The 113,634-nt window shown below is 70.7% G+C and carries 99 protein-coding genes, 2 tRNA genes, 1 other RNA gene and 1 riboswitch; of the genes, 40 read left to right on the top strand and 62 right to left on the bottom strand.

Annotated elements, in window-relative coordinates; all coding sequences use genetic code 11:
- Window positions 1-753: 753 nt before the first annotated feature.
- Both ACTJK8_RS12290 and ACTJK8_RS12285 read right to left on the bottom strand, forming a co-directional pair.
- Entirely contained in the window at window positions 754-978 is a 225-nt protein-coding gene (locus tag ACTJK8_RS12290) for a hypothetical protein (protein WP_012321479.1), read from the bottom strand.
- A 351-nt stretch (window positions 979-1,329) separates the two neighbouring features.
- Window positions 1,330-2,088, bottom strand: coding sequence for a sugar transferase (locus tag ACTJK8_RS12285; RefSeq protein WP_440761975.1), 759 nt, complete (start codon window positions 2,086-2,088; stop codon window positions 1,330-1,332).
- Between the two features lie 1,183 nt (window positions 2,089-3,271).
- Here ACTJK8_RS12285 and ACTJK8_RS12280 point away from each other — a divergent pair.
- On the top strand, window positions 3,272-4,417 hold the full coding sequence (locus tag ACTJK8_RS12280) for a glycosyltransferase (RefSeq protein WP_012321477.1): 1,146 nt from the start codon (window positions 3,272-3,274) through the stop codon (window positions 4,415-4,417).
- Between the two features lie 125 nt (window positions 4,418-4,542).
- Here the strand turns inward: ACTJK8_RS12280 and ACTJK8_RS12275 are convergent, their stop codons facing one another.
- From ACTJK8_RS12275 to ACTJK8_RS12250, 6 genes are all read right to left on the bottom strand, one after another.
- Complete coding sequence (locus ACTJK8_RS12275) at window positions 4,543-5,886, bottom strand: FAD-dependent oxidoreductase (protein WP_059408915.1); 1,344 nt, start codon at window positions 5,884-5,886, stop codon at window positions 4,543-4,545.
- Window positions 5,887-6,406: 520 nt separating this feature from the next.
- On the bottom strand, window positions 6,407-7,894 hold the full coding sequence (locus ACTJK8_RS12270; RefSeq protein ID WP_012321475.1) for a hypothetical protein: 1,488 nt from the start codon (window positions 7,892-7,894) through the stop codon (window positions 6,407-6,409).
- Window positions 7,895-8,044: 150 nt separating this feature from the next.
- Window positions 8,045-9,403, bottom strand: coding sequence for a polysaccharide biosynthesis/export family protein (locus ACTJK8_RS12265; RefSeq protein ID WP_012321474.1), 1,359 nt, complete (start codon window positions 9,401-9,403; stop codon window positions 8,045-8,047).
- A 279-nt stretch (window positions 9,404-9,682) separates the two neighbouring features.
- Window positions 9,683-11,098 (bottom strand): lipopolysaccharide biosynthesis protein, encoded by a 1,416-nt coding sequence (locus tag ACTJK8_RS12260; protein WP_063110079.1) that lies wholly within the window; start codon window positions 11,096-11,098, stop codon window positions 9,683-9,685.
- A 243-nt stretch (window positions 11,099-11,341) separates the two neighbouring features.
- Window positions 11,342-12,403 (bottom strand): glycosyltransferase family 4 protein, encoded by a 1,062-nt coding sequence (locus ACTJK8_RS12255; protein ID WP_116656345.1) that lies wholly within the window; start codon window positions 12,401-12,403, stop codon window positions 11,342-11,344.
- A gap of 181 nt (window positions 12,404-12,584) precedes the next feature.
- Window positions 12,585-13,607 carry a glycosyltransferase family 2 protein gene (locus ACTJK8_RS12250; protein ID WP_024828733.1) on the bottom strand — a complete coding sequence of 341 codons (1,023 nt, stop codon included), beginning with the start codon at window positions 13,605-13,607 and terminating at the stop codon, window positions 12,585-12,587.
- Between the two features lie 666 nt (window positions 13,608-14,273).
- Here ACTJK8_RS12250 and ACTJK8_RS12245 point away from each other — a divergent pair.
- From ACTJK8_RS12245 to ACTJK8_RS12210, 8 genes are all read left to right on the top strand, one after another.
- On the top strand, window positions 14,274-15,038 hold the full coding sequence (locus ACTJK8_RS12245) for an HAD family hydrolase (RefSeq protein WP_440761974.1): 765 nt from the start codon (window positions 14,274-14,276) through the stop codon (window positions 15,036-15,038).
- Window positions 15,035-16,342: a glycosyl transferase gene (locus tag ACTJK8_RS12240; RefSeq protein ID WP_024828734.1), complete on the top strand. Its 1,308-nt coding sequence runs from the start codon at window positions 15,035-15,037 to the stop codon at window positions 16,340-16,342. Before ACTJK8_RS12245 ends, ACTJK8_RS12240 begins: the two co-directional genes overlap by 4 nt.
- Before the next feature lie 270 nt (window positions 16,343-16,612).
- Entirely contained in the window at window positions 16,613-18,631 is a 2,019-nt protein-coding gene (locus ACTJK8_RS12235) for a glycosyltransferase (RefSeq protein ID WP_024828735.1), read from the top strand.
- Between the two features lies 1 nt (window position 18,632).
- On the top strand, window positions 18,633-20,297 hold the full coding sequence (locus ACTJK8_RS12230; RefSeq protein WP_012321467.1) for a Wzz/FepE/Etk N-terminal domain-containing protein: 1,665 nt from the start codon (window positions 18,633-18,635) through the stop codon (window positions 20,295-20,297).
- A 71-nt stretch (window positions 20,298-20,368) separates the two neighbouring features.
- Complete coding sequence (locus ACTJK8_RS12225) at window positions 20,369-21,481, top strand: glycosyltransferase (RefSeq protein WP_012321466.1); 1,113 nt, start codon at window positions 20,369-20,371, stop codon at window positions 21,479-21,481.
- A 351-nt stretch (window positions 21,482-21,832) separates the two neighbouring features.
- Window positions 21,833-24,463 carry an FAD-dependent oxidoreductase gene (locus tag ACTJK8_RS12220; protein WP_012321465.1) on the top strand — a complete coding sequence of 877 codons (2,631 nt, stop codon included), beginning with the start codon at window positions 21,833-21,835 and terminating at the stop codon, window positions 24,461-24,463.
- A gap of 133 nt (window positions 24,464-24,596) precedes the next feature.
- Entirely contained in the window at window positions 24,597-25,541 is a 945-nt protein-coding gene (locus tag ACTJK8_RS12215; RefSeq protein ID WP_024828736.1) for a glycoside hydrolase family 16 protein, read from the top strand.
- Between the two features lie 438 nt (window positions 25,542-25,979).
- Window positions 25,980-27,074: a glycosyltransferase family 2 protein gene (locus tag ACTJK8_RS12210; protein ID WP_440761973.1), complete on the top strand. Its 1,095-nt coding sequence runs from the start codon at window positions 25,980-25,982 to the stop codon at window positions 27,072-27,074.
- Between the two features lie 326 nt (window positions 27,075-27,400).
- Here the strand turns inward: ACTJK8_RS12210 and ACTJK8_RS12205 are convergent.
- The 5 genes from ACTJK8_RS12205 to ACTJK8_RS12185 form a co-directional block, all read right to left on the bottom strand.
- Window positions 27,401-27,477, bottom strand: a tRNA-Arg gene (locus tag ACTJK8_RS12205).
- 126 nt (window positions 27,478-27,603) lie between these two features.
- A complete protein-coding gene (locus tag ACTJK8_RS12200; protein ID WP_012321462.1) occupies window positions 27,604-28,356 on the bottom strand; it encodes a nucleotidyltransferase family protein in 753 nt (250 codons plus the stop codon).
- A gap of 19 nt (window positions 28,357-28,375) precedes the next feature.
- Window positions 28,376-29,938, bottom strand: a complete 1,563-nt coding sequence (gene tsaE / locus ACTJK8_RS12195; protein ID WP_041372398.1) for a tRNA (adenosine(37)-N6)-threonylcarbamoyltransferase complex ATPase subunit type 1 TsaE — start codon at window positions 29,936-29,938, stop codon at window positions 28,376-28,378.
- 178 nt (window positions 29,939-30,116) lie between these two features.
- Complete coding sequence (locus ACTJK8_RS12190; RefSeq protein ID WP_024828738.1) at window positions 30,117-31,397, bottom strand: EAL domain-containing protein; 1,281 nt, start codon at window positions 31,395-31,397, stop codon at window positions 30,117-30,119.
- An 86-nt stretch (window positions 31,398-31,483) separates the two neighbouring features.
- A complete protein-coding gene (locus tag ACTJK8_RS12185) occupies window positions 31,484-33,376 on the bottom strand; it encodes a sigma 54-interacting transcriptional regulator (RefSeq protein ID WP_083374407.1) in 1,893 nt (630 codons plus the stop codon).
- Window positions 33,377-33,682: 306 nt separating this feature from the next.
- On the opposite strand from ACTJK8_RS12185, the gene cynS reads away from it, so the two are divergent.
- On the top strand, window positions 33,683-34,171 hold the full coding sequence (gene cynS, locus ACTJK8_RS12180; protein ID WP_012321458.1) for a cyanase: 489 nt from the start codon (window positions 33,683-33,685) through the stop codon (window positions 34,169-34,171).
- A 58-nt stretch (window positions 34,172-34,229) separates the two neighbouring features.
- On the opposite strand, the gene ACTJK8_RS12175 is transcribed toward cynS, so the two are convergent.
- From ACTJK8_RS12175 to ACTJK8_RS12155, 5 genes are all read right to left on the bottom strand, one after another.
- Window positions 34,230-37,502 (bottom strand): efflux RND transporter permease subunit, encoded by a 3,273-nt coding sequence (locus ACTJK8_RS12175; RefSeq protein ID WP_234740949.1) that lies wholly within the window; start codon window positions 37,500-37,502, stop codon window positions 34,230-34,232.
- Window positions 37,503-37,790: 288 nt separating this feature from the next.
- Entirely contained in the window at window positions 37,791-38,225 is a 435-nt protein-coding gene (locus ACTJK8_RS12170) for a tellurite resistance TerB family protein (protein ID WP_012321456.1), read from the bottom strand.
- A 117-nt stretch (window positions 38,226-38,342) separates the two neighbouring features.
- Window positions 38,343-38,543: a DUF3606 domain-containing protein gene (locus tag ACTJK8_RS12165; protein WP_012321455.1), complete on the bottom strand. Its 201-nt coding sequence runs from the start codon at window positions 38,541-38,543 to the stop codon at window positions 38,343-38,345.
- A 153-nt stretch (window positions 38,544-38,696) separates the two neighbouring features.
- Entirely contained in the window at window positions 38,697-38,918 is a 222-nt protein-coding gene (locus ACTJK8_RS12160; RefSeq protein ID WP_012321454.1) for a YbdD/YjiX family protein, read from the bottom strand.
- A gap of 8 nt (window positions 38,919-38,926) precedes the next feature.
- Window positions 38,927-40,987: a carbon starvation CstA family protein gene (locus ACTJK8_RS12155; RefSeq protein ID WP_012321453.1), complete on the bottom strand. Its 2,061-nt coding sequence runs from the start codon at window positions 40,985-40,987 to the stop codon at window positions 38,927-38,929.
- 286 nt (window positions 40,988-41,273) lie between these two features.
- Between ACTJK8_RS12155 and ACTJK8_RS12150 the strand changes: the two genes are divergently transcribed.
- Window positions 41,274-42,143: an NAD(P)-dependent oxidoreductase gene (locus tag ACTJK8_RS12150; protein WP_024828742.1), complete on the top strand. Its 870-nt coding sequence runs from the start codon at window positions 41,274-41,276 to the stop codon at window positions 42,141-42,143.
- Between the two features lie 133 nt (window positions 42,144-42,276).
- Here ACTJK8_RS12150 and miaA read toward each other — a convergent pair whose 3' ends face one another.
- Window positions 42,277-43,203 carry a tRNA (adenosine(37)-N6)-dimethylallyltransferase MiaA gene (gene miaA / locus ACTJK8_RS12145; RefSeq protein ID WP_024828743.1) on the bottom strand — a complete coding sequence of 309 codons (927 nt, stop codon included), beginning with the start codon at window positions 43,201-43,203 and terminating at the stop codon, window positions 42,277-42,279.
- Window positions 43,204-43,217: 14 nt separating this feature from the next.
- On the opposite strand from miaA, the gene serB reads away from it, so the two are divergent.
- On the top strand, window positions 43,218-44,111 hold the full coding sequence (gene serB, locus ACTJK8_RS12140) for a phosphoserine phosphatase SerB (RefSeq protein ID WP_024828744.1): 894 nt from the start codon (window positions 43,218-43,220) through the stop codon (window positions 44,109-44,111).
- A gap of 3 nt (window positions 44,112-44,114) precedes the next feature.
- Here serB and ACTJK8_RS12135 read toward each other — a convergent pair whose 3' ends face one another.
- The 7 genes from ACTJK8_RS12135 to ACTJK8_RS12105 all read right to left on the bottom strand — a co-directional run bounded on the left by ACTJK8_RS12135 (window position 44,115) and on the right by ACTJK8_RS12105 (window position 51,137).
- Window positions 44,115-44,621, bottom strand: a complete 507-nt coding sequence (locus ACTJK8_RS12135) for a coiled-coil domain-containing protein (RefSeq protein ID WP_440761972.1) — start codon at window positions 44,619-44,621, stop codon at window positions 44,115-44,117.
- Window positions 44,622-44,763: 142 nt separating this feature from the next.
- Entirely contained in the window at window positions 44,764-46,314 is a 1,551-nt protein-coding gene (locus ACTJK8_RS12130; RefSeq protein WP_012321448.1) for a DegQ family serine endoprotease, read from the bottom strand.
- A 113-nt stretch (window positions 46,315-46,427) separates the two neighbouring features.
- On the bottom strand, window positions 46,428-47,405 hold the full coding sequence (gene hflC, locus ACTJK8_RS12125) for a protease modulator HflC (protein WP_012321447.1): 978 nt from the start codon (window positions 47,403-47,405) through the stop codon (window positions 46,428-46,430).
- Window positions 47,402-48,586 carry an FtsH protease activity modulator HflK gene (gene hflK, locus ACTJK8_RS12120; RefSeq protein ID WP_059408908.1) on the bottom strand — a complete coding sequence of 395 codons (1,185 nt, stop codon included), beginning with the start codon at window positions 48,584-48,586 and terminating at the stop codon, window positions 47,402-47,404. The genes hflC and hflK overlap by 4 nt, the downstream gene beginning before the upstream one ends.
- A gap of 282 nt (window positions 48,587-48,868) precedes the next feature.
- A complete protein-coding gene (locus ACTJK8_RS12115; RefSeq protein WP_012321445.1) occupies window positions 48,869-49,369 on the bottom strand; it encodes a dihydrofolate reductase in 501 nt (166 codons plus the stop codon).
- The gene (locus tag ACTJK8_RS12110; RefSeq protein ID WP_043074623.1) at window positions 49,366-50,160 is read right to left on the bottom strand and encodes a thymidylate synthase; all 795 of its coding nucleotides are present in this window, start codon (window positions 50,158-50,160) and stop codon (window positions 49,366-49,368) included. Before ACTJK8_RS12110 ends, ACTJK8_RS12115 begins: the two co-directional genes overlap by 4 nt.
- 119 nt (window positions 50,161-50,279) lie before the next feature.
- Entirely contained in the window at window positions 50,280-51,137 is an 858-nt protein-coding gene (locus ACTJK8_RS12105) for a lysostaphin resistance A-like protein (protein WP_440761971.1), read from the bottom strand.
- On the opposite strand from ACTJK8_RS12105, the gene ssrA reads away from it, so the two are divergent.
- Window positions 51,129-51,510: a transfer-messenger RNA gene (gene ssrA, locus ACTJK8_RS12100) on the top strand. The two genes, ACTJK8_RS12105 and ssrA, sit on opposite strands and share 9 nt — an antisense overlap.
- Window positions 51,511-51,575: 65 nt before the next feature.
- Window positions 51,576-52,202, top strand: coding sequence for an SspB family protein (locus tag ACTJK8_RS12095; protein ID WP_012321442.1), 627 nt, complete (start codon window positions 51,576-51,578; stop codon window positions 52,200-52,202).
- Between the two features lie 434 nt (window positions 52,203-52,636).
- Here ACTJK8_RS12095 and ACTJK8_RS12090 read toward each other — a convergent pair whose 3' ends face one another.
- Window positions 52,637-54,025 carry a cytochrome P450 gene (locus tag ACTJK8_RS12090; protein WP_059408905.1) on the bottom strand — a complete coding sequence of 463 codons (1,389 nt, stop codon included), beginning with the start codon at window positions 54,023-54,025 and terminating at the stop codon, window positions 52,637-52,639.
- A gap of 133 nt (window positions 54,026-54,158) precedes the next feature.
- Between ACTJK8_RS12090 and fumC the strand changes: the two genes are divergently transcribed.
- The 4 genes from fumC to ACTJK8_RS12070 all read left to right on the top strand — a co-directional run bounded on the left by fumC (window position 54,159) and on the right by ACTJK8_RS12070 (window position 56,897).
- On the top strand, window positions 54,159-55,568 hold the full coding sequence (fumC, locus tag ACTJK8_RS12085) for a class II fumarate hydratase (protein ID WP_012321440.1): 1,410 nt from the start codon (window positions 54,159-54,161) through the stop codon (window positions 55,566-55,568).
- A gap of 62 nt (window positions 55,569-55,630) precedes the next feature.
- Entirely contained in the window at window positions 55,631-55,834 is a 204-nt protein-coding gene (locus ACTJK8_RS12080; RefSeq protein ID WP_440761970.1) for a DUF4169 family protein, read from the top strand.
- 130 nt (window positions 55,835-55,964) lie between these two features.
- Window positions 55,965-56,189, top strand: coding sequence for a ribbon-helix-helix domain-containing protein (locus ACTJK8_RS12075; RefSeq protein WP_012321438.1), 225 nt, complete (start codon window positions 55,965-55,967; stop codon window positions 56,187-56,189).
- 81 nt (window positions 56,190-56,270) lie between these two features.
- A complete protein-coding gene (locus ACTJK8_RS12070; protein ID WP_012321437.1) occupies window positions 56,271-56,897 on the top strand; it encodes a ParB-like protein in 627 nt (208 codons plus the stop codon).
- A gap of 33 nt (window positions 56,898-56,930) precedes the next feature.
- Here the strand turns inward: ACTJK8_RS12070 and ACTJK8_RS12065 are convergent, their stop codons facing one another.
- Window positions 56,931-57,338 (bottom strand): PRC-barrel domain-containing protein, encoded by a 408-nt coding sequence (locus ACTJK8_RS12065; protein ID WP_440761969.1) that lies wholly within the window; start codon window positions 57,336-57,338, stop codon window positions 56,931-56,933.
- A gap of 120 nt (window positions 57,339-57,458) precedes the next feature.
- On the opposite strand from ACTJK8_RS12065, the gene mepA reads away from it, so the two are divergent.
- Complete coding sequence (gene mepA / locus ACTJK8_RS12060) at window positions 57,459-58,379, top strand: penicillin-insensitive murein endopeptidase (RefSeq protein ID WP_012321435.1); 921 nt, start codon at window positions 57,459-57,461, stop codon at window positions 58,377-58,379.
- Between the two features lie 24 nt (window positions 58,380-58,403).
- Here the strand turns inward: mepA and ACTJK8_RS12055 are convergent, their stop codons facing one another.
- Window positions 58,404-59,057 carry a TetR/AcrR family transcriptional regulator gene (locus ACTJK8_RS12055; protein WP_024828753.1) on the bottom strand — a complete coding sequence of 218 codons (654 nt, stop codon included), beginning with the start codon at window positions 59,055-59,057 and terminating at the stop codon, window positions 58,404-58,406.
- A 55-nt stretch (window positions 59,058-59,112) separates the two neighbouring features.
- On the opposite strand from ACTJK8_RS12055, the gene ACTJK8_RS12050 reads away from it, so the two are divergent.
- Both ACTJK8_RS12050 and ACTJK8_RS12045 read left to right on the top strand, forming a co-directional pair.
- Entirely contained in the window at window positions 59,113-60,639 is a 1,527-nt protein-coding gene (locus tag ACTJK8_RS12050) for an FAD-dependent monooxygenase (protein WP_440761968.1), read from the top strand.
- 9 nt (window positions 60,640-60,648) lie between these two features.
- Window positions 60,649-60,816, top strand: coding sequence for a hypothetical protein (locus ACTJK8_RS12045; RefSeq protein ID WP_012321432.1), 168 nt, complete (start codon window positions 60,649-60,651; stop codon window positions 60,814-60,816).
- A gap of 3 nt (window positions 60,817-60,819) precedes the next feature.
- On the opposite strand, the gene msrA is transcribed toward ACTJK8_RS12045, so the two are convergent.
- On the bottom strand, window positions 60,820-61,476 hold the full coding sequence (gene msrA / locus ACTJK8_RS12040; protein WP_234740944.1) for a peptide-methionine (S)-S-oxide reductase MsrA: 657 nt from the start codon (window positions 61,474-61,476) through the stop codon (window positions 60,820-60,822).
- A gap of 188 nt (window positions 61,477-61,664) precedes the next feature.
- Between msrA and ACTJK8_RS12035 the strand changes: the two genes are divergently transcribed.
- On the top strand, window positions 61,665-62,159 hold the full coding sequence (locus ACTJK8_RS12035; protein ID WP_024828756.1) for a PAS domain-containing protein: 495 nt from the start codon (window positions 61,665-61,667) through the stop codon (window positions 62,157-62,159).
- A 13-nt stretch (window positions 62,160-62,172) separates the two neighbouring features.
- On the opposite strand, the gene ACTJK8_RS12030 is transcribed toward ACTJK8_RS12035, so the two are convergent.
- Complete coding sequence (locus ACTJK8_RS12030; RefSeq protein WP_012321429.1) at window positions 62,173-62,493, bottom strand: hypothetical protein; 321 nt, start codon at window positions 62,491-62,493, stop codon at window positions 62,173-62,175.
- A gap of 187 nt (window positions 62,494-62,680) precedes the next feature.
- On the opposite strand from ACTJK8_RS12030, the gene ACTJK8_RS12025 reads away from it, so the two are divergent.
- Window positions 62,681-63,358 (top strand): HAD family hydrolase, encoded by a 678-nt coding sequence (locus tag ACTJK8_RS12025; protein ID WP_024828757.1) that lies wholly within the window; start codon window positions 62,681-62,683, stop codon window positions 63,356-63,358.
- Window positions 63,359-63,766: 408 nt separating this feature from the next.
- The gene (locus tag ACTJK8_RS12020; protein ID WP_029358695.1) at window positions 63,767-64,054 is read left to right on the top strand and encodes a hypothetical protein; all 288 of its coding nucleotides are present in this window, start codon (window positions 63,767-63,769) and stop codon (window positions 64,052-64,054) included.
- Between the two features lie 8 nt (window positions 64,055-64,062).
- Here the strand turns inward: ACTJK8_RS12020 and ACTJK8_RS12015 are convergent, their stop codons facing one another.
- From ACTJK8_RS12015 to argH, 4 genes are all read right to left on the bottom strand, one after another.
- On the bottom strand, window positions 64,063-64,788 hold the full coding sequence (locus ACTJK8_RS12015) for a hypothetical protein (protein ID WP_012321426.1): 726 nt from the start codon (window positions 64,786-64,788) through the stop codon (window positions 64,063-64,065).
- A gap of 108 nt (window positions 64,789-64,896) precedes the next feature.
- Window positions 64,897-65,178 carry a hypothetical protein gene (locus ACTJK8_RS12010; RefSeq protein ID WP_012321425.1) on the bottom strand — a complete coding sequence of 94 codons (282 nt, stop codon included), beginning with the start codon at window positions 65,176-65,178 and terminating at the stop codon, window positions 64,897-64,899.
- Between the two features lie 148 nt (window positions 65,179-65,326).
- Entirely contained in the window at window positions 65,327-65,608 is a 282-nt protein-coding gene (locus ACTJK8_RS12005) for an AAA family ATPase (RefSeq protein ID WP_440761967.1), read from the bottom strand.
- Window positions 65,609-65,794: 186 nt separating this feature from the next.
- Window positions 65,795-67,174 (bottom strand): argininosuccinate lyase, encoded by a 1,380-nt coding sequence (gene argH, locus ACTJK8_RS12000; protein ID WP_440761966.1) that lies wholly within the window; start codon window positions 67,172-67,174, stop codon window positions 65,795-65,797.
- A 42-nt stretch (window positions 67,175-67,216) separates the two neighbouring features.
- Here argH and tlpA point away from each other — a divergent pair, with 42 nt between their 5' ends.
- From tlpA to ACTJK8_RS11985, 3 genes are all read left to right on the top strand, one after another.
- The gene (gene tlpA / locus ACTJK8_RS11995) at window positions 67,217-67,858 is read left to right on the top strand and encodes a thiol:disulfide interchange protein TlpA (RefSeq protein ID WP_012321422.1); all 642 of its coding nucleotides are present in this window, start codon (window positions 67,217-67,219) and stop codon (window positions 67,856-67,858) included.
- Window positions 67,859-67,923: 65 nt separating this feature from the next.
- A complete protein-coding gene (gene nhaA, locus ACTJK8_RS11990; protein WP_012321421.1) occupies window positions 67,924-69,126 on the top strand; it encodes a Na+/H+ antiporter NhaA in 1,203 nt (400 codons plus the stop codon).
- A gap of 71 nt (window positions 69,127-69,197) precedes the next feature.
- Complete coding sequence (locus ACTJK8_RS11985) at window positions 69,198-70,955, top strand: carbamoyltransferase family protein (protein WP_058606263.1); 1,758 nt, start codon at window positions 69,198-69,200, stop codon at window positions 70,953-70,955.
- A 54-nt stretch (window positions 70,956-71,009) separates the two neighbouring features.
- Here the strand turns inward: ACTJK8_RS11985 and ACTJK8_RS11980 are convergent, their stop codons facing one another.
- The 4 genes from ACTJK8_RS11980 to ACTJK8_RS11965 all read right to left on the bottom strand — a co-directional run bounded on the left by ACTJK8_RS11980 (window position 71,010) and on the right by ACTJK8_RS11965 (window position 74,638).
- Entirely contained in the window at window positions 71,010-71,369 is a 360-nt protein-coding gene (locus ACTJK8_RS11980; RefSeq protein WP_046154864.1) for a hypothetical protein, read from the bottom strand.
- A 193-nt stretch (window positions 71,370-71,562) separates the two neighbouring features.
- Complete coding sequence (locus tag ACTJK8_RS11975; protein ID WP_053621375.1) at window positions 71,563-72,240, bottom strand: haloacid dehalogenase type II; 678 nt, start codon at window positions 72,238-72,240, stop codon at window positions 71,563-71,565.
- Window positions 72,241-72,311: 71 nt separating this feature from the next.
- A complete protein-coding gene (gene murJ, locus ACTJK8_RS11970; protein ID WP_012321417.1) occupies window positions 72,312-73,838 on the bottom strand; it encodes a murein biosynthesis integral membrane protein MurJ in 1,527 nt (508 codons plus the stop codon).
- A 200-nt stretch (window positions 73,839-74,038) separates the two neighbouring features.
- The gene (locus ACTJK8_RS11965) at window positions 74,039-74,638 is read right to left on the bottom strand and encodes a superoxide dismutase (protein WP_012321416.1); all 600 of its coding nucleotides are present in this window, start codon (window positions 74,636-74,638) and stop codon (window positions 74,039-74,041) included.
- 309 nt (window positions 74,639-74,947) lie between these two features.
- Here ACTJK8_RS11965 and ACTJK8_RS11960 point away from each other — a divergent pair, with 309 nt between their 5' ends.
- Window positions 74,948-75,796 (top strand): hypothetical protein, encoded by an 849-nt coding sequence (locus ACTJK8_RS11960; RefSeq protein WP_012321415.1) that lies wholly within the window; start codon window positions 74,948-74,950, stop codon window positions 75,794-75,796.
- A gap of 25 nt (window positions 75,797-75,821) precedes the next feature.
- On the opposite strand, the gene ACTJK8_RS11955 is transcribed toward ACTJK8_RS11960, so the two are convergent.
- The 4 genes from ACTJK8_RS11955 to ACTJK8_RS11940 form a co-directional block, all read right to left on the bottom strand.
- Window positions 75,822-77,537, bottom strand: a complete 1,716-nt coding sequence (locus ACTJK8_RS11955; RefSeq protein ID WP_012321414.1) for an HWE histidine kinase domain-containing protein — start codon at window positions 77,535-77,537, stop codon at window positions 75,822-75,824.
- A 171-nt stretch (window positions 77,538-77,708) separates the two neighbouring features.
- A complete protein-coding gene (gene trmB, locus ACTJK8_RS11950) occupies window positions 77,709-78,446 on the bottom strand; it encodes a tRNA (guanine(46)-N(7))-methyltransferase TrmB (RefSeq protein WP_440761965.1) in 738 nt (245 codons plus the stop codon).
- 312 nt (window positions 78,447-78,758) lie between these two features.
- Window positions 78,759-79,937, bottom strand: a complete 1,179-nt coding sequence (gene metK / locus ACTJK8_RS11945; protein WP_012321412.1) for a methionine adenosyltransferase — start codon at window positions 79,935-79,937, stop codon at window positions 78,759-78,761.
- A gap of 176 nt (window positions 79,938-80,113) precedes the next feature.
- Window positions 80,114-80,521 (bottom strand): helix-turn-helix domain-containing protein, encoded by a 408-nt coding sequence (locus ACTJK8_RS11940; RefSeq protein ID WP_012321411.1) that lies wholly within the window; start codon window positions 80,519-80,521, stop codon window positions 80,114-80,116.
- Window positions 80,522-81,116: 595 nt separating this feature from the next.
- On the opposite strand from ACTJK8_RS11940, the gene ACTJK8_RS11935 reads away from it, so the two are divergent.
- The 3 genes from ACTJK8_RS11935 (at window position 81,117) to ACTJK8_RS11925 (ending at window position 84,185) form a co-directional block, all read left to right on the top strand.
- Complete coding sequence (locus tag ACTJK8_RS11935) at window positions 81,117-81,941, top strand: thermonuclease family protein (RefSeq protein WP_440761964.1); 825 nt, start codon at window positions 81,117-81,119, stop codon at window positions 81,939-81,941.
- A 5-nt stretch (window positions 81,942-81,946) separates the two neighbouring features.
- Window positions 81,947-83,431 (top strand): M48 family metalloprotease, encoded by a 1,485-nt coding sequence (locus ACTJK8_RS11930; RefSeq protein WP_116656360.1) that lies wholly within the window; start codon window positions 81,947-81,949, stop codon window positions 83,429-83,431.
- Between the two features lie 73 nt (window positions 83,432-83,504).
- Window positions 83,505-84,185 (top strand): glutathione S-transferase family protein, encoded by a 681-nt coding sequence (locus ACTJK8_RS11925; RefSeq protein WP_012321408.1) that lies wholly within the window; start codon window positions 83,505-83,507, stop codon window positions 84,183-84,185.
- Between the two features lie 25 nt (window positions 84,186-84,210).
- Here the strand turns inward: ACTJK8_RS11925 and ACTJK8_RS11920 are convergent, their stop codons facing one another.
- The 5 genes from ACTJK8_RS11920 to ACTJK8_RS11900 form a co-directional block, all read right to left on the bottom strand.
- Window positions 84,211-84,378: a hypothetical protein gene (locus ACTJK8_RS11920; protein ID WP_012321407.1), complete on the bottom strand. Its 168-nt coding sequence runs from the start codon at window positions 84,376-84,378 to the stop codon at window positions 84,211-84,213.
- 75 nt (window positions 84,379-84,453) lie between these two features.
- Window positions 84,454-84,891 (bottom strand): EamA family transporter, encoded by a 438-nt coding sequence (locus ACTJK8_RS11915; RefSeq protein WP_127992246.1) that lies wholly within the window; start codon window positions 84,889-84,891, stop codon window positions 84,454-84,456.
- Window positions 84,892-85,026: 135 nt separating this feature from the next.
- Window positions 85,027-87,294: a xanthine dehydrogenase family protein molybdopterin-binding subunit gene (locus ACTJK8_RS11910; protein ID WP_440761963.1), complete on the bottom strand. Its 2,268-nt coding sequence runs from the start codon at window positions 87,292-87,294 to the stop codon at window positions 85,027-85,029.
- Window positions 87,295-87,302: 8 nt separating this feature from the next.
- Window positions 87,303-88,310 carry an FAD binding domain-containing protein gene (locus ACTJK8_RS11905; protein ID WP_012321404.1) on the bottom strand — a complete coding sequence of 336 codons (1,008 nt, stop codon included), beginning with the start codon at window positions 88,308-88,310 and terminating at the stop codon, window positions 87,303-87,305.
- Complete coding sequence (locus ACTJK8_RS11900) at window positions 88,307-88,831, bottom strand: (2Fe-2S)-binding protein (RefSeq protein ID WP_043074612.1); 525 nt, start codon at window positions 88,829-88,831, stop codon at window positions 88,307-88,309. The genes ACTJK8_RS11905 and ACTJK8_RS11900 overlap by 4 nt, the downstream gene beginning before the upstream one ends.
- A gap of 293 nt (window positions 88,832-89,124) precedes the next feature.
- Here ACTJK8_RS11900 and ACTJK8_RS11895 point away from each other — a divergent pair, with 293 nt between their 5' ends.
- Window positions 89,125-90,510 carry a M20/M25/M40 family metallo-hydrolase gene (locus ACTJK8_RS11895; RefSeq protein WP_058606267.1) on the top strand — a complete coding sequence of 462 codons (1,386 nt, stop codon included), beginning with the start codon at window positions 89,125-89,127 and terminating at the stop codon, window positions 90,508-90,510.
- Window positions 90,511-90,529: 19 nt separating this feature from the next.
- On the opposite strand, the gene ACTJK8_RS11890 is transcribed toward ACTJK8_RS11895, so the two are convergent.
- The gene (locus ACTJK8_RS11890; protein WP_012321401.1) at window positions 90,530-91,252 is read right to left on the bottom strand and encodes a ParA family protein; all 723 of its coding nucleotides are present in this window, start codon (window positions 91,250-91,252) and stop codon (window positions 90,530-90,532) included.
- A gap of 297 nt (window positions 91,253-91,549) precedes the next feature.
- Here ACTJK8_RS11890 and ACTJK8_RS11885 point away from each other — a divergent pair, with 297 nt between their 5' ends.
- Window positions 91,550-92,710, top strand: a complete 1,161-nt coding sequence (locus tag ACTJK8_RS11885; RefSeq protein WP_440761962.1) for an SMP-30/gluconolactonase/LRE family protein — start codon at window positions 91,550-91,552, stop codon at window positions 92,708-92,710.
- 6 nt (window positions 92,711-92,716) lie between these two features.
- On the top strand, window positions 92,717-93,160 hold the full coding sequence (locus ACTJK8_RS11880) for an MEKHLA domain-containing protein (RefSeq protein ID WP_012321399.1): 444 nt from the start codon (window positions 92,717-92,719) through the stop codon (window positions 93,158-93,160).
- Between the two features lie 69 nt (window positions 93,161-93,229).
- Here the strand turns inward: ACTJK8_RS11880 and crcB are convergent, their stop codons facing one another.
- The 9 genes from crcB to ACTJK8_RS11835 form a co-directional block, all read right to left on the bottom strand.
- Entirely contained in the window at window positions 93,230-93,661 is a 432-nt protein-coding gene (gene crcB, locus ACTJK8_RS11875) for a fluoride efflux transporter CrcB (protein WP_116656362.1), read from the bottom strand.
- A gap of 79 nt (window positions 93,662-93,740) precedes the next feature.
- Window positions 93,741-93,802, bottom strand: a riboswitch (Fluoride riboswitch).
- Between the two features lie 65 nt (window positions 93,803-93,867).
- The gene (locus ACTJK8_RS11870; protein WP_012321397.1) at window positions 93,868-94,848 is read right to left on the bottom strand and encodes an ABC transporter ATP-binding protein; all 981 of its coding nucleotides are present in this window, start codon (window positions 94,846-94,848) and stop codon (window positions 93,868-93,870) included.
- On the bottom strand, window positions 94,845-95,825 hold the full coding sequence (locus ACTJK8_RS11865; RefSeq protein WP_440761961.1) for an ABC transporter ATP-binding protein: 981 nt from the start codon (window positions 95,823-95,825) through the stop codon (window positions 94,845-94,847). The genes ACTJK8_RS11870 and ACTJK8_RS11865 overlap by 4 nt, the downstream gene beginning before the upstream one ends.
- Window positions 95,822-96,793 (bottom strand): ABC transporter permease, encoded by a 972-nt coding sequence (locus ACTJK8_RS11860; protein ID WP_440761960.1) that lies wholly within the window; start codon window positions 96,791-96,793, stop codon window positions 95,822-95,824. The genes ACTJK8_RS11865 and ACTJK8_RS11860 overlap by 4 nt, the downstream gene beginning before the upstream one ends.
- A gap of 25 nt (window positions 96,794-96,818) precedes the next feature.
- A complete protein-coding gene (locus ACTJK8_RS11855) occupies window positions 96,819-97,799 on the bottom strand; it encodes an ABC transporter permease (protein WP_440761959.1) in 981 nt (326 codons plus the stop codon).
- Window positions 97,800-97,808: 9 nt separating this feature from the next.
- Window positions 97,809-99,425 (bottom strand): ABC transporter substrate-binding protein, encoded by a 1,617-nt coding sequence (locus ACTJK8_RS11850; protein ID WP_012321393.1) that lies wholly within the window; start codon window positions 99,423-99,425, stop codon window positions 97,809-97,811.
- 344 nt (window positions 99,426-99,769) lie between these two features.
- Window positions 99,770-102,928 (bottom strand): multidrug efflux RND transporter permease subunit, encoded by a 3,159-nt coding sequence (locus ACTJK8_RS11845; RefSeq protein ID WP_127992251.1) that lies wholly within the window; start codon window positions 102,926-102,928, stop codon window positions 99,770-99,772.
- Window positions 102,929-102,946: 18 nt separating this feature from the next.
- Entirely contained in the window at window positions 102,947-104,227 is a 1,281-nt protein-coding gene (locus ACTJK8_RS11840) for an efflux RND transporter periplasmic adaptor subunit (protein ID WP_024828774.1), read from the bottom strand.
- A 156-nt stretch (window positions 104,228-104,383) separates the two neighbouring features.
- On the bottom strand, window positions 104,384-104,797 hold the full coding sequence (locus ACTJK8_RS11835) for a hypothetical protein (RefSeq protein ID WP_024828775.1): 414 nt from the start codon (window positions 104,795-104,797) through the stop codon (window positions 104,384-104,386).
- 250 nt (window positions 104,798-105,047) lie between these two features.
- Here ACTJK8_RS11835 and ACTJK8_RS11830 point away from each other — a divergent pair, with 250 nt between their 5' ends.
- The 3 genes from ACTJK8_RS11830 (at window position 105,048) to ACTJK8_RS11820 (ending at window position 107,077) form a co-directional block, all read left to right on the top strand.
- Window positions 105,048-105,611, top strand: a complete 564-nt coding sequence (locus tag ACTJK8_RS11830) for a L,D-transpeptidase (protein ID WP_012321389.1) — start codon at window positions 105,048-105,050, stop codon at window positions 105,609-105,611.
- Window positions 105,612-105,761: 150 nt separating this feature from the next.
- Entirely contained in the window at window positions 105,762-106,310 is a 549-nt protein-coding gene (locus ACTJK8_RS11825; RefSeq protein ID WP_440761958.1) for a formaldehyde-activating enzyme, read from the top strand.
- A gap of 134 nt (window positions 106,311-106,444) precedes the next feature.
- On the top strand, window positions 106,445-107,077 hold the full coding sequence (locus ACTJK8_RS11820; protein ID WP_012321385.1) for an outer membrane protein: 633 nt from the start codon (window positions 106,445-106,447) through the stop codon (window positions 107,075-107,077).
- 53 nt (window positions 107,078-107,130) lie between these two features.
- Here the strand turns inward: ACTJK8_RS11820 and ACTJK8_RS11815 are convergent, their stop codons facing one another.
- Window positions 107,131-108,174 (bottom strand): MaoC family dehydratase, encoded by a 1,044-nt coding sequence (locus ACTJK8_RS11815; protein WP_012321384.1) that lies wholly within the window; start codon window positions 108,172-108,174, stop codon window positions 107,131-107,133.
- 12 nt (window positions 108,175-108,186) lie between these two features.
- Entirely contained in the window at window positions 108,187-108,489 is a 303-nt protein-coding gene (locus ACTJK8_RS11810) for a YggT family protein (RefSeq protein WP_010684838.1), read from the bottom strand.
- 123 nt (window positions 108,490-108,612) lie between these two features.
- On the opposite strand from ACTJK8_RS11810, the gene ACTJK8_RS11805 reads away from it, so the two are divergent.
- Together ACTJK8_RS11805 and ACTJK8_RS11800 are read left to right on the top strand one after the other, a co-directional pair.
- Window positions 108,613-108,688, top strand: a tRNA-Ala gene (locus tag ACTJK8_RS11805).
- 397 nt (window positions 108,689-109,085) lie between these two features.
- A complete protein-coding gene (locus ACTJK8_RS11800) occupies window positions 109,086-110,414 on the top strand; it encodes an alpha-amylase family glycosyl hydrolase (protein WP_053621388.1) in 1,329 nt (442 codons plus the stop codon).
- 51 nt (window positions 110,415-110,465) lie between these two features.
- On the opposite strand, the gene ACTJK8_RS11795 is transcribed toward ACTJK8_RS11800, so the two are convergent.
- Complete coding sequence (locus ACTJK8_RS11795) at window positions 110,466-110,837, bottom strand: hypothetical protein (RefSeq protein ID WP_012321382.1); 372 nt, start codon at window positions 110,835-110,837, stop codon at window positions 110,466-110,468.
- A gap of 406 nt (window positions 110,838-111,243) precedes the next feature.
- The gene (locus tag ACTJK8_RS11790; RefSeq protein WP_440761957.1) at window positions 111,244-111,711 is read right to left on the bottom strand and encodes an RNA polymerase subunit sigma-70; all 468 of its coding nucleotides are present in this window, start codon (window positions 111,709-111,711) and stop codon (window positions 111,244-111,246) included.
- Window positions 111,712-111,971: 260 nt separating this feature from the next.
- On the opposite strand from ACTJK8_RS11790, the gene ACTJK8_RS11785 reads away from it, so the two are divergent.
- Entirely contained in the window at window positions 111,972-113,432 is a 1,461-nt protein-coding gene (locus tag ACTJK8_RS11785; protein ID WP_440761956.1) for a helix-turn-helix transcriptional regulator, read from the top strand.
- Window positions 113,433-113,634 lie beyond the last annotated feature (202 nt).

Raw genomic sequence — 113,634 nt, 5'->3', positions numbered from 1 at the left:
TCGAAATACGCCACATCGTCGTCGGCATAGTTTATTGCACAAGGAACACAATAAATTCCAGAATGCTCCACCTTTGCACCACACGTTTGGCAAACGCTGATCGAAGAAGATCGCTCTCTGGCGGTCATTCTGCGCGTGCGCAGAGGCAGGCCAAAGTGCCAGCGTCGAACGCCAACTCCCGTCTCCCAAAGCCTCATACCAGCACTCGCCATCCCATACAGGAGAATACATTAGACCCGACCGATGAGTCCCCACGCTTCGCCGACTTTACATACCAACAAAACATATATCAAAATGTGAATATTGTCAATTTCAGCACGATGACGCACCAGACCCGAAGTCTCAGTCCGGACATTTCAGAGATCTTCCGTCCGCAGGAAGCTTAGTCGTTCTGGCGACCAAGGTCGAACGAACACTCAGATCAAATCCGCCGAAAATCGCGCAGCCACCGCGGGTCATCGCGCGCTCCGATTCGTGCGATCCACGACTCATCGCTGCGCCCGAACGCCCGCAGGGCACCGCCTGCACAGCAGAGGCGCCGGAGAGATCGAACGTCGGCGACTCCGATGCGATCGCGCCTCCGGCTGAGGTTTGGCTCGTCAACGGCGATCATCGACGCAGTGCCGATCTGTCCCCGCCGCGATCCGATGCTTCGACGGTGGGCAGCCGCGGCGACGGGCCCGAGTTTGTGGAATCCCGGGATGGGCCGCTTGAGCCCGGCGAAGGCTCGGCCGGGACGATGTTGCGCTCGCCTCAGAAACGCTTCGCCGCGGCGGCCCGACGGTGCAGGACCCAGCGCGAAGCCCGACACCACAGCTGCGTTGGCAGCCAGTACAGCGTTCTTGCCGCACCGATCCCGGCCATGATCGCCACGAACACGTGCGCCAACAGATCGAGGATCAAGCCGGGCGGCTCGTCCACCTCGATCCGATCATACCAGATCGGATCCTCGTGCCGGCACGGTTCATGGTTGACCATCGCTGGATTCTCCGCGGCTCGATCCGACGAACGAGCAAGCTGTCGACCGGTCTCGTCGAGGCCAAGACCCGAGTCTCAGGCTCCGCGCGCCGCGTGGCCGTCTCCGGCGCTGCCGCGTGATGGTCTCGCGCACCCCGAGGTCCGTGATATCGTCCACGTCGCGACGCGGCGCGAATAGCCGCCCGGCGACGTTCGTCCCGTCGATCCGCACCTCGGAAAGTGGTTCGGGTCACGCCGTCGCACCGCGCCGGAGCCGAGGCCAGGGCCAGCGGCGTCGGAGCCGTCCCAACCCCGATTGCGCCGGGGCGCGCCGCAATCCGGCGCGGTGCGGCGCCGCGGGCCGCCCGTGTCTCATCGGCTCCCGCGCTGCGCCAGAACCGCGGGAACGGTGCGCAGCATGATGGCGAGATCCCGGTGCAAGGTCCACCGGGTGGCGTAGTCCAGATCCAGCGCCACGCGCTCGGCATAGGTCGTGTCGGAGCGGCCCGAGACCTGCCACAGCCCGGTCACCCCCGGCGGCACGGCGAAACATGTGGGGAAGGCCCGCCCGTAGCGGGCGACTTCGGCCGGCACGATCGGGCGCGGACCGACCAAGCTCATCTCACCGCGCAGCACGTTCCAGAGCTGCGGCAGCTCGTCCAGCGACGTCTTGCGCAGCACGTACCCGATGGCGGTGACGCGCGGATCGTCGCTGAGCTTGTGTGTGGCCGCCCATTCGGCCCGGGCTTGCGGATTTGCGGCCAAGTGCGCCGTCAGAACGGCGTCGCCGTTCGTCACCATGGAGCGGAACTTGAGACAGCCGAAACGGCGCCCGTCCCGTCCCACTCGCATATGGCGGAAGATCGGTGCCTTGCGATCACCGGCATAGACCAGCGCGGCGATCAGGAGCAGCAGCGGCAGGAGCAGAAACAAGGCCGAGGCCGCCACGGTGATGTCCAGACCGCGCTTGGCGGCCCAGCCCAGCCGCAGACCCCGCGCCACGAACGGCGCCGCTGGCAGAACGGCCTCTGCGACCGCCTCTGCCGCCTCGCCCACTTGGTCCGCCAGCTCAACACTGTACTGCGGTGCACGCAAGGTAGGCTGAAGCGGTGGGCCGACGTCGCGCAGCATGGTTTTGGCTCCTCGTGACGGCAGGGGGCCGCCGGGTGCAGCAACGGTTAATCAATTGTTAACGATCCGATATCAAATCATTGCGCCTGTATCAAGCTTAGCCGCGCCCTATATGTCAGTACATTTTTCACTGTAAATTGTAAGAATAGATTTCGATCTTGCAGGCTGAAGAGAAGTGGCACCGTGACTCTGTCCCGCGACGCCGCAACGAATCGGGTTCAGCGTCGCCATCCCCGCAATGTCGCGAGACACCTACCTCGGCCGGATGCTCACCCATCATTGTGCACTGCGTGCGTCCGGGCCGAGGAATGCCGCGCATTCCAACGGTTGATGATCGAGAGCTGAGCCACGCCCGGCTCTGTGCTTTTTCCGCGCGAGCGGCCCTCATCCGGATCGGGGCGTCCTCGCGTGGGGAACGCTGTGCAATGTCCGGAATCCCCGGCGCAGGTATTCCGGAAGGTGGCCGCGGCGGCGATCGCCAGGATGCCGCGGAATGGCTCCGCCAGATCAATTTCGCCTCGAACACGGCCATGACAACGGAGAGGGCGCTCTCTATGGGTGGGCTGACGATACAGTACGTCGAGCGCCGTCGACGGGCGGGATGCGCACCGGATCGTGGAAATCGGTTGCCGCGCCGCAGCAGGACGCGCGTGCGCGGCCGTGGTCCGACGCCGCCGGACTAATCACTATGGCGGCGGCAGCCTCGGCGTGACCCGGATGGACGAACTCAGTATCCTGCGGATGGCTAAGCGGCATCCGACGTGCAGGAGCGGCGACAATGCCGAAGTCAGTGCGGGTTGGGGCGGCTTATGACGCATGCGCCGAGAGAGAGAGCAGGGTGCCGAGGTGCGCGGCGCGCAGAGCGGTCTCCGCCCGTTCGGGCGAATGCCGGGAGACCCGAGCCTGATGCGGATCCAGAGAATACCCGCCCGGTCGGCACGCCCTGTCCGGACCACCGCCGCACAGCGGATGTCGTGAGACTCATCGCGACCTTCTGAATTCCGCCACCGCCGGCAGCACCCGAGGCTCGGCTCAATCTGGTCCAGCTGATGGCGCCCGTATTCGATCAAGCTGAGAACATCGCAATCATGGTCCCTTGCCTATGGAGCAGCTGCCTGACAGCGGCAGATCGGACATCCGCCGGCCCGACCTGCGCGATGACCGTGGAAGCAGGGTCCGATCGATGAGGGTCGCGATCGTCCATTACTGGCTCGTCGGGATGCGAGGCGGCGAGAAGGTCATCGAGGCGCTCTGCGATCTCTATCCGGAAGCCGACATCTTCACGCACGCCTACGCGCCGCAATCCATGTCGCCGACCATCAGGGCACACCGGGTCAGAACCTCGTTCATCGGCAGATTGCCGTTCGCGACCAGCCGCTACAAATCCTATCTGCCCCTGATGCCGATGGCCCTCGAGCAGCTCGACCTGCGGGGATACGATCTGATCATCAGCAGCGAATCGGGTCCGGCGAAGGGGATCATCCCGCCCTCGGACGCGCTGCATATCTGTTACTGTCACTCGCCGATGCGGTACGTCTGGAACATGTACCATGACTATCGCGAACGGACTGGGCTGCTCACGCGCATGCTGATGCCGCCGGTGGCCCACTACGTGCGCAACTGGGACGCGGTCTCGGCCGGCCGGGTCCACGAGTTCATTGCCAACTCGGACACGGTCGCGCGGCGCATCGAGACCTACTATCGGCGCCAAGCCAAAGTCATTCATCCGCCGGTGGATACCGCCGCTTTCGAGACTGTTCCGGACAGCGAGCGCGGTGACTACCATCTGATGGTCGGCGAAATGGTCCGCTACAAGCGGCCGGAACTGGCGATCCAGGCCTTCAACCGGTTGGAGCAGCCGCTCGTGGTGATCGGCGGCGGCGAGATGCTGCGCGAGCTGCGCAGCATGGCCGGCCCGCACATCAAGATCCTCGGTCCGCAGCCCTTCGAGGTGTTGAAGCACCACTACGCACGGTGCCAGGCCCTGATCTTCCCCGGGGAGGAGGATTTCGGCATCGTTCCCGTCGAGGCCATGGCGAGCGGCCGGCCGGTGGTCGCGTTTGGCAAGGGCGGCGTCACCGAGACGGTCATCGACGGCGTGACCGGGACCTTCTTCCACGAGCAATCCGTCGACGCGCTGATCGATGCCGTCCGACGCTGCCGGTTGATCGGCGTGGAACCCGAGCGCCTCGTCCGCCGCGCCGCCGACTTCGGCGTCGGCCGCTTCGCGGACGAGATCAGCCAATTCGTCGACGGGGTGCTGGCGCGCGAGCGCCTCGCGGCGCCGCGCCCGCCGCGCGAGTCCAGCCGCGCCTACCTGGTCCAGTGACACGGTCCCGCGACAGCGGCGGGCGGATCCGGGGGCTGCGCTGAACCGCCGAGGCGACGACCGACGAGCGGGTGGCACTGGTCTCAGAGGGCGAGGCGACGCGTCCTCTGGTCGGATCGCCTCGACTAAGCGTCGGCCGTGCCGGCCGGCATCAGATGGGCCGCCGCGTTGAGGGTCGAAACACGGGCCGTCGGCTGGTAGTCGAAGCCACCCTGCCGACCGAACGACTCGATCCCGAAATCGCTGAGCTGCGAGAGCGCGCGCGACACCCGCTGATGGGCCTTCCCCGTGTAGACGGGATAGGCACAGGGCACCATCTGACTGCCCTCGCAAACCAGATCACCGGCGAAGAGCCCGTTCTTGGCGACGTGCGCCCGAAAATCCTGCTCGGCGATCGTCGCGGAGTCGCCGGCATGTCCGGCAATGACCTCGACTCCGAAATACTCCCGCCCTTCCACCCGACCGTAGAAATCCGAATACATCGTGAGCCGCTTCCACGCCCCGTCGTGCGCGAAGTTGTAGAGCACCGAACAATCGAAGCCGCGGGTCCCGCTGAAGCTGAAATACAAGCTGATCAGCGTCACCGACGCGAGACCGGGATCCTCCCGGATACCGCAGAGCGCAAGCGCCCGAGCAATGGGAATCGTCGAGATGAGTCGATTGGCGGTGAAGCGGCCGCTCTCGGTGCGGACATCGAATTGTGTCCCGCGCCGCGTGATCGATACGATCCGCTGACCCATGTGAAAGGCCGAGCCGCGCTGCCGGAGGGTCCGCGCGGCCACCTCGTAGAGGGCGTTGAAGCCTTCGCGGGGCCGCGCCAGCTGCCGGTTGGTCGGACCCGGCGAGCGATGCCGGCGGACATAGCGCAACAAGACGCGCGGCGTGGCGTGCTCCTTGATCCAGAGCATCCGCTTCTCGGCGAATTCCAGATCGACCCAGTCGGCCGGCACGCCGAAGAACCGCTTCATGTAGCTCTCGAGGCCGGACCGTCTGAGCAGATAGTCACCGATCCAGTAGCGGGCGAACTCCCGCGCATTCCCGATCTTGCGCCGCGCCACGCGCGAGAACGCGGCCGACAGCGCGATCCTCACGATTCCCCACGGGCCCGCCCGGACAACATCGTCCCGGATCGACAGCGGGTATGAGGTCACGAAAGCCTGAGGTGTCAGCTTTCCCCACGTCGGCTTGATCGGAACGTAATGCTCCAGCAGCTCGGGAAAATACTTCAGCAAAGGCGAATCGTCTTGAAAGATCAGGCTTCCGACATCGAAGGTATACCCCTTGATAGCCCGGTCGATATGGTTTCCCCCAAGATTGGGAAATTCATCGATGACGGCAATTCTGCGACACCCGAGATCGTGCAATATAGAGGCTGAGACGATGCCGGTAATCCCGGCCCCTAAGATGATCGCATCGAACATCTCATCTTCGGATCGCCCGTCGCCGTCGAGATTCGAAGAGTCGGTCATGCTTCTCTTTGCACCGGCAATGGCGTCAGACGAGATAGGACGATGGCGGAGCATGGTGATCGCCCGGGCAGAACGTGATTACCACCGCCGAGAGCTCGAATCATACCGAAGTTTTCGCATCGACACCATAAGAACCGACCGGAACCCAGTCGTCACCAGCATTAACGATCCGGAATATGTAAACATGCCATGGCGCGGGCCGAAACACCGCCTATGGTCCAACGACAACCCTCGCCACCCGTTTCGAACGGGCCGAGCGGCGCCCGCCGCCGTGCGGCCGGCAGCGGCAGCAACGACCGCTCGGCAGCAGAGTAAAATGGATGATAAGCCCGATGCATACCCTGGAGCCACCGGATCAAGAGAGTCGAATCTGCCCAGCAGCCCCAGGTGTTTCCTCAGAACCGCGAGCCATGTCGGTGTCGGCCATCGCGGCGCGACGGCGCGGACCTCAGTGTTTCTCCCGGAGCGGCACGCGGACAGGCGGCTTCCGGTGCCCGTCATCGGCTCGCCGAATCGGCGTTCAGGCCCGCTCCGACGTGCCGAGTGATCCACTCCGAGCCAGCTGCCGAGCTGGCTCAACGAGCCGGGCCTGTATCGCGGCTGCGGCCGGCGCGATCGAGGCCGCGGAAACACTGCGCCCCCCGACCGGACCGCGTACGGGATAGGCGCACGCGGTCGCGGCAAAGATATAGAACATCAGGCCCTGATCGACCGTCGGACCCGCGATGATGCTGCCGGAGAGCAGGCACAGGCAGGCGACGCGGCCAGCGGCGCGGATATCGCTCGCGTAGGTGCGCGGCGCTCCGCGCCGAAATCCGAACACAGAAGCCAGGAACAGCACGTAGAACACGGCTCCGGGTATCCCGACATTCGACAGCACCGCGAGAGGAAAGCTCGACGTGCGGTTGGTTCCGAGGCCGACGCCCAGGCCGTTCGAGTCGACGAAGTTCCGCCACGCGTAGGCGTTCCAGGCCGAGCGCTGAACACCCGAGCTTGTCTCGGCTTTGCTCAGAACAAGCGTATCGACGTAATCGTAGACGCGCTCGGCCACACCGTTGACGGAGAGGGCCAGGAGCACGAGGACGCAGAGGACCAGCGGACCGGCCACCACCAGTCCGGCACTGAAACGGTCCTGCCGATGCGTGCTGCAACGCATCAGCGCGATCGTGTAGAGGATCGCTATCAGGACCGCGGCGCCGACCAGGCCGGTCGAGGATGTCGATAGGATCACGAACAGCAGCGAGATCAAGGCGAGCGGTCCCGTCACCGAGGGCTTGCGGCCACAGAGCCAGAGCATGCCGGTGAAACCGCAACCGCCCAGCGTCATCCCCGCGAAGGCCGACGCCTCCGGCCAAGCCCCGATGATCCGCCGCATACTGCCGACACTCTCCTCGTCGTGGAACGTGTACTGAGCGTTGCGAATGAACTGCAGGACCTCCTGAGTGCCCGTCGCGGCGGTCAGCACATCGATGATGCCGAAGCAGATATTAGCGGCCACATAGATGATGAGCGCTCTCGCGAGCGTCTCGATCCCGTTCTTGGTGGATCCGAAAGCGGTGATGACACTGAAACAGACCAGATCGCCGATGAGATAGATCGGCTGCGTGAAATTGCTGGAGACCGGGCCCAGGGGAACGACGCCGTCGCTCGTGATCAGATGTGACGAGGTTCCCAGCGGCACGATATAGGTCTGGCCGGCGAAGAGCCGGGGCAGGATGTAGCTGCTCGCCACCCCGTAGAGCGTGAGGCAGAGAAGCCAGAAGCCCGCTTCCGGCAGGCGGAAGGAGCTCAGGACCAGTGTCGAGATGTTGCGATAGAACAGTGTCGCAATCATCAGAAACACGAGGAAGAGATGCGCCGGCTGCACGTTGGCGCCGCCCAGAAGAAGAGCCGCGGCCGATCCGAGATTACAGAAGACCACGAAGGCGATCACGACCGATTCCCGGCCGAGCAGGAGACAGAACAGGCCGACGACGACCGTGATGGCACCTATCGGTTCGAAGCTCATGTCAGGCCGGTCCAGGCATGATCGACGACGGGTCGGCAGCGGCGCTCGGGCGACGCATCACCGGTCGGACGGTCGAGGCCGGGCCTGTATCGGACGATCGCGTCGCCTGATCGCCCCGCCGATCGATGCGACGCGCACGCACCGGCCAGCTCAGCGATTGGCGCTGTCGGTCGGCCGGTGTGGCGCGTCCGAAGCGGCCGGACCGCGACTCACCGGCGCGCCCGCCGATCCGTGCCGCGGCGTCGGGGATGACCGCGTCTCCCCGGGTTTATCGGCCGGCTGACGCACGAGCGTCACGCGCACGACGTCGCCGGGTTCGACGACGGCCTCCTCCGAGGCGAGCCATGTGCCCGCCTTCACCCCCTGCTTTCGAGTGATCTCGTAGCGCGCGCTCAAGGTTTCGGACGCGTCATCGGTGTTGCCGACCATCTGCGACTCGGCGTCGGCCGTGAGCCGCTCGGCCGTGCGCGTCTTCTCGTCGATCGAGGCGAGTTTCTGACGGACATCTGCGGCCTCCGACAGAGCTTCGCGGCGGAACCGGGCTTTGAGGTCGATGATATCGCGCTCGGCGCGCGTGAGGCTCTGCTGAGCGCGCAGCATGGCAACCTGCACGTCGAGCCGGCTGCTCTCGAACGACGCCTGACTCTGCTCTGCGGCGAGCTTTCGCGGGGCGATCGTGAGCCCCTTCGAGACCAGATCGTTGATCAGACCGAGTTCACCGCGGCTGAGCTCGATCTGGCGGTCGAGGGTTTTGGATTTATTATCAAGGGTGCTCATCTCATTCTGGAAGCTGGCGATCGACTGCTCAATCGCCTTGATCTCGGCCTTCAGCGCGTTCCGACGCGTGTCGAACAGGAGCTGTTCACCGCGAACGGCCTGCTCCGCATACGTCTTGTCCACTGTGCCTCTCAGATCGCCTCCGAACGCGATCGTCTCCGCGCCCCCGATCTCCGCCTCGAGACGGGCCAGCTTGGCGGCCAAGCCGACGCGCTCCGCGGCCAAGTTTCGCAGCTCGCCGCGCGACGTGACCGCGTCGCGCTGGATGCTGCGCGGATCGGTGCCTCGCATCAGGCCCTGAGCCGTGCTCACGGCCTGCAGTACGGTCAAGCCAGGTTGGTACTCGTACTTGCCGGGCTGCTGGACGGCGCCGATGATGTAGAATGGACGGTAGGTCGCGACCTCGACGGAGGCCGCAGGCTTCTCCGCGAGATCGGCCACCTGCTTCAGCGCGACACCGATGGCGTTCGCGAGATCGATCGGCGTCCCGCCCGCCGCCTTGATCTGTCCGATCAGCGGCATCGACACTGTTCCATCCGCCGCGACGACGAATTGACCGTTCAGTGCCGTCCACGAGTACGCTTCGCCGGTGTTGCGACGCAGATCATAGACGCGGATCGTCAGATGATCCTGAGGGCCGAGCACGTATCGACCCGCCTCGTCGGCGGCCGCATTCGCGAGCGGGCCGCCGAACAGCAAAATGCAAGCCGCCGCACCTACACGCAGACGCATCAAATTCTCCTCGACCGGACCCAGATCTTGAGTATGAATCTGTGCGCCGCGCCGGCCCTACGGTATCCGAAGCACAGAGTCCCGAGAGCCATATTGAATCGTAGCAGACGCGGCCAGATTAGCCAAGATTTATCGATCCCAGGTCTGTCTTGCGGCCGGCGCCTTTCCGAGTGGTCGGCGCAGATTCCACTAAGATTTCATGGCGCGCGGCCCTGTGTGTCAGACCGATGACCCCGATGAGTCCAGCGATATTCGCCCCCGGCCCGCTCGAGATTGACCTCAGGGACGCAAGGTCCGCAGGCGAAATCCGAGCAGAAGCATGGTCAGGCTGTAAGCCGCCACGCCGCTGAAGATCATGGCTGTCAGAAGACCGGTGAGCCCGATATCGACGCGGCTCAAGACGACCCGCAGCGCGAGAACCGCCGCCGTCATCACCAAGCACGAGAGGCCGATCTGCCACAGATTGCGGATCTGTCTCGCCACACCCGCGCCGACGAGACGCCGCGCATAGAAGGCGCTGATCAAGAAGTGAAACAAGGCGGTGGCAAGACGCGCGTAGATCATCACCATCACGCCGCCGAGGTAGAAACCTATTGTCATGCTCAAAACTTTCACGATCGACTCGTAGAGCGTGATCTTGAGCATCACATTCGGCTCGTCCATGGCCAGACAGAGAGATGAAACCGGCTGATAATAGGCGGTGAACATGATGGCCAGCGACAGCCAGCGCAGATAGGGTGCTGCGGAACTCCACTGCGAGCCGAGGACGACGCTCACGATCTGGTCGGCGGTCAATGCAATTCCCACTCCAGCCGGGAGCGCGATGATCATCGTGAGTCGGGCCGCCTTCAGGAAAGCAGATTGCAAGCGGAGGCGGTCATCGGCGATCGTCGCGAACGCGGCCATGACGGGCCGCATGGCAGGGCCGATGACGCTCTGGGTCGGAAGGACGGAGAAGTCGCTCGCGACCCCGTAGCGACCGAGCACGGCCTTGTCGACGTGGTAGCCGAGGAACATGCGATCATACTGCCAACTGAAGGCAGCGAGGATCTGAGAGGATGTGAACCAGCCCGTGAACGCCGAGAAGGCGCTCAATCGCTCCAGGGAGAGCCCGGGGCGGTAAGGCGCCAGCACGTAGGACAGGATGGTCGGCAGGATTGCGGATGCGGCCGGATTGATGACCAGGGCCCAATAACCGGCGCCCAAATAGAGGGCTCCGATGGAGATCAGGGCCGCGACCGCCTTGCCGGAAAAATCCGCCAGAAACGACGCCCGGAAGTCGATGTTGCGGAACAGGTGCACCATGGCCGGGCTGTAGAGGCTTCGCGCGATCGGGGCCGACGAGAGCGCGAGCGTGATGGCGATGAGGCGGGCATCGCCGTAGATGTGGGCGACGGGCCATGCGGCAGCCACCATCAGGACGGCGATCACCCCGCCCCGGAGAAGACCCAGCGTGAATGCCGTATCCAGATGCGACTTCTCGATCTTCGGCAGGCGCAACAGGGCTTGAACGAGCGGGATCTCGAGGATCATCTCGACGATGGAGACCAGGGACGCGGCGATGGCCGTCAGGCCGAAATCGGCCGGTGACAGGACCCGCGCGAGAATGAGCAGCGTGCCGAGGTCGATCGCGCGCGCTGAGATCCGTGCGGCGACACTCCATCCGGCGCCGCGCAGCGTCTTAAAGGCGAGCATGAACGTGTCCCACGGAGCGATGACCGTCGTCACACCCGCCCGAAACGGCGCCGCGCCTCGTCCTCACGACATCGATCCGGATCTGGGCAACATGGCGTCTCCGATCCTGACCCGCTCTGCAAGGCAGTCCTGGACCAGCATCCGGCAGCGGCATCAATCTAGTCACTTCGGTCAGCTTGCAATCGAGCCGCGGTGCGTCGCGGACGCGGCCCGGTGCCCGGGTCCCGCGCACTGGAATGCGCATCACCCCGCGAGGCCGGCAGCGCGCCGATAGACCGTCAAGGTCTCATCAGCCACCCGGGCGATGCGCAGGTTATCCAGGTTGATCTGACTCCTCGCCCTCCACGCGCTCAGCTGCGCCGGGTCGGTCGTGAGTGCGATCAGCGCTTGCGCAAGCTTGTCCGGATCGCCGGCCGGGACAAGAACGCCCGCCTCCCCCCCGCCGAGCAGCTCGGGAATCCCGTCGACGTCGGTGCCGACGATCGCGCAACCCGCCTCCCGGGCTTCTGACAGCACGAGCGGAGCCGGATCGGCGTGGGACGGGAGGACGAAGATGTCGGCGCCCAGCATCCAGCGGTAAGGATCATCCCGCGGACCGGTGAAGGTGATGGCATCCGCGCAGGCGAGCGCGCGCGCGGTCCGCACGTAGGCGTCCCGGTGAGGACCACCGCCGACGACGTAGAGCCGCATGGCGCGATTGTGGGTGAACGCCGTGTCGAAGGCCTTGAGCAGATCGGGCAGTCCCTTCCGGGGATGCAGGCCTCCGACGAAGACGATGGCGGGATGATCCAGGCTCTGCGGTTCCTCCGAGCGGCCGCGCATGCGGGCCGAGCCGATCGTCCCGTTGAGCACGACGTCGATGCGGGAATCCGCGATGCCGCGCTTCCGCATCGACGCGGCGACCGCGCCGCTCACCGCGATGACCCTGTTTCCAAGGCCCATGAGGATCGCGCCCTTCTCGAACTCATTGTGGACGGTCGTCACGAGGGGAACGCGCAACAGCTTGCAGGTTGGCCAAGCCAGGACGGCGCTGGTCATCATATGGGCATGGACGACATCGGGACGCCAACGCCGGAGCACGCCGCCACATCCGAGGAATGACTTCAGGATCTGGGCCGGCGCGCGCGCGTGGCTCGCGAAGATCGACTCGACGCCATTGGACTGGAGCAGAGCATCGAAATCCCCCCCCTGACTGGCGATCGCGACCTGGTGTCCGGACTGCGCCTGCTGACACGCGAGATCGACGGCCGCGTGGACATGGCCGTTCAACCGGCGCGTATGGTTCAGCAGATGGAGAACACGCATGATTCACTAGCGCTCGTGTCAGATCCGAGCCTCGGCCTGCGCTGGGGCCCATGCAAGCTGCGGCGCTGATTAAGGCGCGCGATACGACTCCAGCCGAACAGGAGAGCCGCTACATATTTCAGGCATTTAGGTGTAAAAACGCGACCCGACGCAAGAGAAAAATCCGTCGATTTACTGATTTTCAACAAAGCCCCGCGCCTATCCTGGCGCGCAGGATCTGGCGGACCGGCCGGCGCTTGATCGAGAAGCGGAAGGCGAGCAGCGCCTGTGCGCAGCGAACGGGCGCGAGAAACGTCGCGGCAACGAAGAGCGCGTTCGCGACCTTCCACTTCAGCGAACGCGGCTCGGTCAGGACAGATCTGAGCAGGCACAGGAACGGCCGACCACCGTACCGGACACCCCGGAGGATCGCCATGCAGAACTCGAGGAACTGAAAATAGTACGTCTTCTCCGGCTCGATGAGCGAGACCCCGGGCCGCCAATTCCGGAGCAGATCTCGCAGATGTTTCAAACGCGACTGGAAGCGCTGCAGGTCCCGCTCGAAGGTCGCCGCCTGCGGGACGCGCCCCAGACCCGAGTCATTCCGGCCGTGGACGCGGTAGAGCCCGAGACTGTCGGAGAGACTGACGATCTCGCCCATGAACGGGGCGGCCAGCAGGATCACGCCGTCGACAGCTTGGTCGTAGTCACATTGATGGAGCAGGTCGCAAACGTCGCGACGGAACACATTCCCGGACGTGGGCGGCGTCTGGTAGACTCCGGATCTAAGGATGTCGTTGACAGTCCTGTCCTGCCCGCGGAACGCGTCGAGAGCGGGATAACGATCCGCCAGCACTGCTCCCGCGGAATCGACGCACGTCAGACAAAACTGAAGTTTGGCGACATTCGCGTCCAGCGCCGGCAGGATGCGGTCGAGCGCGCCAGGCAGGAGCTCGTCGTCCGCGTCGAGAAAGAGCAGAAACGGGGCCCGAGTCTTGGCCAATCCATAGAGGCAGGCCGCCCTCTGACCGCCGTTCGGGATCCGGAACGCGGTGATGCCGGACCGCTGGATAATTGACCACGAGTCATCCGTCGACCCATCGTCAATCACGACGATCTCACAAGCGTCATTACCCTGAGCGATGACGCTCTGGATTGCTTGGCCGACATAACTCGCGTAGTTGAAGCAGGTGATGATGACTGCGAGTTTAGGATCCGTGGCCACGACAGATGTCTTTCTCGCTCGTCGCTTCGCGCTCCCGTATCTCACCGCCCCGAGCGCCCGACACAGGGTGGCTACCACGGCACCTCACTGAAATCCACAGTCAAAACCCTGAAAGAGCGGCAAAAACTCAGTTCTGATTGCTGAATTTGGCACTGCCCATCTCGGCACTTGACGATGATCCGGGGCAAAGATCAACTCTCCGTGATCGCGAATTGATCGATAATCATCCCCGGCCGAGCCGGGACGCTGAAGATCGAAGCGCCGTCCGAGGACGCGAAGAACGTCGGTCGTCGCGGCCGGCGGTGTCAGCCCGTCCGCCTTCACGATGGTGGTTGTACCTTTGATCCCCGCGCCTCCACCAAACGGCGGTCTTGTTGGCCGTTTCCAGGCCTCGTATGGGCCCTCGATCCCGGGAGGCGAACTCCGCGGCCGGGCCGATCAACCCGCCTTTCCGGGGGAGCGTTGCCGTCTCGTCAATGCTTATGGATGTAGCAGCACGTCTTCATTCATGTCGGACGGGACAAATTCTTGTTATACTGCTCAGAGTACGGTTGTCGTGCGCGGCTTCGCGCCGACACGGCACCGTCATTGCAGGAGGCTGCCGGACACCGTCCGGCAGCCGGAAATCGGGTTCGGTCGCAACCGATCGGGAGAGATCAAGCCACCATGCACCTACCCGAGACGGCGGCCCGAATCGTATCCTGCGACGTCTTCGACACGCTGCTCCATCGCGACCACCGATCCGAGCGCTGCCGCTTCCACGACATCGCGACGGTCGCGTCGCGGGCGCTCGCGGCGGAGCACGGCACGGCGCCCCGTCCCGGCGCGATCTACGCCGCGCGCCTGCAGGTGCAGCGCGCGGCCTACCGCGCGCTCGACTTGGCCAATCCCTCGGGCGACGTGCGCTTCGCCGACATGCTCGCGGCCATGACGCGCGTCCTCAGCCTCGACGATCGTGCCGCGGACATTCTGTACCGGGCCGAGATCACGGTCGAGCTTGCCCAGTTGCGCGCGAATACCCCGCTGATGACCTGGCTGAAGCGGCGGGCGCAGGCCGGGGACAGGATCATCGCGGTGAGCGATACCTACCACCGCGGCGCGACGATCGCGCATCTGCTGGACACGCTTGCTCCAGGCCATCCCGTCGCGCACATCTACACCAGCGCCGATCACGACGCGACCAAGCGGACCCGGGCGCTCTTCGACGTCGTTCTCCGGAACGAGAAGGTGGCGCCCGCCGAGATCCTCCACCTCGGCGATGACACGCTGGCGGACGTGACCATGGCCGCCGCCGCGGGCCTGCGGACGGCACAGCTGCTCCGGCCGCGCCACGTGGTACTGCGTCGCCGCCTCGATGCCGTCCGCGCCCGCGCGATGCACCGGCACTGGATCGGTGCCGCCCGGAACGGGACCAGGAGGACCGGGCCGTGACCGCCGCCGACGCCGCACGCCGCGCCGCCGGCGACGACGCGGTCGCGTTCGGGCAGCGCGTGCTGGGTCCGATCCTCGCCGAGTTCTGCCTACGCCTCTGGCTCGTGGAACGCTTCCTCGCGCCGGACAGGACCGTCCTCCTGTTCTGCGCCCGGGGCGGCCTGCGCCTGCAGCTCGTCTACGCGCGATTCCTCCGACAGACCGGTCTGCCGCAGAATCTCCCGCACGCGTCCCTGATGGTGTCGCGCCTCGTGGCCGCCCGCACCGCCTTCGATCCGCCGAGCCCGGGCGTTCTCTCCGAGCTCGGCCGGGAGTTCAGCGGCCGGTCGATGTCGGAGATCGCGGCGGCGCTGGCGCAACGCGACGATCTGGCCCTGCCGGCGTCCTGGGACGCGCCCTTTCAGGACGCGACATTCGCCGCGCTCCTGGCCGGCAACGAGCCCGGCGTGGCCCGACTGCACGCCGCGGTCGCCCAGCAGGATGCCTGTTTCCGCGCGCATCTCGATGCCTGCGCGGGCCCGGCGCGCCATTGCGTTCTGGTCGATACCGGGCTCTACGGCAGCACGGTCCGCATGCTTCAGGAGGGCCTGCCGGAGCGGACTTGGTCCGGGCTCCAGTTCGCCCGCTGCAACTACAAGCGTCTCGCCACACCGCATTTCCGCCGCACGCTCGGCCTGAGCGTCGAGAGCGATTGGTACAAGCCCTGGGACGCGCGCACATCGGTGCTGCGCTTCTGGCACCTGATCGAGGCCTGCCTGGAACCGGACCTGCCGAGCGTCCGCACCTTCGCGCAGCCCGTCCCGGGATCGCCGCCGCGGGCCAATCTCCAGGAAGACGGCTGGGAGGCGCGGATCGCATCGACGCGGCCGGACCTCTTCACGGGCGTCCTGGCCCACATCGACCGCCTAGGCTCCGAGAGCGTCGCGGCGATCCCGGACGACGCGGCGCGGGCGTGGACGGCCCTGAAGAAGGCAATCATCTGGCCGGATGACCGGGCCGTCTCGACCTTGAGCCTCGGCGGCAGATCCCGCGATTTCGGACGCGTCGAGTTGAGCGCGCAGTACGCCGCGCCACGACCGACCCGGCCCGTGCAGCAGATCCGCGACAGTCTCTGGCGCGAAGGCGCGCTTCTCCGCTGCTTCCCGCGGGCCGGTCGGCTCCTGCTTCCCGTCATCGAGGCGGTCTACGCGGGACGCGCCGTCCACAGAGAGGCCACGTCCCGTCTCCGGCGAAGCCGCGAGCCCGCGCTCGAGGCGCGCGCGGACCCGCCCCTGTGGCGTCGGCAGGCCTCCGGCGCGAACTGAGGATTTCCAGGTGCCGTTGAATGCAGCGCTCAGGCCGCCGCTTCTGCATTCGGATTTTCTTGTAGAAAGTCGAAGCGCTGGCTATAAAATAATTAGCGCCGCGATTTTTTGCCTATATTAAATATAGAATTTCTGCGTGCGATCGGGGTCGTGCGCGATCCCGGCTTCCGAGATCGCGGGCCCGACCGCGCCGCTCTCGCGAAAGGTGAAACACTCTTGTTCTCGCATTCGATCCAAGAAGCGGGCCTCCGACGGGAGTAGAGCGACAGCATGACGGCAGTCGGATCGTTTGGAATCAACGGTCGGTTCCTCACCCAGCCGATGACCGGGGTTCAGCGCTACGCGATGAACGTCACCCGGGCGATGAGCGCGGCCCTGGCCGCGCGGGGCGAGAGCGCCCCCTTGCTGTCCGTGCCGGACGCGGAGGATCCCCGGCTCGCGGGCACGCCGCTCCGCACCGTCGGACCCGCGGCTGGGCATGCCTGGGAGCAATTCGTCCTGCCGCGCGCGTGGCCCGGCCGGTTGCTCAACCTCTGCAACACCGCACCCGCGCTGAAGACGGATCAGGTCGTCTGCATCCACGATGCGAACGTGTTCAATGCGCCGGAGAGCTACAGCGCGTCGTTCCGGACGTTCTACAGGACACTCCAGCCGCTTCTGGCCCGCCGTGCCGCGCGGATCGCCACCGTCTCGACCTTCTCCGCCGGGCAGATCGCGAACCATCTCTCTGTGAGGGCCTCCGACATCGCCGTCCTCCCGAACGGGCACGAGCACGTGCACGCCTGGGATCCGCGACAGGCCGTCCGAGCCCCGGCGGGCCTGGACCGGGACTCCGACGGCCTGGAACGCCCCTTCGTGCTGGCCCTCGGGTCCCGCGCCCGTCACAAGAACCTCGATCTGCTCTTCAAGCTGGCGCCGGCCTTGGGCGAACTCGGGCTCGACCTCGTGGTGGCGGGCGGCCAAGCGACCATCTACGCCGCCGAGGACTTGAAGCGCGGCGAGAATGTCCGCCACCTCGGCTTCGTCACCGACCACGATCTCGCCTACCTGATGGAACGCGCCCTGTGCCTGGCCTTCCCCTCCCTCACGGAGGGGTTCGGGCTCCCGGCACTGGAGGCGATGGCGCGCGGCTGCCCCGTCGTCTCGACCGACCGCGCGAGTCTGCCGGAGATCTGCGGGTCGGCGGCCCTGCTCGCTCCGCCGGACCGGCCGGACCGTTGGATCGCCCAGATCCGCGCCCTGGCCGCCAGCCCGGACCTGCGATCGGACCTGATCGGCCGCGGTCGCGATCAGGCCGCCCTCTTCTCGTGGGAGGCTTCGGCGCAGGGCTACCTCGATCTCATGCGCGGGCCGAAGGTGCGGCCGGCCGCGCAGACGGCGGCGCGCGACGCGGCACCGGCGCCGCCGCCGAGCATCGCCGTCGCCATCGCGACGCTGGGCCGCCCCGAGGTGGTGACCGGCACCCTCGGGCGGATCCTGGATCGGCAGACCCTGAAGCCCGCCGCCATCCTGATCTCCTGCGTCACCCCGGACGATGCCGGCGAGGCGGCCACGTGGCCCGGCGTGACGGTGGTCACGGGGCGTCCCGGCCTCGCCACTCAGAGAAATGCCGCCCTCGCCGCGCTGCCCGAGGCGATCGATATCGTGGTCTTCTTCGACGATGACTTCGTCCCCGAGGCCGGCTGGCTCGAAGCGGCCGCGCAGCGCTTCGAAGACGAGCCGGACATCGTCGGCCTGACGGGCGACGTCGTCGCGGACGGCATCAAGGGGCCCGGACTGCGCTTCACCGAGGTCGACCGGATGCTCGCCGCGCTGGGTCCGGTCGAGCCGGCGGCGCCCATCGAGGCCTTCAGCCCGTACGGCTGCAACATGGCGTTCCGTCGCTCGGCCATCGGCACGCTGCGATTCGACGAGCGGCTCGTCCTGTACGGCTGGCTCGAGGACCGCGATTTCGGCGCCGCTCTGGCGGCCAAGGGCGGCCGGCTCGTCAAATGCCTGGAGGCCCGCGGCGTCCATATGGGCGTGAAAGGCGGCCGTATCTCGGGCGATCGGCTCGGCTATTCGCAGATTGTCAACCCGTTATACATGCTGCGGAAGGGCACGATGACCCTGTCTCAAGTCTTCGGCCAGATCACCCGCAACGTTCTCAGCAACGTGACGCGCTTCGCGGCCCCCGAGCCGTTCATCGACCGGCGCGGCCGGCTGCGCGGCAACCTGCGCGGCGCCGCGGACGTGCTCCTGGGACGGCTGGAACCCGAGCGCGCCCTGCAGATCCGGCGGAAAGCGTGAGATGAACATCTACAACACCACCCGGATCGCGCCGGACCCCTCCCAATCCGTTACCCATTTCCCGGAGGCGGCGTCCGTCGGCGTGCAGGACGGCCCGCTGGCCGTCGTCTCGGCGGCCCTCAAGGCGGCTCGCCGGCACAAGTTGGCGGTGGCCGTCTGGGTGGTCTTCTGCATCGGCTGCGCGGCGCTCTACACCGTGACGGCGACCCCCTCCTACACGGCGACCGCGGTGCTGCTGCTCGAGCCGCGGCGCCCGGTGGGCGCGGGCTCCTCCGAGGGCGCCCTGATGCCGAGCCTCGATGTGGGCCGAGCCGAGAGCGAGCTCCAGGTTCTCCGCTCGGAACGGCTGCTGGCGAACGTGTTCAACAGTCTCCAGCTCGCGAACAATCCGGAATTCGGCCCTCCGGAAGCCGAGAGCCCGAGAGAGCCGGCTCCGAGCGCCTCGGAATTGTCGGGGCTGCGGACCGCCCCGCCGTCGACGGCGGCCATCCTGCAGCAGAGGAAGTTCGAGAACTTCGCCGAGCGCTTCACCGTCCGGCGCGTCGGCCAATCGTACGTCGTCGAAGTCTCGTACACGTCCAGAGATCCGAACCTGGCGCGGCGCGTCGCGAACGCGGCCGTCTCGGCCTATCTCCTCCAATCCATCGCTGCCAAAGCCGATGCGGCGAAGAACGGCGCCGAGTTCCTCCAGGGACGCGTCAACGCCCTCGCCTCACAGGCCCGGTCCGCCGCGGCGGCCGTCACCGAGGGCACGCTGCCGGACGCGCCGACCCCCGATGCCGATGCGCGGGTGATCGGCGCGGCACTGCAGCCCCTCAAGCCCTCGGCCCCGCGCAAGACCCTGATCCTCGGCCTCGGCGCGATGATCGGCCTCGTGGGCGGGTTGCTGGCCGTGGCGCTGCTGCAGGCGTTCGACCGCAGGATCCGGACGCCGCAGGATCTCGTCCAGCGGGCCGGCATTCCCTGCCTCGCCGTGATGCCCGAGGTCCTGCGCAAGACCGCCGACGGGCGCCGCGAGACGGTGGATCTGCGCAACGTCAACGCGCCGTGGTTCCTCAACGTCAAATTCTCCACGGGTGTCCGCGATCTGCGGACGTCGATCCAGCTGGCCCTCTCGGCGCGCGGTCACGATACCGACTGCGTCATCGCCCTCATCGGCTGCACCCCGCGCACGGGCACGACCCTGATCGGCCTGAGCTTGGCGCGCCTGCTGCAGGAGGGGGGCCGGACCGCTCGGCTGATCGACACCAACATCCACGGCGCCGGAACCTTCTTCCTGACCCCGGACTCCAAGGCCGGCGTCGGCGCGAGTCTGGCCGACCTGATCATCAATCCCAGCCATCTGGCCTTGGCCAAGTTCGTGGATTTCGGCGGTGTCTCCGTGCTGCCGTCGCGGTCGCCGTACACGGCGGTCGGCACCGGCGTGTCCCTCAGTTCCTCGATCTTCCAGAGCGTCATCGACCAGATGCGCCGGGGCGGCTACGTCATCCTGGACCTGCCGCCGCTCTCCGTCTCAGCCGAGTCCCGGGTCGCGGCCCGTCGGGCGGATGTCGTGGTGATCGTCGCCGAGGCCGGGCGGACCACCGTCGACGAGCTGTCGGACGCGGTGAACGGCCTGATCGGTGCCGGCGCGAACGTGATCGGCGCCGTTCTCAATCGCGCGTGAGTCGGGCCCCGGCACCGTCGACGGGTCCGCGCCCGGATCGTCGGAGCTCTGAACGGAAGGAGTTGGTTGGGATGCCCGCCGGAAATCGTGAGAAGTTCCAGATCCTCTATCTTCAACCTGGGACCTCCGTCTTTGCCGGCATTGAGCGGGTGGTCGACACGATCGGCGCGGAGCTCGCGGCGACGTGCGGCACCGAGTTCGCCATCGACGTGCTGCGGGTCACCCAACACGAGAACTATCCGGCGGAGCCGCGACATTACAGAAGCATCTTCAGGCCGGTCACGTCGCGCCTGCACCTGATGCGGATCTTTCGGGATGTCAGCAAAGGAGGTCGCTACGATCTGATCATTGTTCCGCAGATCGAGCCGACAGTCGTCTTCTGGCTGGCCCGGGTGGGCATCCCGCAGCGGATCACGATGCACCTGCACGGCAACCCGCGGCGCGAATCCGGCAGCCTGAAATCGAAGATCAAATTCTTTTTCCTGAAATACTACGTTCTACCGCGGATCACTTCCGTTTTCGGGACGTCGCCGCGGCAGCTGAGAGCGTTCGAAGCCGATTTCAAATGCAGGCGTCCGATGTATTGGGTTCCCAATCCGGTCAGGCACTTCGAGGCTCCGGGCGAGGACATCAGGCCCGACCCCGCCGTCATCACCTTCGTGAACGTCGGACGTTACGCCTTCCAGAAAGGCCAGGACCTTCTCATTCGCGCGTTCGCGAGAGTGTACGAGCGGCGCAGGAACGTGCGCCTCAACCTGGTCGGCCACGGATCCGGCAAAGCGGCGCTGGCGGAACAGATTCGGGCGCTCGACCTGTCCGACGCCGTCCGGCTGATCCACTACCCGGACGACCCGCAACGAGCGCTCTTCGTCAGCGACGTCTTCGTCGCGACGTCCCGATGGGAGGGCTGGTCGCTGGCCATCTGTGAAGCCTTGCGGTGCGGACTGCCCGTCATATCCACCGATTGCGAGTTCGGTCCCAGCGACATCTTGGTCGATCAACGCCTCGGGCGCCTGGTCGCGCCCGACGACGAGGACGGACTCGTCAGAGCCATGGAATATTATTGCGACAATATCGAGCCAGAACGGTCGTTTTCCGATTTCAGGAAGGACTACATTGACCAGTACAGCGCCGAAAAGGTCGTGCACATTCACGCCGACGCGATCCGGCAATCGGCATGCTGAACCTCGGTCAGCCCTCGGTCGAGCAGCGGCCCCGTGCTCCCTCGGCCCCTGCCGTTGGACGGCCGTCGCATCTGCGAACCGCATCAGCGACGTTCAACACCCGGACCGCGCCGCGGCGCGTCGTGGACCACGGTCCGCACGATCGCGCGCATCCATCGCGTCGGGATGGGGGCGGATCTATCCATGGCACACATCCGCTTCGCACCGCGAACTCCGAATATTTCTCCCTATCTTGGCAGAAAACGGCTGATAAAGTCGGCCACTCGCCGATCGTTTGAACGATTATCGCCGCGCATCAACCGTGCGTCCGCGCCGATAGTCTCGATGGAATGAGCCCGGGAGCCGCTCACCGTGATCCAGCTGCGTGCCGCAAGTGAAATCGAGGGTCTTCTGGATGCGGCTTGCGATGTCTGCATTGTTGGAACGGGGCCGGCCGGGAGCACCCTGGCCCGCGAGCTGTCCGGCAGCGGCCTGAGGGTCGTGCTGCTGGAGAGCGGCGGCCTCGACCGGATGGAGAGCGCGGACGCGCTGGATGCCATCGTGAATGTCGGGCGGCCGCGCGCCACGCAGTGGGCCGTCCGGAACCGGATCGTGGGCGGCAGCTCTCACACGTGGGGGGGCCGGTGCGCGCCCTTCGACACCATCGACTTCGAGCAGCGTGCCTGGGTCCCGGAGAGCGGGTGGCCGTTCCAGCGCGACGCGCTCGATCCCTATCTCGAGCGGACGGCCAAGTATCTCGGGCTCGCCTACGGCAACCATTTCAGCGACGCGCGCTTCTGGGAGCTGTTCGGTTCGCGGCCGGCCTGGTCCGAGCCGGATCCGCGGCTGCTCCTGCCCTTCTTCTGGCAGTTCAGCCGCGACGATGCGGAGTCCTATCCGTTCGAGTACACGCGCTTCGGGCGGAAGCTGGACGAGCAGCTGGGCGCCAACGTCACGTTGATCAGCGGCGCGACCGTCGTCGCGATCGACGTGGATGAGGCGGGTGACAGGGTACAGGGCGTTCAGGTCGCGGCGCCCGACGGCGCGATCGTCAAGCTGCCGGCCCGCCGCGTCGTCCTGTGTGCCGGCGGGATCGAGAACGCGCGGCTTCTCCTCGCCTCCGACCATCAGATCCCGGGCGGCCTCGGGAACGCGTCTGACCTCGTGGGTCGCTACCTGATGGATCATCTGCGCGGGCCGGTCGCGCATTTCGACGTTCGCCGGTCGCGCGCCCTGCAGCGACGGTTCGGCCGCTACACCATCGCGGATCGGCTGTTCCGGGGCGGGCTCCGCCTGAGCCCGGACGTCCAGCGAAGCCGCCAGCTCCTGAACTGCGCGGTGTGGCTCGGAGAGACGCTGGCTCCGGACGACCCGGGCGACGCGATCCGGAGGATGCTGGTCGGCAAGCCGCGGGCGAAGGACGTCCTGACCCTGGCGTCGAACCTGCCGCTGCTCCTGCGCGGCTGCCGGGATCATTTCATCGCCCGCAACGGCTTCCCGCGGAAGCTCTCCGAGCTGAGCCTCGAATGCATGGTCGAGCAGCGGCCGGATCCCGAGAGCCGGGTCATGCTCTCCGATCAGCGGGATCACCTGGGCAGCCGGCTGCCCCTGATCGACTGGCGCAGTCACGAAGATGAAGGCCGCACCATGCGCGAGACGGCGCGGCTCGTCGTCTCCGAGTTCGCCCGCCTGGGCCTGCCCGCGCCCGTGCTGGCAGACTGGGTGCGCGACGAGGCGCCGATCCCAGTGAGCTTCGTCGATGTCGCCCACCCGACCGGCACCACCCGCATGTCCGACGACGCCACCAAGGGCGTGGTCGATGCCCAGGGCCAAGTTCACGGGATCGACGGCCTGTTCGTCACGGGAAGCTCCGTGTTCCCGACGGCAGGCCACTGCAATCCCACGCAGATGATCGTCGCCCTGGCGATACGTCTCGCCGACGCGCTGAAGGTCCGGGGGCAGCGCGACACCGCGGTATCCGGCCTCCGAGCGTCCCCGCCCGTCCCGACCGGTCTCCGCGTCCTCGTGACGGGGGCGACGGGGCGGATCGGCCGCATCCTGGTGGAGGACCTGCTGGAACGCGGCTACGCGGTCAGGGCCGTCACGTCCCAGCCCCTGACCGAGGCGCAGCCGCGCACGGGTCCGATCGAATGGCGGACCTTCGACTTCACGGCGGATCAGGATTACGCCGCCCTCGTCCGCGGCTGCGAGGCCGTCATGCATCTCGCCGCCGAGCTCGGGAAGCAGGACCGGATGCCGGCCATCAATGTTGAGGCGACGCGGCGCCTGGCCGAAGCCGCGGAGCGGCACGGCATCAAGGCCTTCTGCTACATGAGCACCGTCTCCGTGTATGGCAGCGGCCGCACGCGCACCATGACGGAGACGGCACCGGTTCTCACCAGCAGCGTCGACGTCAAGTCCGAATACTGGGCCCTGGACTACGTTCGCGCCTACGGTCGAACGAAGCTCGCCGGCGAGGAAGCCATCCTGCGGGTCGCCGCGACCCTTCCCTACGTGATCTTGCGCCCCACGGTCGTCGTCGACCTCCATAATCTCATCGGCTTGCGCGACTGGGGTCTCTCGAAGCGCCTCTTCGCCGCGCACCGGCCCTCCCATCACGTCTACGTCCGGGACGTCACGGACGCGGCGATCTGGACGATGACCCAGTCCCTGAGCGGGGCTTGGCCGGCCGGGCAGGTGCAGATTTTCAATCTCTCCGACCACGAGACGCGCGATGCGCGGATCGGCGACTTCATGCGACGGGCGTACGCGATCAGCCGCGATCGCCGCTTCCGGGTCATCCCGATGCCCGCCGCCGTCGACTGGCTCCACGATTTCCTACGCAACCGGACGCTGCCCTTGCGCAATCCTCTCTGGCGCATGCGCTTCCCCAACGATCGCCTGCGGCAGGCGGGGTATCGACACCGCTACGGCATGGCCGAAGCCCGCACCAGGGCGCTGGAGGTCCTGCGAGCGGAAACACGGGAGCGAACAGGGGCCTGAAGGCCGTCAGCACCGTTTCCATCGGCGTGCCCTCGGGCACCGGCACACCCCAGATCATGGTGTCACGGTGAGAGGGATGTCGCTGCCGCGAAGCTCTTACGCCCTTGCCACGCCGCAACTCGGAGCCTGAGCCATGACGAAACTTCGCTGGGTCCGCCGCGATCTGCTGAAATCGTGCTTCCGGGATCTACCGATCTGCGCGGCGGCGTCCCTGTTGCCGACCAGCCGCTCGAGCGCGGCGATGGACGCCTCCTCGGATCCGACGCAGGGCCGCACGCTCGTCTTCGACGAGCCCTTCGCGGAGATCAACGGGCGGATCTGGAATGGCGGACCGAAGGCCACGACGGGCCCCTCCGGATTCTACGGCCGTTCCGCCTTCGCTCCCCTTGCCGGGGCGGAAGGCTTCAAACCCTACGCGATCGTCGCGGACGCGGACGCCACGGGCGGCACGGCCCTTCAGATCTCCGCAAAGTATATCGGGCGCAATATGGGCGTCGTGAATTACTATGGAAACAATATACCTGACTTTCAGTGGATTTCCGGGAACCTACAGACCGGCAGCCGGAGCGGCGTCGTATCGGTCGGCTGGCGCCAAGGCTATTTCGAAGCGCGGATGCGATTCCCGCAGCATCCGCTCACGTGGCCGGCGTTCTGGCTTCTCAACCGGGACGGCATCACCAATGCCAAGCGGAGCATAGAGGTCGACATCGTCGAGCACAAAGGTTTCGAGCCGAAGCTCTACGGGGCCTATTTGCATGAATGGGGACAACCGGGTGAGCACAACGAAGGAACGGGCGTCCCCACCCCCGTCGACATGACCGAGCAGTACTGCCGCTACGGCGTACTGATACAGGACGGAAAATGCATCCCCTACTTCGAGCGTGCGCCAATTATCAATCCAAAAACGGGTCAGCTAAATATCTGGACACTCACACGCGCCTCGGAGATGGAGCAGACCGGCGACGTCTTCTGGCCGCTCCTCACGCTGGCGCTGCGGACGGACGTCCCGGCGCCTCAACTGACCGAGGCCCAGAAGCTCGTCCACATGCGCGTCGACTACTTTCGCGTGTACGCGTAGTCGAGCACGCCGTGTAGACGAAGCCGTGAGGGCGCCGCGGCTCGCGCTCGCAACCGGATTTCCTCGCGATCGACACGCGGAGCGCATCGCTCCGAGATCGCTGACGCCTGTCGATCGGGCTCGGTGCCGCCGATCCGCCCGCTCGATCCAGACCTCTCGAACCGTAGCGCGGCCGCAGATGCTCCGCCGCGCACGCGTCGGGAGGGGTGTGCGGCCGCGAGCGGACGCGACGATACTGTTCCTGTTTCCGGCCCGGCCGCGGAATAAATGGCTTCGCGAAACGTTCGAGCTCTAATCAGATTTTCGTCGCGCCGCCGGCCTATAACGTCCTTGAAATCCGATCTGAAATGCGCGAAATATAGTTTATTGCCGGGGAAGCCCTGCGCCTGATGAGTCAATCGTGATGATGAGCTGCAGCTCTCGTTCTGCGAAGCATACATGAGCACTGATGCGGTCGCAGCCGAGGTCCTGACAGGCACGAGGCCTCCAGCCCTGGCAGTCATCATCAATTGCTTCAATTACGAGCGCTATATTGAATGCGCGATCCAGAGCGTCGTCTCTCAGAACAACCCCGACTGTGAAATCGTCGTCATAGACGACGGCTCAACAGACGGATCTTGGACAATAATACAGAACAGCGGCGTTCGCGCCTTTCGCAAGACGAATGGAGGGCAGGTCAGCGCGTGCCTTCTAGGGATTGAGAAAACGACAGCGCCCTTTGTTTTATTTCTCGATGCCGACGATCAACTTCTACCCGGCTCTCTGGATGCGATCATAGACGCGCTCGATGCGGACATTTCTAAGCTCCAGTTTCAATTGGTGCGGATCAATGAGACCGGCGCGGTGATCGCACCCGCTTTTCCCGCACTCCCGATGGGACGGGATCGGGATAAATTTCAGGCGCATGTGAAAAAATCCGGCACGTACATCTCTCCACCAACGTCCGGCAATGTGTTCCGGAGAGATGTCTGCGAGTTACTGCGGAACGCGTCCTACGACACAGCCGTCGACGGTGTTATCCTCACGGCGGCGCCGTTTTTTGGCGATATTGTCAGCCTGAACCGGCCGCTCGGATGCTATAGAATACACGGTCAAAACAAGTCGGGAGTCCAGAACGGGGTATCCCAAGCGCTTCTCGAGAAGCACAAGCGCCGTTTCAACGACCGGGTCATCCATCTCAAATCGATATTGCGGCAAAACAACTGGAGCGACACGATTAGAGACCCGAAGTCAATGTATTTCTACAATATTTATGAGATCCATCAGGACATGATCTCGGGACGTCGCGTCTCGGCCAGGAAGGCGCTGGGCGCCGTGAGGCAACTGCCATCTTGGTACAGCCCTCTCAGGCGAGCCGTCACGGCTGCTGCACTTATGACCGCCCCCGTCCTACCGAACGCCATCAATGTACGCTTCATCAATTCTTGGCGCCTTGTTCTTGTACGCCTCGTCTCGTCCTTTGCGCGTGTGCAGGCGCTGACGGTCGCGCCGCGTTCCTATCCCCGCTGCCCACTTCCCGGCGGCCCGCGCTGACGGCCTTGCGCCCAAGCGCCCGCGTCGTCGGCGGAGCGCGGCGCATGAATGGCGTGCGTGCGGTCGCGGTATCGCCTTCGACAATCATCGAAGCGGATGCTCCGCGGAGACGGCCGGCTTCCGCGCGGTCAGAGCGCCGCTGTGACCTGCACCGCGCGAACGGGGCAACGGTCAGGGCGTGTTCCGAAGATAACGGTCAATCGGATCCGAGGACGGAGGTCGGGCGACCTGAATGCGCTCGAGCGAGCACCGTGGGTCTTCGACTCTGGTGCTGATGCACCCGTCTACGTGGGCTTTCCTGCCCGACCACGGGAAAATGCAGGGAATGGCGCGCCCGAAAGGATTCGAACCTCTGACCCCCAGATTCGTAGTCTGGTGCTCTATCCAGCTGAGCTACGGGCGCCTGACACGGCGGCGGGCTCTCGGCCCGCCGGTGTGAAGGGGCTTCTAGAGGCTCAAATCCGGCTTGGCAAGACACTTCGGGCAACGACTTGTGCGGGCCGTGCGCGCGCCTCGGATTTCGCGGGGCCTACGGCGTCCGGGCGCTCGCGCGCACGCGCTCCTCCGCGGCGCGGATCGCCTCCGGCGTGCCGACATGCAGCCACTGGCCGTCGAGCCGCATTCCGAACAGCCGTCCCGCCGCGATCGCCCGGTCGAACAGCAGGTTGAGCGAGAAGGCGCCCTCCGGCGTGTCGGCGAAGAGGCCCGGCGTGAGGATCGCCACGCCCGCGTAGATGAACGGGGCCACCGCGCGCTCGCCGCGGCGCTCCAGGCGGCCGTCCGGATCCATCACGAAATCCCCGGCCCCCTCGTAGCCGAGACTGGTGGCGGTCGGCGCCACCAGCAGCAGGCCGTCCATGCGGTCGCCGTCCCAGGTCTCGATCAGTCGCCGCAGGTTGGAGGCCGGCCCCTCGAGCCAGAACGAATCCGAGTTCAGCACCGCGAACGGCGCGTCCCCCAGGAGCGGCAGCGCCTTGCGGATGCCGCCGCCCGTCTCCAGCAGCGCCGCGCGCTCGTCGGAGACGGTCGTGGCCGGTCCCGGGGCCGCCCCCTCGGCCCGGCGCGCGAGGTGCCCCTCGATCAGGTCGGCGAGATAGTGGACGTTGACGACCGCGGTCCCGATCCCGGCCTCGGCGACCCGGTCGAGGGCGTGGTCGAGCAGGGCCTTGCCGGCCACCTCCACCAGGGGCTTCGGCACGGTGGCGGTCACCGGCCGCATGCGCTTGCCGAGGCCCGCGGCCAGGACGAAGGCGCGGCTGACGGCGGGGCTGGGATCGCTCATGCGGTCGGGAATCCGGAGGTCAGGGGTCGGGCGCCGGGGCGACGAGGCCCGGCAGGTGGTCCGCGTGCCAGGCCCGCAGCCCGGCGAGCGCCGGATGGGCGAGGTTGCGGGCGAGGTAGCCCTCGATCCGCGGCAGGTGCGCGAGGTAGCCGGGCTTGCCGTCGCGCCGGTCGAGGCGCGCGAAGATGCCGAGGATCTTGGTGGCGCGCTGGGCCGCCAGCAGCGCGTAGGCGGTGGCGAAGGCGCCGACGTCGAAGGCCGGGTCCCGGCCGCGGCGCTCGCGGGCGTAGAGGCCGAGCAGCCGCAGCTCGAACTCCGCGCTGGAATCGACCCGGGCATCCTGCAGCAGCGAGGCGACGTCGTAGGCCGGGTGGCCCATGACGGCGTCCTGGAAGTCGATCAGCCCGACCCGCTCCAGACCGTCGCGCTCGGGCAGCCAGATCAGGTTCGGGGAATGGTAGTCGCGCAGGGTCCAGGTCGGCCGGTCCGGGATCGCGCCCTGGAGCGCCGCCCGCCACAGGTCGACGAAGGCCGCCCGCGCCTCCGCCGACAGGCTGACGTTCCGGATCGCCGGGGCGTACCATTCGGGCATCAGCTCCGCCTCGAACAGCAGCGCCTCCATGTCGTAGGGCGGCAGCCTGTGCTCGGTCCCCTCGGCCACGGGCAGGACCGGGGGAAGCGGGTTGGCGTGGAGCTTGGCCAGCACGCGCACGGCCTCGGCGTAGCGCTCGGGCCGCGGAGCGCCCCCCTCGACCACCGGCTCGCTGCCGAGATCCTCCAGGATCAGCAGGCCCTCGGTCAGGTCCTCGCCGTAGATCTTCGGGGCCGAGAAGCCGAGCGCCCGCAGACCCCGGTCGAGGGCCACGAAGGCGTGGACGCTCTCGGCGAGGTGCACGATCGCGCTGTAGGGCTTGCCGTCCCGCACCGGCGGCCCGTCGGGCCGCGGCGGCGCGATCATCAGCACGGCGCTGGTGCCGTCGGGCTTGGTCAGGCGCTCGTAAGCGCGAGAGGAGGCGTCCCCCTGCATCAGGGTCCGCTCGGCGATGTCCCAGCCGCTGCGGTCGAGGAGGCGGCGCACCGCGCGGGCCCGGTCGAGGCGGGCGCGCATGCCGCCGGCGCCGTCGATCCGGGCGAGACGCGCCTCGGGACCGAACTCCGCCCGCAGGGACAGGTCCACGGTCAGCACCGGGCCGTCGCGGGGCGGCATCCGGTCGGGCCACTCGACCAGGGTGATCGCGCCCTCGGCCATCTCGTCGAAGCCGAGTTCCACCAGCTCGTCGGGATCGCGCAGCCGGTACAGGTCGGCGTGGACGATCGGCCGGCCGTCGCGGGCCGCGTAGGGCTGGATCAGCGTGAAGGTCGGGCTCGGCACCTCCAGGCGCGCGTCGCCGGCGAGCTCGCGGATGATGGCGCGGGCGAGCGTGGTCTTGCCGCCGCCCAGCCCTCCGGACAAAGCCACCACGTCCCCGGGCATCAGGAACTCGGAGAGAAACAGGCCGAGATCCTCGGTGGCCGTCTCCTCCGGCAGCACGAATTCCCAGGGCGCCGGCCGCGCGGATGCCCCCGCCGCCTCTTCGGTCATCTGCCCGTCCCGCTCGTCTCCGCCCAAAGCCCGCCTCCGAGACCCGAAGACGCATGGTCCGAAAACACGCACCGGATGCAAGCGTTTCCGCCCGGAACCGCGCGCTTCCCGCCCGCCCGGTGCATCGAAAGCACGCTCGCGGAGACGGCGAAAGACCGCGCCGGGCCCCCCAAATCCCTCAGCCCTGGGCGCGGACCCTCGGCCGGCCCTGGCCGGTCCCTCGGGGCAGCCCGACGCGCCACGCCTCGGCGTTCCAGGCCGCCGCCGCCGCGAGGGCGTCGGCCACCGGCATCGGGCGGCCGAAATGGTAGCCCTGGCCCAGGGCGCAGCCCAGGGCGGCGAGGGCCTCCGCCTCGGCGCGGCCCTCGATGCCCTCCGCGACCGCCACCACGCCGATCTCCTCGGCGAGCCGCAGGATGGTCTGGACGATCCGGCGATCGCGCGGCTCCGCCAGCATCGCCCGGACGAAGGCCCGGTCCACCTTCAGCGTGGTGATCGGCAGGGTGCTGAGATGGCTGAGCGAGGAGTAGCCGGTGCCGAAATCGTCCACCGCGATGCCGAGGCCGGCGGCGCGGCAGCGCGCGAGGGCGGCCGCTGCCCCGGCCGGATCCTGCATGAGCGCGCTCTCGGTGATCTCGAGCTTGAGGGCGTCGGGCGCGATGCCGGTCCGGCGCAGCATCGCGTCGATCAGGGTGGGGATGTCCGACCGGGCGAGGTCCTGGGCCGTGACGTTGAAGCTCACGAACAGGGACGGCTCGACGGCGGCGGGGGCTTGGAGGCCGGCCTGCAGGATCCGGGGCACGATCCGGCCGATCGCGTCGATCACCCAGGCGGTGATCGCGAGGATCAGGCCGTTCGCCTCGGCGGCCGGGATGAAGGACGCGGGCGCCACGAGCCCGCGCTCGGGATCGTGCCAGCGGATCAGGGCCTCGAAGCCGGCGAGCCGCCCGGTGGCGAGCCGCACGATCGGCTGCAGGAACAGCGCGAACTCGTCCCGGGCCAGGGCCCGCCGCAGGGCGCGCTCCTGCGCGAGGGACGCGACCGTCGCGTCGAAATCGGCGCGGGCGGAGGGCGACAGCGGCGCCGGAGGCCCCTCCACCACGGCCGGCCCGAGGCGCGGCAGGGTCTCGCGGAATCGGGCGATGAGCCCCTCGAGGCAGAGGCGCAGGATCGGGTCGGCGCCGGCGAGCCGCTGTTGAATCTGCGCCGCGCTCACGGGGACGAGCACGCAATCCGCCTCGGCACGCGCGCCCGCGGAGCGCGGGAGGGCGTCGAGGATCGCCATCTCGCCGAAGATCTCGCCGGCCCCGCGCCGGGCGAGCACGGTCTCTCCGCCGTCGCGCCGCCGGAAGATCGCGATGCGGCCGCTCAGGATCAGGTAGGCGCAGTGCCCGATCGACCCCTCGTCGAACAGGACGGCGCCGGCCGGGAGGGTGACGGGATCGGAGAGGTCCTGCATCGGCCGGAGACGCTGCGCCTCCGCGGGGAAGGCCCGGCGCGATCGTTGGCACAGCGACCTTAAGATCGGATCAAGGGGTGGCCGGATCAGCCGCGCGGGATCCCGTGGGCCTTGATCCGCGAGGCCAGCGTCGTCGGCCGCAGGCCGAGGAGCGCGGCCGCGCCGCCCGGCCCGGAGATCCGTCCGCCCGCCAGCGCCAGGGCCGCGACGATCTCGGCGCGGTCGCGCGCCCGGCGCTCGGCCTCGGTGGCGGGCCGGCCATCCGGCGGGGCGGCCGGGGCGGCCGCGTCGGCGGGCCCGGCCGCCTCCCCGTCGGGCAGGTCGAGGCGGAGGCGGCCCCGGGCGGAGAGGATCACCGCCCGCTCGATCACGTTCTCCAGTTCCCGGACATTGCCGGGCCAGGGATAGCGGCAGAGACGGCGGACATCCCCCTCCGTCAGGCGCGGCTCCGGGACGGTGAGGCGGCGCGCGGCGACCCGGAGCAGGTGCTGGGCGATGGGCGGGATGTCCTCGGGCCGCTCGCGCAGGGGCCGCGCCTGGATCGGGAAGACGTTGAGGCGGAAGTAGAGGTCCTCCCGGAAGCGGCCCGCCCGGATCTCGGCGCGCAGGTCCCGGTTGGTGGCCGCGACCACGCGCACGTCCACCGCCCGGGTGCGCGCCTCGCCGACCCGCTCGAACGAGCGCTCCTGCAGGACGCGCAGCAGCTTGCCCTGGAGATCGAGGGGGATCTCGCCGACCTCGTCGAGGAACAGCGTGCCGCCGTCGGCGAGTTCGAACCGGCCGACACGGTCGCGCAGCGCCCCGGTGAAGCTGCCCTTGGCGTGGCCGAAGAACTCGCTCTCGAACAGCTCGCGGGGGATGGCCGCGCAGTTGACGCGGATCATCGGGCGGGCGCTGCGGCGGCTGGCCTCGTGGATCGCCCGGGCGATCAGCTCCTTGCCGGTGCCGGATTCGCCGGTGATCAGCACGGTGGCGTCGGTGGCGGCGACGCGGTCGACCTGCCGGAGCGTCGCCGCGATGGCGGGCGAGCGGCCGATGATGCCCTGGTGCTGGCGCTCGGCCCGGATCTCCTCCTTCAGGTACGCGTTCTCCAGCTCGAGGCGCTCCCGGAGCGAGTCGACCTCCGCGAGCGCGCTCGTCAGGCGGGCCTCGGCCTCCCGGCGCTGGCTGATGTCGCGGAACACGATGACGGCGCCGAGCAGGCGCCCCCGGTCGCGGATCGGCGTCGAGGTGTACTCGACCGGGAAGGAGGTCCCGTCGGCGCGCCAGAAGACCTCGTGATCGACTTGGTGGACGATCCCGTCCCGGAAGGCCGCGTAGATTGGGCAGTCGCGGTGGGGGTAGTGGCTGCCGTCCGGGCGGGTGTGGTGCACGGCGGCGTGCATGTCCCGGCCGACGAGGTCGCCGGCCTCGCAGCCGAGCATGCGCGCGGCGGCCGGGTTGACGAAGGTGGTCACGCCCTCCGCGTTGACGCCGTAGATCCCCTCCCCGGCCGCGCGCAGGATCAGCTGGTTGCCGCGCTCGATGTCGCGGAAGATGCGCTCCACGCGCTGCCACTCGGAGAGGCCGGCGCGCATGTGGGCCTCGGCCTCGCCGTCGACCTGGCGGCGGTGGAGCGTGTCCGGGTCCGCCAGGGTCACGAGGAGGCGCATCGCGTCGCCGGGGAGCGGGTAGGCCGCCGTCTCGACCCGCAGGTCGCGGCCGGCCGCGTCGCGCGGCGCCAGCGTCCGGGTCCACCAGTGCCCCTTGGCCAGGACGGCCTCGGTGAAGACCGTGAGGGCCGGGCGCTGGCCCGGGAACAGGGCGCTGGCCCGCGCGCCGCGCAGCGCCGGCCGGCCGTAGCCGAGGAGGCGCGCCGCCGCCGGGTTGGCGTCCGCGACCCGGTCCTCCTCGGGCGCGAGGACCAGCATGGGATCGGGACTCGCCTCGAAGACCGGCCCGAAGGTTCCCGCGGCGCCGGGCTCACGAAATGTCGTCATCCGCTCACGATATCTCGTTTTCGACGAGATGTCGTGAGCGACGTCTGCCGCGCCAACGCGTTGTCATCTCGCGCGATTTCCCCGGGAAACAGACTGGCATACCGTTTGCCGAGAGAGCCTGTCCGCCCGTCGGCCGGCGCGGCTCCCGAAGCCACGCCGCGACGATGCCCGGCGGATGTCCGCGTCCGGACGCGACCGTTCCCCCTCACCGGTCGCGATCCGGACGTGCACCCGCATCGGGTGGGTGGGGCCGCGGAGCGCGCGGCCTCACCGGACCCATCGCAGATCGAACTCCGGGAGCCGACGATGAAGCGCGAAGACCTCACCGAGAAGCTGCTCGACATCAAGCGCGAGAAGGGGTGGAGCTGGAAGCACATCCACGAGGAGATCGGCGGCCTGTCGCCGTTCCTGATCACCGCGGCCTGCATGGGCCAGATGAAGCTGCCGAAAGCCCAGGCCAAGCGGGCGGCCGAGCTCTTCGGCCTCACAGCCGCGGAGGAGCGGATGCTGAACGAGCCGCCCTATCGCGGCTCGATCCCGTCCATGCCGCCCACCGACCCGCTGATCTACCGGTTCTACGAACTGGTGATGGTGTACGGCACGACCTTCAAGGAGCTGATCCAGGAGGAGTTCGGCGACGGCATCATGTCGGCGATCGACTTCAACATGGACATGGCCCGCGAGGCCAACAACAAGGGCGACCGCGTGAAGCTCACCATGTCGGGCAAGTTCCTGCCGTACAAGTACTACGGCAACGACGACGACACCCCGGAATACGGGTTCAAGGAGGGGTAAGGGATCCGGAGTGCGCCCCTCCCCCCGGGGAGGGAGCCGCAGCGGACGCCGCGGTCCCCTATGCGGTCGCCGGCCGCCCCTCCGGCTCCAGGTAATCCTGCACCGGCTGCGCCGGGCCGCCGCGCATCAGCACGTAGAGGAACGGCACCAGCAGCAACGTCGCGGGCGTCGCGAAGGCGATGCCGCCCATGACCGCGCGGGCGAGCGCGGCGTTCTGCTCGCCGCCCTCGCCGGTGCCCAAGGCCATCGGGATGAGGCCCAGAAACATCGCCGAGGCGGTCATCAGCACCGGCCGCAACCGGGTCTCGCCCGCGGTGATCGCCGCCTCCAGGGCGCCGCAGCCCGTCGCCTCCCGGTGCTCCTTGGCGAAGGTCACGAGCAGGATCGAGTTCGCCGAGGCGATGCCCACCGACATGATCGCCCCGAAGATCGACGGGATCGAGAACGGCGTCCCGGTCACGAACAGCGCGAAGGTGATGCCGCAGAACGCCATCGGCAGGGCGGCGATCACCACGAACGGGTCGCCCCAGCTCTGGTAGTTCACCGCCATCAGCAGGTAGACGGCGATCAGCGCGATGCCGAGGCCGATCTCCAGGCGGAGGAAGGCCGAGCGCATGTTCTCGATCTGGCCGCGGACGACGATCTTGTCGGGTGCCTCGAGGTTCTTCTGCTCGTCCTCGACGATCGCGTCGATCTCGCGGGCGACCGAGCCGAGGTCCCGGTCCTGCACCGAGGCGAAGATGTCGAAGGTCGGCTGGATGTTGACGTGGCTGATCATGGTCTGCGTCGGCGTCCGGCGGATGTCGGCGAGGCTCGACAGCAGGGTCAGCACCCCGGGGCCGGAGCCGGCGGTCGCGGCGGCGCGCACGAACATCGGCGTGTTGCGCAGGTCGGTCAGCGAGCTGTTGCGGTACTCGGGCGTCTGCACCCAGAGCTGGTAGGGGATGCCGGTCTTCGGGTCCGGCCAGAAGTTCGGCGTGACCTGGTAGCTGCCGGACAGCGAGATGTTCATGTTCTGCGCCACCTGCTGCTCGGTCAGCCCGAGTTCGGAGGCGAGGCGCCGGTCGACGTCGACGTAGAATTGCGGCTCGTTGACGATCTGCTGCAGGTGGACGTCGACGAGGCCCTTCGTGTGCTTCAGCCGCTGCACGATGCGCTGGGCGACCTCCAGGTCCCTCTCCTTGTGCCGGCCGGAGACCTGCACGTCGATCGGCGTGAGGACGCCGAAGTTCAGGATCTGGGTGATCATGTCGGCGGGCTGGAAATACACGATCACGTCGGGGAAGCGCTTCATCAGCACGTCGCGCAGGCGCTTCGTGTAGCCCGCCACCGAGCCGTGCCCCTCCTTCAGGCTGATGAGCATCTGCCCGTCATTGTAGGAGACGAACGAGCCGTCCGAGAACGCGAAGTTGTAGTTGTTCGACGGCAGGCCGATGTTCTGGAGGATCTGGTCGACCTCACCCGCCGGGATCACCTCGCGGACGGTGTCCTCGATCTCGGCGAAGACCTGCCGGGCGGTCTCGATGCGCATGCCGACGCGGGTGCGCAGATGCATGGTCATCTGGCTCGCCTCGATCTGCGGGAAGTAGTCCTGGCCGACGAAGACGAACAGCACGCCGGTCATGCCGAGGACGCCACCGACGGCGCCCAGGGTGGCGACGCGGTGGCGCAGCACCGCGTGGAGCAGGCCGACATAGCCGCGGTGGAACCGCGCGAAGCCGCGCTCGAAGGCGGCGTGGATCCGGCCGGCGAGCCGCATCAGCGGGGCGCCGACGAGGCCGGCGGCGCGGGCGATCCGGCCCCGCCGGGGCGGCTCACGCGTGTCCCGATCCTTGGCGTGCTTCTGCCGGTATTCCGGCGCCACGATCACGTCGATCAGCAGCGGCACCAGGGTGCGCGACAGCAGGTAGGAGGTCAGCATCGCGAACACGACCGCGAGCGCCTGCGGGGTGAACAGGTACTTCGGCGTGTCGGTGAGCGCGAACACCGCCGTGAAGGCCGCGCAGATCGCCAGCGTCGAGATCAGCGCCGGCTTGGCGATGCCGGCGGCGCCGTGGACCACGCTCTCGCGGAACTCCTCGCCCTCCTCGAACAGCCGGTAGGTGTTCTCGATCGCCACCGTGGCGTCGTCCACGAGGATGCCGACCGCGAGCGCGAGGCCGCCCAGCGTCATCACGTTGATGGTCTCGCCGAGCGCCGCCAGCACGGCGAGCGAGGTCATGACGCAGAGCGGGATCGAGATCAGCACGATGATCGTCGAGCGCCAGGAGCCGAGGAACAGCAGGATCGCGAGCCCCGTCAGGGCCGCCGCGGTCAGCGCCTCGTGCAGTACGCCCTCGATGGCGTTCGAGACGAAGACCGACTGGTCGAAGAGCTGCTTGATCGACAGCCCCTCGGGCGCCGCCGCGCGGATCGTCGGCATCGCCTTCTTGACGTTGTTGACCACGCCGAGGGTCGAGGCGTTGCCGTTCTTGATGATCTGCATCAGCACGGCCTGCTGGCCGTCGGCGCTGACCACGTTGACCTGCGGCGGGCCGCCGTCGCGGACATAGGCGACGTCGCGCACCAGCACGGGCTGGCCGGCCACCACCTTGATCGGCGCGAGGTTCAGGGTCTCGATCGACGGCGGGGTGCCGTTGAGCTGGACCGGGTACTGCTGCTCGCCGATCTTGGCGAGGCCGGACGGCACGGTCAGGTTCTGGGCCGTCATGGCGTTGGTGACGTCGAGCGGCGTCAGGCCGAGCGCCTGGAGGGCGTTGAGGTCGAGGTCGACCATGATCTGCCGGGGCGCGCCGCCGAAGGGCGACGGCAGGGTCGAGCCCGGGACCTGCGCCAGGGTCTGGCGGATCCGGTACTGGGCGTAGTCGTAGACCTGGTTGAGGCTGTCCTTGGCCGAGGTCAGGGCCAGCTGGATCACCGGCACCGAGGAGGCGGAGTAGCGCACGATCACCGGCGGCTGCGTGCCGGGGGGCATCACGGCGCGGATCGAGTTGGTCGATGAGACCACCTGGGCGATGGCGAGATCGAGGCTGACGGTGGGCTCGAAGTAGATCCGCTGCACGGCCGTGCCCTGGAGCGTCGTCGACTCCATGCGGCGGATGCTGTTGACGTTGTTGGAGATGCCGTACTCGGCGTAGGTCGTGATGCGCTGTTCCATCTCCGGCGCCGAGAGGCCGGTATAGGTCCAGACCACCACGACGACCGGGATGTCGACGACCGGGAGAACGTCCTTCGGCGCGACGACGATCGCCCCGACGCCGCCGAGCATCATCAGGACCGCGAGCACGTAGGTCGTGATCCGGAACTTGAGCGCGTAGAGGACGAGGCCCATGCGGTCTCCGCCGTCCGGCCCCGGGCCGGCCGCTCCGCGTTGCGTACCGGCTCACCGGCTAGAACCGGAATGTTTCGCTATCACGTCCGGATAGGCAAAGGACGGGCCGCGTCGCCGCAGGGTTGTGATCGCGGCCCGTCATACCTCGTCGCCCCCGCACCCAGGGGCGCACGCGTCAGCGGTCCTCGCAGGCGGGTCCCGTCGCGGCCTCCGCCGCGCTCCGGCACCTCGGAATGAGGGCGCGGGGCCGGAGAGGGATCCGCGCGCACCGTCCCCGAGGCGGCGGGATCAGCGCAGCAGGGCGGACTTGTCGACCTGCAGCGCCCCGGCGATCTCGTCGAGCGCCCTGTGCTCGACCTCGCTGATGCCGTCGATATCGGCCACGTCCGCGCCGATCAGGAACACGTCCTGGCGCTGCTCGATCGGCCGCTCCGCGATGGCGCCGATATGGCGCAGGTTCTCCAGCCGGCCGGCCCGGGTCTTGGCACGGGCGATCGCCTCGTAGAGCTCCTGCTCGACGCGCAGCGTGTCGTAGGACTTCTCGAGGATCGGGTTGGCGCGGATGCCGCTGATCGCCGACTCGATCTCCTCCTCGCCCACGTCCCCGTCCGCCACGATGACGTTGGCGGCGGACGAGACCGCGGCCTGCAGGAAGACCGCGTCGCCCGCGTACGACATGATCGTGCGGCCGAACCGAAGGATGGCGTCCTGGAAAATGCTCATGCCGACCTCCCGTCGGGCCTGAGATGGCGGATATTGTGGCGGCCGAGTCAAGATGCGGCCGAGCTTATGCCCGGGATCGCGGAGGACTAGTCCTCGCGCGGGGGCCGGGGTCCAGCTTCAGGTGGCGGGCTCGTGGCCCGGCCAGTCCCGTCCGAGATGGGCGGCCACGCGGGCCGGATCGTCGCCGACCGCCGCCACGGCGGCCTCGACCTGCTCCACCGGGACCATGAACCGGCGCGCCCAGTAGGCCCGCTCCCAGGCATGGGTGGTGTTGACGGCCCGGGGTTCCTTCGCGTCCTGCGCGCTGTCGTCGGTCATCGGCCCTCCGCATCCGGCGAGGGCCCGCGGCCCCCCGGCGTGGAGAACGCCGGCCGGGCCGGATCGGGTCCGCGCGGCGAGCGGGACTCGGTCCGCCGCGAAGACGCGCCGCCGTCCCTGCGGGCGGAGACGACCAGGCTCACCGGCCGCCGCTCAGCAGCAGCGGAACCCCGCGGTGTTGCCGACCCCGAAGCGGGCGTTCTCCCGGTTGCGGAAGAACTCCACCTCGGTCATCGGCGCCCGATCGGGATGGGTGCGGCGGACATGCTCGGCATAGGCCGCGTAGTCCCCCTGCCCCACCATCAGCCGGGCGCCGTCGCAGACGCACTTGGACAGCGTCCGGATCCGGTCCCGCAGGTTCGACGACGGCAGCATGGGACCTCCTACTCCGCCGCGACCATGTGCGGCTCGGTCTCCAGCGCGGTCCAGCGATCCGCGCGCCACGCCTTCAGGCAGGCGGCGATGCCGAAGCCCGCGATGGCGACGACGAGGCCGATGAACAGGGCCGCCAGCACCGCGTCGATGCGGTCGTTGAGGATGATCTGGCTCATCTGGTCGGCGTTCTTGGCCGGGGCCAGGACCTTGCCCTCCGCGGCGGCGGCCGCGTAGCGCTGGGCGTGGGCCAGGAAGCCGATCTTCGGGTCGGCCGAGAAGATCTTCTGCCAGCCGGCCGTGAGGGTGCAGATGCACAGCCACGCGGTCGGGATGATGGTCACGAACGCGTAGCGCTCGCGCTTCATCTTGAAGATCACCACCGTGCAGAGGGTCAGCGCCACCGCGGCCAGCATCTGGTTCGAGATGCCGAAGAGCGGCCACAGGGTGTTGATGCCGCCGAGCGGGTCGGTCACGCCCTGGTAGAGGAAGTAGCCCCAGGCGCCGACCGAGATGGCGGTCGCCGCGATGCTCGGCCCCCACGACGTGGTGTTCTTGAACGACGGGATCGCGAGCGCGACGAGATCCTGCACCATGAACCGGCAGGCGCGGGTGCCCGCGTCCACGGCCGTGAGGATGAACAGGGCCTCGAACAGGATCGCGAAGTGGTACCAGAAGGCCATCATCGCCTTGCCGCCGATGGCCGACGAGATGATGTGGGCCATGCCGACCGCGAGGGTCGGCGCGCCGCCGGCCCGCGAGATGATCGTGTGCTCGCCGACGTCGGCGGCGGTCTGGGTGATCACCTCCGGCGTCGTGGCGAAGCCGAGCTTGGTCACGGCGGCGGCCGCGGTCTCGGGCGTCGTGCCGATCAGGGCCGCGGGCGAGTTCATGGTGAAGTAGACGCCCGGGTCGATCACGCAGGCCGAGACCAGCGCCATGATCGCCACGAACGATTCCATCAGCATGCCGCCGTAGCCGATGAAGCGGGCATCGGCCTCGCTGGCGATCAGCTTCGGGGTGGTGCCCGACGAGATCAGGGCGTGGAAGCCCGAGACCGCGCCGCACGCGATGGTGATGAACAGGAACGGGAACAGGCTGCCCGCCCAGACCGGGCCGGTGCCGTCCACGAACTTGGTGACCGCCGGCATCTGCATGTGCGGCGCCACGAAGGCGATGCCGAGCGCGAGGCCCACGATGGTGCCGATCTTGAGGAAGGTCGACAGGTAGTCGCGCGGGGCCAGCAGCAGCCAGACCGGCAGGATCGACGCCACGAAGCCGTAGCCGATCAGCATCCAGCAGAGCTGCGGCCCCGTGAAGGTGAAGGCCGGGCCCCAGACCGGGCTCGACGCCACGGAGCCGCCGGCGACGATCGCCAGCATCAGCAGGACGAAGCCGAGGATCGAGACCTCGCCGATCTTGCCCGGCCGGATGTAGCGGGAATAGACGCCCATCAGCATGGCGATCGGGATCGTCGACATCACCGTGAAGGTGCCCCAGGGGCTCTCGGCGAGCGCCTTGACGACGATCAGCGCCAGCACGGCGAGCAGGATCACCATGATCAGGAAGGTGCCGAACAGGGCGATGATGCCCGGCACGGTGCCGAGCTCGGCCCGGATCAGCTCGCCGAGCGAGCGGCCGTCCCGGCGCATCGACACGAACAGGACCATGAAGTCCTGCACGGCGCCGGCGAGGACCACGCCGGCCAGGATCCACAGCATGCCGGGCAGGTAGCCCATCTGGGCGGCGAGCACCGGGCCGACCAGCGGGCCCGCGCCCGCGATCGCCGCGAAGTGGTGGCCGAACAGCACGCCGCGGTTGGTGGGCACGTAGTCGAGCCCGTCGTTGTGGCGCACCGCGGGGGTCGCGCGCTTCGGGTCGAGCCGCATCACCTTGTCGGCGATGAACTGGGAATAGTAGCGGTAGGCGATGAGGTAGACGCAGACCGCCGCGACCACGATCCAGAGGGCGTTGATCGTCTCGCCGCGCTCGCTCGCCACGATCGCCAGCGCCGCGGCGCCGAGCGCCCCCACGAGGGCCCAGGGCCCGTGCCTGCCGATCGCCGAACCCATGTCCCACTCCCTGACCGACCGCCTCGCGCGCGGGGCCACGCGGGGGGCTCCGGCTGGGACTTCGTGGTCCCGGGCTACACGGGCGGGTTATCCTATTGGTCCGCCGTTGACGCAAGCGATCCGAGCTGTGATGCAGCGTCGGCGGCGGCACGACGCCCAATCTGTCACATCGGGTCCCCGGCACGGCCCCGCCCCCTTCACGGCCCGGCCGCCGCGCTCCGGGGCCGCCCGCCGTCGGAGAAGGAAGGGCGCCGGCGCGGTCCGGGCCCGCGAGGAGCGCACGACAATGGCGAAGGTCGCATTCCTGGGTCTCGGCGTGATGGGCGGCCCGATGGCCGGACACCTCGCCAAGAAGGGTGGCCACGACGTCACCGTCTACAACCGCACCACCCCGAAGGCCGAGGCCTGGGTGAAGACCTACGGCGGCGCCTTCGCGCCCACGCCCCGGCAGGCCGCCGAGGGCGCCGAGATCGTGTTCGCCTGCGTGGGCAACGACGACGATCTGCGCAGCGTCGTGCTGGGCGACGACGGGGCGCTCGCCGGCATGAAGCCCGGCGCGGTGTTCGTCGACCACACCACCGCCTCGGCCGAGGTCGCCCGGGAGCTCGCCGCGGCGGCCGAGGCCAAGGGGCTCGGCTTCATCGACGCCCCGGTCTCCGGCGGTCAGGCGGGCGCCGAGAACGGCGTGCTCACCGTGATGTGCGGCGGCGACGCGGCGACCTACGCCAAGGTCGAGGGCGCGATCGGGTCCTTCGCGCGGGCCTGCCGGCTGATGGGCCCGGCCGGGGCCGGCCAGCTCACCAAGATGGTCAACCAGATCTGCATCGCCGGCCTCGTCCAGGGCCTGTCGGAGGGCGTCCACTTCGCCAAGCGGGCCGGCCTCGACGTCGAGGCGGTGCTCGACGTGATCTCCAAGGGGGCCGCCGGCTCCTGGCAGATGGAGAACCGCGGCAAGACGATGAACCAGGGCAAGTTCGACTTCGGCTTCGCGGTCGACTGGATGCGCAAGGACCTGGGCATCCTGCTGGACGAGGCCCGCCGCAACGGCGCCAAGCTGCCGGTCTCGGCCCTCGTCGACCAGTTCTACGCCGAGGTGCAGGCGATGGGCGGCAACCGCTGGGACACGTCGAGCCTCGTGGCGCGGCTGGAGCGCTGACACCTCCGGCCGTTCTCCTGGACCTCGAGGCCAGGGTGAGACGCGACGGGCTCCCGCCCCCGTGCGGGAGAGCGGCGCGGGCCGATCGCGGCGCCGGGCGAGCCTCCTTCGCCCGGCGGAGGGGACGATCGCGTCAGAGCAGGTCTTCGACCGTCGCCCCCTCCGGATCCACCCAGCGCCAGGCCTCCCCCATCTGGTGGCGGAACCACGTGAACTGGCGCTTGGCGTAGGCGCGCGTATCCGCCTGCCCGCGCGCGATCGCCTCGTCGAGGCTGAGCGCCCCGTCGAGATGGGCGATCAGGCCCGGCACGCCGTGGGCGCGCATCACCGGCAGCATCGGGTCGAGCCGTCGCGCACGCAGGCGGGCGACCTCGTCCAGGGCCCCCTCGGCGATCATGGTCCGGAAGCGGGCGTCGATCCGCTCCCGCAGCGCCGCGCGGTCGGGCGCCAGGAAGATTCTTCGGAGGTCCCGCCCGGCCAGCGGGCCGGGAACGGGATCGCCGTAGAAGCTGGCGATCGGTCGGCCCGTCGCGAGAAAGATCTCCAGGGCGCGCATCACCCGCATCCGGTCGCTCGGCCGCAGCCGGGCGGCCCCCTCGGGATCGTGCCGGGCGAGGTCGGCGTGCAGCGCCTCGGTCGGGCGGCCCTCGGCCGCGTCCCGCACCCGCGCGCGCACGGTGTCGGGCACCGGCGGCAGCTCCGAGAAGCCCTGCTCCAGCGCCCGGAAGTACAGGCCGGTGCCGCCGACGAAGACCGGCAGGCGCCCGCCGAGCGTCGCCAGCAGCGCCGCCGCGTCGCGGGAGAAGTGCCCCGCGGAGTAGTTCACCGCGCCGTCGACGTGGCCGTAGAGCCGGTGGGGCACCCGCGCCTCCTCGTCCGGGTCGGGCCGGGCGGTCAGGCGGCGCAGGTCCGCGTAGACCTGCATGGAATCGGTGTTGATCACCACGCCGCCGTGACGCTCCGCCAGCCGGGCGGCCAGCGCCGACTTGCCCGAGGCGGTGGGCCCTGCGATGAGGATCGCGGCCGGGCGCCGCCCGGCTTCCTCCCGGTCTGGCGGCAAGGCGAAACTCCACGATGCTGGTCGCGGTCCTGATAGCAAACCCGGATCGGCCGTCCATCACCGACGCGGTGCTGGCCGAGACGCGCGCCGTGCTGCGGACGGAGCACCAGCCGCGGATCCTGCACGGGGAGGTGGCGGCCGAGCTGCTGGTGCCGGGCGAGCCCGCGGCCGCGGCGTCCCTCACCGACAGGCTGCGGACGGCGCTCGCCGGCGAGCCGATCGACCTCGCGGTGCTGCCCGCCGACGCGCACCGGCGCAAGCGCCTGTTCCTGGCCGACATGGACTCCACCATGATCGAGCAGGAATGCATCGACGAGCTCGCCGGGACGCTCGGCCTCAAGGACCGCGTGGCGGCGATCACCGAGCGGGCGATGCGGGGCGAGATCGCCTTCGAGCCGGCCCTGCGCGAGCGCGTCGCGCTGCTGAAGGACATCCCGGTCGGCGCCGTCGACGGGCTGATCGCCGAGCACCTGACCCTGACCCCGGGCGGCCGCACGCTGGTGCGGACGATGCGGGCGCACGGCGCCCATACCTGCCTGGTCTCCGGGGGCTTCACGCTGTTCACCGGCCCGATCGCCGCGATGATCGGCTTCGACGAGCACCGGTCCAACGTGCTGGGCGTGGCGGACGGGCGGCTCACCGGCCGCGTCGAGGACCCGATCGTCGGGAAGGCCGAGAAGCGCGCGACGCTGCTCGCGCTGCGCGGGCAGCTGGGCCTCGGCGCCGCCGAGACCCTCGCGGTCGGCGACGGCGCCAACGACCTCGACATGCTGGGCGAGGCCGGCCTCGGGGTGGCGTTCCGGGCGAAGCCCGCGGTCGCGGCCGCGGCGCGGGTCCGGGTCGAGCACGGCGACCTCACCGCGCTCCTGTACCTGCAGGGCTACGCGGCGGCGGAGTTCGTGGGGTGAGGCTCAGTGCAGGGTGCGGGTCAGGGCGATGACCGCGCCGAGCACCGCCAGGGTCTGAAAGCCGAGCGCGCCGACGAGCCAGCGCACCGTCTCGACCTTCGCGGAGGCGATCGCGCCCTTCACGGCCTCGATGTCGGCCTTCGTTTCGAGGCGCAGACCGTCCAGCCCTGCTTTGATCTCCATACGTAGGCCTTCGAGGCCAGCCGTCGTGGAGAGGCGAAGATTGTCGCTGTCGGCCTCGGTCGTCACGCGAAGGCTTTCGATATCCCCCTGGGTGGCGAGCCGAAGCGCTTCGGTGTCGGCACGGCTCTGGATTTTCAGGGCCTCGATGTCACCACGGACTCTCTGAACATCGGCTCGCAGCTCGTAGATATCGGCCTTCGTCGCCAGATTCCCGTCGAAGACGTCCACCGGCCCGTCGGCCACGCCCTCCGCCTGCTCGGGCGACAGCTTCGCCTTCTCCCGCAGGGCGCGGGCGAACTTCAGGGTGTCGAACGCGACGGCCGTCATGGGTCCGAACTCGCCCGAGCCGCACCGACTCGCTGCCCCAGTGTGCCGTGCCGCGGCGCAGCGTCAATGTGGGGCCCCCTGAACGCGCGAGGGCCGCCGCTCCCCGCGGAGCGACGGCCCTCGGCAACGCGGATGAGGCGGCTCAGTCGAGGCCGACGGCCACGAAGCGCACGTCGCCGGTGGCGCCCGCCACCAGCAGCAGCACCGACTTGCGCCCGTCCTTCTTCAGGGCGTCGATCCGCTTGGTCACCTCCGCGGGGGTGCTCACCGCCTCCTGGCCGACCTCGACGATCACCTCGCCGGGCTGGATCCGCTTGTCGGCGGCGGTCGAGTTCGGGTCGACGCGGGTGACGACCACGCCCTTCACGGTGTCCTTGATGGAGTACTTCTTGCGCAGCTCGTCGGTCATGCCGGAGAGGTTGAGGCCGAGCGCCTGCCGGGTCGCGCTCTCGGGCTCCGGCTGGCGCAGGTTGGCGAGCTGCGGCTTGTCGCTGTCCTCCAGGCGGCCGAGGGTGACGGGCTTCGTCACCTCCTCGCCCTTGCGCATGACGACCACGTCGACCTTCTGGCCGACCGGGGTCGAGGCGACGATGCGCGGCAGGTCGCCCGAGGCCTTCACCGGCGCGCCGTTGAACTTCAGGATCACGTCGCCGACCTCGATCCCGGCGGTCTTGGCCGGTCCCTTCTCGTCGACGCCGGCCACCAGGGCGCCCCGCGCGCCGCCCTTGAGGTTGAGCGCCTCGGCGGTGGTGTCGTCGACGTTCTGGATGCGCACGCCGAGCCAGCCGCGGCGGACCTCGCCGAAGTCGCGCAGCTGGTCGATCACGGGCTTGGCCGTGCCCGAGGGAACCGCGAAGCCGATGCCCACGGAGCCGCCGGTCGGCGACAGGATCGCCGTGTTGATGCCGATCACCTCGCCGTCCATGTTGAACAGCGGGCCGCCGGAATTGCCCTTGTTGATGGCCGCGTCCGTCTGGATGTAGTTGTCGTAGGGGCCTGACTCGATGTTCCGGCCCCGCGCCGAGACGATGCCGGCCGACACCGAGCCGCCGAGCCCGAACGGGTTGCCGATGGCGATGACCCAGTCGCCCGGCCGCATCTTGTCGGAATCGCCGAACGGCACCGCCTTCAGCGTGCGGTCGGCCGGGGGCTTCACCCGCAGGACCGCGAGGTCGATCTTCGAATCCTTGCCGACGATCTCGGCCTTCAGCTTGGTGCCGTCGTGCAGGATGACCTGGATGTCGTTGGCGTCGCCGATGACGTGGTTGTTCGTCACCACGAGGCCGGCGGAATCGATGATGAAGCCGGAGCCCAGCGAGTTCGACTTGCGCTGCTGGCGCGGCCCGTCGCTGTCGCCGCCACCGCCGCCGCGGCCGCCGCGCCGGTTGAAGAACTCCTCGAACAGGTCCTCGAACGGGGTGCCCGGGGGCACCTGCGGCCCGGCGCGGCCGGCCCGGGCCTCGACCGTGGTGGACGCGGAGATGTTCACCACCGCGTCGGTGACCTGCTCGGCGAGGTCGGCGAGGGAGGCCGGCCCCTTGGCGAAGGCCGGGACCGGCAGGGCGGCCGCGGCCACGGAGACGCTGACGGAGGCGCCGATCAGGATCGAGGCCATCAGCGCGCGGGCGCGGGAGCGGGGCTGCGCCGGGGCGCGGCCGAACAGCGCCTCGGGGGCGCTCGCGACGGGGTGCATGGTCGACCTCTTCAAGAACGCGTTTCCGGTCCCGCGGGCCTCGACCGACGGTCGATCGCCCGCGGGTTGTCCTGCACGGTAATCCCCGGGCGCCGGGGCGCCAACGGGCTCCCTCAGCGCGCCGTCCCGGCCGTGGAGCCGGTCGTCGACCCGGTGGTGGCGCTCGGATCGGCCGGTCCGCGCGGTCCGCGGGCTGCCGGGGCGGGTGCCCGGCCCTGCGGATCGCTGAAGAAGCGGAAGAAGTCCGTGTTCGGGCTGATCACCAGGCGGGTGTCGGATCCCTTCAGCCCGCTCTCGTAGGCCTGCATCGAGCGGTAGAAGCTGAAGAAGTCCGCGTCCTTGCCGAACGCGTCGGCGAGGATGCGGTTCTTGTCCGCGTCACCCTGTCCGCGCAGCTGCTCGGACTTCTGCGTCGCCTCGGCGAGGATCACCGTGACCTCGCGGTCGGCCTTGGCGCGGATCGTGGCGGCGATCTGGTCGCCGTTGGCGCGGATGTCGGCGGCCTCGCGCTCGCGCTCGGTCTTCATCCGCCGGTAGACGGCGGCCGAGTTCTGCGCGGGCAGGTCGACGCGGGTCATGCGCAGGTCGACGATCTCGATGCCGAGCGCCTTGGCCTGCCGGTTCACGTCCTCCTGGATCTGGTGCATCAGCTGCCCGCGATCGGTCTTCACGATCGCGTCGCGGGTCGAGCGGGCGAGCACGTTGCGCAGGCCGGAATTGGTGAAGCTCGCGAGTCGCTGGTTGGCCAGCGCGATATTGCCCACCGCCTGGTAGAAGCGCAGCGGATCGACGATCCGGTAGCGGGCGAAGGCGTCCACCTCCAGGTTCTGGCGGTCGGCGGTGAGCACCGTCTGCACCGGCAGGTCGAGGTCGAGGACGCGCTTGTCGAAGATGACCACGTTCTCCATGAACGGGATCTTGAAGTAGAGGCCGGGCTTGTCCTCGCCGGTGGCGTTGAGGACGGCGCGGACGCGGCCGAACTGCAGGACGAGCGCCTGCTGCATCTGGCCGACGGTGAAGATCGAGGCGTAGAGGCCGATCGCGACGATCGCCGCGACCACGATCAGGCCGGTGCGGAGAGCCTGCTTCATCGGGCGGCTCCCGTCTGGGTCTGGGCGCGGGCGCCGAACTCGGAGAGCGGCAGCACCGGCAGCACGCCGGCCGCGGTCGCGCCGCCGGGCTGCGTCCCGTTCTGGTCGATGATCACCTTGTTCACGGAGCCCAGGACCTTCTCCATCGTCTCCAGGAAGATCCGCTCGCGGCTGATCGCCGGGGCGGCCTTGTAGGAGGCATAGACCTCGCTGAAGCGCGCGGCCTGACCGGTGGCGTCGGCGGTCGCCTTCGTCCGGTAGGCCTCGGCCTGCTGGACGATCTGGGACGCCTTACCGCGGGCCTGCGGCACTTCGCGGCTGGCGTAGGTCTTGGCCTCGTTCTGCGCCGTGTCGGCGTCCTGCTGGGCCGCGTTCACGTCGATGAAGGCGGGGCGCACCTCCGGCGGCGGGTTGACCGAGACGAGCTGCACCACCTCGATGCGCACGCCGGCGCCGTACTCGTCGAGCGCCTTCTGGACCATCTCCTTCACCTCCTGGGCGATGCTCGACTGCTCGTTGGTGAGGATCGCCTGGATGTTGCGGCGGCCGATCACCTCGCGCATCGCGCTCTCGGAGATCGCCTTGATGGTGCCCTCCGGGTTCTGGAGGTTGAACACGAAGTCGGAAGCCTTCAGCGGGTTGACGCGCCACTGCACCTCGAAGTCGAGATCGACGATGTTCTCGTCACCGGTGAGCATCAGGCTCTCGTCCGGCACGTCGCGGGTGCGGCCCTGGCCGTTCGGGCCGGCGCGGAAGCCGATCTGGATCGAGTTCTGGGAGCCGACATCCGGCTTCACCACGCCGCCGATCGGATAGGGGAAGTTGTAGCGCAGGCCCTCGCCCTTGGTGCCGACATAGCGGCCGAAGATCGTCTCGATGCCGACCTGGCGCGGGTAGACGGTGTAGAAGCCGGTGGCGAGCCAGATGGCGATGGCCAGGACGGCGATGACCGCCGCGCTGCGGCCGCCGCCGACGCCGGTCGAGCCGCCGCCGCCGTAGCCGCCGCCCGAGCCGCCGCCGCCCGGGATCAGGCCGCGCAGGCGGTCCTGCCCGCGCCGGAGCAGGTCCTCGAGGTTCGGCGGCGTCTTGCCGCCGCCACCGCCACCGCCCCAGGGACCGCCGCCGTTGCCGCCGGGCCGGCCCCACGGGCCCCCGCCGCCGCTCTGATTGCTCCAAGGCATCCTAGCCGTCGTCTCCTGCCTGTCCGCGCCCGGCCCATATCCCGGCCGGCGCCCCCTGCCTGAACGGCCACGCTCGCCCGCCTAGTCCCGACCCTCCGGACCGATCGCACCGCGACCGCGCCCGGTTGGAGGCCACGAGAGCCCGCACGCGCATCTTCCCGCAGGATGTGCAGGCCCGGCGTGAGCGCGCGCACCCGACAGGCACCTGCGGGCGCACGCCCCGTGCTGTCAAGGCTGGCAGGTGGGCATGCGCGGCGCGGAACGCAAATGCGGCGGCGCGCCTCAGCGTGCGCGCTCCCAGTCGACGAAGGCGAAGGCGTGCTCGTCCCGCGGGCCCGCGGGGTGCGCCTCGCGGAACGTCTCCCGGAAGCGGGCGCGGTCGAAGGCGGGGAATCGCACGTCGCCGGCGGGCTCGGCCTCGACCTCGGTGAGATGGAGCCGGTCGGCGTGCGGGAGCGCGAGCGCGTAGATCTCGGCACCGCCGACCACCATCAGCTCCGCCCCGGCCGCGGCCAGCGCGGAGTCCCAGTCGTGGACGGTCTCGACGCCCTCGGCGCGGAAGCCCGTATCCCGGGTGAGCACCAGGGTGCGGCGCCCCGGCAGGGGCCGGCCGATCGAATCCCAGGTGCGCCGGCCCATCAGCATCGGCTTGCCCATGGTCAGGGCCTTGAAGCGCTTGAGGTCGCTGGAGAGATGCCAGGCGAGCCCGTTGTCGCGGCCGATCACGCCGTTGCGGGCGACGGCGGCGACCAGGGAGACGAGCGGGGCGACGGTCGCGCTCATACCGCCACCGGGGCCGCGATGGCGGGGTGCGGGTCGTAGTTCTCGATGGCGATGTCCTCGAACCGGAAGGCGAAGAGGTCGCGGACCTCCGGGTTGAGCCGCAGCTGCGGCAGCGGGCGCGGGGACCGGCCCAGCAGGGTGCGGGTCTGCTCCAGGTGGTTCCGGTAGAGGTGGGCGTCGCCGAAGGTGTGGACGAAGGCGCCGACCCCGAGGCCGGTCACCTGGGCGATCATGTGGGTCAGGAGGGCGTAGCTCGCGATGTTGAAGGGCACGCCCAGGAAGGCGTCCGCCGAGCGCTGGTAGAGCTGGCAGGAGAGCCGCCCCTCGCTGACGTAGAACTGGAACAGGCAGTGGCAGGGGGCGAGCGCCATCCGGTCGAGGTCGGCCGGGTTCCAGGCCGAGACGATCAGGCGGCGGGAATCGGGGTTGCGCCGGATCTCGTCGAGCACCCAGGCGATCTGGTCGACCGTGCCGCCCCCGGGCCTCTCCCAGGAGCGCCACTGCCGGCCGTAGACCGGGCCGAGGTCGCCGTTCGCGTCGGCCCACTCGTCCCAGATCGTCACGCCGTTCGCCCGCAACGCCGCGACGTTGGTGTCGCCGGCCAGGAACCAGAGCAGCTCGTGGATGATCGAGCGCAGGTGCAGCCGCTTCGTGGTGACCAGCGGGAAGCCCGCCGACAGGTCGAAGCGCATCTGGTGGCCGAACACCGAGAGCGTGCCGGTCCCGGTGCGGTCGTCCTTGGCGACGCCCGCGTCGAGGATGCGCCGGAGCAGGTCGTGATATGCGTCCATCGCCCATTCCTGCGCGCCGGCGCGCCGGCGGGCAAGCGCGCCGCCGCGATATGTCCACCGCCGTCGCGCCGGGAGCCTGTCCGCGGGCGGCGTCCGGCCGGCGCCCCTCGGACACGCCCTCACGCCGGCCAGAGCAGGTAGGTCACCAGGGCGAGGTTCGACCATCCGTGCAGGGCGATGCCGGGCCAGAGCCGGCCGGTGCGCCAGCGCAGCCAGCCCAGCGCCAGGGCGAGCGGCAGCAGCGAGACCGGCCGGGCGAGCCCCCAGGACGAGATGTGGGCGGCGGCGAAGATGAGCGCCGTGACCAGGATCGCGCCTGCCGGCCCCACCGCGGCGCTGGCGCGGGCGAAGGCCTCGCCGCGCAGCAGCAGCTCCTCGGCCACGGGCGCCAGGATCGCGAGATAGGCCAGCCAGGCCGCGACGGCGGCCTGGCTCATGAACGGCGACAGCCGCACGTGCTGGCCGAAGCTCGCGCCGAACAGCTCCGCCGTGCCGGTGACCCAGGCGATGTGCAGCACCGGCCAGATCAGCAGGAGGCCCAGCAGGGCGACCGGCCGCATCCCGTTCGGCCGCTCGCGGTCGAGGGCGAGGCGACGCCGCCAGCCGGCCCGGTCACGCCACCACGCGCCGCCGAGCACCAGGGCGGCGAGGAAGACCTGGCGCAGGGCGTCGACCGCGAAGGCCCGGTGGGCGAGCTCCACCGCGCCCAGGAACGGGCGCCGCTCGGGGGGCAGGAACGGGTCGATCCCGCTCCACAGGTCGAAACCGACGCGCACCGTGGCCAGCGACAGCAGGCTCGCCGCGCCCAGATAGACGACCACGAGGGCGACCAGGGCGCCGAGCCGCCACGTCGCGGCCCAGACGCGCTCGAGGGGGCCCCGCGCATCGGGGGCGGCGGCGCGCGACTGCGCACTTCCGGCAACAGCCTCGCCCTGAGGCTCCAAATGAGACAGCGGCGCGACACGATCGGGCTTCAAAACCGGACCGATCCCCTCTATATCTTGGGAGCCGGTCGCGAGGCCGGCTATGGCGATAAACGTTCTTCGCAATAAACCTATCGGACCCGGGGGCGGTACCCGGCGCCTCCACCCGAGCCCAGGACATGCTGCCGCAAGGCGCGTGCTCGGAGCCTGGGCTTCGGCGGGGGCGAAATAGGATCGACGAGGGCGTAAAGGTTGGACTTTCGCTCGGCATGGTTCCGCCGTTATCGGGCCTTTGCAATAGTTGCCAACGACAACTTTGCTCCGGTGGCGGTGGCCGCGTAAGCGGTCCTCAAAACCGACCTCAAGTCCTAGCGGGTAGCACCGCATAGGCGGGGTTCGGAGGCACCTGGCAACAGAAGCCTCCACTTCAAGTCCTCGGTCCGGCCATCCGCGGCGGGGCGCCGGGCAGACCGGGCTAGAGCGCGACCGCAGATGGCAGACGACCTGATCCGCTACGATCTCCTGGTACAGGACGCCCTGCGCGGCGTGGTGCGCAAGGTGCTGACCGACGCGGCCCGCGAGGGGCTGATGGGCGAGCACCATTTCTACGTCTCGTTCCGGACGGAAGCGCCCGGCGTGCGGATGTCGCAGGCCCTGCGCGAGAAGTACCCGCAGGACATGACGATCGTCCTGCAGCACCAGTTCTGGGACCTCAACGTCACCGAGCACGCCTTCGAGGTCGGCCTGTCCTTCTCGGGCGTGCCGGAGCGCCTGCTGGTGCCGTTCGACGCCCTGTCGGGCTTCTTCGACCCCTCGGTCCAGTTCGGCCTGAAGTTCGACCTCAGCGAGGCCGGCGAGACCCCCGAGGAGGCGAACGCCGCCCCGGCCAAGCCCGGTCCCCGCGGCGCCGGCTCGGAACCCGGCGAGGTGCGGCCCAAGAGCGCCGGGCTCGCCACGATCGGCGCGAGCGCGCCGAAGGGGCTTCCCGCGCCCGCCGCCCAGGGCGAGAAGGCCGCCGGCAAGGCCGACGACAAGGCCCCCCGCCCCGCCGCCAAGAAGGAGGGCGAGGAGGGCAGCGCCGAGGTCGTGAGCCTGGACGCGTTCCGCAAGAAGAGCTGAGACCGCCCCTGGCCGACTCGACGGCCGGGGCGTTCGGGCGGTGGACGACACGGTCGCGCAGCCGACGCTGTCGGCGCGTGCGCGGAAACCATTGCGCCGAGCGCTTCGACGCGGGCGAGACGCTCACCGCGTCGTTCTTCACCGCCACGGCGAGTCCGACACGCGGGACGGCCTTCATCGCGCCGCTGGTTCAGCACCCGAGGATGTGCTGACGAGCAGCGGATGGGCTTGCCCGCTGTCAGCCCCCCTCCTCCTCCTGACCGGCCAGATCGCGCTTCGTCTGTTCCTGCGGGCGGAGGACGCGCGACATGCCACGGCCTCCGCTCTCCAGATCCCGGCCATGGCGGTGGCCATGTCGGCGCCGGGCCTCGGAGGCTCGCTCGTCGCCGCGCGGATCTACGACCGCAGCGCGCAGGCTCGAAGCGCGCCGGGCCCTAGCCCCGCGCCGTCGCCTCCATGCGCAGGCCGTGCTCCGGCCGGAGCGTCACCCGGTGGAGCGGCGTGACCGGCGGGTGATCGGCCGGCAGCCGGAAGCGCACCGCCCGGACCACGTGCGCCAGCAGGATCACCGCCTCCTGGATCGAGAAGCTCTGGCCGATGCAGACCCGCGGCCCCGCCCCGAACGGCAGGTAGGCGAAGCGCGGGATCGCGTCCCGGTTCCCCGGCAGGAACCGCTCCGGCACGAAGGCCTCCGGGTCCTCCCAGAGCAGCCGGTGGCGGTGGAGCACCCAGGGCGCCACCATCACCAGCGAGCCCCGCGGCACCTTGATCCGGCCGAGCCGGTCGTCCCGGATCGCCTGCCGGCTGAGGAACGGGACCGGCGGGAACAGCCGCATCGCCTCCTCCATCACCGCCCGGGTGAAGGGCAGGCGCTCGACGGCGAAGTCCCCCGGGCCGGCGGCGTCGATTTCGGCCTCGACCCGCGCCTGCGCGGCGGGATCCTGCGACAGGCAGTAGAGCGCCCAGGTCAGGGAATTGGCCGTGGTCTCGTGGCCGGCGGCGATGAAGGTGACGATGTTGGCCTTCACGGCGAGGTCCGTGAGCCCGTTGCCGGTCTCGGGATCCTGCGCGGCGAGCAGCAGCGTCAGCAGGTCCCGGGGCGCCTCGCCCCGCGCCATCAGCGCCTTGCGCCGGGCGATGAGTTCGTCGACCACCTCGGCGAAGAAGCGGCCCGCCGGGCGCGCCCGCAGGCGGCCGATCCGCGGCACGAAGTCGGGCACGCCGAACACGTCGAGGGGGTCGATCGGCCCGACGGCCTCGAGGAAGCGCGTGATGGCGCGGCCCAGCGCGTCGGGATCGCTCGGCAGCCCCTGCGTGAAGATCGTCCGCTCCAGCACGTCGAGGGTGACCCGGGTCATCTCCAGGGCGACGTCGACCGGCTTGCCGTCGCGGCGGACGAGGCGGCGGCCGAGCCGCGCCCCGGCGGCGTTCATCGCGTCGGAGAAGCCCTGGACCGTGCGGGCGTTGAAGATCGGCGCGAGCGTCCGGCGCTGGAGCCGCCACTCGTCGCCCTCGGCGCTCAGCAGGCCGTTGCCGAGCCCCGGGGCCAGGACCCGGCGCTGCAGGTCGTCCTTGCGGTAGCCGTCGGCGTTCTCGATCAGCAGGTGGCGGATCAGCGCCGGGTCGCTCACCAGGGTGATCCGGCCCATCGCGCCCTCGGCCGCCACGACCGGCAGCTTGAAGTGCGCGTCCATCCAGGTGGTGATCGGATTCTTCCGCGCCGCCCGCAGGAACTCGAACAGGCCGAGCGGCTCCTTCAGCGGAGGCGGCACGGCCGGGCGGAACCGGGTGGCGGGCTCGGGCAGGTCGATCGTGGCGCTCATCGGCTCCCAGTTCGGCTTCACGTCGGGCGGGAACAGAGCCCCGCCCTTGTCGGCGCGCCGGGAAAACCGGCATCGCGATTCACCCGCACCTCATTTAAGTAGGCACCGCACTGCACCAGACGTAGAGGCCACGATGTCGCCCACCGAGACCGCCACCCGCACCGAGTCCGACACCTTCGGTCCGATCGAGGTCCCGGCGCATCGCTACTGGGGCGCGCAGACGCAGCGCTCGATCCAGAACTTCAAGATCGGCACCGACCGGATGCCGGCGCCGCTCGTCCACGCCCTCGGTGTGGTGAAGCAGGCCGCCGCCCTGGTGAACAAGGATCTCGGCGCCCTCGACCCGAAGCTCGCCGACGCCATCGCGGCCTCGGCCGCCGAGGTCGTGGAGGGCCGCTACGACGACGAGTTCCCGCTCGTCATCTATCAGACCGGCTCGGGCACCCAGTCGAACATGAACGCCAACGAGGTGATCGCGAGCCTCGCCAACGAGCGGCTCGGCGGCCAGCGCGGCGGCAAGTCGCCGGTCCACCCGAACGACCATTGCAACCGCGGCCAGTCCTCGAACGACACCTTCCCCACCGCCATGCACATCGCGGTGGCCCGCGAGATCCAGGGGCGCCTGCTGCCGGCGCTCTCCCACCTGCACGGGGCGCTCGACGCCAAGGCCAAGGAATTCGAGTCGATCGTCAAGATCGGCCGCACCCATCTGCAGGATGCGACCCCGGTCTCCCTCGGCCAGGAATTCTCCGGCTACGTCGCGCAGGTCGCGCTCGGCGGCTCGCGGGTCGCCGCGACCCTGCCGGGCGTGCTGGCCCTCGCCCAAGGCGGGACCGCGGTCGGCACCGGCCTCAACGCCCACCCGGAATTCGCCGAGCGCTTCGCCGCCAAGGTCGCCGAGCTGACCGGCCTGCCCTTCACCTCGGCCGAGAACAAGTTCGAGGCGCTCGCCACCCACGACGCCCTCGTCTTCACGCAGGGCGCCCTGTCGGCGCTCGCCGCCGGCCTGTTCAAGATCGCCCAGGACATCCGCTTCCTCGGCTCGGGGCCGCGCTCCGGCCTCGGCGAGCTGTCGCTGCCCGAGAACGAGCCCGGCTCCTCGATCATGCCCGGCAAGGTCAACCCGACCCAGTGCGAGGCCCTGACGATGGTCTGCGCCCAGGTGATCGGCAACGGCACCACGGTGAGCTTCGCCGGCTCCCAGGGCAATTTCGAGCTCAACGTGTTCAAGCCGGTGATCGCCAACGCGGTGCTGCAGTCGGTGCGGCTGCTCGCCGACGCGGCGGTGAGCTTCACCGACAATTGCGTCGTCGGCATCAAGGCCAACGAGGACAAGATCGCCGACCTGATGAGCCGCTCGCTCATGCTGGTGACCGCCCTCGCGCCCTCGATCGGCTACGACAAGGCCGCCGAGATCGCCAAGACCGCGCACAAGAACGGCACCACCCTCAAGGAGGAGGCCCTGCGCCTCGGCTACGTCACCGAGGAGGAGTTCGCGCGCGTGGTCCGGCCGGAGACCATGCTGGCGCCGAGCGCCGACTGATTCTTCCGAGACTCGCCGGCGCGGTCCGCCCGCGCCGGCCGCGGGACACCGGGAGGCGATCCATGGCCGAGATCATCAACCTGCGTCAGGTCCGCAAGGCGAAGGCCCGGGCCGAGGCCGACACGAAGGCCGAGTCCAACCGGATCGCCTTCGGGCAGCCCAAGAAGGCGAAGACGCTCCAGCAGCGCCGCAAGGCCCTGGAGATCGAGCGCCACGAGGGCCACCGCCTCGAGCGGGGCGCCTCCGAGCCCGATACCGCGGAATGATCCCGTCGCTCCCCGGCCGGCGTCGTCGCGCGCGGGGCGGAGCGATCCCGTCTCGCGGGGCTGAGAGGCGTCGCGCCGTCCTGGACCGCCTCGTTCCGCGCGCGGGGACGGGACGCGCGGCCGATCCCGCATGAGCGCCGGCATCACCAAGCGCTCCGTGATGATCGCCGGCCACCGCACCAGCGTGTCGCTGGAGGACCCGTTCTGGGCGGCCCTGCGGGCGATCGCGGAGGCGCGGGGCCAGTCGGTCCAGGCCCTCATCGGGCACATCGACGCCGGCCGCGACGGGCAGAACCTGTCCTCGGCGATCCGCGTGTTCGTGCTGGAGGCCGTCCGCGCGATGCCGGAAACGTGAGCGCCGCGCGCCCTGGCCGGTCCTCCGATCCTGGATAGGTTGTGACGAGCGCGTGGCAAATCCACGCAGGAAGGAGACCTCATGGCCAACCGAGAGCCGCTGCTCAAGCCCGTCCCGATCGCGGAGCTGCGCCCGACGCAGATGACGGTGGGCTATCGGGAAGTGGCGGAGAAGCGGCGGCGCTGGCGGGAGTACGACGGCGAGAAGAAGAAGGAATTCCTCGGCGCCCACATGATCCCGACCCTGCTGGGCCCGAAGAAGCGCCACTACATCATCGACCACCACCACCTGTCCCGCGCCCTGCACGAGGAGGGCGTCGAGAGCGTGCTCGTCACCGTGGTGGCCGACCTGCACTACCTCGACAAGGATGCGTTCTGGACGGTCTGCGACCACAAGTCCTGGACCCATCCCTACGACGCCGACGGCGTGCGCCGGCACTTCGGCGACATCCCGAAATCGGTCGACGCCCTGGTGGACGACCCCTACCGCAGCCTCGCCGGCGAGCTGCGCCGGGCCGGCGGCTTCGCGAAGGACACGACGCCGTTCAGCGAGTTCCTCTGGGCCGACTTCCTGCGGCGGAACATCAAGGAGAAGCGGATCGAGAACGACTTCTCCTCCGCCCTGGAGCGGGCGATGTCGCTCGCCAAGTCCAAGGACGCCGACTACCTGCCCGGCTGGTGCGGGCCGGTGACCCGCCACGTCCGCTGAGTTCCGCTCCGAGCAGGCGACGCCCGGCGTCGCCTAGATCCCCCAGTAGGGCGCCGCGTCGTAGTAGCGGTGGATCTGCTCCTCCCAGGCGCCGTCCGCGGCCGGATCGGTGCCCTCGGGGGTGCGGGCCGGGGCGGCGCGCAGCTGCTCCTCGCTGATGTCGACCACGTAGGCGTCCTGCTGCGGCTCGAACCGGAGCACCGACCAGGGCAGCGTGTAGAAATCCTCGCCGAGGCCCAGGAACCCGCCGAAGCTCATCACCGCGTAGGCGACCCGGCCGGAGACCTTGTCGAGCATCAGCCGCTCGATCCGGCCGACCCGGGTCCCGTCGGACCGGCGGACATCCGTCCCGATGACCCGATCGCTGGCGATCAGGCGGCGGGGTGCCCTGTCGGCGGGATTCGCCGTGCCCGTCCCCGTGCCCGTCCCCGTGACCGCCATCGTCGCCTCCCGACCGTTTCCGCGCGGCGCGCGCCGTCTGCCCGAAAAACGCCCCGCCCCTGGGCCACGTTCCGGCGGGCGCCCGCGCCCGCCCTCTCCAGCCGGACGAACAGCCCCCGCATGCCGATGCCGCGTTTCGCCCAGAGCCTCGCGCTCGCCGCCCTGCTCCTGCCCGCCGCCGCGCAGGCCCAGGATCGCGGCAGCATCAACCCGAAGCCGCTGCCGCCCCTGGAGCATCCGGACGCGCCCTCGACGCCCGCCAAGGCCCTGTTCGGGCGCGTCACCAGGCCGGCCGGAGGGCCGGCCCACATCTACGGCTTCTACGCCAAGGGCTGCTTCTCCGGCGGCGAGGCGCTGCCGATGGACGGGCCGAACTGGCAGGTCATGCGCCCGTCCCGCAACCGGATGTGGGGCACCCCCTACCTCATCGACTTCATCGAGCGGCTGTCGCAGAAGGCCGCCCGGGTCGGCTGGCCCGGCCTGCTCGTGGGCGACATGGCCCAGCCCCGGGGCGGCCCGATGATCACCGGCCACGCCTCGCACCAGATCGGCATCGACGCCGACGTCTGGCTGACGCCGATGCCCGACCACCGCATGAGCCGGGCGGAGCGCGAGGAGACCTCGGCGACCGACATGGTCCGCCGCGACCGCCTCGACATCGATCCCGAGGTCTGGACGCCGACGCACCTGCAGCTGATCAAGATCACCGCCGAGCAGCCGGAGGTGGAGCGCATCTTCGTCAACGCGGCGATCAAGAAGGCCCTCTGCCGCGACGCCGCGGGCAGCCGCTGGATGTCCAAGGTGCGCCCGATGTACGGGCACAATTACCACTACCATATCCGGCTCGCCTGCCCGGCCGGCCAGGAGGATTGCCAGCCGCAGGGCGCGCCGCCGCCGGGCGACGGCTGCGACGACCTCAGCTACTGGTTCTCGGACGCGGTGCTCCACCCGAAGCCCCCGAAGACGCCGCCGAAGCCCAAGCCCGCCATGACCATGGCGGCGCTGCCCGCCGCCTGCCGGGCGGTGCTGAAGGCGCCGTAGGCCGGCGCCCCGGGGCGGTCGCCGTCAGGGCGCGGCGGCCTCCGCGTAGGGCGTGCCGGCCAGCGCCGCCCGCAGGCCCGCCGTCCCCCGGTCGATGACTGCCAGGAAGGCGGCATTCGCCGCCTCCGTCCGCCGCGTCGCCCCGAACGTCCGGTGCGCCCGGAGGAAGGCCACGCTCCAGGTCGCCAGGAGCAGGCCGGCCGCCAGATCGGCGTCGGGATCCTCCGGCCCGCGCCCGACGGACTCGGCGAGCGCGACCCGCAGCACGGCCGCGAGTTCGTCCCGGATCGCCCGGGCCCGGGCCTTGAGCGTCTCGCTCTCCGCCGCCGTCGCCACGAAGGCGCCGCTGCGCGCGGAGAAGTCCACGACCGGGTTCCGGCCCGTCACCAGCCGGTGCGCCAGCTGGCGGAGCGTCTCGACCGGCGCGACCCGGGGATCGCGCTGCCGCAGGGTCTCGCGCAGGAGGTCGCGGCCCTCCTCGTCGCGGTCGTAGAACATGTCCTCCTTGCGGGGGAAATGGTTGAACACGGTCATCCGGCCGACATCGGCCGCCGCCGCGATCTCGTCCACCGTCACGGCGTCGAAGCCGCGCTCCAGGAACAGCCGCGTGGCGGCGTCCGAGATGGCCTGCCGCGTGGCGAGGCGCTTGCGGGACCGGCGGTCGGGGGACGTTGACATGCGCCGCCACATACCACATCGATTTATGGACTGAGTATATAAATGGATTGAGTCCATGGATCGGGCGATCGACGTCGTCGTGGCCGGAGCCGGGCCGGTCGGGCTCCTCACCGCCATCGAGCTGACCCTCGGGGGCGCGCGCGTCCGGGTGCTGGAGCGCCTCACCGCGCCGAGCACCACCCTCAAGGCGCTCGGGGTCGGCCCCCTGGGCGTCGAGGCGCTGCAGCGGCGGGGCATGGGCGCGGCGATCGAGGCCGCGGAGGCGCGGAGCCTGGCGGCGATGGACCGGGTGCCGGGGCAGGCCGGCGGCGGCCTCCGCGGCGCGAAGTTCAGCGGCCATTTCGGCTTCCTGTTCATCCGCCGCGACCCGCAGGCGGAGCCGGACCGGCGCATGCGCGCGGTCGATCAGCAGGGCCTCGAAGCCATGCTGATCGACCGCGCCGCGGCGCTCGGGGTCGACCTGCGCCGCGGCTGCACGCTCACGGGCTTCACGGAGGCGGCCGACGGTGTCGAGGTCACCTGGACCGCTCCGGCGGGCGACGGGCGGGTCCGCTGCGCCTATCTCGTCGGCTGCGACGGCGGCCGCAGCGCGGTCCGCAAGATGGCCGGCTTCGCGTTTCCCGGCACGCCGCCGACGCTCACCATGTACCAGGCGATCGCCGATCTCGACGATCCCGCCGGCGCGCTGCCGGTCGGCTGGCACCGCGGTCCGGGGGGCGTCTTCGGCCACGGGCCGTTCCCGCGCCGGCTGTTCATGCTGGATTTCAGCGGCCCGCCGGCCGACCGGCAGGCGCCCGTCACGCGCGTCGAGATCGAGACCGTGCTGCGCCGGGTCAGCGGCACGGATATCCGCGTCGCGGGAGTCGAGGCCGCGAACCGGTGGGCCGACAACACGCGCCTCGTCGACACCTACCGCCGGGGCCGCGTGCTGCTGGCCGGCGACGCGGCGCATGTCCACGCGCCCTTCGGCGGCCAGGGGCTGAGCCTCGGCCTGGGCGACGCCGCCAATCTCGGCTGGAAGCTCGCCGCCGTGCTGCGCGGGGAGATGCCCGAGAGCCTGCTCGACACCTACACGGCCGAGCGGCGCCCGGTGGCCGAGGCCGTCACGGCCAACACCCGCGCCCAGGCGGCGATCCTGCGGCCCGATCCGCAATCGGGCGCGCTGCGCGACCTGATGGCGCGGCTCCTGGAGAGCGACGAGGTCAGCCGGATCCTCGGCAGCCTGATGCGCGGCCTGAGCGCCCGGTACGATCTCGGCTCGGCCGAGGACGCGGTCGGCCGGATGGCCGGCGACGGGCCGCTCGGCCCCGGCGGCGCGACGCTCTACGGGGCGATGCAGGACGGACGGGGCCTTCTCGTCGACGGCAGCGCCGACGGCGCGGCCTCCCGGATGGTCGCCGCGGCCACGGGGCGGGTGACCTGCGTCGCGGTCCCGGAGGGGCCCTCGATGCTGGTCCGTCCCGACGGCTGCATCGCCTGGACGGGCGCGGCGCACGCCCTCGGCGGCCTGCGGGAGGCGGTAAGCCGCTGGTTCGGCCCGTCGCCGGGTGCGCCGCTCGGCGCGCCGGCCCCGATGTGCTAACGGCCCCGGATGCCCCGCTGGCTCTTCATCCTCCTCGCGACCGCCCTCGCGCTCTCGGTCCTCGGCAGCGTGCTGATCGTGCTGCGCAGCCCGAACAGCACCCCGCCCCTGCGGGGCAGCGCCGCCGGCGCCCCGGTGCCGGGCCCGCAGACGCGGCCCGACAGCCGGAACCCGTGAGGCTCAGGCGGCGACGCCGGCTCCCACCGGGCAGCTGACGCCGGTGCCGCCCAGGCCGCAATAGCCGGCCGGGTTCTTCGCCAGGTACTGCTGGTGGTAGGCCTCCGCGAAGTAGAACTGCTCCAGCGGCCGGATCTCCGTGGTGACGTCGGGAAAGCCGCGCGCCTTGAGCGCCTCCGCGTAGGCGGCGCGCACGGACCGGGCCGCGGCGTCCTGGTCGGGGCCGACGGTGTAGATGCCCGAGCGGTACTGCGTGCCGACATCGTTGCCCTGGCGCATCCCCTGCGTCGGGTCGTGACTCTCGAAGAAGGTCCGCACCACCGCCTCCAGGGGCAGAACCGCCGGATCGAAGGCGACCAGCACCACCTCGTTGTGGCCGGTCCGGCCGGTGCAGACCTCCTCGTAGGTCGGGTTCGGGGTGTAGCCGCCGGCGTAGCCGACGGCCGTCACGAACACCCCCTCGGGCAGCTGCCAGAACCGACGCTCGGCGCCCCAGAAGCAGCCGAGCCCGAGCACGATCGTCTCGGTGCCCGGCGGATAGGGACCCTTGAGCGGGTTGCCGTTGACGACATGCGTCTCGGCGGTCGGGATCGGGGTCGGGCGTCCGGGCAGGGCGTCGGCCGGGGCCGGCATCGCGGGACGCTTGCGAAACAGGAACATCGGCTCGCCTTCCGGTCTCGGGCTCCGGCCCGATATGGGACGGCCGGGACCGCCGGGAAAGCGTTCGGCGCTCCGGCCGCCCTAAATCGAGCCGCGAGACTGGATCTCGCGGGCAAATTCCGGCTTGTTGCCCGGAGAGATACTGGTCGGATGGCCGCCCTGCGCGGCGTTATGAGGGGCTGATCCGGATGGAGACGGGCGGGACCGCCACGAGCCACGTGCCGGACGAGCTGAAGGCGGAGTCGCACCGGGGCGACCCCTTCGCGGCCGCCGTGCGGGCGACCCGGATGCCGATGATCATCACCGATCCGGCCCAGCACGACAATCCGATCGTCTTCGTGAACGACGCGTTCCTGAAGCTGACCGGCTACACCCGGATGGAGGTGGTCGGCCGCAACTGCCGCTTCCTGCAGGGGCCCGACACCGAGGCGCCGGCCGTGGACCGCCTCCGCGCGGCCATCCGGCGGGAGGAGGATATCCGGGTCGACCTCCTCAACTACCGCAAGGACGGCTCGACCTTCCAGAACGCCCTCTATGTCGGGCCGGTGCGGGACGAGGCGGGCCGGGTGGTCTACTTCTTCGCCTCGCAGCTCGACGTCAGCGAGCACTACGCGCTGACCGCCGAGATCGAGCGGCTGAAGGCCGCCCTGGCCGAGGCCGAGGCCAAGCTCGCGGCCCGCTAGGCCGCCCGGAGGATCAGGGCTTCGTCAGGAACCCGATCGGCTCGCGGCCCGGCTGGCCGAGCCAGAGCAGGACCGCGCCGAGCCCGAGGCCGATCAGGGAGGCCGGCGCCAGGGTGAGCGGCAGGCCCAGGATGTGCCAGAGCCAGGGCGCCGCCCCCTCCACGCTGCCCTGCAGGGCGCTGGCCTTGTCCTTGAACAGGATGGCGATCACGTCGGAGAGCGGCGTCACCCGCAGCCCGTTGTTGGCGATGGAGCGGGCGCCGTCGTAGACCAGCGCGACGAAGCCGCCGGCCATCAGCAGGAAGCCCAGGACGCGGGCCAGGAAGCGGAACATCGCGGGGCCTTCTGAGCCTTGCCTTACGGGCCGTGGGGGCCGGAGCGGCGCGCCCGCCCCGGGAGTATGGGGCCGCGCCGCAAGGTGCAAGCGCCCGGGGCGAGCGTCGATCCGCGCGGTTGCCGGGCCCTCGGGCCCGTGCCACAGGGTCGCCCGGCGGCGGCGGGCCGTGCGGGAACGGTCGACCTTGGACGCGCGCGCGACGAATCTCGGCCTCGTGATCTTCGATTGCGACGGCGTCCTGGTGGACAGCGAGCCCCTGAGCCTCGCCTGCCTGACGGCCGGGCTCAACCGGATCGGCGTGGACATCGACTTCGCCACCGTGCGGGCGCGCTTCACCGGCACCGCGATGCCCTCGATCATGGCGCACGTCGCCCGCGATTACGGCGTCACCGCCCCCGACGGCTTCGTCGAGGCGGTGAAGGCCGAGACCCTGGCGCTGTTCGACGCGGACCTGCGGGCGATGCGCGGCGTCGCCGAGGCGGTCGCCGCCGTGGGCCTGCCGGTCTGCGTCGCGTCGAGCAGCGACCCGGTTCGGCTGCGCCACTCCCTGACGCTGACCGGGCTCCTGCCCCTGTTCGGCGACCACGTCTTCTCCTCGGCGCAGGTGGCGCGGGGCAAGCCCTTCCCAGACCTGTTCCTGTTCGCCGCCGAGCGGATGGGCGTCGCCCCGGCGGCCTGCCTCGTGATCGAGGACAGCGTCCCCGGGGTCACGGCGGCCCGGAGTGCCGGCATGCGGGTCGCCGGCTTCACCGGCGGCGGCCACTGGGGACACGACCCGGCGGGCACCGGGCTCGCGGAGGCCGGCGCGGCCCGGATCTTCTCCGACTTCTCCGACCTCGCCGCGGTGATCGCCGCGGCCTGAACGATCCGCCTCCCGGACGCGCGCCCGGAGCCGGCTTCCTGCCAGGCGGGCTCCGAAAATCGGAAGTCCGTTCCGTTGACGGTGCGCGGCGCCGCGCCCATTTTCAGGGGTGCCGGTCCGGCCGAGCCCCTTCGGGCGCTCGACGGGGCCGGCCGCGGTCATTTGAGAAGCGTAGCTTGCGCCGCGTGATCAAACGCTAAAGCACTGCGCCGGCCCCGCGCCGCGCGGTCCTTCAGTCTGGAGGACGTCCGATGGTCACTCGCACATCGTCCCTTCGATCCCTGCCCCCGATCGCCCCCTGCTGCTCCGCCGCCCGCCGGCGCTGTCGACGCTGAGCCCCGTCGAATCTCCGCAGCAGCCAACGCGATCCGGAACGGCGAGAAGCCGGCCCAGGGAGTTCCCAATCCGATGCACAGTCTCGCAGAGTACAAGCCCGAGAACCGTCCCGACCTCGCAGACCCGGTCCTCGGCCCGACCGAGCCCGCCCGGGTGATCGAGATCGGTGAGGTCACCGCCGGGATCGCCGTCCCGGAGGGGCGCGGCGTCCGGTTCTTCTCGTCCGCGCGCGATTTCGACGGGCTCGACGGCGCCGTGTTCCGCACGGCCGAGCAGGCGACACGCGCGGCCCGCGCGCGCATGAGCGCCCGGACGCGATCACCCGCCCGGGCGCACCGGCCCGCGCTGCGGCGGGCCTGACCCGCCCGCTACTTGCTGCACTCGTCGCGGGTGCGCTTCATGGCCTCCGCGAACCCGCCGAGCGCGTACTCGTCGCTCGTCGGGTTCCCGCGCAGCGAGGTGGTCTTGATGATCAGCTTCGGGTTGCGGGCGCTCATCTCGGAGACGACCCGCGCCTCCTCGGCGGGATTCTGCAGCCAGGCATTGCCGTCCTTCACCACGAGGCCGTAGCGGCTGGCGCCGAGGTTGAGGCTCGGGTCGGTCGGCGCGGCCGCGGAGCCGGGCTTGATCTGGGAGGCCGCGGGCTTCGACGGGAAGCCCAGCATCACCGCCACCTCGTTCTGGATGTTCTCGCCCCTGCGCACGCTCACGAACAGGTAGGCGGTGTCGCGCTTCAGGGTCTTGGGCGAGCGCGTCTGCGGCTGCGCGATCGCGTAGCAGAGCTTGTTGCGGCCGTCGCCGTTCACGAACACGTTCCAGTCGCCGAAGATCGCCACCGGCGTGGCCTGCTGCATCCCGGGCGGGGTCGCCGTCTTCTTCTCGGCGCGCTTGCTCCGCTCGCGGCCGTGCCGCCGCCCGCGCCGCGACGGGGCCGCGTCGCCGCCCCCCGCGTCCTGGGCCGCCGCGTCCTGGGCGTGGGCCGCCGTCGCGACCAGGCAGGTCCCGCCGAGAACGCCCCCAACGAGGCCGGTAACCAGCCCGGAGGCGAGCAGGGCGAGAGCTCCGACCGGGAGCGAGCGGGGGACGCGGACCATCTTCACTTCCTGACGACGGGCGGCTCCGTCAGGAGCCGGACCGGGGTTCGGGATTAGTGAAGCTTGCGTAAAACGTCGGCAAGATGGCGAGGCGTGATCCGTCGACAATCAGACGGCGCGCGCTTCCGTCGCCCGGGCCGCGATGACGCCGGCCGGAACCGGCAGCGGCTCGACCGCCGGGCCGGCGGGCACCGCGATCGCGTTCGGCTGGGCCGGCGCGGCGCGCTTGCGGGGCGGATCGTTGTAGGGGGTGTTGTAGCCCTTGCGCACGGCGGCCCAGTAGGCCTCGCGCGTCAGGCCCGAACCGGTCAGAGCGGCGTCGATCATCGCCGTGGCGTGCGCCGCGAAATCCGGCACATCCTCCGTGTTCAGCCAACTCTCGACAGGCATCCTGCGAACTCCGATCCAGACGGCGAAGCTTGTAGCTGAGCGGACTTAGCCAGACGGTGAACGCGCGGGCCGGTCGAGGGTTGCAATGCACAATTTTGAGGGGCCCTGTGGATGAGCGGGCGCCGCGATGCGGGCGGAGCGGCCCGCCTCACGCCCGGTGAACGACGCGGGTGAAGCCCTCCGCCGGGGCCGGCGGCACGAAGTAGCGGCTGAACAGGTCGAACTCCGCGTCCGTCACCGTGAAGGGATGGGCACCCGCGGGGTTCCGGAGGCGGAGGCGGGCCTGGCAGACCGCGTCGGGCACGTCGAGGACGTGGAGCCGGTGGGCGACGCCGGCCGCCTCGAACAGGGTCCGCATCCGGGCCCGGCTGGCGACGGTGCTGGCCGGGAAGTCCAGCACGACCGAGAGGCCGAGGCGCAGCAGCGCCACGAGCCGGGTTCCGAATTCGGCCGCGCCTCGCGGCCCCTGCGCCGTGAACCGGCAGGGTCATGGTCCCACCCTGCCATCCGCCGGGCGCCGCCGCCAAGGGCACCGGTCACCGAGGGCACCGGTCACCGAGGGCACCGGTCACCGGGGGCGCCGGTCACCGGGGGCGCCGGTCACCGAGGGCGCGGCTCAGCCCAGCCGCTCGATCCAGGCCTGCGCCTGGCGCCGGACGTTGTCGGGCGCGGTGCCGCCGTAGCTGGTGCGGCTCGCCACCGAGTTCTCGACACCCAGCACCGCGTAGACCGCCTCGGTGATCCGCGGCTCCGCCTCCTGCATCTCGGGCAGCGACAGCGCCTCGAGCCCGACCCCCTTGGCCGAGGCGACGCCGACGAGGCGACCGGTGACGTGGTGCGCCTGCCGGAACGGCAGGCCGAGCTCGCGCACCAGCCAGTCGGCGAGGTCGGTGGCGGTGGCGTAGCCGGAGCCGGCGGCCCGGGCGAGCACTTCGGCGTTGGGCTCGAGATCCTTCACCATGCCGGTCATGGCGGCGAGGCACAGGGACAGGGCCTGGAGAGCGTCGAACGTGCCCTCCTTGTCCTCCTGCATGTCCTTCGAATAGGCGAGCGGCAGGCCCTTCATGACGATGAGCAGGCCGGTGAGCGCGCCGATGATCCGGCCGCTCTTGGCCCGCACCAGCTCGGCGGCGTCGGGATTGCGCTTCTGCGGCATGATCGACGAGCCGGTGGTGAACCCGTCGGACAGCCGCACGAAGTTGAACTGGGCCGAGGTCCAGACCACCAGCTCCTCGGCGAAGCGCGACAGGTGCACGGCGCAGATCGAGGCCGCCGCCAGCGCCTCCAGGGCGAAGTCGCGGTCGGCGACCGAATCGAGCGAGTTGGCGGTCGGCCGGTCGAAGCCGAGGGCCGCCGCGGTGGCGTGCCGGTCGATCGGGAAGGAGGTGCCGGCGAGGGCCGCGGCGCCCAGCGGGCACTCGTTGAGCCGCGCGCGCGCGTCGCGGAACCGGCCCCGGTCGCGGGCCAGCATCTCGACATAGGCGAGGCAATGGTGGCCGAAGGTCACCGGCTGGGCCGATTGCAGGTGGGTGAAGCCCGGCATCACGGTCCCGGCGTGCTTCAGCGCCGTCTGGCTGAGGGCGCGCTGCAGGTCGGCGGCCTGCTGGTCGAGGGAATCGAGCGTGTCGCGCACCCACAGCTTCATGTCGGTGGCGACCTGGTCGTTGCGCGAGCGCGCCGTGTGCAGGCGGCCGGCGGCCGGGCCGACGATCTCGGTCAGCCGGCTCTCCACCGACATGTGGATGTCCTCGAGCTCGCGCCTGAACGCGAAGGTGCCGGCCTCGATCTCGTCGCGCACGGACTTGAGCCCGGCCTCGATTGCGGCCACATCCTCCGCCGGCAGGATGCCGGCTTTGCCCAGCATCGCCACATGCGCCAGCGAGCCGCGGATGTCCTGGGGCGCGAGGCGCTTGTCGAATCCGATGGAGGCGTTGATCTCCTCCATGATCTCCGCCGGGCCGCTCGCGAAGCGGCCGCCCCACATCCGGTTGCTCATGTCGATCCTTCCGCGCCCTGAACGCCCCGGCAGGCAAAGCTGATGCCCGGCCGCACACCCATCCTGGCCGGCGCGGGCGTCGCCGCGCTCGCCGTCCTCGGGCTCGCCCTATACGGGAGCGGTCTCCTGCCCGGCAACACGGGCGGCGCCCTCCAGCCCTGCGCCGCCGCCAAGCCGGCTTTGGCCCGGGTCGATGCGGCGTCCAAGGGCGAGGTCGCCGCCATGCAGGCGCTGCCCCAGGCCCGGCCCGCCCCCGAAATCCGGTTCAAGGGCCCGGACGGCGCCGAGACCGGCCTCGCCGACCTCAAGGGCCGGCTGCTCCTCGTCAATCTCTGGGCGACGTGGTGCGCGCCCTGCAAGGCCGAGATGCCCGCCCTCGACCGGCTCCAGGCGCAGCTCGGCGGACCCGACTTCCAGGTCGTCGCCATCAACGTCGACACGCGCAACCTCGAGAAGCCGCCGGAATGGCTGAAGCAGGCGGGCATCCACGACCTCGCCTACTACGCCGATCCCGGCGGCCGCGTGCTGCCGATCCTCCAGCGCGACACGCAGTCGCCCGGCCTGCCGACCACGATGCTGGTCGACGCGCAGGGCTGCACGATCGGGGTGATGAAGGGGCCGGCCGCGTGGTCGAGCCCGGACGGGCTGGCGCTGATCCGCGCTGCCCTGGGGCGGACGTCGTAGGGCTTCGAGCGGGACTTCGGCCAGTCGCTTGCGCGTCCCCGCGATGCGCGGCAAGGCCTGCCGCGATGACGTCGCCCACCCCCGACAGCCCCCCGCCGCGGCGCGGCCCGCGCCCCCTCTCGATCATCCGCACGCTGCTCGCCGGCGAGGCGGCGGGCGGGCTGATCCTGATGGCGGCGGCGGCCCTGGCGCTGGTGGTCGCCAACGGCCCGCTGGCCGGGACCTACGCGCACGCCCTCCACGCCGAACTCGGCCCGTTGAGCGTCCAGCACTGGATCAACGACGGCCTGATGGCCGGCTTCTTCCTGCTGGTCGGGCTGGAGATCAAGCGCGAGGCGCTGGACGGGCGGCTGCGCACCTGGCCCGACCGGGTCCTGCCCGGCTTCGCGGCGCTCGGCGGCATGGCGGTTCCGGCCGCGTTCTACGCGCTCGCCAACCTCGGCGCCGGCACCCTGCGGGGCTGGGCTATTCCCGCGGCCACCGACATCGCCTTCGCGCTGGGCGTCCTGGCGCTCCTCGGGTCGCGGGTGCCGGTCTCCCTCAAGATCTTCCTCAGCGCGGTCGCCATCGTCGACGACCTCGGCGCCGTCGTGGTGATCGCGCTGTTCTACAGCTCCGGCCTCGACCTCGCCGCGCTGGGGCTCGCCGCCCTGGTGCTGGCCGGCCTCTACGGCCTCAACCGGGCGGGGATCGGGTGGCTTCCGGCCTACGGGCTCCTCGGCCTCGTGCTCTGGGTCCTCGTGCTGCGCTCCGGGATCCACGCGACGATCGCGGGCGTGCTGCTCGCGCTCACCGTCCCGATCCGGGTCAGCCCGGGCCGGCCGGAGGACGCGCACTCGCCCCTGCACCGGCTGGAGCACGCCCTCGCGCCCTGGATCACCTACGGGGTGGTGCCGGTCTTCGGCTTCGCCAATGCGGGCGTGGACCTCTCCGGCCTCACCCCCGAGGCCCTGCTCCAGCCGGTGACGCTCGGCATCGCGGCGGGCCTGTTCCTGGGCAAGCAGGCCGGCGTGTTCGCGAGCCTGCGGCTGGCGGTGGCGCTGGGATGGGCCAAGCGCCCGGCCGGGGCCGGCTGGGGCCAGGTCTACGGGGTCGCGGTGCTGTGCGGCATCGGCTTCACCATGAGCCTGTTCATCGGCGGCCTCGCCTTCCCGGACCCGCAGCACGAGACCGCCGTGAAGCTCGGCGTGCTCGCGGGCTCGGCCCTGTCGGGACTCGCCGGCGCGGCGATCCTTCTCGTCACGAAGCGCCGCGCCACCCCGCACTAGCGGGCGGCTGTCGGCACCTCTCACACGTGCCGGGCTCCGTCCGGCGCGAAAATGCGCTAGGCCGCGTCGACATGCGCTTCTATCTCGGCCTCGCCACCACCTTCCACGACCCGGCCGTCGCCCTGGTCGGGCCCGACGGCACCCTGCTCTTCGCCGAGGCGGCGGAGCGCGCCCTGCAGTACAAGCGCGCGCCGAACTGCGAGCCGGACCCCCCGGCCGTGATGGCGGCGCTGCTGAAGGCGCACGTCCCGCCGGGCTCCGAGCTCGTCGTCGCCTCCACCTGGGGCCCGCAATTCACCGACTTCCTGCGGGGCCAGGCCGGCGCCGGGGCCTTCGACCTCATGGCGCTCTCGGCCCACACCACGGCGCTCAACCGCTCCTACGTGCCCGAGCAGGCCGAGCGGGTGTTCATCGCCGACCTCCACGGCGCGCAGGAGCGGGCCGGCCACGGCACCCTGCTGGCCCTGAACCAGGAGGCGCGGATCGCCGGCGCGGCGCCCCGGGCGACCGTCGCCGGGCAGCGGCGCTACCCGCACCACCTGTGCCACGCCGCCTACGGCCTGTGGGGCAGCCCGTTCGAGACGGCCACCGCCCTGGTGGTCGACGGCATGGGCGAGACCGGCGCGGCGGCGATCTACCGCCTGGAGGGCGGCCAGATCACGGAGCTGCGCCGCCACCGCGGGCGCGGCTCGCTGGGCTTCCTGTACGGGCTGATCACCGACCTCGCCGGCTTCGACCAGGTGAAGGGCGAGGAGTGGAAGATCATGGGGCTCGCCCCCTACGGCCGTCCCGACCCGGACCTCGCCGCCCTGCTCGGCCGGCTCTGCACGGTCGAGGGCCACCGCCTGCGCTACGCCGACGCGGAGACGATCCGGGCGGTCGCCGCGGAGATCCGCGCCCGCCGCCCCGCGGATGCCCTGGAGGCGGGGTGGGCCGACCTCGCCCGCTGCGGCCAGGACCTGTTCGCGACGCTGATGGACGCGCTGGTGGCGGAGGCCCGCGCGCTGGCGCCGTCCGAGAACCTCGTGATCGCGGGCGGCTGCGGGCTCAACTCCTCCTACAACGGCCGGGTGCTCGGCCGGTCCGGCTTCACCCGGCTGCACGTGCCCTCGGCCCCGGCGGACGACGGCAACGCGGTCGGCGCGGCGTGGCTCGCCTACGCGGAGGACCATCCGGACTGGGCCGGGCCGCCGCCGGCGCAGCGCCCGCTCTCCCCCTATCTGGGCTCCCGGGTCCCGACCGGCGCGATGGAGCGGCTCGCCGAGCAGGAGCCGCGGGCCAAGCGCGTCGGCCACGCGGAGGCGACGCGCGCGGCGGCGCGGATCCTGGCCGAGGGCGGCCTCGTCGGCTGGGTGCAGGGCCGCGCGGAGTTCGGGCCCCGGGCGCTCGGCAACCGGTCGATCCTGGCCGATCCGCGGCCGGAGGGCGCCAAGGACGCGCTCAACGCCAAGGTGAAGTACCGGGAGGCGTTCCGGCCGTTCGCGCCGTCGATCCTGGCGGAGGCCGGGCCGGACTGGTTCGAGGATTACGCCGACAGCCCCTACATGGAGCGCACCCTGGTCTGGCGCGCGGCGGTCCGCGGCCGCGTCCCGGCGGTGGTCCACGCGGACGGCACCGGCCGGCTCCAGAGCGTCACGGCGGAGCGGAATCCGGCCTACGCGGCCCTGATCGGCGCCTTCGCGGAGATCACCGGCGTGCCGATCCTGCTCAACACGAGCTTCAACGTGATGGGCAAGCCGATCCTCCACGGCGCGGAGGACGCGATCCTGATGTTCTACACCACCGGCCTCGACGCCCTCGTGGTCGAGGATTGGCTGGTCGTGAAATGAGACGCGCCGCGCCCCCGGGGGACGCGGCGCCGATTCGATACCCGCGGTAGCGACTTACTCGCAGACCTCGACGCGGCGGTAGGTGAACTCGCCGTCGCCGAGCCACTCCTTGCGGCGCTCGTAGTGGCAGATCGGGCCGCGGCGCTCGCGCACCACGATGGTCTCGGGCTCCTCGACCACGACGCGGCGCGGGCGGTACTCCGGCGGCGGCGGCGGGGGCGGCGGGTTCGCGCCGTTGACGAGGGCGCTACCGACCATGCCGCCGACGACGCCGGCCGCGAGGCCGCCGACGATGGCACCGGTCTGGTCGCGGGCGGCGGCCGGGGCGACCGCCCCGAGCACCAGGGTCGCCGCGAGGGCTGCGGCCCCAGCGCGGATCGTCGTGAAGGAACCGTTCAAGGACACGCGAAACATCTCCCGTTCGTGTTGAGGATGATCCAACACCGGGAGGATTAAGAATCCGCGAAGTGGGCCAATTGAATTGTGTGCCGGATAAGGCGGCCCGCGGTCGCTCCAGCCTGAGGCGAGACGCTGCCGTGGCGACGTCCCGACGCCGGCCGTGTCTCGGATCGGGGACGCTCAGCGGACAGCCCGTCAGAGCAGCCCGTCAGAGCAGCCCGTCGAGGGACTCGACCACGACCGTGGGCGCGAGGTCGGCATACTCGTCGGGCAGCCCCTTGCGGTTGACCCAGGCGGTCCGGAAGCCGAAGGCCCCTGCCCCCGCCACGTCCCAGCGGTTCGACGAGCAGAACAGCACGTCGCCCTGCCCCACCGCCAGCCGGGTCAGGGCGATCCGGTAAGCGTCGGGATGGGTCTTGAACACCTGCGCGTCGTCCACCGAGAGGACCGCGTCGAGGTGGTCGGCGAGCCCGGCCGAGGCGACCGCCCGGTCGACCATGGCGGCGTTGCCGTTGGTGAGGACGGCGGTGCGGATGCCGCGCTTGCGCAGGGCCGCCAGCACGCCCGGGACCTCCGGGTAGGCCTCGAGGTCGCGGTAGGCGTCGAGGAGCCGCTCGCGCAGGCCGGGATCGACGTTCGGGTGGATCGCCAGGGCATAGTCGAGGGCCCGCACGGTGAGGTCCCAGAAGGCGGCGTATTGGCCCATCAGCGACAGGGTCCAGCTGTACTCGAGCTGCTTGTTGCGCCAGACCTCGGAGAGGTGGGCGGCGTCCGGCCCCACCGCCTCGGCGTAGCGCTGGACCGCGGCATTCACGTCGAACAGCGTGCCGTAGGCGTCGAACACCGCGGCCTTCACGCCCGCGAGGGGTTTTGCTGCGTCGGTCATGGCGTTCCTCACTGGGTGCTCTCGCCCGATCTGGGGCCGGACCCGCGCGGCGGCGAGTCCGGCCGGGTCATTCAGGCCCGGCGCAGGCGCAGGCCGAACAGGTGCAGCAGGCCCGCCAGCAGGCCGCCGTAGACCAGGGCACCGGCGAGTCCCAGCACCGCCAGGACGACGAGGTCGCGCCCGTGCGGGAGGGCCGGCACCAGCGCCTGGACGAGCCCCTGGCCGTAGACGGCGACCGCCGCCAGCCCGAGGCAGGCCAGCGCCACCCCGGCGACGGTGAGGCCGAGCGCGCGCCCCGGCGCCGTCCAGTCCCGGCGCTTGGCCAGGACGAGCAGCAGCAGCAGGTTCACCCATTGGGCGACCGCGGTGGCGAGCGCGAGGCCGGTCACGCCGTAGGGGCCGGTGAGCCACAGCTTCAGGGCGACGTTGACGCCGATCGCGGTCAGCGAGGCCCAGAGCGGCGTCTTGGTGTCCTGGCGGGCGTAGAAGCTCGCCACGGCGCTGCGCACCAGCACGACCGCCGGCAGGGCGAAGCCGTAGGCCGCCAGCACCGAGGCCGCCCGCGCCGTGTCCTCGGCGCTGAAGGCGCCGCGCTGGAACAGCGCCGCCATGATCAGGCCCGGGATGGTCAGGAACGCGACGGTGAACGGCGCCGAGAGGGCCAGGGAGAAGCCCGCGGCCCGGTTCTGCGCCGCGTGGGCGCCCGCCACGTCGCCGGCCGCGATCCGGCGGCTCATCTCCGGCAGCAGCACCGTGCCGGCCGCGATGGCGATGACCCCGAAGGGCAGCTGGTAGAGCCGGTCGGCGTAGTAGAGCGCCGAGACCGCCCCGGTCGGCAGCCAGCTCGCGATGATCGTGTCGGCGAAGGCCGCGATCTGGAAGCCGGCCGAGCCGACCACCGCCGGCCCGAGCACGACGAAGAAGCGCTTGAGCGCGGGATCGAGGCGCGGCACCGCGAGGTCCGGCATCACGCGGACCCGGCGGCAGCCCCACCACAGCAGGCCGAACTGGAGCACGCCCGAGACCGCGACGCCCCAGGCGGCGGCGTAGGCCGCGTTCGGGAACAGGAAACTCACGCTCAAGGCCGCCAGCATGGCGAGGTTGAGCAGGACCGGGGCGCCCGCCGCCACGGCGAAGTGCCGGTGGGCGTTCAGGATGCCCGACAGCAGCGTCACCAGCGTCATGAACAGCAGGTACGGGAAGGTGATGCGGGTCAGCGCCACGGCGAGCTGGAAGCGCTCGCCATCCTCCGCGAAGCCCGGCGCCAGGGCGTGGACCACCCAGGGCATGGCCGGCAGGGCGAGGTTGAGCAGCACGAGCTGCACGATCAGCATCAGGGTGAAGACCCGGTCGGCGAAGCGGTGCGCCGCCCCGGGCTCGCCAGCCTCCGCGAGCCCGGCATAGGCCGGCACGAAGGCGGTGTTGAACGCGCCCTCGCCGAAGATCGCGCGGAAATGGTTCGGGAGCCGGAAGGCGACCACGAAGGCGTCGGCCAGGGGCCCGGCGCCCATGACGGCGGCCATCACCACGTCGCGGGCGAAGCCGGTGACGCGCGAGACCAGGGTCCAGCCGCCGACGGACAGGATGGAGCGGATCATCGGGCGGGGCGCTCGCCCGGCCCCTCGCCCCTCGGCGGGGGCGGGCGGGAGCACGGTCGAAGCGTCGCGCGTGTCGATCGTAAGGAAATGGCCGGACCCTTCCGCACCGGGTCATCCGGCGTCGGGCGCATCAAGAGCCGGTTTCGTGCGCCACCTCAAGGGTGCCGCGGACACAGGGACCGCGGCACCGGCGATACGCCTCAGCGGGTCGCCTCGGCGTACATCTTCTCCACGTGCTCCCAGTTCACGAGGTTCTCGATGAACGCCTTCAGGTAGTCGGGCCGGCGGTTGCGGTAGTCGATGTAGTAGGAGTGCTCCCACACGTCGACGCCGAGGATCGGCTGAGCGCCGTGGACCAGCGGGTTCTCGCCGTTCGGGGTCTTCATGATCGCGAGCTTGCCGTCCTTGACGGCGAGCCACGCCCAGCCCGAGCCGAACTGGCCGACGCCCGCCTGGATGAAGTCCGCCTTGAACTTCTCGGCGCCGCCGAGATCCTCGTCGATCTTCTTGGCGAGGGCGCCGGGGATCGCGCCGCCGCCGTTCGGCTTCATCCACTGCCAGAAGTGGATGTGGTTGTAGTGCTGGCCGGCGTTGTTGAAGAGCGGCTGATTCGTGTTGTAGGCGGCCTTGACGATCTCCTCGACGCTCTTGCCCTGGAGATCCGTGCCCTCAAGCAGCTTGTTGCCCGTGTCGACATAGGCCTTGTGGTGCTTGTCGTGGTGGAACTCGAGGGTCTCCTTCGACATGTACGGCCCCAGCGCGTCGTAGGCGTAGGGCAGTTCCGGCAGGGTGAAGGTCATCGCGTCTATCTCCGCTTAGCAGGGGGCGGCCTCGTCCCCGGCGGGGGCTCCCGAGTCGAGAGCCCGCTAGGTAAGTCGGTGGCCGCGGGACGGCAACGCCGTTCCGCCACGGCGGCGCGGGAAGTTCCGCCGCCCCGCTGATCCGGGCGCGGATCCGCGGGTCGGCCGGTCCGGGCATAGCCGGCGCAGATCCGGACTATTCCGGTTTCCCGAACATCTCGGCCCCGAGTTTTGCAATATGACGGCTAGGCCTTACTGTGCGGCACGCCTTGAGCGCCGGCCGTCAGCCGGCCCGTGTCAGAGAGTAACATGATCGCTGCGCTGTTCGCGCTCGCCGCCGCCATGATCATCGGGGGCTGCGCCGCCGTGATCCAGGGCTTCCCGTACGTGCGTCTGGAGAGCGGACTCGCGATGGTGATCGCGGGCTCGGTCGCGGCCTCGTCGGGCGCGGTGCTGCTCGGCCTCGGCGTCGTGGCGCTCGGTTTCCGGCGGGTGGAGCGGGCGTTCGGGCGCGCCCCGGCGGCCGGCGAGCGGCCGGCCCCCGACGCGGCGCCGGCCCCGGCCCCCGTCGACGAGGCCCGGACCCGGCTGCCGCCGGTCCTGCCGGCGGCGCCCGCCTTCATCGTGCCCTCGGTGGTCGAGCCGTCCTTCGATCCCGAGCGGCCCCGGATCGAGCCGAGCCTGGAACTCCGCCCGGACGAGGCCCGCGCCCCCTTCCCGGAACTCGGCGCGGTCGAGTCCCCGAAGCCGGCCCCGGCCGAGCCGGCGCCCGTGGCCCCGCCCGTCCGCGTTCCGGAGGCGGATCGCCGGCCCGAGCCGGACGCGCCGACCGAGCGCGCGATCACGCCCGAGGACGACCTGTTCGCCGCCCCCGAGCCGCCTCCGCCCCCGCTGGAGGAGCCCGGGAAGGCCGCCGCGGAGGAGCCGCCGGCCCTGCGCCCGAGCCTCGACACGCCCCCCGAGCCCGAGCCGGCCCCGCAGGCCGCCCCGCGCACCGTGGTGGGGCGCTACGCCTCGGGCGGCAACACCTACGTGATGTTCGAGGACGGCTCGATCGAGGCGGAGACGCCGCAGGGCCGCTTCACCTTCGCGTCCCTCGACGAGCTGAAGGCCTTCGTGGACGGCGGCGGCGAGTCCGGGACCCGCGGCGCGGCCTGAACCCGCCCTGAGGGCGGCCGCGGCCTCACACCAGGGGGTTGAGGCTGTCGTTGCGCGGCGGGATCGGGGCCCGCATGGTCAGGGAGAAGCCCCCGGGGGCGTAGTCGGTGGTCACCTCGGCCTGGACCTGGGTGATCAGGACGCGCTGCAGCAGGCGCGAGCCGAAGCCCTGGCGGCTCGGCGGCGCGACCGGAGGGCCGCCGGTCTCGCGCCATGAGAACCGCAGGATCCCGGCCGGCCCCCCGGGCTCCAGGGACCATTCCACCGCCACCCGGCCGGTGCGGTTCGACAGGGCCCCGTACTTCGCCGCGTTGGTGGTGAGTTCGTGGATCGCCATGCCGATCGGCACCGCGATCTCGGACGGCAGGTCGATCGCCGGCCCGTCGAGGCTGATGCGGCCCTCGGCGCCGCCGTCCGGCGCCACCTCCGCGTAGGGCTTCAGCTCGTTGCGCAGGAGGTTGGCCAGCGACGCCGTCTGCCACGTGTCCTCGGTGAGGACCGAGTGCGTGTGCGCCAGGGATTTGATGCGCCCGACGAACGCCTCGTAGAAGCTCTCGATGCTCGACGCCGTCCGCGCGGTGGAGCCCACGATGGCCTGGACCGTGGCCAGCGTGTTCTTCACCCGGTGGTGGAGCTCGCGGATCAGCAGGCTCTGGCGCTCCTCCGCGACCCGGCGGTCGGTCACGTCCGCGACGACGCCGATCAGGCGGCGGGGCAGGCGGCCGGGGGCGTCGCGCTCGAACCGGCCGGCCATGTCGATCGTGCGCCACACGCCGTCGGACTTGCGGCGGATCCGGCCGCTGATGTGCAGATCCCCGTCCTCCCGCAGCGCCTGGGAGATCGCCCGGCGGACGGCGGGGCGGTCGTCGGGGTGGAGGATGTCGTTGAGGAACTCGTTCTTGCCGATCGTGCCGTCCTCGGGCGCGTGCCCGAAGATCTCGTACATGTGCTCGTTCTCCCAGATCGCCTGGTCCTCGAGCATGTGCCACTCGAAGATGCCGAGCCGGGCGACCGTGGTGGCGACCCGCAGGCGCTGGTCGCGGGACAGGATCTCGTCCCGGGCCTCGACCCGCGTGGTGATGTCCTGGAGGATGCCGACCATACCGGCCGGCGTGCCGTCGGGGCCCGGCACGGCCTGCCCCCGGACCCGCAGGATCACGGTCCGTCCGGCCACCGTGGTGGCCGTGTCGAACTGATAGGGCTCGTCGGTCCCGTCCGCCTCGGCGATCAGCGCGCGCAGGCGCGCGAGTTCCGCCTGCGACAGGCCCGTCTTCAATTCCTCCCACGAGACGGACCGGCCCGGCGGCCGCCCGAGGATGCGGGCGGCGCGGCGCGACAGGGTGAGGAGGCCGGTCGCGCGGTCCCAGCGCCATTCCCCGAGCCCGGCGGCCGCCAGGGCCTCGCGGTTCGCCTCGGAATGGGCCGCCGCGTCCACGTCGACCGCCTCGACCACCAGGGTCCGGCCCGCGCGCCGGACCCGCACGTCGAGGGGTGCCCCGTCCGCCCGGCGCCAGACCTGGAGACCGTCCCGGAGGCCGTCGGGCCCCTCGTTCAGGAGTTCGGCGGCCGCCCGCCCGGACAGCGTGCCCGGCGGCCAGCCGACGAGATCGTGCAGGGCGCGGTTGGCGGCGACGATCCCCGCCCCGTCCGCCGACAGCACGGCGAGGCCGATCGCGGCCTCGTCGAAGCCGGCGCGAAACGGGTCCTCCGCCGCCGGGTCCTGCCCCACCCTCTCATTCACTCGGAAGAATCCTCGAACGTGCCGTGGCACGCTCCCGCCGGAGATGGCCCCCTCCCGCCACGATCCGGGACCGCGGCGAGCCCTGAGGATGGCGCCCGAGCGTGACCGTGGCAAGGCGTTCCGCTCCGCCTGCGGCGACCGGGCACCCGCGCGACCCGCCCGCGCGGGCCGTCACCGGGGGCGGCGGACGAATTCCAGGTAGGTCGGCCGGCGGCCCGCTTCCAGCGCCTTGGCCTCGTAGCGCGTGCCGGGCCAGCCCGGGAAAGGCCGCGTCCAGTCCCGCGCGTCCCGCGCCGTCCAGGCGAGGACCGGGCACCGCGCGGCCCGGACCAGCGTCCAGCCGGCATAGTCGTCGATGTCGCTGGCGAAGCGGAACAGGCCCCCGTCCTTCAGGACCCGGCCGATCTCGGCGAGGGAGGCGTCGGAGACGAACCGGCGCTTGCGCTGCCGCCGCTTGGGCCAGGGATCGGGATAGAGCAGGTAGACCCGGTCGAGGCAGGCATCCGGCAGGCGCGCCAGCAGGGCGGTCACGTCCTCGTCGCGGATGCGGACGTTGCGCAGCCCCTGCGCCTCGACGGCCGCCAGCAGCTTGACCACGCCGTTGACGAAGGGCTCGGCACCGATGATGCCGATATCCGGCCGCGCGGCCGCCTGGGCGGCGAGGTGCTCGCCGCCGCCGAAGCCGATCTCCAGCCAGAGCGCCTCGGGCGGCCCCGGCATGGCCGGGAACAGCGCGCGCGGATCGAGGATCGCCTCGCCCGGCGGCAGGTCGACCCGCAGGGCCGGCAGCAATTCGGCGAGCCGGCGCTCCTGCTGGCCGCGCAGGCGCTTGCCCTTGCGCCGCCCGAAGAAGGCGCGCTCCGGCTCCTCGGCCGGGTGCTCGGGGCGTCCAGGGGTGTCGGTGTCCACCGGCTCAGTCTACCTCGGAGATGCGACGCGGCCCGCGTCCCGGCGGGCCACGCGGAGCGTCGGCGGGACGCCAACCGGGACACCGCGCCCGACGCGCCGCGACCTGATGCGCACGCGCGGCACCCGCGCGCGGGCGCCATCGCGTCGGACGCGCCGCGGCGCCCAGCGCCGGATGCCGGATCGCGGGCGCCGCTGGTTTCCGGAGCGGAACCGGGCGGCGCTCAGCGCACCGCCCGCCCCGCGTTCACGTCGCCCCGGCGCGCCGCCGATCTCCGGCCCGCGCCTCGGCCCGGGGCCGCGCGGAGGCCGCCCTCAGGCCAGCGCCGACTTCAGCTTGCCGGCGAGGTCGGTGCGCTCCCACGAGAAGCCGCCGTCGGCCTCGGGGGCGCGGCCGAAATGGCCGTAGGCCGAGGTGCGCGCGTAGATCGGCTTGTTCAGGCTGAGCGCCGTACGGATGCCGCGGGGCGACAGGTCCATGGCGTCCATCAGCACGGCCTCGAGCTTGGCCTCGTCGACCGTGCCGGTGCCGTGCAGGTCCACGTAGATCGAGAGCGGCTTCGAGACGCCGATCGCGTAGGCGAGCTGGATCGTGGCGCGGCTGGCGAGGCCCGCGGCCACCACGTTCTTGGCGAGGTAGCGCGCCGCGTAGGCCGCCGAGCGGTCGACCTTCGTCGGGTCCTTGCCGGAGAACGCGCCGCCGCCGTGCGGGGCCGCGCCGCCGTAGGTGTCGACGATGATCTTGCGGCCGGTGAGGCCGGCATCGCCGTCCGGGCCGCCGATCACGAACTTGCCGGTCGGGTTCACGTGCCAGACCGTGCCCTCGTTGACCCAGCCCTGCGGCAGCGCCTTCAGGATGTAGGGCTCGACGATGGCGCGGACGTCCGCGGAGTCGAGGGACTCGTCGAGGTGCTGGGTCGACAGCACGATCTGGGTGACCTCGACCGGGCGGCCGTTCTCGTAGCGGACCGTGACCTGGCTCTTGGCGTCGGGCCCGAGCTTGGCGGCATCGCCCTGCCTCGCCTTGCGGGCGTCGGCGAGGTCCTTGAGGATCTTGTGGGCGTAGAAGATCGGCGCCGGCATCAACTCGGGCGTCTCGTCGGCGGCGTAGCCGAACATGATACCCTGGTCGCCCGCGCCCTCGTCCTTGTTGCCGGCCGCGTCCACGCCCTGGGCGATGTCGGCCGACTGGGCGTGCAGGTGGATCGCGACGTCGTTGTTCTTCCAGTGGAAGCCCGACTGCTCGTAGCCGATGTCCTTCACGGCCTCGCGGGTCAGGGCCTCGAGGTCCTTGAAGGTCACCGAATCGGGTCCGCGCACCTCGCCGGCGATGACGATGCGGTTGGTCGTGGCGAGCGTCTCGACGCCGAGCCGCGCCTCCGGCATCGCCGCGAGGTAGGCGTCGACCACGGTGTCCGAGATCCTGTCGCAGACCTTGTCGGGGTGCCCCTCGGACACGGACTCGCTGGTGAACAGGTAGTTGGAACGCGGCATCGGACGGCCTCGGCTGCAGAGGTACGCCGTCGCGATCGCGGCGTTTGACCCTTCATGGGGCCGGGGTTCTCGCACCCGACCGGGAGGCGGTCAAGATGGAGGAACGAACGGATCCGCTATAACGGACGAAGCGACCGGAAGAACGATCGAACCGGCCCGCGGGGATCGCCGCCGGCTCAGCCGCCGAGCTTGCTCTCGAGCGCCCGGATCGCGTCGGCCACGTCGCGGCGCGCCTCCTCGGAGAAGTTCTCGGTGATGTGGCGGCCCACGACTTCCGCCAACCCCTTCAACCCGGCTTCCGACAGGGTGGACTGCTCGCGCTCGCTGAAGCCCGGCGCGATGAAGTCATCGTTCCGGGGCATTCCTTTGAAGAAGTAATCCATCGGCACGCCGGTCATCCGCGAGAAGATATCGAGATGGACGGCGCTGATCCGGTTGGTACCCTTCTCGTATTTCTGGAGCTGAGCTGCAGACATACCGAAGCTCTGCGCGACGCGGCGCTGTGTGAGCGATGCCTTCCGGCGCTGCTCGGCGATGCGTTGCCCGACATAGACGTCGCGCTGATCGGTCTTCTGGCCCGCCATGAAGTGCTCGTCCACCCCCCGCCATGAATCCTGGCGGCAAAGCTTAGCGCGGCCCTCGGTACTTGTCACCGGCAGGCGCCCGACGTGGTGGACGATTTGCTCACGGCTCTGCAACCGCGAGATCTGCGAGACGAGACAACTTGGTGTCCCCGGCAGGGCTCGAACCTGCGACCCCAGGTTTCATACCACTTCGGCTTTCGCCGCCGCGTCCCGAAGGTCCGCGTTCGTGGCCTGGACTATCCCTTCACCGTGGGCCGGATTGCATCCGACCGTTAGGTGCCGCCCGTCTAGTCTCTACACCTTCCCGCAGAACGCCGGGGCGCCGCGCGGGCTTGGCTCGGGATCGGCAGAGCATCGGACGGCGGCGCGTCGATGCCGGAAGCTTTCCCCGACTTTGAGCGGATCCGCCGCGCGGTTTCCCGGCGCGACGCCCAATTGAAGCTTCTAGGAAACCTGTGCTCTGTCCAGCTGAGCTACGGAGACGACCGCGCGCTCCATAGCATTCTCGCCGGCCGAGGCCAACCGCGCCCGGTGGAGAGGCGCGGTGTCGGGGCCTGCGATCTCGGGGGAATCGATGCGCGGGAGCGCGGCGGTCATGCTGGCAGCCTCGCTGGCGGCCCTGATGGCGGCGTCGCTCGCCGCGGTGCCGATTCGTCCGGCACGCGCCGCGCCGGGGGCCGGCCCGTCCGACTGCGCGACCGGGCCGGCGCGCGACGAGGTCGTGGCCGGGATCGGGCCCCGGGGCGAGATCCGCCTGGTCTCGGGCCTCCGCGCGGTGTTGGACTCGCTGCGCTGGCCGGACGCGCCGGAGGCCGAAGCCGCGGCGCTGGCCTGGCTCGAGGCCCGGCGGGGCGCCCGGGTCACGGTGGTTCCCCGCGGGCAGCCCGACCGGTGGGATCGCGTGCGGGCCGATCTCCTGGCCGCGGAGGACGACGCGGACTTCGCGGGCGGCCTCATCGCGGCCGGGCTCGCCTACGCGGACGCGAACGAGGCCGATTCGCTCTGCCGGCCCGGCCTGCGCCTCGTGGAGGCGGCCGCCCGAGCGCGCGGACTCGGTCTCTGGAGCGTCGCGCTCCCGGCGGCGCGGGACGGTCCGGCGCTCCGGGCGCGGGCCGGGCGCTTCGTCGTCGCGGAGGGCCGGATCCGCCACGTCGGCGAGCGCGGCGCGCGCACCTATCTCGATTTCGCGGCCCGCGGCACGGACGGCCTCACGGTGACGGTATCGAAACGCACTTGGCGAATGATGCGCGCCCGTGGTTTGAGTGCGGCCTCGCTCGAAGGCCGGCGCGTGCGGGTGCGCGGCCTCCTGGAGGTCCGGCGCGGCCCGACCCTGGAGGTCGCCCTCGACGGGCTCGAGACGCTCGGGGAGACGGACCGGCCGGAGGCCGATCCGGAGGGGGAACGGGGATTGCGGCGCTGATCGCGATGGGCGGGATCACGGGGCACATCATCGCGGGGCGGACCCGCGCGGCGGGCCGGCGCGCCCTCGGCGCGGCGGCGCTGGGCGGCCTCGCCCTGCTGCTCGGCGCCTGCGTCGCCGACCAGACCGAGGCGACCGTGCGGCCGGCCGTGGTGCGGGTGCCCGCGGAGGCGCCGCGCACCACCGGCCGCGAGCGCGCCGCGGATGCCGACCACCTCAAGCTCGTGGCCTCCTTCGGGGGCGAGGCCCGGGCCCCCAACGTCACGCGGATGCTGACCGAGGTGACCGACCGCCTCGTGAAGGCGAGCGACCGGCCCGACCAGGCCTACACGGTGACGCTCCTCGACTCGCCGGTGGTCAACGCCTTCGCGCTGCCGAACGGGCGGCTCTACGTCACCCGCGGCCTCGTGGCCCTGGCGAGCGACACCTCCGAGGTGGCGGCCGTGCTGGCGCACGAGATGGCCCACGTGACCCTCAACCACGCCACCGCCCGCAGCGAGCTCGAGCTGCGCTCGGCGCTCGTCAGCCGCGTCGTGGCCGACGTGCTGAACGACCCCGATACCGGCGCGCAGCTGCAGAGCCAGTCGCGCTTCGCGCTCGCCCGGTTCTCCCGCGAGCAGGAGCTGGAGGCCGACGCCACCGGCGTGCGCACTCTCGCCAAGGCCGGCTACGATCCGTTCGCGGCCGGGCGCTTCCTCGCCGCGCTCAACCGCTCGACGGGGCTGAAGTCCGGCAGCGCCGGCGCGCCCGACATGCTGGCGACCCACCCGGGCACGGCCGAGCGCATCAATCAGGTCACCCGGGCGGCCCGCCGCATCGGCGCGCCGGGCATCGGCACCGACGACCGCGCCGCCTACCTCGCGGCGGTGGACGGGCTCGCCTACGGCGACAACCCGCGCGACGGCGCGGTGCGCGGGCACCGCTTCATCCATCCCGGCCTCGGCATCGCCTTCGAGGTGCCGGAGGGCTTCACCCTGGAGAACACCCGCTCGGCAGTGCTCGGCACCACCCAGGACGGCGGCCGGCGCCTGCTGTTCGATCAGATCGAGGCGAAGGACGGCCAGCCCCTCGAGGCGGTGCTCAAGGCGAGCTGGAACGACGCCTTCGACCCGGCCGGCTTCGAGACCCGGGACGTCGCCGGCCACCCGGCGGCCTTCGCGCTGTCGCGGGGGAAGGAGTGGACCTTCCGCCTCGCGGCCATCCGGATCGGGGACTCGACCTACCGGATGATCATGGCCGCCAAGGGCGCCACCGACCCCGACCCGGCCTTCCGCCGCTGGACCGCGACCCTGGTCGCGGTCGCGCCCGACGAGGCGGTCCTGCGCCCCCTGCGGCTGCAGGTGGTCCAGGCCGCCTCGCCCAGCGCCGAGGACCTCGCCCGCCGCATGGCGGTGCCCGACCGGTCGCTCGACCGGTTCCTCGTCCTCAACGGGCTGGAGCGGGGCGCCGCGCTGGTGCCGGGACGCGGCTACAAGATCGTCGTGGAATAGCCGCCCTGCGCGCCCGCGCCTTGTGCCGGCGCGGGGCCCGGACATCCTGCCCGCGTCGTTCAGGGAGAGCGCGGTGATTCGATTCTTCTACAATCTCAGCCCCAACCCCATGAAGGTCGCCCTCTGCCTCGAGGAGATGGGGCTGCCCTACGAGCCGGTGCCGGTCGATACCCGCAAGGGCGAGCAGTTCGATCCGGCCTACACGGCCGTCAATCCGAACGGGAAGGTGCCGGCGATCGTCGACGGCGACGTGACCGTGTTCGATTCGAACGCGATCCTGATGTACCTGGCGGGCAAGACCGGCCGGTTCCTGCCGGAGGGCGAGCCCGTCCGCGGCGAGATGCTGTCCTGGCTGATGTTCGTGGCGACCGGCATCGGGCCGTTCTCCGGCCAGTGCGTGCATTTCCGCCACTTCGCGCAGGACGGGGGTGCCTACGCCACCGAGCGCTACACCTTCGAGGCGCGCCGGCACTGGGGCATCCTCGACCAGCGCCTCGCCGACCGCACCTACGTGCTGGGCGACACCTACACGATCGTCGACATGGCGGTCTGGGGCTGGGCCCGGATGGTGCCCTTCATCCTCGGCGAGGGCGCCTTCGGGGACCTGCCCAACGTCAAGCGCCACCTCGACGCGCTCAACGCGCGGCCGGCCGCCCAGGCCGCCGAGGCGCTGAAGGGCCGCCACGCCTTCAAGGCGGAGATGGACGCCGAGGCGCGGAGCTTCATGTTCCGCGCCGTGCAGGGCGCCGCCTGACACCGCCGCGGACCGGTCCCGCGCCTCAGGGCGCGGGGGCGGTCACCGTGAGCATCGGCAGGGTGACGGAGAGCGTTCCGGCCGGTGCATGTCCGGTGCCGAGCCCGGTGCCGAGTGTCAGGCAGGCGCCGAGCCCGAGACAGAGGGCGAGACCGAGAAGCGAGGTCTCGAAGCCGCGATAAACCCATTCCATGACGGTCCCCTTTCGCGAGGCAACCGCAGGATGCGCGCATCGCGTTAAGGGATCGGTGCGCCAGCGCGCATGATCTCACAGTCCGGAGGCGACGAGGGCCGCGCCCGCCGCGATCAGCGCGACCCCGGCCCAGGCGGCGAGGCTGAGGGTCTCGCCGAGCAGGGTGGCGCCGAGGATCGCCACCAGCACGACGCTGAGCTTGTCGAGCGGCGCGACGCGGGCGGCGTCGCCCAGCGACAGGGCGCGGAAGTAGCAGAGCCACGACGCCCCGGTGGCGAGCCCCGACAGGATGAGGAAGGCGAGGCTCCGGCCGGTGACCTGCGCGAGGCCGCCCGCCTGCCCGGAGACGATCACGATCGCGCCCGCGAAGACCAGGATGACCGCGGTGCGCACGAAGGTCGCGACGTCCGACGGCACGCCCGCGACCCCGACCTTGGCGAGGATCGCGGTCAGCGCCGCGAAGCCGGCGGCGGCGAGCGCCCAGAAGCGCCAGGATTCCAGCAGGGGGCTCACCGCGATCCCGTGTCGGTTCTCAGGGCAGCGCGCGGGCGCATCACCGTCCTCGCGCGCGGAGCGATTCAGCGCGGCGGCGCGCCCGCGTCCGACTCCTTGCCGAACCGTCAATGTTTCCTGTGAAACATTCGCCGCTCACAGGAGCTTGTCGACGGTGATCGGCAGGTCGCGCACCCGCCTGCCGGTGGCGTGGAAGACCGCGTTGGCGATCGCCGCCGCGGTGCCGACGATGCCGATCTCGCCGAGCCCCTTCACGCCCAGCGGGTTCGCCTTGTCCTCCTCCTCCACGAAGATCACGTCGATGTCGTAGATGTCGGCGTGGACGGGCACGTGGTACTCGCCGAGATTGTGGTTCATGAACCGGCCGATGCGGTGGTCGAGCATCGACTCCTCCTCGAGCGCCGAGCCGATCCCCATCACCACGCCGCCGAGGATCTGGCTGCGCGCCGTCTTCGGGTTCAGCACCTTGCCGGCCGCGATCGCCGAGACGATGCGGGTGACCCGGACTTGGCCCAGCTCCTCGTCGACCTTCACCTCGGCGAAGATCGCCGAGTGGGTGTAGGCTTCGTATTTCTGATTGAAGTCCTTGTCGGGCCCGGCCTCCTCGACGGCCTCGACCTTGTCGACGCCGGCCGCCTGCAGGACATCCACCAGCGCGACGCTGCGGCCCGGGTCGCCCGCGACCGCGATGCGGCCGTCCGCGAACACGGCCCGGTCGAAGTCGACGTTGGCGAGCGGCGAGTTCTCCATGGCGCGGGCGAGCTTGAACACCTGCGCGCCGACGTTGCGGCAGGCCTTCATCACGGCGGTGCCCGAGGAGGCGGCGGTCCACGAGCCGCCGGCGACCGGGGCCTCCGGCAGGCGGGTGTCGCCGAGCTTGGTCGTCACCGCGTCCATCGGCAGGCCGAGCGTGTCGGCCGCGATCTGCGTCAGGATCGTGTAGGTGCCGGTGCCGATGTCGCCGGTGGAGTTGCCGACGGTCAGGCGGCCGTCCGGCGTCAGGGTCGCGATGGCGCTCGACTGCATCATCATCGATTCCCAGATGCCGGTGGCCACCCCCCAGCCGACGAGTTCCCGGCCGTCGCGCATGGAGCGGGGCTCGGGGCTGCGCCTCGCCCAGCCGAACCGCTCGGCGCCCTGCCGGAAGCAGCTCTTCAGCTCCTTCGAGCCGAACGGCCTGCCCTCGGCGGTGGCGTCGGACTCGGCGTAGTTCTTCAGCCGCAGGTCGATCGGGTCGAGCCCGGTCGCGTAGGCGAGTTCGTCCATCGCGGTCTCGATCGCGAAGACGCCGGTCACCGCGCCGGGCGCGCGCATGTCGCCGGGCGTCGGCGTGTCGAGCTTCACCAGCCGGTAGCCGAGGGCGACGTTGTCGCACCGGTAGAGGACACCCGACCAGTTGACGACGACCTCCTGGTAATCCTCGTACTGCGAGGTGCCCTGGACCGCGTCGTGGCGGAGGGCCGTCAGCGTCCCGTCCGGCGCGGCACCGAGCGCGATCGTCTGCAGCGCCTCGGACCGGTAGGTGAAGCTCCACAACTGGTCGCGGGTCAGGGTCACGCGCACGGAGCGCTTCAGCTCCTGGGCGGCCAGCATCGCCAGGAACAGCTGGTACTGCGGGCGCAGGCCCGAGCCGAAGCCGCCGCCGAGATAGGGGTTGAGCACCCGCACCTGATCGGGCTTCAGGCCGAAGACGTTGGTGAGGTACTGGTGGCTGTTCGAGACGCCCTGGATCTTGTCGTAGACCGTGTAGGTGCCGTCCTGCTCGACCACCACGGTGGAGGCGTGCGGCTCCATCGGGTTGTGGTGCTCGTCGGCGAGGCTGTAGGCGCCCTGCACGCGGACCGGCGCGCTGCCGAACGCCGTGTCGGCGTCGCCCCAGGGCTCCGGCGGCGGCTTGATGCCCGTGCGCTTGTAGGGCGGGTCGTAGGCGGTGCCGCGCAGGGCCTCCAGGTCGGTCCCGGGCTCCTCCATCGCGTAGCTCACGCGGACGAGGGACGCGGCGTAGCGCGCCGTCTCGAAATCCTCCGCCACCACCAGGGCGACCGGCTGACCGCTGAACACGATCAGGTCGTCGTAGAGGGCGCGGAACGGCGAGCCGGGGGGCGCCACCTGGTCCTGGAAGTTCTTGTCCCGCCACGCGGTGCGCGGCCGGTTCTCGTGGGTGAGCACCGTGAGGACGCCCGGCACCGCCTCGGCCTCGGCGGAGTCGATGCCGGTGATCCGGCCCTTGGCGATCGAACTCGACACCACGAAGCCGTAGGCGAGGTCGGGCGCGGCGAACTCGCCCGCGTACTTGGCGAGGCCGGTGACCTTGGCGGGCCCGTCGATGCGGCTGCACGGGCTGCCGACGAAGGTGTCGCGGCCGGTGGAGCTGAAGGTCTGGGGGCTGGAGGTGTGGGTCATGGCGGGCCCTACTGGATGCGCTTGTCGCTGAGCGACTGGGGCGTGCCGGCGGCGGCCTGCTCGAGGCCGCGCACGATGGCCCGCCGGGCGAGATCGATCTTGAAGCCGTTCTCCGACTGGGGCTTGGCCTCCGCGACGATCAGGTCGGCCGCCGCCTGGAAGCTCTCGCGGGTCGCGGGCTTGCCCTCCAGCAGGGCCTCGGCCTCGCGGTTGCGCCAGGGCTTGTGGGCGACGCCGCCGAGCGCCAGCCGGGCGGTCTTCACCCGGTCGCCGTCGAGCTCCAGGGCCGCCGCCACCGAGACCAGCGCGAAGGCGTAGGACAGCCGGTCGCGCAGCTTCAGGTAGGTGTAGTGCTGCGGGAAGCGGCTCTCCGGCAGGTCGACCGACACGATGATCTCGCCGGGGGCGAGGTTCGTGTCCGTCTCAGGAGAGTCCCCCGGCAGGCGGTGGAACTCGGAGAACGGGATCGACCGGTCGCCCTGCGGCCCGCTCACCCGCACGGTGGCCTCCAGGGCGGCCAGCGCGATGCACATGTCGGAGGGGTGGGTGGCGATGCAGTGCTCGCTCGTCCCGAAGATCGCGTGGATGCGGTTCATCCCGCCGATCGCCGGGCAGCCGGAGCCCGGCGCGCGCTTGTTGCAGGGCGTGGCCACGTCGTAGAAATAGTAGCAGCGGGTCCGCTGAAGCAGGTTGCCGCCCGTGGAGGCGGCGTTGCGCAGCTGCGCCGAGGCGCCGGCCAGGATGGCGTTGCGCAGGAGCGGGTAGCGGGCCGCGACCTGATCGTCGTACGCCACCTTGGCGTTGGTCACGAGCGCCCCGATCCGGAGACCGTCCCCGTGCGCCTCGATCCGGTCGAGGGGCAGCTGGGTGATGTCGATCAGCCGGCCCGGCTTCTCGACCTCGTACTTCATCAGGTCGATCAGGTTGGTGCCGCCGGCGATGAAGCGCGCGCCGGCCCCGAAGGCCTGCACCGCCTCCGCCACCGTGCCGGCGCGGACGTAGTCGAAGCGGTTCATCGGGCGCCTCCCTGCATGACGTCCTCGATGGCGTCGACGATGTTGGTGTAGGCGCCGCAGCGGCAGATGTTGCCGCTCATCGCCTCGCGGATCTCGTCCCTTGTATGGGCGTGGCCCTCGTTCATCAGGCCGACCGACGAGCAGAGCTGGCCCGGCGTGCAGTAGCCGCACTGGAAGGCGTCGTGCTCGATGAACGCCTCCTGGATCGGGTGAAGGGCATTGCTGCCCGCCCGGTCGCCGAGGGCGGCGAGCCCCTCGACGGTCGTGATCTCGGCGCCGTCCTTCATCACCGCCAGCGTCAGGCAGGAATTCACCCGGGTGCCGTTCACCAGCACCGTGCAGGCGCCGCACTGGCCGTGGTCGCAACCCTTCTTGGTGCCGGTGAGGTCGAGCCGCTCGCGCAGCAGGTCGAGGAGGGTGGTCCACGGCGCGACCCGGAGTTCGCGCCGTTGCCCGTTGATCGTCAGCGTGATGCCGATCGGCGTGTCCGCCGACACCGGCGGCTGGGTCTCGAGTCGCATGATGTCGTCCACGGGCTGGGCCGGCCGGAGCCGGGCGGGAACGGATCGGCCGAAGCGGCAGCCGGGAGAGACGGGCGGGCGTCGGCCTGAGCTTTCGGTCGATAACCATTCCAATCTGCGCCTGTTCCGGCGCGCGCTCTCAACCCGTGAGCGATGGCGGCGCGCCGGCGGCCAGAAGTCCGTCCGCCGCACCGTCCGACGTTGCCGCCGCGGCCCCGCCTCGGCTAACCCTCGTGCGCGCGGAATTCCCGCAGAGTTCTCGCAGAGTCCACGCCGTACCCCGGAGCCCCCCGATGGCCGCGCTCGACGCGATCCTCAACGACATCGACACGGACCTGGAGAACGCCCTGGAGCGGCTGTTCGCCTTCCTGCGGATCCCGTCGATCTCCACCGATCCCGCCTATGCCGGCCCGTGCCGCGAGGCCGCCGCCTGGCTCGCCCAGGACCTGACCGCGCTCGGCTTCGAGACCTCCGTGGAGGAGACCTCGCTCCATCCGGTCGTGCTGGCGCACAAACCGAAGCCCGGTGCGCCCCACGTCCTGTTCTACGGCCATTACGACGTGCAGCCCGTCGACCCGCTCGATCTCTGGACGACGCCGCCCTTCGAGCCGCGCATCGCCGAGGACGGCCGGGGCGGCAAGACGATCGTCGGGCGCGGCGCCTCCGACGACAAGGGTCAGGTGATGACCTTCGTGGAGGCCTGCCGGGCCACCATCGCCATGACCGGCGAGCTGCCCTGCGGCGTCACGATATTGATCGAGGGCGCCGAGGAGAGCGGCTCGCAGGGACTTCCCGAGTGGGTCGCGGCCAACCGCGAGAGACTCGGCTGCGACGTGGTCCTCGTCTGCGACACCGGCATGTGGGACCGGAAGACCCCGGCCATCACCTCGTCGCTGCGCGGCCTCGCCTATTTCGAGGTGAAGGTCACCTGCGCCGACCGCGACCTGCATTCGGGCTTCTTCGGCGGCGCGGCGCGCAACCCGATCCACGTTCTGTCGAAGATCATCGCCGACCTGCACGACGCGGACGGGCGGGTGACGATCCCGGGCTTCTACGAGGGCGTGCACGAGCGCCCGCCCGAGGTCCTGGAGCAGTGGCGCGGCCTCGGCCTGACGCCGGAGACGCTGCTCGGGCCGATCGGCCTCAAGGAGCCCGCGGGCGAGCGCGGCCGGATGCCGATCGAGCTGGTGCAGTCGCGCCCCTCCTGCGACGCCAACGGCATCGTCGGCGGCTATACCGGCGAGGGCACCAAGACGGTGATCGCCTCCACCGCCTCCGCCAAGGTCTCGTTCCGCCTCGTGGACGACCAGGACCCGAAGCGGCTCGCCGAGAGCTTCGAGGCCTTCGTGCGCGCGCGGGTGCCGGCGGACTGCCAGGTCGAGGTCATCACCTACAAGGGCTCGCGGGCGATCAGCCTGCCCTTCGACATGCCGCAGCTCGGGGCCGCCAAGGCGGCGCTGCAGGACGAGTGGGGGGTGCCCGCGGTCACCGTCGGCGCGGGCGGCTCGATCCCGATCGTCGGCGACTTCAAGCGGATCCTGGGGCGCGACACCCTGCTGATCGGCTTCGGGCTCGACGACGACCGGATCCACTCGCCCAACGAGAAGTACGACCTGACGAGCTTCCACAAGGGCACGCGCTCCTGGGCGCGGATCCTCGCGGCCCTGGGCCAGGGCTGAGCCCGGCGGAGGGCCGATCTCAGCGGGCGGGCGCCGCCCGCATCTTCCCGTCGATCCAGGCCCACAGCGCCCGGACCTCCTCGGCGGCCTGGCTGCCGGGGGCGAATTCCGTGACGCCGAGCCCGGTCGCCAGGGCGTCCTGGTGGTCGACCCGGTGGATGATCCCGGGCTCGGCCAGGACGCCCAGGGCGCGGAGCTGCGCCGCGTAGGCGCTGGTGCGCGGCGAGGGCGGCGGCGGGCACTGGTTCAGCACCAGGGCCAGCCGCTCCCGCAGGCCGAGGCCGACGAGCGCCTGGAGCGTCGGCCGGGCGGCCACGATGTCGAGCCGCGAGGGGCGCACCGGCATCAGGACGAAATCGGCGTCCTTCAGCGCGGGCGCGAGGCCGGAGGCGCTGCCGGCGGTGTCGAGGACGGCGAGCGTCGTGCCCTGCTCGGCGAGGATGCCGAGGATCTCCGAGAGCTGGCCCATCTCCCAGGGCTGGACCCGGTCGACCGCGACGGCGTCGCTCCCGCTCCTGCCGTCATTCTTGCGCAGGGCTCCCCATCCGGCCAGCGAGCCCTGCGGGTCGAGATCGAGCGCCGTCACCTGCTCGCCCGCCTCCGCGGCGGCGACGGCCAGGGAGGCCGCCAGGGTGGTCTTGCCCGTCCCGCCCTTCTGCACGGCCAGGGCGAGGACCCGCAGCGGTCCGGCGGCGGGCCGGGGCGCGGTCTCCGGCGCCGGTTCGGATCCTTCGGGATCCATGCGTGTCCCACCTCTCCACATCGCCTGCCCGGGCCGCGGCCCGCGCGGCGCCGAATCGAACGCCCGGCCCGACCGTGCTTAGCGTGCCGCCGCGGGCCGGGGCCAGCGTCGCGCCCCGGCACCTGTGGACCGCCCGCAGGCGGCTCCCGATCGCCGGGCGCGCGGGTCTGCGCCGGGCTTCCGTCCAGATGCGGCGTCGGGGGATCGGGCACCGGGCCCGCGCGTTGGGCCGGCACCCCCACGGGTTGAGCGGCGCGCCAAGGCCCTCGCCCCGACAAGCTCCGCGACAGGATCCCCATGCGCCTCGATCGCCGCCGCCTGCTCGGAACGGGTCTCGCGGCCCTCGCCGCCCCCGCGGCGCGCGCCGCGGCGCCGTCGCCCCCGACGAGCCGGCCGGTGGGGACGCTGGAGCTCGCCGTCGCGGCGGACGCGCCCTCGACCCCCACGGGGCTCGCCATCGCCCGGGGCAGCCGGATCTTCGTGATGATGCCGCGCTTCACCGGCGCCGAGCCGATCACCCTCGGCGAGGTGCTGCCCGACGGGTCGGTGAAGCCCTACCCGGACGCGGCGACCAACCGCCCGGATCCGGGGGCGCCGCAGGCGTCGCTGTTCCACGTCCCCAACGGCGTCTTCGACCGCCACGACACCCTCTGGGTGCTCGATGCCGGTCTGCCGGAGGGCAAGGGCCGGCCGGTGCCGGGCGGCGCGAAGATCCTGGCGATCGATATCGGCCGGAACAGCATCCGCCGGACGATCCCCCTCGACGCGGGCGTGGTTCCGGATTCCTCCCTGAACGACCTGCGGGTCGACGTGCGCGACGGCCGCGCGCTGGCCTACGTCACCGACCAGGGCCAGACCGGCGCGGGCGCGATCCTGGCGGTCGACCTCGACAGCGGGCGGGTGGTGCGGCGCCTCGCGGACCATGCCAGCACGCGATCCGAGGAGGGCCTGGTCAAGTTCGTGGAGCGCCGCCCCGTGATGGAGCGGAAGGGCGACGCGCCCGAGAAGAGCCCGAAGGGCGGCGCCAACGGCATCGCGATCAGCCCGGACGGCGGCCGCCTCTACTACGCGCCGCTGATGAGCCGGCGGCTCTACGCGGTCGAGACCGCGGCCCTGCGCGACCCGGACGTCCCGGACGCGGCCGTGGCCGCCGCGGTCCGGGATCTCGGCGAGAAGGGCATGACCGGGGGACTGACGACCGATTCCGAGGACCGGGTCTATCTCAGCCTGCAGGAGCACAACGCGGTCGGCCGGCGCCTGCCGGACGGCACCGTGGAGGTGCTGGCCGCCGACGACCGGCTGGTCTGGGCCGACACCTTCTGGATTACCCCGGACCGTTGGCTCTATATCTCGGCGGCCCAGGTCAACCGGCGGCCGGAATTCAACCGCGGCCGGGACCTGCAGCAGCCGCCCTACGCGATCCTGCGCATGCGCATCGACGCGGACCCAGTCCTGTAGCGGATCATGACGGACCTCTCGCACGACCCGGACTTCTTCGCCCTGCTCACCGGCAGCTACGCGCGGCGACTCGGCGAGTCCCTGGTGCCGGCGGGAGCCGACGCGGACTGGCTCTACGCGGAGGCCCCCTTCGCGGTGCTCGCCCATGACGGCGGCGCGGATCCGCGCTTCGTCTACGCCAACCGGACCGCGCAGGCCTGCTTCGGCTACGCGTGGGACGAACTCGTCGGCCTGCCCTCGCGGCTCTCGGCCGAGGCTCCCGAGCGGGCCGAGCGGCAGCGGCTCCTCGACGCGGTCACCCGGGACGGCTTCAGCCGCGGCTATCGCGGCCTGCGGATCGCCAAGGACGGACGGCGCTTCTGGATCGACCAGGCGGTGGTCTGGCAGCTCGACCGCGACGGCGCGACGGTGGGCCAGGCCGCGACCTTCGCGCAGTGGCGCGACGCGTGAGGGCCGGGCCGCGCCGGGGCCCGTGAGCCCCGCGGCGGCCCATGCCCGCCGTTGCGGGTCGCCGTCCGGTCAGCCGTCCTCCTCGATGCTCACCTGGGCGATCTGCACGGCGCCGCCGTTCCAGTGGGCCGCCACGACGTGGCCCAGCGCGACCGCGAGGACGCAGAGCACCACCGAGGCGCACACGTTCACCATGGCGCGGACCACCGCGCCGTTCCGCATGAGGTCGAGGGTCTGGAGGCTGAACGACGAGAAGGTCGTGTAGCCGCCGCAGAGCCCGATCATCACGAACAGGCGCACGTTCTCGGAGACCGGGAATCGCCCCTGCGCCAGGGTCAGCGTGCCGAACAGGCCGATGATGAACGAGCCGGTCACGTTGATGAGGATCGTGCCCCAGGGCAGGTCGCGGCTGATGGGCAGCGCCAGCACCGAGACGACGTAGCGGGCCAGCGTGCCGAGGGCTCCGCCGATCATGACCAGGATGCAGGTGGTGAAGGACATGCGCGCTCCAGTTCGTCGGGCGGGCATGAGAAACCCGCCGTCGCGGCGGGTGCTTGCAAGACGCACTCCCACCGCCGGTTTCGCGGTAGGAGTCATCAGCCCTGACGGGCGGTTTCGGGGAACTCCATCCCCATCGGGACGGGCCATAGCGCCTGCCCGGGCCGAGCGCAACGGCAGGCCGCGGGCGGCCGCTCAGTGCCGGTCCCTCAGGCGCGCCCCTCCTGCACGGCGTGGCAGGCGACGCCGTCGAGGAGCGCCGGCACCTCGGTCCGGCAGCGGTCGTTGGCCAGCGGGCAGCGCGGGTGGAAGGTGCACCCGGGCGGCGGGTCGATCGGGTTCGGGATCTCGCCCGAGACCGGCACCCGGGCGCGGCCGACATGGGCGAGGTCGGGCACCGCGTCGAGGAGCATCCGCGTGTAGGGGTGGCGGGGCGTCGCGAACAGGTCCTTGGCGGACGCGACTTCCACGAGGCGGCCGAGATACATCACCCCCACCCGGGTCGCCATGTGGCGGACCACGGCGAGGTTGTGGGAGATGAACAGGTAGGTCAGCCCGAGCCGGTCCTGCAGGTCGCGCATCAGGTTGAGGATCTGCGCCTGGACCGAGACGTCGAGCGCGGAGGTCGGCTCGTCGCCCACCAGGAACTCGGCCTGGCTCGCCAGCGCCCGGGCGATCGCCACCCGCTGGCGCTGGCCGCCGGAGAATTCGTGCGGGTATTTCCGCGCGTCGTCGGCGTGGAGCCCGACGAGGCCCAACAGTTCGCTCACCCGGGCGCGGATCGCCCCCTCGCCGTGGATCAGGTTGAAGGCCCGGATCGGCTCGGCGATGATCTTCCCCACCCGCCAGCGCGGGTTCATGGACGCGTAGGGGTCCTGGAAGATCATCTGGATGCGCGCGCGCAGGCGCCGCCGGGCCGCGGCCTGGCGCGGGTCGGTCATCGAGACGCCAGTGATCGTCACCTCGCCCGCACTCGGCGGCAGCAGGCCGACCACCATGCGGGCCACCGTCGACTTGCCGGAACCGGATTCGCCGACGATCGCGAAGGTCTCGCCCTTCTCGATCGCGAAGCCGACGCGGTCGACCGCCGTGAGGAATTTCCGGGGCTCGCGCTCGATCACCCGGTTGAGCCAGGGCTTCGAGACGTCGAACCGGCGGCGCAGGTCGGTGACTTCGACGTAGGCGCTCACGCCGCTTGCTCCGCTGCATCGTACAGGTGACAGGCCACCCGGCTCGCGTCGACCGGGATCGGCTCCGGCCGCTCGACCCGGCAGCGGGCAAAGACCTTCGGGCAGCGCGGATTGAAGGCGCAGCCCTTCGGGATGGCGGTGAGCCGCGGCATCGAGCCGGGGATCTGGCTCAGCCGGTCGGCCTCCTGCGACAGGGTCGGGATCGCCCCCATCAGGCCGACCGCGTAGGGGTGGTGGGGCTTGGCGATCACCGAGGCGACGGGGCCGATCTCGGCGACGCGCCCGGCATACATCACCGCCACCCGGTCGGCGGCCTCGGCGATCACGCCCATGTCGTGGGTCACCAGCATCACGGCGGTGCCGTGCTCGCGGCAGAGGCGCTTCAGGAGCGTGATGATCTGGGCCTGGACCGAGACGTCCAGAGCCGTGGTCGGCTCGTCGGCGATGATCAGCTCCGGCTCGGCCGCGAGCGCGAGGGCGATCACCACCCGCTGGCGCATGCCGCCGGAGAATTCGTGCGGGTAGCCGTCGATGCGCCGCTCGGGCGCCGGGATGCCGACCTCGGCCAGGAGGTCGATGGCGCGGGTGCGGGCGGCCTTGGCGGACAGGTCCGTGTGGGTGCGCAGGGTCTCGACGATCTGGTCGCCCACCCGGAACAGCGGGTCGAGCGAGGTCAGCGGATCCTGGAAGATCATGCCGATGCGCCGGCCCCGCACGCGCCGCATCGCCTCCGGGGAGAGGTTGTCGATGCGCTCGCCGCGCAGGCGGATCTCGCCGCCGGCGATCCGGCCGGGCCGGTCGATGAGCCCGATCACCGCCGAGCCGGTCACCGACTTGCCGGCCCCGGATTCGCCGACGACGCCCAGGATCTCGCCGCGGCCGATGTCGAACGAGACCCGGTCGATGGCGGTGAGCGGCCCGCGGCGGGTGTCGAAGGCGACCGTCAGGTCGCGCACGGAGAGGACGGTGTCGCTCATTGCAGCTTCGGATTGAGCGCGTCGCGCAGCCAATCCCCCAGGAGGTTGATGGCGATGACGAGCCCGGCGAGCGCCAGCCCCGGGAAGGCGACGATCCACCACTCGCCGGAGAACAGGAACCGGTTGCCGGTGCGGATCAGGGTACCCAGCGACGGCATGGTCTCGGGCAGGCCGGTGCCGAGGAACGACAGGGTCGCCTCGGTGATGATCGCGAGCGCGAGGTTGATCGTCGCGATCACGAAGACCGGGCCGGTGACGTTCGGCAGGACGTGGCGGACCATGATCACCGGCGGCGACAGGCCGATCAGCCGCGCCGCCTGGACGTAGTCCTTGCCCTTCTCGACCATCACGGAGGAGCGCACGGTCCGGGCGTACTGCACCCAGAAGGACAGGCCGATCGAGACCACGATCAGCCCGATCAGCGGCCCGACATCCAGCGCGCTGCCGAAGCTCGCCTTGGCGACGCCGTCGACCACCAGGGCGATCAGGATCGCCGGGAAGGTGAGCTGCACGTCGGCGACCCGCATGATCAGCGTGTCGAGGAAGCCGCCCGCGTAGCCGGCGATCAGGCCGAGCGCGATGCCGAGGATCCCGGAGGTCACCACCCCGAGCACGCCGACGATCAGCGACAGGCGCAGGCCGTACAGCACCGCCGAGAGCACGTCCCGGCCCTGGTCGTCGGTGCCGAGATAGTACGGCGCCTGCCCGTCCGCCTGCCAGATCGGCGGCAGGTTGGAGTTGATCAGGTCGAGCTGGGCCGGGTCGTAGGGGTTCTGCGGCGCGATCCACGGCGACGCGAAGGCGAGCCCGACCATCAGCACGGTGGCGACCAGCGCCGCCACAGCGGTTTTCGAGCGCAGGAAGTTCGCCAGCAGGTCGGACTCGCGCCAGCGCGCGAGCCGCGAAGGCTTCGCCTCCGGCAATGGGACCGGCGGGGCATCGCCGGCATCGAGGTCGTATCCGCTCATCGGCAGATCTTCATGTCAGCGGCCCTCACGCCGTCCGCCCGGCGGGCAGCCGCAGGCGCGGGTCCACCACCGTGTAGAGGATGTCGACCACGAGATTGATGGTCACGAAGATCAGCGCGACGAGCAGCAGGTACGCGGACATGATCGGGATATCGACGTTCTGCACGGCCTGGACGAAGAGCAGGCCCATGCCGGGCCACTGGAACACCGTCTCGGTGATGATCGAGAAGGCGATCACCGAGCCGAGCTGGAGGCCCGCGATGGTGATCACCGGCACCAGGGTGTTCTTCAGGGCGTGCCGCAGGTGGACGGCCCGGGTGGTCAGCCCCCGCGCCCGGGCGAAGCGGATGTAGTCGGTGCGCAGGACCTCCAGCATCTCGGCGCGCACGAGCCGCATGATCAGCGTCATCTGGAACAGGCCGAGCGTCACCGAGGGCAGGATCAGCGCCTTGAGCCCGGAGGCGGTGAGGAAGCCGGTGGTCCACCAGCCGAGCCGGACCGTGTCGCCCCGCCCGTAGGAGGGCAGCCAGCCGAGCGTCACCGAGAACAGGTAGATCAGGAGGATGCCGATCAGGAAGGTCGGCAGGCTGATCCCGATCAGCGAGACCGCCTGGAACAGCCCGGCGAGCCAGGACTCGCGGAAGAGCGCGCAGTACACGCCCATCAGGATCCCCACCACCAGGGCGAAGACCGTGGCGCAGAAGGCGAGCTCCAGCGTCGCCGGCATGCGCTCGGCCAAGAGCTGCGAGACCGGCTGCCGGAACTGGTACGAGATGCCGAACTGGCCCCGCACCACGTTGCCGGCATAGCGGACGAACTGGACCAGCACCGGATCGTCGAGGCCCAGATCCGTCCGGATCTGGGCCCGCTCGGCCACGGTGGTGTCGGGGCCGACGATCTGGTTCACGGGATCGCCCGCGAACCGGAACATCGCGAAGGTGATGAGCCCGACGACCGCGAGGACCGCGGCCGCCTGGATCACCCGGCGCAGCAGGAAGGCGAGCACGCCGCGCTCCTACTGCGGGTCCTTCGACACCCAGTAGAGCAGGAGCAGGTTGTCGGCGCGCTGGGTCAGGTGGACCTTCTTGGAGACGCCCCAGGCGAGCGCCTGCTGGTGCAGCGGGATGTAACCCCAGTCGGCGTTGAGGACGTCGAAGCCCTCCTTGATCAGGGCGTCGCGCTTGGTCTTGTCGGTCTCGCCCTCGACCTTGTCGGCGATCTCGTCGATCTTCGGATCGCAGTAGCCCGCGAGGTTCCAGCCGCCGCGGCCCGACTTGTCGCCGGGCTTCCGGCAGCCGACGATCTCGTAGAGGATGTTGTGGCTGTCGAGCGAGGACGGGGTCCAGCCGAGCAGGTAGAACGAGGTGTCGTAGTTCGGCGCCAGAACCTTGGCGAAGTACTTGGCCTTCGGCTGGGCGTTCAGGTTCACCTTGACGTTGATACGCGCCAGCATTGAGACCACCGCCTGGCAGATCGCCTCGTCGTTGACGTAGCGGTCGTTGGGGCAGTCCATGGTGAGCGAGAACCCGTCCGGGTAGCCCGCCTGGGCCATCAGCTCCTTGGCCTTCTTCAGGTCGGTGGCCGGGCGCTTGAACTCGGCGCCGCGGTCGTAGAGGGCCGGGGCGATCATCAGCGCGGAGGGCACCGCCTGCCCGCGCATCACGCGCTTGGCGATCGTGTCCTCGTCGATGGCGAGGTAGAAGGCCTCGCGGACCTTGATGTCCTTGAACGGGTTCTTGCCCTTGACGCTCGAATCCTTCAGCTCGTCCCGGTCCTGATCCATGCCGAGGAAGATCGTGCGCAACTCAGGCCCGGCCATCACGGTGGCGGTGCCGCTGGCATTGACCCGCTGCTGGTCCTGCAGCGGCACGGGGTCGATCCAGTCGACCTCGCCGGAGAGCAGCGCCGCGACGCGGGTCGCCGGGTTGGCGATGGTGGTCAGCACCGCCTCGTCGAGGTTCGACTCGACCTTGCCCCAGTAGCCGTCGAACTTCTTGAAGACGGTCTTCACGCCGGGCTGGTGCTCGGCGATCACGAACGGGCCGGTGCCGTTCTCGTGGAGCGTCGCGTAGCTCGGGCTGGTGGCGCTGGGCGGCGTCGGCTGGACGACGCCGTTCTTCTCGGACCACGCCTTCGACATGATCACCCAGGTCGGGAACTGGGCGATGGCGATGGGGTTCGGCTTCTTCAGCACCATGTCGACGGTGTAGTCGTCGACCTTCACGAACTCGGCGTCGGCGGGCACGTTGGTCGTGAAGTTCGAGCCCGGCGCGCGGACGCGCTGGGCGGAGAAGATCACGTCGTCGGCGGTGAACGGCGAGCCGTCGTGGAACTTGACGTTCTTGCGCAGGTGGAAGCGCCAGCGGGTCGGCTCGGGCGTCTCCCAGGATTCCGCGAGGGCGGGCGCGAATTTCAGGTTCTTGTCGAGGGTGACGAGGGGCTCGTAGGCCGCCTCCTGCATTCCTTCCGTGAAGCTCTCCTTGAGGGAGTAGGGATCGAGGGATTTCAGGTCACCCTGGAAGGCGAAGCGGAAGACGTTGGCGGCCTGCGCGGGCAGCGCGGCGAACGCGAACGTCGCGACCGCGACCGCGGACACGCCGCGGGCGAGAATCTTCAGGGCTGAACGGGACAAGCGGATCTCCGAGACCGTGAATGCGCCACCGGCCGGCAGCCCCGGCGGTGTCCACCGCGGCGACAGCAAGCTTCGGACCAGCTGTATACAAGACGATGGCCGAGCCTGTCGCGGCTGCGCGACATGAGTCGCCTTGCAAAGCGCGTTTTCCCCGCTTCATCGCCATGTCCGATCGATGGCTGTGACGCGCCCCGTCTTTGCGAGCGCAGCGAGGCGAGCCAGGGCGGCGCCACGCCTCGCGGCGTCGTGCGACCCTGGGTCACTACTCTCCGCCCGTGATGACGGAGCGGCCGGCACCCAACGAAGACGTCGACCGGACGCCAGAGCGCACGGCCGAGGCCGGCCTACTCGGCCGCCACGCGCGCCGGCTCGTGCCGCGTCTCCGCCTCGGCCCGCTCGCCCTCCGCCACCGCCTTGCGCCGGAACAGGCGCATGACGACGACGAAGAACACCGGCACGAAGAACACCGCCAGCACGGTCGCGGTGATCATGCCGCCCATCACGCCGGTGCCGATCGCCTGCTGGCTCTTCGAGGCGGCGCCGGTGGCGATGGCCAGCGGCACCACGCCGAAGATGAAGGCGAGCGAGGTCATCACGATCGGCCGGAACCGGAGCGTCGCGGCCTCGATCGCCGCCCGCACCACGGAGGTGCCGGGCTTCCAGAGGTCGCGGGCGAACTCCACGATCAGGATCGCGTTCTTGGCCGAGAGGCCGATGATCGTGATCAGCCCGATCTTGAAGTACACGTCGTTGGGCATGCCGCGCAGGTACACGGCCGCCACCGCGCCGATGACGCCGAGCGGGATCACCAGCATCACCGAGACCGGGATCGCCCAGCTCTCGTAGAGCGCGGCGAGGCACAGGAACACGATCAGCACCGACAGGGCGAGCAGCAGGCTCGCCTGGCTGCCCGCCTGCTTCTCCTGGTAGGACTGGCCCGTCCAGGCGTAGCCGAAGCCCTTGGGCAGCTGCAGCATCAGCCGCTCCATCTCGGCGATCGCGTCGCCCGACGTGTAGCCGGGGTTCGGCTCGCCGGTGAAGCGCACCGACTGGTAGCCGTTGAAGCCGACGATCTGGCTCGGCCCCATGCTCCATTTCAGCTCCGCGAAGGACGACATCGGCACCATCGTGTTGGTGGCGTTCTTCACCGCGTAGTTGAGGATGTCCGCCGCGTTCATGCGCTGGAGCTGCTCGGCCTGGACGTAGACGCGCTGCATCTTGCCGCGGTTGGGGAAGTCGTTCGGGTAGACCGAGCCGAGGTTGAGCTGGATCGTGTTGTTGATGTCCTCGAACTTCACGCCGAGCGCCGCCGCCTTCTCGCGGTCGATGACCAGCTCCGCCTGCGGGGTCGGCGGCAGGCCCTCGATCTTCACCTTCTGCAGGACCGGGCTCTGCTGCGCGAGCTTCAGGAGCTGCTCCTGGGCCGAGAGCAGGGCCGCGTAGCCGCGGTTCGCCCGGTCCTGCAGGCGGAACGAGAAGCCCGCCGCGTTGCCGAGGTTGTCGACCGGCGGCGGCTCCTGGGCGTCCACCGTGGCGTCGCGGTAGCTGGCGAGCGCCGCGTTGGTGCCGGCCACGAGGGCGGCGGCCGAGTTCTTGGCGTCGCGCTCGGACCAGGGCTTCAGGGTCACGAAGGCTTGGCTGGTGCTCGGGGCCTGGCCGGAGAACGAGAAGCCGTTCAGCATCGTCACGGTGGCGACGCCGGGCTGCGCCAGCAGGTGCTCCTCGACCTTGCGCACCGCCTCCTGGGTGCGGTTGTAGGAGGCGCCCGGGGGCGTCTGGACGTCGACCGTGAAGAAGCCCTGGTCCTCCACCGGCAGGAAGCCCTCCGGCAGGTTGACGAAGGCGTAGGCCGTGCCCGCCACGAGCGCGACGTAGACCAGCATCACCCGACCGGACTTCCGGATGAACGCCGCGGTGCCGCGGCCGTAGCGGGCGGTCTCCCGGTCGACGAACCGGTTGAACATCCCGAACACGCCGCCCTTGGCGTGGCCGTGGCCCTTCTCGATCGGCTTCAGGAAGGTCGCGCAGAGCGCCGGCGTCAGCGACAGGGCGAGCAGCGCCGAGAAGGCGATGGAGGTCACCATCGCGATCGAGAACTGTCGGTAGATGATGCCCACCGAGCCGGGGAAGAACGCCATCGGGATGAACACCGCCACCAGCACCAGGGTGATGCCGATGATCGCGCCGGTGATCTGCCCCATGGCCTTCTTGGTGGCCTCCTTGGGGGGCAGCCCCTCCTCGTTCATGATCCGCTCGACGTTCTCGACCACCACGATGGCGTCGTCGACCAGGATGCCGATGGCCAGCACCATGCCGAACATGGTGAGCACGTTCACCGAGAAGCCCGAGATCCACATCACCGTGACGGTGCCCATGAGGGCGATCGGCACCACGATGGTGGGGATCAGGGTGTAGCGGATGTTCTGCAGGAACAGGAACATCACGAGGAAGACCAGCACCACCGCCTCGACGAGCGTGTGCAGCACCTTCTCGATGGAGGCCTCCACCGCCGGGGTGATGTCGTAGGGGATGTCCCACTTCAGGTCCGGCGGGAAGAACTGGGACAGCTCCACCATCTTGGCGCGGATCGCCTTGGCGGTCTCGAGCGCGTTGCCGTCGGGGGCGAGCGTCACCGAGATGCCGGCGGCGGGGCCGCCGTTCAGCCGGGTCGAGAACTGGTAGGCGTCACCGCCGAGCTCGATCCGGGCGACGTCGCGCAGGCGCACGTTCGAGCCGTCGGGATTGGCCCGCAGCACGATGGCGCCGAACTCCTCGATCGTGCCGAGCTGGCCCTTCACGATGATCGGCACGGTGAGCGCCTGCCGGGTCGGGCTCGGCTGCGCGCCGACCGAGCCGGAGGCGACCTGGACATTCTGGTTGCGGATCGCGTCGGTGACGTCCGAGGCGCTGAGCGAGAGGCCGCGCAGCTTGTCGGGATCGACCCAGACGCGCAGCGACCGCTCGGTGGAGTAGAGCGTCGCGCGCCCGACCCCGGGGATGCGCCGGATCTCGTTGATGACGTTGCGGATCAGGAAGTCGCCGAGGCCGACCTCGTCCATCGACCCGTCGGTGGAGACGAGGGTGATGATGTTGAGGGTCGCGGCCGAGGCCTCCTCCACCAGGATGCCCTGCTGGCGCACTTCCGCGGGCAGGCGCGCCTCGACGCGCTTCAGCCGGTTCTGCACCTCGACCGAGGCGAGCGACGGGTCGGTGCCCGGCTGGAAGGTGGCGGTGATGTTGACCGAGCCGAACGAGTCGGTGGTCGACTCGAAGCTCATGATGTTGGCGGCGCCGTTGAGCTCATCCTCGATGAGCCGGGTCGTGCCGATGTAGAGGCTCTCCACCGAGGCCCCCGGATAGGCCGTGGACAGGGCGATGGAGGGGGGCGCGATCACCGGGTACTGCGCCACCGGCAGGTTCGGGATCGCGAGGGCGCCGCCCAGGCAGATGAACAGCGCCACCACCCAGGCGAAGACCGGGCGGTCGATGAAGAAGCGTGCCATGATCGGGCTCTCCCGGACTCAGCGGCGCTGCTGGACGGCGGCGGCCCGCGGGGCGACCTCCGCCTTGTCGCCCGGCACGTCGGGGGCCTCGTCGGTGTCGTGCTTCGGTCCGGTCTCGCCGTGGACCGGGGTCTGGTCGAGGGGCTTCACCTTGGCGCCGACAGTGATCTTCTGGAAGCCGTCGATGATGACGCGCTCGCCGGCCTTGAGGCCCGAACGGATCAGCCAGTTCTGCCCGACCACCGGCCCGACCTCGACGGGCTGGCGCATCACGGTCTCGTCGGCGCGCACGATCCAGACCTCGGCGCGGCCGTCGTCGGTGCGCTGGATCGCCTGCTGCGGCACCGCGATCGCGTCGGAATCGATGCCCTGCTTGATCCGCGCCCGCACGTACATGCCGGGGAACAGCTCGTCGTGCGGGTTCGGGAACTGGACCCGCAGGGTCACCTGGCCGGTGCTCGGATCGGCGGTGACGTCCGAGAACAGCAGCCGACCGGCCAGCGGGTAGAGCGAGCCGTCGTCCATGATCAGGTGGACGTTGGCGGTGTTGTCCTCGAGCCGCGCCAGCTCGCCGCTGGCGAGGTCCCGGCGCAGGCGGTTCAGTTCGCCAACCGACTGGGTGATGTCGACGTAGATCGGGTCGAGCTGCTGGATCGTGGCGAGCGCGCCGGTGGAGCCCGGCTCGATCAGGGTACCCTCGGTGAGCAGCGCCCGGCCGATGCGGCCGGTGATCGGCGCGCGCACGTCGGTCCAGCCGAGGTTGAGCTGCGCCCGGTCGCGGGTCGCCTTGGCGCCGGCCACCTCGGCCTCCGCCTGCTTCTTGGCCGCGAAGGCGGCGTCGTACTGCGCCTGGCTCGCGGTGGCGCGGGAGAGCAGCTGCTCGAGCCGGTCCGCCTGCTGGCGGGCGAGCACCAGGGCGGCCTCCTGGCGGGCGAGGGCCGCCTCGGCGCTGGCGAGCTCGACCTCGTAGGGCGCCGGGTCGATCTTGTAGAGGATGTCACCCTCCTTGACCTGGCTGCCCTGCTCGAAGAGCCGCTTGACCACGAGCCCGGAGACCCGGGAGCGGACCTCGGCGATGCGCATCGGCGCGACGCGGCCCGGCAGGTCGCGCAGGTACGGGATCGCCTGGGGCTCCACCTTGACGAACCCGACTTCCGGCACCGGCGGGGTCGGCGCGGCGACCTGCTTCGGGTTGCAGGCGGCGACGCCCAGCAGGAGCAGGGCCGCGGGCAGGAGGGCGGTCGCGCGGGCCGAGGCGCGGAACGACGACGGGATTCTGGCGGACAAAGTGCGGGTCACGATTACCGACGCTCCTGAAAGCATGCGTCTGCTGAGGCTGGCGCGGAGCATGGGCCCGCGCATCGTCGAGTCAGATCCCGGGACCGGTCACGGGGCCGGTCAGACGAAGATCAGGACGAGCGCGCCTTCATGCCGGCCGCGAGACCGGGGCGCGCGTCAGGCCCGGCGTGGAGGCCGGTGCGGCGAACCGTCCGGCGCGGAGGCCGGCACGCTGTCGGACCTGTAATCGAACGATGCGGAGACAGTGTGACGCGGGCGCGGCGCGTCGACCGGCGGGCGCGGCAGCCCCAGTTCGGTGGGGATCTCGCTGTCGGCGGCGCAGAGATCGGTGCGGCCGAAGACCGACCGCTTGGCCTCGGGCTGCGCGTCCGGCGCGCCGGACAGGACCGTCAGGCGCGGGCTCGCGACGGCGCAGGCCGGGCCCTCCGCCCGCGCGGTCTCGGCCCGCGCGGGCACAGCCGCCAGCGCGACCGTCGCGAGGACGAGCAGCGCCAGCGCGGCGAGGCCCCTGGCGAGGCGGTCCGGCAGGTCCGCGACGCGGCGGGCCAGAAGGGCGGCGGATCGGATCACGGATCTGAGATAAGCATGGCTGTCGCCGCGCGCAATCACCCACGGCGTCGCGCCACCCGCCCAGTGTTGCGCGCAGCACACATCTACGCCCGGAAGTGTCCATGCCGGCGACCCGGCCTCAACCTTGCCGTGAAGTCCGGGCCGGCTGGCCCGATGCGCGCAGGGTTCTCGCGCGGGCCCGGGCCATGTCTGCCAAGGTCCGCAAAGGTCCGCGAGAACCCGCGCCGCCACGAACGGAGGACGGAAGACGATGTCGAGACGGATCGCGCTACTCGGGCTCGCGGGCCTGCTGCTCGGGAGCGCCCCGGCGGCGGCCGCCAACCCGCTGGACAGGGGTCCGATCGCGGACTTCCTCAACATCTTCCGCAGCCAGGCGATCCCGCGCGAGACGGTGGCGTGGACCGGCAAGGAGAAGCCCGGCACCATCGTGGTCTCGACCCGCCAGCGCCGGCTCTACTACGTGCTCGGCGGCGGCGCGGCGGTCCGCTACGGCGTGGGCGTCGGGCGGCAGGGCTTCTCGTGGTCCGGCACCAAGACCGTCACCATGAAGAAGGAATGGCCGGACTGGCGCCCGCCGCAGCAGATGCTGGCCCGCCGCCCCGACCTGCCGCGCTACATGGCCGGCGGCCAGGACAACCCGCTGGGCGCCCGCGCCCTCTATCTCGGCTCCTCGCTCTACCGCATCCACGGGTCGAACGAGCCCGAGACGATGGGCGCGGCGGTCTCCTCCGGCTGCATCCGCATGACCAACAAGGACGTGGTCGACCTCTACGACCGGGTTCGCGTCGGTACCAAGGTCGTCGTGCGCGACTGACCCGGCGGCCGCGACGGCCGCCCCCTCCTCCGGCGCCGCGGAGCCGCCACGGGTGGCGCGCGCCCGCCCGCGTCGACAGGTCCGGCGAGCCGGTGTTAGGTGCCGCGCCGTCGGGCAGAGCGGGATCGCCCGACCTTGACGAGGGACAGCATGAACGAGCGCATCATCCTGCGGGCCGGGGAGGCCCTGGTGGCGGGCGGACCGCCCAACACCGCCTCCGAGCCCGAGGTCATCATCGGCGAGCTCGACGGGCCGGTCGGCACCGCCCTGGCCACGCTCACCGGCGATCAGGTCGTCGGGCACAGCCGCGTCTTCGCCCTGCTCAACACCGACATCATGGTCCGCCCGGTCACCCTGTGCGTGTCCAAGGTCAGCGTCACCGAGAGCAAGTACACCTCGATCCTGATGGGCACCGTCCAGTTCGCCATCGCCAACGGCGTCCTGGATGCCGTGCGCGCCGGCTACATCCCCAAGCACAAGGCCAACGACCTCGGCATCATCTGCTCGGTCTGGCTCAGCCCCGGCGTCATCGAGGCCCAGCACGTCGACCACAAGGCCCTGTTCGACATCCAGCGCAGGGGCATGACCGAGGCCATCCGCAAGGCCATGACCAACGAGCCCTCGATCGACTGGCTCCTCGAGAACCAGGACAAGATCACCCACAAGTACTACCAGATGAGCCTCGACGGAAAAATCTGAGCGCCCGGCCCCGCGGCGATCGCCCGCCCGCCGCCGCGGCCCCGGCCGGCGACGGGCGGGCGGGACGCGCACGATTCCGCGGGAGGGCACGGCCAAGCCTGTCGCGACCCGACGCCTTCGGGTAGGATGGCGGCATGAGCAGACGCGCCGATTCCCGTCCGTTCCGCCGCCTCGCGGCCGGCCTCGTGCTCGGGGCCTGCTGGCTCCCGGCAGGCCCCGCCGCCGCCCAGGCGCTGTTCTGGCCGTCCATCGGCTTCGCGCCGCTGCCCTCCTTCGCGTGGCCGCAGATGCCCGAGGACGCGTACGGCCGCTGGACCGGCTCCTACGCCCGCCTCTCGACCGGCTACGCGGTCAGCACGTCCCGGCATTTCGGCAGCTATTCGGGACCGACCGTCGGGTTCGAGGGCGGCCGGATGTGGCAGGAGGGCCCGATCCTCTACGGCATCAGCGGCGGGTTCGATTACCTGGCCGGCCTCGGCGGCAACCTCACGCCGGGCTACGGGCGGCTCGCCTATTCCAACGACTTCGCCGGATCGCTGGAGGTGAAGGTCGGCACCCTCGTCGCGCCGGACGTCCTGGTCTACGCCAAGACCGGCGCCCTGGCCCTGCACCAGACGCTGCGCGTCGGGCCGACCCCGGGGTCGCTGCCGTTCACGCGCCAGGACATCGCGGTGCGGCCGGTCGCCGGCGTGGGCGTCGAGTGGGCGGTCACGGACCGCCTCTCGCTGGCGGTCGAGGCGGGCGTGGTCGGCGGCGGGATCCGCTGAGGCGCCCCCGCCGGTCCCGCCTTGCGGCGCGGCGACCGAGGCGCCGCGGCCGCCTACTTCGGCACGAACGCCCAGTAGTCGAGGTCGAGGATCACCGCCGGGTCGTAGCCGTCGCCGGCGCGGTCCGGGAAGGCACCGCAGGGTTGGTTCTTGGTGGCGACCGTGCGCAGGCGCAGGAGCCCGACATCGTCGCGGCCGACATCGGCGGTCGCCAGCACCTCGCTCCAGGCATAGACCGTGTCGCCGGAAAACAGCGGCGCCACGTGGCGGCCGGCGTTGATGCCCGCGAGGGCGAAGGCGTTGCCGAGCCCGTTGAAGCTCAGCGCCCGCGCCAGCGAGATCACGTGGCCGCCGTAGATCAGGCGCCGGCCGAAGCGGGTGTCCTTGGCGGCCAGCCCGTCGAAATGCACCTTGGCGGTGTTCTGGAACAGGCGCGTGGCGATCTGGTGCTCGGCCTCCTCGACGGTCATGCCGTCGACGTGGTCGATCTTCTCACCCACCGCGTAATCCGCGAAGCGGTGCGGGCTGCCGGCGAGGTCGGTGTCGTAGGCGGCGGCCGAGAGCTTCGGCAGGGCGCCCGCGAGGTCCTGCGGGTCGACCACCTTGGCGAGGCTCGGCACGTGCTCCTCGGCGATCGCCGCCTCCGGGTCGCGCTTGCGCACGAGCACCCAGCGGCAATAGCTCAGCACGGTCTCGCCGCGCTCGTCGGACCCCACCGAGCGGACATAGACCACGCCGGTCTGCCGGTTCGAGCTCTCCTTGAGGCCGATCACCTCCGACACCGTGGAGAGCGTCTCGCCCGGATAGACCGGCCGCCGGAACCCGCCCTCGGCGTAGCCGAGATTGGCCAGCGCGTTGAGGGAGACGTCCGGGACGGTCTTGCCGAACACCATGTGGAAGGTGAGCAGGTCGTCGAGCGGGCTCTTCGGGTAGCCGATGGCCCGGGCGAAGGCGTCCGACGACTGCACGGCGAAGCGCGGACCGTAGAGGCCGGTGTAGAGCGCCACGTCGCCCACCGTCACGGTGCGCGGGGTGGCGTGGCGGATGGTCTCGCCGAGGCGGAAATCCTCGAAGAAGCGGCCGGGATTCGTCTTCACGGGCGGGCAGTCCTACTGCGCGTAAACGTAGGTGGCGGGCACGGCGTACTCGTGCAGCAGGCGGCTGATGAACAGCAGCAGCAGGATCAGGATGATCGGCGAGATGTCGACGCCGCCGAGATTGGGCAGCAGGTTGCGGATCGGCCGCAGCACCGGCTCGGTCAGCCGGTAGAGCACCTCGCCGATCTGCGCGACGATCGGGTTGCGCACGTTCACCACGTTGAACGCCACCAGCCAGCTGAGAACCGCGCTCGCGATGAGGACGTAGATGAAAAGCTGGACGACCGTGTCGAAGAGCCAGATCAGGGCGTTCATGCGGGTCCGCGCGTGTCCTTCGGGGCGCCCGCACCCGGGCGCCGGAGCGGCGCGCGGCGGGCGACGTTGAAACAGGGAATTGACAGGCCGAGCCGCCCGCGCCTACAAGGCCGGCGCCTCGACGGGGCTGTAGCTCAGATGGGAGAGCGCCGCAATCGCACTGCGGAGGTCAGGGGTTCGAATCCCCTCAGCTCCACCAGGCTTTCCTGGTGACAAGTCAGCACCCCGGCGCCGCGGCGATACCGCTGTCGCGGCCGGGACTTAGCGGCGGTCGGCGGAGATCTTCCCGCGCCCCGCGCCACCCACCCGATCTCGAATTCCGAGCCGCTCGCGGCCCGTGACCGCGCCCGCCGCCACGCCCGGATCCGACCTGTCGGAGGATCGCCGCACCGCGTGCCGACGCGCCACGACGGCGCTCGCCCGCGCCGCGGAGGCGCGCGTCCCGGACGGCGCCGCTTCGTCGAACGGGGAAACCGGCGGTCGAGGCCGCGGCCGGGGCGGCCAAGATCCCGCTCCTGCACCGGCGCCCGCACCGGCGCCTGCAACCATCGCGGCGCGACGGGGTTCGGTCCCGATTGGCAGTGGACGGAGGTCGGGTGGCGTCCTGGATCGAACAGACTGTCTGGTGGCAGGTCTTTCCCCTCGGCTTCGTCGGGGCCCCCCAGGAGGCCGAGCCCGCCGCCCCGGTCACGCACCGCCTCTCCCACCTGCACGGCTGGCTCGACTACGCGGTCGAGCTCGGCGCGTCCGGGCTGGCGCTCGGGCCGATCTTCGCGGCCTCCACGCACGGCTACGACACGGTCGACCATTTCCGCATCGACCCGCGCCTGGGCGACGAGGCCGATTTCGACGCGCTGATCGCGGCGGCCCGGGCCCGCGGCCTCCGGGTCCTGCTCGACGGCGTGTTCAACCATGTCGGGCGGGCCCACCCCGCCTTCCAGGACGTCCTGCGGCACGGGCCCGGATCCGAGCGGGCCGGCTGGTTCAGGCTGTCCTGGCCGCGGGGCTCCGGCCCGGGCATCGAGCCGGACTACGCCTGCTTCGAGGGGCACCGGCAGCTCGTCACGCTCAACCACGACGATCCGCGCGTCGCCGACCACGTCGCCGCCGTCATGGGCCACTGGATCGCCCGGGGCGCCGACGGCTGGCGGCTGGACGCGGCCTACGCGGTGCCGCCGCGCTTCTGGGCGCGCGTCCTGCGGCAGGTCCGCCTCGCGCATCCGGAGGCCTACGTTGTCGGCGAGGTGATCCACGGCGATTACGCCCGGATCGTGCAGGACAGCGGCCTGGACGCGGTGACCCAGTACGAGCTGTGGAAGGCGATCTGGAGCGCCCTCAACGATCGCAACCTGTTCGAGCTGGCTCACGCCCTGGACCGGCACAACGGCTATCTCGACCGGTTCGCGCCCCTGACCTTCGTGGGCAACCACGACGTGACGCGGATCGCGAGCCGGCTCACGGACGAGCGGCACCTGCCGCACGCGCTGGCGATCCTGCTGACCTGCGGCGGGACGCCCTCGATCTACGCCGGCGACGAGCAGGCCTTCCGCGGCGTGAAGGAGGAGCGGGTCGGCGGCGACGACGCCATCCGGCCGGCCTTCCCGCCGACGCCCGCGGATCTCGCCCCGTACGGCTGGCCGGTCTACCGGCTGCACCAGGATCTGATCGCCCTCCGGCGGCGCCAGGGCGGGCTGCACCGCGCGCGGGCGCGGACGCTGCACCTCGCCAACGCAGAGCTCGTGCTCGCGCTGGGCGACGGGCGCGCGCGGGTGATGACGGCCCTGAACCTCGCCGACGCGGCCGCGACGCTGCCGGTGCCGGAGGCCCGGGCGATCGAGGCCGGCGGCGGCGACCTCGCCGAGGCCGGCGGTGCCGGGGCCCGCGTGACCCTGCCGGCCCACGGCTGGGCCATCCTGAGCGTCTGACCGTGCGGCGCACCGGGTCGGCGAAGGACCGGCCGCCGCCGGCCCCGAGCCCTAGCTGGTGCGGCGGGCCGTCCAGCGCCCCGCGCAGGCGCCGAGCCCCGAGAGCGTCCAGCGGCCGGTCCCGGCGGACCCGCGCAGGCGGCCCGAGACCGAGACGCTGGCGAGCCCCTTGCGGATCGTGCCGGTGATCCGGCCATCCGCCCCGGCCCGTCCGGAGGCGTCGACGCCGTTGCCGCCGGCGTCGTCCACGGCCCCGTCCCGGATGACGATGGGATAGCTGTAGGGGCCCGTGCAGCTCCCGCTCTCCGCGGTGGCGATGACCGACCAGGACCCGTCGAACCGGTTGGCCGCGGCGGCTCCCGTCGCGGTGCAGACCGCGACGATCAGGGCGGGCGCGAGCAGTGCAGCGCGAAATCGGGTCATGATCTCCTCTGTGGTGATCTCGGGTGGGAGGCATCCCCGCAGGGCGACCCCGTCGGGCGGTCCGGCGCGTGGGGAGCCGTCGGCCGGGACAGGCCGTTCCGAAGCCCCGCGCCCGGGGCGCGGGCCGGCGGAGGGAAGGGCAACGGGCCGGACGCGCGCCCGGAGCGGCGCGGGCGCCCGGCCTCGCGGCCGTGCCGGACAAGAGGGCCATCCGCCCGGCACAACCTCGAAGAAAGGGTCCGGAACCCGCCGACACCCGAGGGCGCACGGCGCGTTCCACGTTCGCGATATGGGGCCTAACACACTCATGTGAATGAGAGATTTTTACCAGTACGCCGCTTTTCTCACACGACGCCGCGGCGTCCGCGGTACGGCGAGACGTGGGCCGGCGCCACGGTGGACCGCTTCAGCAGACATGCCGGTTTACAGCGCGCGTGCCGGCCGGCCCGGCGCGGAGCGCCGCCGACCTGACATCGTCGGGATCCGGCGCCGCGAAGCGGTACGCCACGCGGCCGCTGACGGGGCGGCTGCGCAGGATCGTGACGAGCCGATCGGGCATCCCGGTGCCGCTCCGGAACTCCGCCCGGCGCTCCCAGGCCTTCAGGAGGGTGAGCCGCACGAGGTCGTCTCCCTGGACGTCGCCCGCGATGGCGTCGCGGATCAGCGTCAGCGCGCGGCGGCGCAGATCCGGCACGGCCTCGATCAGCGCCGCTCCGAAGCCGGCGGGGACCTGCCCCTCGGACTCCGCGGCGGCCGCGGCCTCCGACAGGCGGCCGAGCAGGCGCCCTAAGCGCGAATTTTCGTCGAGATCTGCAACTTCTGGAAAATCCTGCCGCAGACTCGTTCCGGATCGGATGCCCGATCCGGAGATCACGACCTCGTGCTCCGCGGCGCTCCGCAATGGTCGGTCAATATCCTGCGCGTTCGGCATGGCCACGTCTGCTGAGAAGGGGGCCGAGATCGCGCGGGAACGGCGTCGCGGCGCTGCGAGCACTCATCTTTGGCCCAAATCGCCCGCGTCAATGATGCGCGTATACCAGGAAAATAACTTAGATGAAGGAACCGGCTTGTGCGCAACCCGTTTGTGCCCCGCTGCCGCGAGGGCAGTGATGGCAGGCGGGGGGCGCGGGAGCTGTGACGGCGGGGGTCGACAGGCATGAGCTCCGGCAGATCATCGCCGGGTTGAGCGAGGGCGTGATCCTGGTCGAGCCCGACCAGACCATCGCCTACGCCAACGCCGCCGCCCTGGCGATGCACGGCGCCCAGAGCCTCGACGAGCTCGGCCCCACCGTCGACGCCTACCGCGACCGCTTCTGCCTGCGCTACCGCAACCACATCGTGCCCAACCAGTACCCGATCGAGCGCGTCGTGGCCGGCGAGCGCTTCCACGACGTCGTGGTCGAGGTGCGGCGGGCCGACAGACCTGACGTGGACTTCGTCCACTCCCTGCGCAGCCTCGTGGCCACCGACCGCGACGGCAACCCGAGCTGCCTCGCCCTGATCCTCAAGGACGTCTCCGACCAGTTCGAGGCCGAGGAGCGGTTCGAGCGCACCTTCAACGCCAACCCGGCCCCGGCCGTGATCACGCGGCTGTCCGACCTGCGCCACGTCAAGGTCAACCACGGCTTCCTGGAGATGACCGGCCACACCCGCGACGCCGTCATCGGCCGCAGCGTCTACGAGGTCGACGTCCTGGCCGGCGCCCGCAACCGCGACCTCGCCGTCGCGCGCCTCAACGCCGGCGGCACGATCCCGCAGATGGAGGCCTGCCTCGACCTGCCCGACGGCGGCAGCCGCTTCGTGATCGTCGCCGGGCAGCCGATCGCGATGGGCGACGAGCCCTGCATGCTGTTCACCTTCGCCGACCTCGAGCTGCGCCGCAAAGCCGAGGCCGCGCTGCGCCAGAGCGAGGAGCGCTTCGCCACGGCGTTCCGGATGACGCCGGTGCCGACCGTGCTGGTGCGCGCCGACGACGGCCAGGTCACGGGCGTGAACGAGGCGTTCAGCCGGGTCTTCGGCCTGGGCGAGGACCGCGTCGTCGGCCGCTCGCTGGCGGAGGCCGGGCTGTGGGTCGCCGACAAGCAGCGCCTGCAGGTCGAGGCCGCGCTGGAGCGCCAGGGCTACGTGCTGGGCGTCGAGGTCTGCCTGCGCCACGAGAGCGGTGCGAACCTCGACTGCCTGGTCTCGGCCGAGCGGATCACGATCAACGAGACCGCCTTCGTGCTGCTGGTGCTGCAGGACATCACCGAGCGCAAGCACACCGAGCGGGAGCTGTTCGACGCGATCGAGACGGTGATGGCCGACACGTCGTGGTTCAGCCGCGGGCTGATCGAGAAGCTGGCCAACCTGCGCCGGCCGGGCCGGGAGGCGGGCGACGCGGTGGCGCCGAACCTGACGGTGCGCGAGCGCCAGATCCTCAACCTGATCTGCTCGGGGCTCAGCGACGACGCGATCGCGCGCAAGCTCGGCCTGTCGCGCAACACGGTGCGCAATCACGGCGCCGCGCTCTACCGCAAGATCGGCATCCACAAGCGCAGCGAGGCGGTCGTCTGGGGGCGCGAGAACGGTTTTCCCCTGAACATCTCTGACGGATAGATACCGCCATACTGGTACAACCACACCATTGATCGGCCACGCCCGGCGCACATCTTCCGGTCGGCCAGGGTTTTCTCACGCAGGACGGGGCGCCCATGACCGAAGACAGGAAGACACCCTCCGCCGAGCACCTCAAGGGCTCGGTGAAGGAGGCCATCGGCAAGCTGACCGGCGATGCCCGGGCGCAGACCGAGGGCCGGCG

The sequence above is a fragment of the Methylobacterium sp. 22177 genome, assembly GCF_052045615.1.
Lineage (GTDB): Bacteria > Pseudomonadota > Alphaproteobacteria > Rhizobiales > Beijerinckiaceae > Methylobacterium > Methylobacterium radiotolerans.
The sequence above is the reverse complement of the archived record's forward strand: the minus strand, read 5'-3'. Positions and strand labels throughout refer to the sequence as shown.

Bases quoted from the DNA above. Each gene is read 5' to 3' on its own strand.
- ACTJK8_RS12290 (WP_012321479.1), bottom strand. From the start codon at position 978: ATGGTCAACCATGAACCGTGCCGGCACGAGGATCCGATCTGGTATGAT.
- ACTJK8_RS12285 (WP_440761975.1), bottom strand. From the start codon at position 2,088: ATGCTGCGCGACGTCGGCCCACCGCTTCAGCCTACCTTGCGTGCACCG.
- ACTJK8_RS12280 (WP_012321477.1), top strand. From the start codon at position 3,272: ATGAGGGTCGCGATCGTCCATTACTGGCTCGTCGGGATGCGAGGCGGC.
- ACTJK8_RS12275 (WP_059408915.1), bottom strand. From the start codon at position 5,886: ATGACCGACTCTTCGAATCTCGACGGCGACGGGCGATCCGAAGATGAG.
- ACTJK8_RS12270 (WP_012321475.1), bottom strand. From the start codon at position 7,894: ATGAGCTTCGAACCGATAGGTGCCATCACGGTCGTCGTCGGCCTGTTC.
- ACTJK8_RS12265 (WP_012321474.1), bottom strand. From the start codon at position 9,403: ATGCGTCTGCGTGTAGGTGCGGCGGCTTGCATTTTGCTGTTCGGCGGC.
- ACTJK8_RS12260 (WP_063110079.1), bottom strand. From the start codon at position 11,098: ATGCTCGCCTTTAAGACGCTGCGCGGCGCCGGATGGAGTGTCGCCGCA.
- ACTJK8_RS12255 (WP_116656345.1), bottom strand. From the start codon at position 12,403: ATGCGTGTTCTCCATCTGCTGAACCATACGCGCCGGTTGAACGGCCAT.
- ACTJK8_RS12245 (WP_440761974.1), top strand. From the start codon at position 14,274: ATGCACCTACCCGAGACGGCGGCCCGAATCGTATCCTGCGACGTCTTC.
- ACTJK8_RS12235 (WP_024828735.1), top strand. From the start codon at position 16,613: ATGACGGCAGTCGGATCGTTTGGAATCAACGGTCGGTTCCTCACCCAG.
- ACTJK8_RS12230 (WP_012321467.1), top strand. From the start codon at position 18,633: ATGAACATCTACAACACCACCCGGATCGCGCCGGACCCCTCCCAATCC.
- ACTJK8_RS12225 (WP_012321466.1), top strand. From the start codon at position 20,369: ATGCCCGCCGGAAATCGTGAGAAGTTCCAGATCCTCTATCTTCAACCT.
- ACTJK8_RS12215 (WP_024828736.1), top strand. From the start codon at position 24,597: ATGACGAAACTTCGCTGGGTCCGCCGCGATCTGCTGAAATCGTGCTTC.
- ACTJK8_RS12210 (WP_440761973.1), top strand. From the start codon at position 25,980: ATGAGCACTGATGCGGTCGCAGCCGAGGTCCTGACAGGCACGAGGCCT.
- ACTJK8_RS12200 (WP_012321462.1), bottom strand. From the start codon at position 28,356: ATGAGCGATCCCAGCCCCGCCGTCAGCCGCGCCTTCGTCCTGGCCGCG.
- tsaE (WP_041372398.1), bottom strand. From the start codon at position 29,938: ATGACCGAAGAGGCGGCGGGGGCATCCGCGCGGCCGGCGCCCTGGGAA.
- ACTJK8_RS12190 (WP_024828738.1), bottom strand. From the start codon at position 31,397: ATGCAGGACCTCTCCGATCCCGTCACCCTCCCGGCCGGCGCCGTCCTG.
- ACTJK8_RS12185 (WP_083374407.1), bottom strand. From the start codon at position 33,376: ATGACGACATTTCGTGAGCCCGGCGCCGCGGGAACCTTCGGGCCGGTC.
- cynS (WP_012321458.1), top strand. From the start codon at position 33,683: ATGAAGCGCGAAGACCTCACCGAGAAGCTGCTCGACATCAAGCGCGAG.
- ACTJK8_RS12175 (WP_234740949.1), bottom strand. From the start codon at position 37,502: ATGGGCCTCGTCCTCTACGCGCTCAAGTTCCGGATCACGACCTACGTG.
- ACTJK8_RS12170 (WP_012321456.1), bottom strand. From the start codon at position 38,225: ATGAGCATTTTCCAGGACGCCATCCTTCGGTTCGGCCGCACGATCATG.
- ACTJK8_RS12165 (WP_012321455.1), bottom strand. From the start codon at position 38,543: ATGACCGACGACAGCGCGCAGGACGCGAAGGAACCCCGGGCCGTCAAC.
- ACTJK8_RS12160 (WP_012321454.1), bottom strand. From the start codon at position 38,918: ATGCTGCCGTCGTCGAACCTGCGGGACCGGATCCGGACGCTGTCCAAG.
- ACTJK8_RS12155 (WP_012321453.1), bottom strand. From the start codon at position 40,987: ATGGGTTCGGCGATCGGCAGGCACGGGCCCTGGGCCCTCGTGGGGGCG.
- ACTJK8_RS12150 (WP_024828742.1), top strand. From the start codon at position 41,274: ATGGCGAAGGTCGCATTCCTGGGTCTCGGCGTGATGGGCGGCCCGATG.
- serB (WP_024828744.1), top strand. From the start codon at position 43,218: ATGCTGGTCGCGGTCCTGATAGCAAACCCGGATCGGCCGTCCATCACC.
- ACTJK8_RS12135 (WP_440761972.1), bottom strand. From the start codon at position 44,621: ATGACGGCCGTCGCGTTCGACACCCTGAAGTTCGCCCGCGCCCTGCGG.
- ACTJK8_RS12130 (WP_012321448.1), bottom strand. From the start codon at position 46,314: ATGCACCCCGTCGCGAGCGCCCCCGAGGCGCTGTTCGGCCGCGCCCCG.
- hflC (WP_012321447.1), bottom strand. From the start codon at position 47,405: ATGAAGCAGGCTCTCCGCACCGGCCTGATCGTGGTCGCGGCGATCGTC.
- hflK (WP_059408908.1), bottom strand. From the start codon at position 48,586: ATGCCTTGGAGCAATCAGAGCGGCGGCGGGGGCCCGTGGGGCCGGCCC.
- ACTJK8_RS12115 (WP_012321445.1), bottom strand. From the start codon at position 49,369: ATGAGCGCGACCGTCGCCCCGCTCGTCTCCCTGGTCGCCGCCGTCGCC.
- ACTJK8_RS12110 (WP_043074623.1), bottom strand. From the start codon at position 50,160: ATGGACGCATATCACGACCTGCTCCGGCGCATCCTCGACGCGGGCGTC.
- ACTJK8_RS12095 (WP_012321442.1), top strand. From the start codon at position 51,576: ATGGCAGACGACCTGATCCGCTACGATCTCCTGGTACAGGACGCCCTG.
- ACTJK8_RS12090 (WP_059408905.1), bottom strand. From the start codon at position 54,025: ATGAGCGCCACGATCGACCTGCCCGAGCCCGCCACCCGGTTCCGCCCG.
- fumC (WP_012321440.1), top strand. From the start codon at position 54,159: ATGTCGCCCACCGAGACCGCCACCCGCACCGAGTCCGACACCTTCGGT.
- ACTJK8_RS12080 (WP_440761970.1), top strand. From the start codon at position 55,631: ATGGCCGAGATCATCAACCTGCGTCAGGTCCGCAAGGCGAAGGCCCGG.
- ACTJK8_RS12075 (WP_012321438.1), top strand. From the start codon at position 55,965: ATGAGCGCCGGCATCACCAAGCGCTCCGTGATGATCGCCGGCCACCGC.
- ACTJK8_RS12070 (WP_012321437.1), top strand. From the start codon at position 56,271: ATGGCCAACCGAGAGCCGCTGCTCAAGCCCGTCCCGATCGCGGAGCTG.
- ACTJK8_RS12065 (WP_440761969.1), bottom strand. From the start codon at position 57,338: ATGGCGGTCACGGGGACGGGCACGGGGACGGGCACGGCGAATCCCGCC.
- mepA (WP_012321435.1), top strand. From the start codon at position 57,459: ATGCCGATGCCGCGTTTCGCCCAGAGCCTCGCGCTCGCCGCCCTGCTC.
- ACTJK8_RS12055 (WP_024828753.1), bottom strand. From the start codon at position 59,057: ATGTCAACGTCCCCCGACCGCCGGTCCCGCAAGCGCCTCGCCACGCGG.
- ACTJK8_RS12050 (WP_440761968.1), top strand. From the start codon at position 59,113: ATGGATCGGGCGATCGACGTCGTCGTGGCCGGAGCCGGGCCGGTCGGG.
- ACTJK8_RS12045 (WP_012321432.1), top strand. From the start codon at position 60,649: ATGCCCCGCTGGCTCTTCATCCTCCTCGCGACCGCCCTCGCGCTCTCG.
- msrA (WP_234740944.1), bottom strand. From the start codon at position 61,476: ATGTTCCTGTTTCGCAAGCGTCCCGCGATGCCGGCCCCGGCCGACGCC.
- ACTJK8_RS12035 (WP_024828756.1), top strand. From the start codon at position 61,665: ATGGAGACGGGCGGGACCGCCACGAGCCACGTGCCGGACGAGCTGAAG.
- ACTJK8_RS12030 (WP_012321429.1), bottom strand. From the start codon at position 62,493: ATGTTCCGCTTCCTGGCCCGCGTCCTGGGCTTCCTGCTGATGGCCGGC.
- ACTJK8_RS12020 (WP_029358695.1), top strand. From the start codon at position 63,767: ATGCACAGTCTCGCAGAGTACAAGCCCGAGAACCGTCCCGACCTCGCA.
- ACTJK8_RS12015 (WP_012321426.1), bottom strand. From the start codon at position 64,788: ATGGTCCGCGTCCCCCGCTCGCTCCCGGTCGGAGCTCTCGCCCTGCTC.
- ACTJK8_RS12010 (WP_012321425.1), bottom strand. From the start codon at position 65,178: ATGCCTGTCGAGAGTTGGCTGAACACGGAGGATGTGCCGGATTTCGCG.
- argH (WP_440761966.1), bottom strand. From the start codon at position 67,174: ATGAGCAACCGGATGTGGGGCGGCCGCTTCGCGAGCGGCCCGGCGGAG.
- tlpA (WP_012321422.1), top strand. From the start codon at position 67,217: ATGCCCGGCCGCACACCCATCCTGGCCGGCGCGGGCGTCGCCGCGCTC.
- nhaA (WP_012321421.1), top strand. From the start codon at position 67,924: ATGACGTCGCCCACCCCCGACAGCCCCCCGCCGCGGCGCGGCCCGCGC.
- ACTJK8_RS11985 (WP_058606263.1), top strand. From the start codon at position 69,198: ATGCGCTTCTATCTCGGCCTCGCCACCACCTTCCACGACCCGGCCGTC.
- ACTJK8_RS11980 (WP_046154864.1), bottom strand. From the start codon at position 71,369: ATGTTTCGCGTGTCCTTGAACGGTTCCTTCACGACGATCCGCGCTGGG.
- ACTJK8_RS11975 (WP_053621375.1), bottom strand. From the start codon at position 72,240: ATGACCGACGCAGCAAAACCCCTCGCGGGCGTGAAGGCCGCGGTGTTC.
- murJ (WP_012321417.1), bottom strand. From the start codon at position 73,838: ATGATCCGCTCCATCCTGTCCGTCGGCGGCTGGACCCTGGTCTCGCGC.
- ACTJK8_RS11965 (WP_012321416.1), bottom strand. From the start codon at position 74,638: ATGACCTTCACCCTGCCGGAACTGCCCTACGCCTACGACGCGCTGGGG.
- ACTJK8_RS11960 (WP_012321415.1), top strand. From the start codon at position 74,948: ATGATCGCTGCGCTGTTCGCGCTCGCCGCCGCCATGATCATCGGGGGC.
- metK (WP_012321412.1), bottom strand. From the start codon at position 79,937: ATGCCGCGTTCCAACTACCTGTTCACCAGCGAGTCCGTGTCCGAGGGG.
- ACTJK8_RS11940 (WP_012321411.1), bottom strand. From the start codon at position 80,521: ATGGCGGGCCAGAAGACCGATCAGCGCGACGTCTATGTCGGGCAACGC.
- ACTJK8_RS11935 (WP_440761964.1), top strand. From the start codon at position 81,117: ATGCTGGCAGCCTCGCTGGCGGCCCTGATGGCGGCGTCGCTCGCCGCG.
- ACTJK8_RS11930 (WP_116656360.1), top strand. From the start codon at position 81,947: ATGGGCGGGATCACGGGGCACATCATCGCGGGGCGGACCCGCGCGGCG.
- ACTJK8_RS11920 (WP_012321407.1), bottom strand. From the start codon at position 84,378: ATGGAATGGGTTTATCGCGGCTTCGAGACCTCGCTTCTCGGTCTCGCC.
- ACTJK8_RS11910 (WP_440761963.1), bottom strand. From the start codon at position 87,294: ATGACCCACACCTCCAGCCCCCAGACCTTCAGCTCCACCGGCCGCGAC.
- ACTJK8_RS11905 (WP_012321404.1), bottom strand. From the start codon at position 88,310: ATGAACCGCTTCGACTACGTCCGCGCCGGCACGGTGGCGGAGGCGGTG.
- ACTJK8_RS11900 (WP_043074612.1), bottom strand. From the start codon at position 88,831: ATGCGACTCGAGACCCAGCCGCCGGTGTCGGCGGACACGCCGATCGGC.
- ACTJK8_RS11895 (WP_058606267.1), top strand. From the start codon at position 89,125: ATGGCCGCGCTCGACGCGATCCTCAACGACATCGACACGGACCTGGAG.
- ACTJK8_RS11890 (WP_012321401.1), bottom strand. From the start codon at position 91,252: ATGGATCCCGAAGGATCCGAACCGGCGCCGGAGACCGCGCCCCGGCCC.
- ACTJK8_RS11885 (WP_440761962.1), top strand. From the start codon at position 91,550: ATGCGCCTCGATCGCCGCCGCCTGCTCGGAACGGGTCTCGCGGCCCTC.
- ACTJK8_RS11880 (WP_012321399.1), top strand. From the start codon at position 92,717: ATGACGGACCTCTCGCACGACCCGGACTTCTTCGCCCTGCTCACCGGC.
- crcB (WP_116656362.1), bottom strand. From the start codon at position 93,661: ATGTCCTTCACCACCTGCATCCTGGTCATGATCGGCGGAGCCCTCGGC.
- ACTJK8_RS11865 (WP_440761961.1), bottom strand. From the start codon at position 95,825: ATGAGCGACACCGTCCTCTCCGTGCGCGACCTGACGGTCGCCTTCGAC.
- ACTJK8_RS11860 (WP_440761960.1), bottom strand. From the start codon at position 96,793: ATGAGCGGATACGACCTCGATGCCGGCGATGCCCCGCCGGTCCCATTG.
- ACTJK8_RS11845 (WP_127992251.1), bottom strand. From the start codon at position 102,928: ATGGCACGCTTCTTCATCGACCGCCCGGTCTTCGCCTGGGTGGTGGCG.
- ACTJK8_RS11830 (WP_012321389.1), top strand. From the start codon at position 105,048: ATGTCGAGACGGATCGCGCTACTCGGGCTCGCGGGCCTGCTGCTCGGG.
- ACTJK8_RS11825 (WP_440761958.1), top strand. From the start codon at position 105,762: ATGAACGAGCGCATCATCCTGCGGGCCGGGGAGGCCCTGGTGGCGGGC.
- ACTJK8_RS11820 (WP_012321385.1), top strand. From the start codon at position 106,445: ATGAGCAGACGCGCCGATTCCCGTCCGTTCCGCCGCCTCGCGGCCGGC.
- ACTJK8_RS11810 (WP_010684838.1), bottom strand. From the start codon at position 108,489: ATGAACGCCCTGATCTGGCTCTTCGACACGGTCGTCCAGCTTTTCATC.
- ACTJK8_RS11795 (WP_012321382.1), bottom strand. From the start codon at position 110,837: ATGACCCGATTTCGCGCTGCACTGCTCGCGCCCGCCCTGATCGTCGCG.